This window comes from Vibrio agarilyticus (assembly GCF_012641465.1).
In the GTDB taxonomy this organism is placed as follows: domain Bacteria; phylum Pseudomonadota; class Gammaproteobacteria; order Enterobacterales; family Vibrionaceae; genus Vibrio; species Vibrio agarilyticus.
The window spans coordinates 1-115343 of record NZ_JABAIK010000002.1 but is presented as its reverse complement, the minus strand read 5'-3'; the positions used below and the strand labels follow the sequence as shown (position 1 = coordinate 115343).

The following is a 115343-nucleotide window of genomic DNA, read 5'->3' as shown; positions in this document are numbered from 1 at the left end:
GCTATTTCTTGATGGCCTTGACACTTTGATCCTGGATGAAGCCGATCGTATGTTGGACCTTGGTTTTGCGCCGGAACTGCGCCGCATTCATAAAGCCGCCAAACATCGCCGACGTCAGACGTTGATGTTTTCAGCCACGCTTGATCACGCCGAAGTGAATGGTATTGCGGCAGAGATGCTGAATAACCCTAAGCGTATCGCAATTGGTCTGGCTAATGAGCAGCACAGCGATATTACTCAGAAATTTTACTTGTGCGATCATCTCGATCATAAAGAAGCGATATTGCAGCGCGTGCTTGAGCAAGCGGATTATCGTCAGGTGATCATTTTTACGGCAACACGTGACGACACAGAGCGTTTAACGGCCAAACTAAATGAACAGAAACTGAAAGCGGTCGCGTTGAGTGGTAATCTGAATCAAGCGCAGCGCAGCACGATCATGAGCCAATTTGAGCGTGCGGTGTTTAAGATCCTTGTGACAACGGATGTTGCATCTCGTGGTCTTGATATTGCTAATGTAACGCACGTGATTAACTTTGATATGCCAAAACATACCGAGGAGTACGTTCATCGTATCGGTCGTACCGGGCGTGCGGGCAATAAAGGCGATGCGATTTCTTTGGTTGGGCCAAAAGATTGGGCCAGCTTTAAGCGAATTGAGACGTTCCTTCAGCAAACCATCGATTTCTCACAGTTTGATGATTTAAAAGGGAAGTTTACTGGTATTAAACCGAAAAAACCGGACTTCCGCAAAAAGGCGGCACCCACCAAAGTGAAAGCAGCGCCGATTAAGAAATCAGCGAAAAAACCGGCAAAACGTGACAAAGGTTTCTACCAAAATGTTGCGGTGGGCGATAACGTGTTTATTCCGAAAAAGAAACCAGCCGCTACGAATGATGATAACCAAGAGTAGCGCACGTACTTATCTTTGATTGCAACGCAGTGCCCAAGTTTTGAGTTATTTATCTTGATGTCACTTAGTTGCTTAAAAACCGTCAGTCGACGGTTTTTTTTTGCCTTGACCACACCACTGCATTCCACAACGCTCTAAAAATCGTTAAGAAACAGCACCTCACAACTCACCGCTATGTAACAGAGGCTTCAATTAAGTGAAACGTAACTGTCACAAATGGATTCTAAAGTAAATCTCGTTCAAGACACACAACGGCGACGTTGCCACTAAAGGATATAGTAATGAAAAAGACAGTAATCGGTGCAATTGCTCTTATTGGTGCAATGACAATCAATCCAGCGCTTGCAAAAGAAACCATTTCAGCAGTTGGCTCAAGCAGTGTTACTCCACTGATGGAAGTATTTTCTGAAACGTATATGAAAAAACAACCTAGCGTTTTTATTGAAGTGCAAGGTCCAGGTTCTTCTGCTGGTGTCAAAGCAGCGAAAAATGGTTCGGCAGATTTGGGAATGTCTTCACGTAACTTAAAGTCATCAGAAAAAGAGCCAACGCTCGTTGAGCAAGTCGTTGCTCAAGATGGCATCGCCATCGTGGTGAACTCTAAAAACAAACTAAAAGGTCTTACTGCTGAGCAAGTCACTAAGATTTACAAAGGTGAAATCACTAACTGGAAAGACGTTGGTGGTGAGAACAAGCCGATTGTTGCTATCACTCGTGACACTGCGTCAGGCACTCGCGGTGCGTTTGAAGACATTATGAAGTTGAAAAAGAAAATTTCGGGTAAGAAAGTCTCTGCTATCTCACAGCGAGCGCAAGTTGCTAACGGCAATGGTTCGTTAAAAACTATGGTGGCATCTAACCCTTACGCGATTGGTTATATTTCGCTAGGTACAGTGGATGATTCTGTAAATGCACTTGCGATTGACGGAACTGCCGCAACTGTACCAAATGTAAAAAATGGGTCATACAAAGTCGCACGTCCATTCCTTGTTCTCTACAAAGAAGGCAAACCAAGCGCAGAAACGCAAAAGTTTCTTGAGTGGATGCTGACCGATGAAGCTCAAGCGTTAGTTGGCGATAAAGGTTATATCGCGGTTAATTAATTCTTGATTTCTCTTTTGCTCAGCCCACTTTTGGGCTGAGCGCTTTTTGTCCACATCGACTTTAAATCGAACTGTGAGATTCTATTATGACCATCGCATCAAAAAACGTTATAGGCGCTAGTGATATCACCACTATTGACGCTGTACCTTTGCGTCAAAAACGGCGGACAGATTGGAAGGAGCGTTTGTTCCACGGTTTGTTCCTGACCAGTGCAGTTATCGGTATCGTCTCTTTGGCAGTGATTGCCTACTTTATTGTTCGTGAAAGCATTCCTGCTTTTCAAGAAGCAGGCGTGACTGGCATTGTGCTGGGCCAAGATTGGCTGCCTCCTGCCCTTTATGGGGTGGCTACCATGATTGTCGCGTCTGTTGTTTCTACTTTTGGCGCTGTTGTTGTTGGCGTTCCCGTTGGCGTGTTAACCGCGATTTTCATTGCTGAAATTGCCCCGAAACGCGTCGCTGATGTCATTCGCCCTGCGGTTGAATTGCTCGCGGGTATTCCGTCAGTCGTTTACGGTTTTTTTGGCTTAGTCATTATTGTTCCCCTAATCCAAGATCTGTTTAACGTTCCTGCTGGAAATACCATTTTAGCGGGGATCATCGTGCTGGGTGTCATGATTCTTCCCACTGTGATCACCGTGTCTGAAACGTCCATTCGCGCCGTACCTCGTGCGTACAAAGAGGGCTCACTTGCTCTGGGTGCTTCGCATATTTTTACGATATTCAAGCTGTTGGTTCCGGCTGCGCGCTCGGGCATTATGACTGGTGTCATTTTGGGCATTGGTCGAGCACTTGGCGAAACGATGGCAATCATCATGGTGATGGGCAATGCCCCTGCTATGCCGCAAGGCATCTTAGATTCTGCGCGCACGCTGACAGCAAATATCGCCATCGAAATGTCGTATGCCAGTGGGGTTCATGCGAACGCGCTTTACGCTACAGGTGTCGTATTGTTGGCGTTTATCATGCTACTCAATGCCGCGTTGCTCTACCTTAACCGTCAAAAAGCGAAATGATCAGGGAGGCTCATGTTATGAATCGCGTAAAACTGAAACAAGCGCGGCAGCGTAAAGACACGCTTCTGACTGCATTTGTCTGGGCAGCAGCAGCCCTGACAGTTGGCTTTCTCTTTTGGATTATTTGGTACATTTTGTCCAATGGGTTACAGCACGTAAATTGGGATTTCGTCACCGATAATTACACTCGTACCGGCGATGAGCAGGGTATTTTCCCGATGATCATTTCGACCATTTATATGGTGATTGCATCGATTGCGGTGGCTGCACCCCTTGGGATTATGACAGCTATCTATCTTACCGAATACGCTAAAGTCGGTAGCCGGTTTGTCAAAGTGATTCGTTTTTGTACCGAATCACTGGCAGGGATCCCCTCAATTATTTTTGGCCTCTTTGGTATGACGTTTTTCGTCGCTATTTTGGGGTTGGGTTTTTCCATTTTATCTGGCGCACTCACCCTAAGCATTTTGATCCTTCCGGTGATCATTCGTACCACGGAAGAGGCACTTATGGCTGTGCCACAAACTTATCGTGAAGGCTCCTATGGTCTTGGCGCATCAAAAATTTATACCATTTGGCGTTTGATCTTGCCCAGTGCGATGCCTGGTATTTTAACCTCGGTCATTTTGAGTATTGGTCGTGTCATAGGTGAATCCGCCCCAGTGTTTTTAACTGCGGGTATGGTAGCGCGTATTCCAGAATCCATTATGGACTCGGGACGTACACTTACCGTTCATCTGTATAAGCTAACAACCGAGCTGTTTACGGTTGATGAATGGAACCAGGCCTATGGAACGGCAACGGTTCTAATTGTGGTGGTGCTGCTGATCAATATGCTTACCAAATTGCTCGCACGCCGTTTTAACACCGCAACTTATTAATGCACGTCAATACGTTAGGGATCACGACCATGAATAAATTTAACATCGAAAACTTAGATCTTTTTTACGGCGAAAACCAAGCGCTGAAATCGATTAATTTACCGATTCCAGAGCGCCAGGTGACGGCATTAATTGGTCCGTCGGGTTGCGGGAAATCGACATTATTGCGTTGCCTCAATCGCATGAATGACCTCATTGAAGGGGTGAAGATTACTGGCTCTTTAGCGATGGATGGGCAAAATATTTACGGCAATATTGATGTTGCTGATTTGCGCATTAAAGTCGGTATGGTGTTTCAAAAACCCAACCCGTTTCCCATGAGTATTTATGAAAACGTCGCGTATGGGCTGCGCGCGCAGGGCATCAAAGACAAACAGCATATTGATACCGTTGTTGAGCGCTCACTTCGCGGCGCGGCTTTGTGGGATGAGGTTAAAGATCGTTTGAAGTCTCACGCATTTGGCTTATCGGGTGGTCAGCAGCAGCGCTTATGCATTGCGCGAACTATTGCGATGGAGCCTGATGTCATCTTGATGGATGAACCGACGTCAGCGCTCGATCCGATTGCGACCCATAAAATCGAAGAGCTGATGGAAGAATTAAAGAAAAAGTTCACTATTGTCATTGTGACGCACTCAATGCAGCAAGCGCGCCGAATCTCTGATCGAACGGCATTTTTCCTGATGGGAGAGCTGGTTGAGCACGATGCAACAGCGCAAATTTTCAGTCAGCCACGCGATGATCGAACCAAAGGGTATGTTAATGGTGACTTTGGGTAAGTTCGTTAAAGTTATTTAAGCATAACTACTTTGAGTTTTTATTTTATTGCCACTGCCACTGCCGCTTTCGGTGGCAAGGTCAAATAACCGCTCGGTTGCTAGGATTACAACAATAACGCGATGGTAAGTTCTTGCCCCTCTTGATGAGGGGCTTTTTTATATCTTACAGTGGTGCGAGTGTATTCGATTCTGAATTCTTGTCACTAGGTTTGGCATGTGCGATAGCCTGCTTAAGTTTATCTGCCGACCACTGATTGGGTGTTTTGGCAAATTTGGCCCGTTGCATGGCTTGCAATTCATTCCGCACATTGCGCTCGCTTTGTGTGTCGAGAGTTTGGCTATTCAGCCATCGCTCAACGGCCTGAATAATGAGCACGGTGTCGCCGGAGTTGAGAATTTGTTCAAGACTTGGCTCGGTTTTGGCTGCCGTGTGTTGGGGCGTCACAGTATTGGTGCGGCGTCGCGCGCGTAACCACGCTACCAAGGTGATGAGCCAAAGGGTGGCAAATATTATCGTGCTGACGATCCATTTGATTGGCGGCTCTGTTGTTGTCGTTGGTGCTTCTGTCGAAGCGGGTTCTTGACGCAAAGTGGGTAATAGTGAGTCTTTCGCCGCAATAATATTGACGGTTTTACTGGGAATGGATGTGGCAATATTGCGATCTTCGCGACTGTTCCACCAATTCACCGTGATCGCAGGGAGCGTGAGTTGGCCTAACTCGGTTGGGATCAGGGTGTGTTTGTAGGTAATCTGACTTTGTCCATCAGCAAGGATTGTGATTTGCGGTTTTTCGCGATAGACCCGAACCGAAGATGGATAATTTACCTGTGGCTCTGGGATTAATTTTGCATCAATGCCCGTGGTAGTCAGCGTGATTTCGCGTGTGATCGCAGCGCCCTGAGCCAGCTCTGGAACACTGTTTTGATTTGTGGCTATATCACTCTGGCTATTGTCTCCCAGCCATTGCTGAGCCAAGGTCAGTCCGGTGGCGGGCAACCAAGGTTTGACGGCCTCTTTCGGTATGGGTTTGATGGTTAATGTCAGCGGGGCGACGTCAAGTTCTATCGGTAAAATGCGGTTACCACCTTGCCGTGGATCGCCGTATTGAAATACGGCGCTAAAGCTAGGCGGCGTAATAACATATTGGCCTGGCTCGTCACTGTGAATGATAAAGTTTTGTTCGACAATCGTGGCTTGCAAGCCATCTATGATGGCGCTGTATTGCTCAGCATTTCCGGCAGGCTCTAACGTGGCACCATTAACCGAAGGGGGCACTAACCGCACATTGTCAAGGCGACGAGTATCAGCCGTAATGATAATTTTACTGGTGAGCTGCGCATTTTGCTGCGGATAGAGAATGTCGCGATCCAGACTTGCGTGTAATTTAACCAAATCTTCTGCTTTAGGTTCTGATGGATTTGCTTCGACAAAAATGGTGATCGGTTGAGTGCTAACGCCGTCAATGGTAAAGGACGGAATGGTTAGCTGACCTAATTGATTAGCCGCAAGAGAGAGGCGCCATTGGGTCTGTTTGCGTCGCTTGCCATTAATAATGTGCTCGCTTTGGTAGAGCGATGGCTGACCCAAATAAAAGTGATCTTTTAATCTCGAGAAATCAATGCTGTTTTGCTTAACCGCTTGATCTGTCGTGATCACCAACTCAAACACTTCATTTTTGCTGACTCGAGTCTTACTGACAGCCGCGGTAAACTCTGCCGCCGTTACCGTAGAAATCGGCAACAAAACGCTCAAAATAGACACCAGCAACGTGGTGATAAAACGAACAATCATCAATTACCACTCCTTGCCTGTGGTGGTTGGGGTATCACGTTGTTGTGACTGTAATAACATCTGTGCTTTTAGAAGATAAGCAGGATCGCGCGCCGCCTCGATGGCGTCTAACTGACGTAAATCGGGATCATTGGATGCCTCATTTTCCAGTAAGTTGCCTTGGGTTGGCGGTTTAGCGTCTGCCGAATTTGGCTCGTCGAATGGGCGTGCGATATCATCCGCTGCTTCTTGCGTTTGAGCGTCATTGCCTGACTTTTTTTCTCCCAAATTGGCTTTTTCAGCTGAGCGCTCTTCGGTTTGACTGTGCGACGGCGTAGGATTTTGGTCCTTGTCACCAGAGTCGCTAGGCTGCGCCTGCGGATTTGATTTAGCTTGGTCGCTGTCTGTCTCACTTTTTGCTTGACCTTGAGAAGGGGCAGGATCAGGCTGTTGCTGTTGCTGTTGCTGTTGCTGTTGCTGTTGCTGTTGCTGTTGCTGTTGCTGTTGCTGTTGCTGTTGCTGTTGCTGTTGCTGTTGCTGTTGCTGATACTGTTTTATTGCCTCAATGCCTTTTTGTGCACTGATGAAATCAGGAGATGCTTGCAATACCGCCTCGTAGTTCGCAAGCGCTTGGTCAAAATCGCCATTTTGTGCCAAGGCATTGGCGTAGTTATATTGCTCTTCCGTGGTTTGGTAGTCAGAAAGTGCCTCGGCAGCTTCTTGGTATTTGCCGGCTTGGTAGAGCGCCGCGCCGCGCCATTGATTTGATTCAAATGTTTGCGCTGCATTTTCATACTCTTTGGCATCGAAGAGCTGCTTGCCAATTTGGTCGCGATTGAGATAAGGGTTGGCTTCGCTTATCGGTGGTAATAATGCGACTAAAAGCGCGACTGACCAAAGTACGCCACGACGAAACAGACCCAGTGCCGGTATCACAATCAGTGGCAGTAACCAAAAACCGTTATTAACCCGATGTTGCAAAGCGTTATTCTCTTTTGTCAGTGAACGGGTTTGTGCCGTTGGCGTGGTAAATTTCGCCAAGGCCTCAATGTCATCATTGCGGTATTGCAATGGCATAAACAGGCCACCCGTCTGCTTAGTAAGGCGTTGTAAATTGGAAAAATGGGGCTGAGCAATTACGGTCGCGCCTTGCGTATCTGTCAGTAATGAGCCGTTTGGCAATTCGATCGGGCCGCCTTGCGCACTCCCCATTGCTAACACGCTAATTCGAAATGGACTCCCTTCTAACGCATTGAGCGCTTGTTGTAATTCGAGATCGTCAAGATCGTCACTGATCACCACAATATCGCCCCTGCGATTGCCGTTTTGTTCCAGCTGTTGGCGCGCCAGTGTTATAGCGGCAGCCATATTTGCGCCAGAAATCGGCATGATGTCGGGAGAGAGGTTATCAACCAATGTCTGCAAATTTTTGGCGTCAGTGGTGAGTGGGCTTAAGGCATAAGCATCACCTGCATAAGCAATCAGTCCGGTTGCCCCTTCTTGCCATAATGCGAGCAGATCCCGCGCCTTGTATTTTGTTTGCTCCAAGCGGCTGGGTGCAATGTCTTTAGCGTACATCGAGCGTGACATATCGAGCACGAGAACTCGACCTGTTTCAGTTTGAAATAGTGGCTGAGGCTGGCTTTGCCAACTGGGGCCTGCCAGCGCAACAATTGCCAGCGTTGTAGTGATGAGCGTAATCACGCCGTGTCTGCGTTTAGCGTGCTTAATCCCTAACGCTGCGCGAAGGTGCGGCGCAATGGGGGAGGCGGAGCGCGCTCCCTGAGATAAGCGCCATGCGAATAGAGGCAGAGCCAGTAGCGCGATGAGCCATTGAGGGTAGAGAAAAATAAAATCAGTCATAGACTCGGCCCAAAAGAATAAGCAAAACGCCAATCACCAGGCTCATTGCCAGTGGATAGTAAAACCATTCGCTTTGTGGACGCCAGATCTGAACTTGCTGATTAATCGGCTCCAATTGATTAATGACCTGATAGATATCAGTCAGATCCGTGGCATTTTTAGCTCGAAAATATTGGCCGCCAGTGGCTTTGGCGATGGCGCTTAGTGTGCTTTCATCCAAATCACGCGCTGTGTTGACGGTGCGTGAGAAAAGAAAACCATCCACTTCCATTTCACCTGCGCCAATCCCAATGGTGTAAAGTTTGGCCTGGTATTTTGCCGCGATGCGTGCCGCGTCTTCCGGACTGAGTGTGCCTGCCGTATTGGCCCCATCGCTCAATAGGATCATCACGCGTTGCGGCGCTTCACTGTCGACAAAACTTTTGGTGGCAAGACCAATGCCGTCACCAATCGCCGTATTGGATCCAACAAGTCCAATAACCATTTGTTGCAGTTGTTGTACTACGCTTGAGCGGTCGTAAGTGAGTGGGGTTTGCAAATAGGCATGGTCGGCAAACACCACCAAACCTAGCCTATCGCCATTGCGTTCGCTGGCAAATTGACTCACAACGTGTTTCACGGCGGTCAGTCTGTCGACATAATCGCCATCAAGCATCATGTCACGTTGCTCCATTGAACCTGATAAGTCGACAAGCAGCATCAGGTCGCGGTGCTTGGGCTGAAATTCAATCGGTTCACCATACCAAACGGGTCGCGCCAGAGCCGCAACCAACCCAAGCCAAAGGCATGCGGCCGCAAGTAGGGTCGGTGTGGCGCGATGCTTGCGTTGTGTTGACGACTGAGGCAACCAAGGCAAACGCAGTGCCTCGACGGTATCAATCGCGGGCAACCATCGGCGAATTACCCAAGGCAGCGGTAATAGTAGCCATGCCCACCACCAAACAAACGATAGCCCACTAGCCACGGCGACCTCGCTTAGGTGGCAAGGCTTTGGCCACCCAATCGTAACAGTCTTGGATCAGTGTGCGATTGTCACACTCTTCATTAGATACGGTTTGGTAGAGCGCGGCTTGCCATTGTTCCAGTTTCGGCATGAAGCGGGCTTCACCAATTTGCTCATCAAGAAATTGATACCAAGCGTCTCCATTAAGCGATGCAATGGTTTCTCTGGGGTAGTAGCACAGCGCCGCTTGACGCAGTAATTCGAGTGCCGCCGAAGGCGAGGTCGCGATGTTACCTTGTGCAAAGAGTGATAATGCGGTGCGTTTGGCTTTGCGGCGTGAGCGGTGAATTCTTACCGTTAAGATCAGCGCAATAATCGTGATTACCACAAAGGCTAAGGTCGCCCACCAGCCCCAAGCCAGAGGGAACCAGCTGGGAGCGTGTGGAAGCACTAATGGATCAAGAGCAAGAGTGGGTTCAGTATTCATATTAATTTATTTGATCTAATAGGGCTTGGCCCGAGCTAATAGTGTGGAAATCAATGCCTTGAGAGAGACAATGCTGTTTCAGTTGCGCAGAATGCTGCTCAAATGCCGCCATGAGCAAGGATTTGTTGTTTTTTGAGCCAAAATCGAACCAGTGAGTCTCGTGACCATCTGTGACTCGCGCGCGTCCGCGAAAGCGAGTTTGACCTTGTTCAAGTGGGTCGAAAAGCTGAACGAAGCGCAGTGTATTATGGTGGCGAAGTGGTGAGAACGCCTCCAACATGGTGGCATCAAAGCAGGCGAAATCGCTCAGTACAATGATTTCAGTCCCTTTTGGGCACAATCGCTGTAATTTTTCAGTCAACGGCAGAGAATTTGAACTCGAGAGTGGCGCGCTTTGGGCGGCGTTAACCTCTCGGTTGAGTGCAGGCTTTGGCGCTTGATTAAGCTGACGATTGTGCAGCTCAACTAATGTCGCAAGCCCGCTGAGCGCTCGTTTGGTTAAGGCGCTAGGCTTAAATTCCCACTGTTGCTGGCCATTATCAATGAGAAAGCCAACGCAATCTTTGTTTGCCAGTGTGAGCCAAGCCAACACCGCAGCGAAATGGGCCATTTGCACCGATTTTAAAACGTAGCATGAGCCAAAAAACAGCGATGGGGTTAAATCAAGATAAATCAGAACGGAGCGCTGTTTGTCTTCGGTAAAAAGTTTGGTATGGGTTTTTCCGGTACGTGCTGTTACGCGCCAGTCAATACTGCGAATATCATCACCGGGCTGGTATTGACGCACTTCGGCAAAATCCATTCCTCGCCCTTGTTGGCGACTGTGGTGCAATCCGGCGAGACGCGACCAAACTGAGCGCGCTGGGGGTAACCAACGCACCGTCTGGCTTTGGTAATACACTAACTCGTTGAGATTTAATGTCGCACCATCGGTATGTGGTGGCAATGATGGCGTCATTTACGCACTTCCTACCAGCTTTAAAAGTTGGTCAATGATTTGATTCCCATTCATGCCTTCTGCTTGAGCATGGTAGCTAAGCAAAATGCGATGACGTAACACCGGATAAGCCATCGCTTGTACATCCTCTGGTGTAACATAGTCACGGCCATTTAGCCAAGCGCGAGCGCGAGCGCAGCGGTCAAGGGCGATTGTGGCACGTGGGCTAACACCCATTGCAATCGCTTGTGCCAGTGCCGTGCTATAACGACTTGGTTCCCGTGTGGCAATCACCAATCGAACAATGTACTGCTCGACGCTTTCTGCCATATGAATGTTTAATACCTCTTGGCGTGCGGCAAAAATGGCCTCTTGAGTCAGGTTGGGATGCGCGATGGCTTCGTCACCTTTTGCTTCGCCGCGATTGATGCGCAAAATTGCCAACTCATCCTCAGCCTGAGGATAATCCACATTAAGGTGTAACAAAAAACGGTCAAGTTGAGCTTCGGGAAGTGGGTACGTGCCTTCTTGTTCAATTGGGTTTTGCGTTGCCATGACCAAAAATAGGCGCGAAAGTGGGTAGGTGGTGCGTCCTGCGGTCACTTGTTTTTCTGCCATGGCTTCAAGCATAGCCGCCTGCACTTTGGCCGGTGCGCGGTTAATTTCATCGGCGAGGATCAGATGATTGAAGATAGGGCCTGGCTGAAATTCAAACGACCCTGTTTCAGCGCGAAAAATATCGGTACCGGTCAGATCCGCAGGGAGTAAATCAGGTGTAAACTGCACGCGATGAAAATTGCCTTCTATGCAATCGGCAAGGCATTTGACAGCTCGTGTTTTAGCAAGACCGGGAGGACCTTCAACCAAAATATGGCCGTCGGCAAGCAGCGCAATCAGCAGTTGTTCGGTTAGGGCTGGCTGGCCAATAATTTGTTGGTGTAGATACTGTTGTAATGCTTGAAACTGAGTAAGCAGCATGGATTGTGTTCCTATGTTTATCTTGATGACTAGACAGCAAAATGCTAGGAAAAGTTTCCGCGGCTTAATTGATTTTGCTCATCTAGCGGCACTGCCATGTGGCTGACGTATTAAGGTGCAAAACTTGGCGCGTTGTCGCGACCTATTCCGTCACGTTGCCTGAGTATCATCTTGATTCAATTTGATAATCGAGTCATCACTGGCGTATTTTACTGACTGTTTTCATTCCAGCAAGCCCGCTTGTATGTTGTTGCGATTTAAGCGTATTTGATGGGGCTTTATCAAGCGCTGGCATAACGTAGTGATGTTGTTTAGAATCGCCACAGTTTCATGAATAGGTATAACAGTGATGAAAGAATTTGAACAAGAATTAGAAGCGATGGCACAAGAGCTGACTCAAGAGCCAGAAGTCGCGCTTCCGTCTCTTGAAGAGCAAAAAGCGATTGCCGCAGAACTTCGTCGCCTTGAAGAGGAAGGGAAGCTGACCCCCGAAATTCTTGAGCACTACTTTGGTAAGTTTAGTGAAAAGGGCACGACGCCGATTCATTAAGCGCTAACGTAACGACGCGTTAACGCTGCGCCATCTCATGCTTGTCTCATACTTTGGTTAGAAAAATCAAACTGTTACCTTAGTCATTCTCAGGCTTTCGCCTTGACTTTGTGTTGCTCGAGATTACTCTTTTAACTGGGGTTTTTAGAAAGGGTTAAGAGATGGCTACTGCAGCAACACGCGTCGTTTTGATAGCAGACGACAGCCTGCAATCGATACTGCTAAAAGATAAACTTGAGCAAGTGCTTGGCGCTGAGTTTGTGTTGTTTACGCCGCAGCAGCTTGTAACAGCGACCACTCTGCCCGCAAGATGTCGTTGGATCTTGTTCGATCATGATCTTGCACAAGCCAGCTTCTATTCCCACTATGTTTCTTTGCTTCATCGAGCGGAACACCCCGTACAAGAAATCTTGTTTAATTGTGCTCACTCTGTTGGAAGTGAGACGCTAGCGCATTGGCAGAATGTGGTGGGTCTGTTTTATTTTGATGACAGTATTGAACATCTTCAGCAAGGAATTGCGCGCATTTTGTCGGGCGAGATGTGGTTTAGCCGTCGCTTGGCGAGCGAATTGATTGAGGGGTTGAGACTCCATCGCAAGCCAGTGTCTTCACATGACATGGTGCCATTAACCAAGCGAGAGCGGCAGATCATTACGTTGTTATCAAACGGTGACTCTAATCAACAAATCGCTCGAACACTTTCGGTAAGCGAAAATACGGTTAAAACCCATCTACATAATATTTTTAGGAAAATTGACGTTCGCAATCGTGTTCAAGCGTTGATTTGGGCCAAAGATCATCTTAGCTTTCACCAAGGGCTCTCTTAATTTCTTTCCGCTCTCGTTCAATGCATTGACCTCGGTTCCACTTGAGCATTATACCCTTTGGGTATAGTGCTTGATAAAACCCGCGCACGAAAAAAATACCTTTCGGATTTTCATTAATCGAGAAATTGAACTTAACTTTACCTAGTACTTCTTTATCAGTGTAACGAAATGATAATGAAGTAAGTATGAGGATTAGACTCAAAAGGAATGAGTTTCTCAGATAGGTTGCGCCATGAAACTAAATAAAATTGTTCTGCTGACTCAGCAAAGCCTGCAGAATGAAAATCTAAAAAATATGTTGGTTGAGCTGACAGGCTTACCGATCGAGCTCAGGGATGTTAAGTGTTCCCTATTGGATGAAGGGCTTGATGATGTGAGTGTTTTATTAATCGATTTTGCCGTAGAGATGAGTGAGGAAAATGCGCACTATATAATGAAAAATAACGCGCTAAAGAGCACTATTTTGTTGAATCTTAATGCAGAATTAGAACCTCAAGAATTAATTAAATGGCCATGTGTTAAAGGTGTCTTTGGTGCAAAAGATACTGTGGAACAGCTCAGCCAAGGGATTAGGGCTGTGGCCGATGGAGCCAATTGGCTCCCAAGGCATACCTTAGATCAATTAATCAATTACTATCAGGAGCATGGTAGTGAGCGGGGGGATAACATCCTCATTGATATCGATTTGACTCGACGCGAAGTGCAGGTGCTCCAATTTCTAAAAAATGGCGGTTCTAATATGGAAATTGCCGACTCGTTGTTTATTAGCGAACACACAATCAAATCACACTTGTATAATATTTTTCGAAAAATAGACGTCAAAAATCGCACCCAAGCGACTGCTTGGGCACGTAAAAATTTAGTTTAATCAATGGGAAGTGGGCTTGGTGTTTATGTCCAAATAACGTAGAGTTGCAGATGGGCAGCAAACGAAACACCTTCATCACAGAGACAGACTATACCCAAGTGACCTCAAGATGCTGGATTCAGAGCCGGCTCACTGAGCCGAGAGCAAGGCAAACAACGCAGCGAAATAGCGAGTCTATTTTCAAGTTGTTTAACGCAGCTATCGGTTCCGTGATCGGCTCCCAAAGGGCGAGCTTTCTTGGCTCATCAGCTTTGTTGACGATTTTCGATTGAGAGCCACTCAATCTTCAAACCCTCGCCTCACTGATGAACCAAGTCATTCTCGCTGAACCATGCATCTTGAGGTTACTTGGGTATATGTGATGAGTTTTGTGAGAGTGGACCCTTTCTTTACAACGAAAAGCACTGCAACTTCAAGCGCGATGGGGATAAACGCCCATTAATGGCTTATTGGTGGATATAACGAAATGCTAGAACATGATGCGATGAAATTAACAAAGCTCATCATAGCGTCACTCATTTCTAGCTCAGCGATCATTGTGTAGTTTCTTAGCTCAGAAAATGCGGCAATATCATCAATGTTCAACGGACGCTCACCTAAGATAAGAGCATTAATATCTATCAATGATTCTAGCTCTTCCATGAGGTACTTTAGCTTTGGAATGTACTCTTCGGTTTTCTGCAATGCCACTTCAATGGGTTGACCTAACACCTCTTTGCGCGATTCAACAAACAGACTAAGAGCAGCTGGCGTAGAAAGCTCCGGGAGGTTAAGTTGTAGCATACGAGGGTACAAAAGTTGCGCAGATATTGGGTAAAGCCGTTTTAGTAGATTGTTTAATGCCTCCGATATTTCGTAGCTGGTGAACATTGGCTCATCTTGTTGATCCAAGTAACGGATAATGTCAAGGCTCTCGACCATCACCGTACCCTTACCAACTTGCTGTTTTTGTTCAAGAACAGGGACGCTTAGACGTTCGAGCTTGCCATTTAGCGATTCTGGACATTGCCCTAAGATCATAGGGCTAATTTCACAATCAATCTTTTTAAGACCAATAATAGTCTTAACGCGGACGCAAAAAGGACAGCTATCAAATACATGTAGTTTCATCATAACTCCCACATTAATTCCCATGCCAAATGGAGTAAGCCATGCGCTCAATATGCGCTGGCAAATGTTCTTCATAACCATTCCAATGGTTGAATTTCAGGAGTTTTACCGATTTTTTTAGTTCATCAACTGATTTGCCATCTTGCAGCCCTTGCCAAACCGCATCGAATAGAGTCTGAGCAAACTCCTCACTCTCTTTGAGCAGCTCTGGTGAATCGACAGGGATATGGCCATTTATGATGGTGTCAAATTCTAGCTCTTTGCGTACACGCTTGATCGTGTTCAGTGTGGCTACATAGTCTTGCTCGATTAAACGTCCAGAGCTCACTAAGTATTGAGGTAAGTGCCAATCTACTGCGACTAATACTTTGTCTTCAGGCATGTGGATTACGCTCATGCAGTTACCATCATTCTTGCCGTAGTAATGCAAGTCGATATTTTTCCCAGCCAATGAAACCGTCATGCTATTTTCATAAGTTTTTGTTGGATATGCTACTTTATCTTCCAAGTCACGAGAAAGAAGGTCGGAACAATTTTCTTGAGCAATAAACTCTACGCCTTGTTGTTTGAAGATATTACCACCACGAGAATGGTCAAAGTGGTCATGGGAGTAAATAACTTTTTTTACGGGCTTGTCTGTCACTTTGCGGATTTCTTTTATCATTTGTGCAGAACGAGCATCTCCTGAAGGGTCAGTAATAATCACGCCTTCGTCTGTAACAACAACTAGACTGTTATAAAAGAACTGGGAATATTGATAGATATCATTTTTTAGTTCTTTTAATACTGGCTTCGATGGATCAAAACCATCGGCTGCGCTAGCGCTAGCAATCATGCCTAGGGTCAGCGCTAAACTAGTTAGTTTTGAACTAATGGACATTATTCTTTCCTTTCATCATTGAAGATGAAATAAACGATAATTAATGTGTTCAAATAGAACAATAAGACTAAAAGTAACTTGGCTTGATACTATAGGTATCGAATGGGTAAGTTATTATAATGTTAGCTGGCTCTCACACATCTCATCACATTGCTCATCTTTGCTCGGAGGCTTTGCTCGCTTGCCGCTTATCGGCAGTTTCAAATGGTTTAGGTACCATTATTTTTATCCAACGCCACCCAAGTGAAAGCAGTTGTGCACTGAAATACCCTGCCACGCAGCCGAAACTGTTTGTTTGAACATCTTGCCAAGAGAAACCACGGCTAGGGATGAAAGCTTGCGAAAACTCTTCCAAAACCGCAATGGCTAAAAGGATCAAAAGAAGACGTGCGCCAATAGGGTCATATTTTTGTTTTTTTGTTATTTGGGGAAAGGCCCAAGGGGCAAAAAGTGCGATGAGCCACCAAAAGCCGAAATGGAAATAAGTGGAACCTCCGAACCAGCGCTCCAACTCGATATAGATGAAGAAGTAGTAATGCGAGGTTTTCCATAAAGAAAGCGAAGCGGCGGTACAGATAATTAACGCTAGCGCATATCGAGCCATGCGAATTGAGAGTGATGCTGGCGGACTATCAGCATCTTGACAGCGGTTGAGCATCTTAGAACCTAAATATGAGATTTGAAACATTTAGAATAGCAATCAACCATCTATACGGTGTTGGCGAGTTGCTATAACGGATATAGTCTCGGTGTTTCATTCTCTAAAACGGATCCTAGTCACATAAATGGGGAGAAGGTGAATTTTTCGCTCTACCCGTCGTGCTTGAAGTTGCAGCGCTTTTCTTTCAAAAATTATGGGGCTGACTCCCACAAACCTCATCACTCTGTTCGTGAAGTGCTCAGAAGCTTCGCTCGCTTGCCGCCTAGCTGCATCTCCAAGATAACAACAGGTTAGAAGAAACTTTCATCAACGAAAATGATATCTCCTGCGTGCACGGGTACTGTCATGCTCACATCCGACAGCGTGCGACCACTTTTGTGGCGAGTTAAGTTAATGCCACCTCGCGAAGCTCTGTCGGTGAGTCCCCCGGCCAGAGCGATGGCTTTTTCCACAGTCATACCTGGACTGAATTCAAAGCCACCGGGCTGACGCACTTCGCCATTAACGTAAAATGGGCGGTAGCGAACCATACTGACCATCACTTTAGGATTCACCAAGTAATCGCCTTTTAAACCGCGACTGATCTCATTTTGCAGCTGATTAGTGGTTTTATCGATCACGCGAACCCTGCCAAGGTAGGGATAACTAATGTGGCCATCTGGCGAAACCAAAATGGAGTCCAATGACAGATTGGGCTCTCCATAAACTTGGATTGTGATAGTGTCGCCAGGGCCTATGGTATACAGAGCTTCCTCGGCATGAGCTGTGGTTGTGAATGTTAAAGCGATGACACTAAGCCAGTACCAAAATGTGTGACGCATAATAACTTTCCTTTTTAACGGCAACTCGGCTGGGGCGGTTTAATACGCATTCGAGCCAGTGAACCCTTTGAAAATGGTCATGAATATGATTTTAAGATCCATCCAAATAGACCAATGATGAATGTAGTCGAGGTCAAACTTCACTCTCTGCTCCATCTTGTCTAAGGTGTCTGTTTCACCACGCAAATTATTCACCTGCGCCCAACCGGTAATACCTGGTTTTACTTTATGCCTTAGCATGTAGCGTTCAACGATATGGCGATATTGCTCGTTGTGTGCCACCGCATGAGGGCGAGGGCCGACAATTGACATGGTGCCTTGAAGCACATTGAAAAATTGCGGTAATTCATCCAGCGAGGTGCGGCGCAGAAACGCGCCCAATGGTGTCACTCGCGGATCGTTGCGGGTGGCTTGCTTGACATCATCTCCCTGCTCTTGTGTGACCATAGAGCGGAATTTCCATACATCGATTTTGCGGCCATCAAGGCCATAGCGATGCTGCTTGAAGATCACCGGTCCTTTTGAGGTCAGCTTGACGGCTGCTGCAATCAGTAGCAATAGTGGCGAGATCAGCAGCAAAATTAGACTCGATAACACAATATCTTCTAAGCGTTTTATCACCGAAGAAACCCCTTCAAATGGCGTGTCATAAACGCTGAGGGTTTGCACTGCACCGATTTGATCCCAGCGAGAGTGCAGCAGATTGTAAGTAAAAAAATCGGGTAACAGATAGGTGTTGGCGGTCGTGTCAGAAAAATCGCGCAGAAACTTCGCAATTCGTTCTTTGGCATGCATCGGAAGCGCAATATAGACATAGTCAACCTCGCCATTTTTAGCTCGAATCAACGCTTGTTCGATACTGCCTTCAAGTGGGTAATTGGGTTCATTGGCAAGGCGATCACGCAGGCGCTCATCGTAAAAACCATCGAAAATCACGCCATGTTCGCCGTGGTGAGCCAGCTCTTGCGCAAGAGTGAGGCCATGGGCTGTCTGCCCAATAATAATCGCTTTGCGAGTGTTAAAGCCGCGTTGGCGCATACGTGACAAAATACGACGAAAACCTAAACGCCAGCTTATCAATGCCAAAGGTGTCACGATCATCCACCAGAACAAGGTGGTGTATTGATGAAACTCTTGCAGAAAGTAGAGACCGCTGGCAAGAATGAGACAAGTGGCAAGCCAGGCTGAGGCCGCTATCAGCAATTGCTTTTGAATGGTATTGGTGCGCCAAGAGCGGTAGAGCTGTGCGCTCTCGGAAAAGAGTAAAAAGAGCAAACCGGCAATAAAGGCGACCAATAAGTGATCTTTGGTCAGTTGAGTGGTGGAGTTTGTTGCGAACACGATCATCAAACCAAGAATAATCGCAAGATCAAATAGCCGATAGAGAAAGGCAAATTCAGACTCGTGTGAGCGAATGAAGCTTTTTTTATCCATAATCCGTTCCATCGATCCGTGAGTGATGCGGCTTTCACCCGAAAGTGTCATACATCATCAAAAAGGTGTTGCCCTTGAATTGTATAAACGGTTTTGTGTTTGATGAGGGGAATAAAGCATGAATTTGATGGGGATAAGATAAGTAAAAACTCATCATAAGGGGTGGCGCTTGAAGGGAAAGAGTGAGAAAAGTACCAAGCCAAAATTGGTTTGGTACTGTGTACTAGCAGCAGGTTCGCGCCTTGGCGAGTGCGAACTCTCGACTGGACGGAGCCCAACCAAGATACTGCAGCAAGGTGTAATGACTGGTCTGTTTTATCGCAACTTTGCGCAATAAGTCGGCAAAGGTATCATCACCACCAAAGCAAACTTGAATGTATCGATGGATCTCCTCATCGGAGTATCCGCTTTGACACAGTTGTCGCACCCATTGGTACTCGACTGAATTCAAATTCGCTAAAGTGCGCTCATTTAATGTAATGGGAATGGTGTTCACAAAATACGTAGCTGGTGTTTCTCGGCTTGTGGCATTTAAGCAAACGAAGATGAACTTTCGATGACAAAAGTGAACGATGCGTATCGCTAAAGCTCGATTTTCGCGATACGCATTCAAATTTTAAGGTTGCGGGGTCGGCGTAGTATCTTTGGGATTGATGTGATGACGCTTTGTGCGCCATTTAATTTGTGACAGGATGACCCCTGTGATCACCATAAGTCCACCGACTAAATGGTAGCGATGGAATGTTTCGCCGAGGAAGGTGGTTGCAAGCGTGACGGCAACCACAGGCAGCAAATTCATAAACATTGAGGTAGATTCCGGGCCGATTTTGTCGATGGCTTGAATCCACAACCAAGGCGCAATGACCGAAGCGCCGAGCGCCGCGTAAAAGATGAGTGGCAGAGCCGCATTAGACGGAATAATGTCGTCACTGAGAAGACATAACGGCGCGAGCATCACCATAGCAAAGAATCCCTGCATATAGATGAGGGTCCAATTGCTGAGCGGCATTTTCCATTTTTTCAATAGCACGCAATAGGCCGCATAGACAACTGCGGTGATCACCATGAGAACATCGCCTTGCGTGGGGGCTTGGTGAAAAATAAACATGACATCGCCTTTTCCCAGCATGTAAGCCAGCCCCCAAAGCGAAATGCTTGCGCCGCAAAGAGTGAGTTTAGAGAGGCGCTTTTTGAGCAAAGGCACCGCGAAAAAGACGCTAATTAACGGCACCAGCGAAGAAATTAACGCCATGTTAGAGGCGCTGGTGGTAAGCCCTGCGTAATAACCTAACGATTGGTTAATCGCCATGCCAAGCAACGCCAAAATGGCGAGCTTTGATAAATATGGCCGAATTGTTGGCCAGTGTTTGAGCACTTTGGGCAGGCAAAATGGCGTCATGATCAACATGGCAACCAACCAACGATGAAAACTCATTGCGCCGGGATCAATTGTAGCGGCGGCCATTTTGTTGACAATGGCGTTACCGCCCCAAATAAAAACAGTGATCAGCGGAAGAAGGTAGATCATGTGATGAATATCGCGATTTTGGGATTGAAAGCTAGTTTGACACGTCTTTATAATGAGAAGTATCACTGGAACGACATCAAGCGCGATAGGAAGACAAGTTTGAGAAAAGCCAAAAGAACACTTCACCCCTCGTTATCAATTCACGCAGCACCCTCTGATGTGTTTATGAATTTTGAAGCTTTTCTATCCAACACAGAAACACGAGTACATAGCCACCCATGGGGCCAAGTGCAGCTTATCAGCGGTGGTATTTTAGAAATGGATGTTCAAGGTACCCGATTTCTCGCGCCACCTCATTTGGCGATTTGGGTGCCGCCGGGCGTGATGCACTGCAGTTTTAATCGTCGGCCGCTTGAATATTGCTCGCTCAATATTGCAATTCCACTCACTGGCGAATTTCCTTCTCAAACCAGCTTAATTAAAGTGACGCCGATTGTGCAAGCCATAGTGGAAGATTTTCGTCATCGAGCGATTAATGTCGCCGAGACTGAGGCGGACAAACGCTTGGTTCAAGTAATGCTGGATCAATTGGCGACACGAGAATCTCAGCGGCACTTTCTGCCAACCTCGGATCATAAATATCTTGCCCCCATTTTGGCCGCTGTTGAAGAAGCCCCTACCGATAACACCAGTTTGAAAGAGTGGGCTGATAGGGTTCACACCACAGAGCGAACGCTGGCACGATATTGCCAAGCAGAGTTGGGCATGAGTTTTACAGAGTGGCGCTTGCGTGTGCGTTATCTTTACTCGATGGAGTTGCTTCGAAAAGGGCAAACCGTCAAAGAGGTTGCGTTGACGCTCGGTTACAATCAAGCCAGCCCCTTTATCGCCATGTTTAAGAAATATTCGGGTCTGACTCCGGAACAATATAAAAATCGCCTAACCGCACCGGTTTGAATGATCTTGGGCGAGTCAATAGTTCACTTTACAAACAGCGCTATGAAAAACGGGGTAAGATGGTAATTCAATGCAGCTTGTTCACTTACACAAGCTGCATGTGTGAGTGTTTGCTATACCCGTCCCACTTGAAGTTGCAGCGGTGTTGACTGGCACTCACAAACCTCATCACATAGTTTATCTATGTTCACGAAGTGCTCAGAGGCTTTGCTCGCTTGTCGCCTACCTGCATCTTCAAGTTGTTTGGGTATATATTCTCGAGTCAGCTGGGTCGAGATCCAGTTTTAAAAATTGGCGCACTCGTATCGAATCTGGGCTGGTGAAAAATTTCTCCGGCGGATTCTTTTCAATCAAAATGCCTTTCTCGAGAAAGACGACTTGATCAGAGACTTGACGCGCGAATTCCATTTCATGGGTGACAATCACCATGGTGTAGCCCTCTTTTGAAAGAGTTTTCATCACGGTGAGAACTTCATCGACTAACTCTGGGTCAAGCGCAGATGTTGGCTCATCAAAAAGCAGTACTTCGGGCTCCATCGCTAATGCACGAGCAATGGCGACTCGCTGCTTTTGCCCGCCTGAAAGCATGTTGGGATAGCTGTCGAGCTTGTGCGACATGCCCACTTTTTTCAGTTGAGTTTCAGCCATCTCTTCCGCAGCCGCTTTTGACCAATGCTTGACGTGGATGAGCGCTTCCATCACGTTTTGTTTAACCGTAAGGTGTGGCCACAAGTTGAAGCTTTGAAACACCATGCCAATACGTTGGCGCATTTTAGCCAACTCCTTATATTTGGCCGGCTTATTAGTATCAGCATCAACGCCGATACGTTTATCACCAATGTAGATAGCGCCGCGCTCTGGCTGCTCTAACCAATTGATGCACCGCAGTAAGGTAGATTTACCTGAACCTGACGAACCAAGAATACTGACCACTTCGCCTTTTTTGATATTGAGGTTGATGTCTCTGAGAACTTCGATGCCATCAAACTGCTTTGACAGATTTGTGATTTTGATGATTGAGTTTTGCGGATCTGGATCTGGATCTGGATCTGGATCTGGATTTGGGGTTTGTGCAGAATCTTTCATTTCGACATGGTCACGGCTTGCCGAATCGAAGAGATGCAGCTCGGCGCACGCTTTATGCGAGCATTCTGGGATTTCAGGTGTGGTATCAACCGATTGTTTAAGCATGACTTAGCCCTCGTTGCTGCACTTTGCTCAGTGCGAGTTTTGTTATTTGTTCAACTGTAATACTGACCATCCAATATAAGCCTATGGCGACGATAAAGGCGTTGAGCGGAATAAAGTAAGTTGACTGAATACTGTTGGCCGCTGCGGTGATTTCGCTGACGGTAATAATGCTCAAAAACGCGGTGTCTTTGAGACAAATGATGAGCTGGTTGGCAATCAGTGGTACCGATTTAAACAGGACACTGGGCGCAATGACGCGAGTGAAAATCTTAAATTTTGAAAAGCCGCAAGATTGAGCCGCCTCAATAAATCCCTCATCCATCTCTTTTCTTACACCACGAAATATTTCGCAAAAGTACGTACTGTGATAAAGACAAAGTGCGACTAGCCCTGCCGTGATGGCGTCCATGCGAATTCCGATTTGCGGTAAACCGTAGTAAAGCAAATACGCCAGGATGAGAAATGGCAGGGTTCTCATTAGGTTGATACTGCCTCTTATTCCATATTTCAGTGCGTTACTGCCATTTTCAAGCGCACTCAATAGTGCCAGCCCGATAAAAAAACTGATCACAGAGGCTGAGACAAACAGTATGACGGTTGTGAGCAGCCCGTCGGTAAAGAGCTCTTTTTGATCCCAAATGATTTGCCATTCACTCATATTGGTTTCTCCTAGGCGGCTAAATGGTTGGCTTTTTGTTCAGCCATATGTTGCAGCTTAATCAGTAAGCCGATGATGCACATGTAAAGCGCAGCAGCACATAAAATCGGTCCAAGTGGCTCATAGGTCACAGCAGCGATGCGGTTAGTCACGCGCGTGAGGTCGACCACACCAATGACTGCAATTGCTGGACTACCTTTGATAAGAAAAGACATTTCATTGACGAGTGCGGGTAGACTAAAAATCACCATTTGCGGAAACATAATACGGCGAAAGTAGACCCATCGTGGCATGCCGATCGCTTCTGCGGCCTCACGCTGCCCGTTTGAAAAATTCAAAAATGCGTTGCGCCAGATCTCCGCATTAAACGCGGAGGTGTTGAGCGTCAGGCACAAAATGGCAGAAAAGTGTTTATCAAGGTTGATACCAAAAGCGGGAAACGAAAGGAAAATGAACAGCGCCAATGTGACTAACGGTGTCGCGCGGGCCCAACTGACATAAGCGCCAAGAAGCGGATCGATAAAAGGGATTTTAGCCATTCTAATTAAGGCAATGATTAAGCCTATGATCACGCCAAGCGCGATGGAAATAACAGAGATCCAAGCTGTCGTCCATGCGCCCTCCAATAATTGCATCCATGCGTAATAGTCCATATTGTTTGCACCCTCGTTGAATGTTTAGGTTCGGCTAACGTCAAGTTGATGTCGTGGCGTTGGGCTTGCGACCGAGTCACAAGCCCAGCGGTGGCGTTTGACGACTAGCTTGGGTTGACGGCCGTTAGAGAATGGTATTGCTCGACGGATGTAATTGGCTCGATAGGCAGTTGTTCAAACGATTCACCGAACCATTTTTGTTGCAGTTCAGCGAGACGACCGGTCTTTTTCAGGTGTTTGAAAAAATCGGTTAAATAAGCCAGAAGCTCAGGATTTTGTTTGGGAACGGGCCAGCTTACAAAACCAGGGCCAGAGACGGCTTCCCCTTTCTTGAAAATCTTTGATTTGGTTTTGACGACTTCATTGACCGAAACAATGCTATTAATCACGTAATCGATACGCCCGTTGGCAAGATCGGCATAAGCTTCAGGGTAAGACTGATATTCAATCACTTTACCGAGGGATTTTCCTTGTGCTTCCAGCATGGTTTCAAGTTCAGGCAAACGCTCTAGCAGCGCGCTGCCAGCTTGAAGGCCGACGGTTTTGCCGCCTAAATCTGACACGCTTGAAATGGAATCATCTTTAGCGCGAGCGAGAAAGTAGTGCTGAGCCGAGGCAATTGGCGGGGTGAAATCGAACACTTGCAGACGAGCGTCCGTTACGATAGCCCCTGTAAGCGCAAGATCGTACTGACCAGCGGAAACTGAGGCGAGTAGACCTGTCCAGGGGAGGATATCTTGCTTTACGTCAAATTTGGCGTATTTTCGAAGCTCATCAAGAAGATCTTTGTTGATACCACTTGGCTTGCCTCGAGCAATATAGTTAAACGGCGAGTAGTTGTCTTCGGTTGCGACCTTGAGTACGCCGGATTTTAATACATCAGGAAGATCAGCACTGATGGCGTTTGCCGATGTTCCCATAGCGAAAGCGATAGCCGCGAGCGAAAACCATTTTTTTAGATTGATTCCATGTCCCATATATCGATCCTTTTTATTTTGTGAACGTTTTTCTTGAACGTTTTCAATTTAGATATTTATGAGGGTGATGAGGTAGAGCCAATTTCAAAATCGTAATGGGACAGCTAATTATTAATACCTATTAAATTTATGGTCTATTTTTTGCTGTTATACATCTTTGTCGGTTAAGGGTGATATTTCACTCAAAAATAAGAAGGTGACATAGTGGCTATCGACTACCAGTGTTTTATTGAATTTGACTCAAATCGAAGCCTGCAAGAACAGGTTCGCGAATATCTGGTTAACGCTATTTTAGTCGGAACTTTCGTACCGGACCAAGCCTTGCCCTCATGCCGTAAGCTGTCACAGCAGCTGAAGGTGTCACGCAATACGGTCTCGTTGGTTTATGAAAGTCTGCTTGATGATGGGTATTTAGTTAGCCGTCCAAGAAGCGGCTATTATTTGTCTGATAGTTATAAAAAGAATCACGATGAGAGTGATATACATATCAGTGGCGATGAAGAAAATAGTGCAAGTGTTGCACCAAATTGGCACAGTAAAATAAAGGTCAACACCCATCAATTTCCGCGAATTGTTAAACCGAGTCAGTGGAGCTGTTATAAATATCCATTTATCTACGGTCAGCCCTATATTGATGAATTTCCACTTGCCCATTGGCGCGAAGCCTCAAGGCGCGTTATTGCCGACTCTCATGATCACAGTTGGCTGTGCGATAAAGTGGATAAAGATGTCGCGCTTTTGGTGGAACAAATTCGTACGAGAGTTTTGCCCCAAAGGGGGATCCACGCCAATAATGATGAAATATTAATAACGATAGGTTCCCAAAATGGCTTGTATCTTTTGTCACAGCTTTTAATGGATCGCAACTCTCGTGTTGGGGTTGAAAATCCAGGCTATAAAGAGGCTTACAACATATTTGGCTTGGCCGGAGCGCAATTGCATCCACATCAAGTCGATGAAGAAGGGCTCAAACTCAATTCGCTCTCGCCAATGTGTGATTGCTTTTATGTCACCCCCAGCCATCAAGCGCCGACTGGGGTCACTATGAGTCCACAGCGCCGGAAAGCGCTGTTAGATTTAGTCTATCGAAACGATGCCATCCTTATCGAGGACGATTACGACTCCAATAGCAATTTCGAACTCAATCCCGCACCCGCACTTAAGGCGCAAGATAAATCTGGTCGTGTGATTTATGTGAGTAGTTTTTCAAAGATATTGGCGCCCGGGCTAAGACTGGGTTTTATTGTGGCGTCAGAAGAGCTGATTTATGAGCTGCGAGCGCTGCGCCGTTTGATGTTTCGGCATCCTCCGACTCGATTACAGATGGAAATGGCGCACTTTATTGCTCAAGGGTATTACGACAGCTTTGTGCGGCGCTTTCGTGAGAATACACGCCAGCGCTGGAATATTATCAATGAAGCGGTATCTCAGTATATTCCCTACTGTGAACGGCTCGCTAAAAATGAATTAAGCAATGCTTTGTGGCTACAAACGCCCGATCGCGTTACCAGTCAAATGTTGGTCTCTAGGGCTGCGCAGCATGGCGTATTAGTGGAAACGGGTCATTCGCATTTCATGACGTCAATAAAGCCGAATCGGCAATCTAATGATGTAAGCCCACTCACAACCAGCAAAATGTCGATGAGTCACGATGCTAATCGATATTTTCGGCTTGGGTTTCACTCGATTGATAAAGACCGCATCCAACCGGGTATTATCGAGCTTGCTAAGGCATTTGATGGTCTGACATAGCGATGTTTTTTATTCGATGGTCTCGTTTGAGGCCGTTTGATACGGCAACGCTAAGCTGATTGCTTGGCGCTGCCGTAGTCGTTTAATCACGTTAGTCGAACTGGGCGAGAACTTCATCGATGATCGCAATGCCATGCTTGATTTCATTGGGTTTGATGATCAAAGGTGGCGTGACATGAATTCGGTTATTTACAATAAAGGTGAGTAGTCCAAGCTCAGTGAGTTTTTGTTTTATTTGCCCCATTTTCGTGTTGCTTAATGGCGTTTTGGTCACTCGGTCTTCAACCAACTCAAGGGCCCAAAACATGCCTTTTCCGCGAATGTTACCAATGACGCTTCGTTTTTCCATTAACGCACTTAAGGCTGGGCCAAGAAGTGAGCTTCCAATTTCATCGGCATAATGAACGATCCCTTCTTCTTCCATCGCATCGATGGTTGCGACAATCGTTGCCATCGCTAATGGATGTCCAGAGTAAGTGAGTCCGCCCATAAAAAATTCTGACTTAAAGAACTCACAAATGGGTTCGCTGACAATCACCCCACCAACCGGTACATAACCTGAGTTTACCCCTTTGGCAAAGGTCACCAGATCTGGCGTAACATTGAAATGTTCAAACGCAAACCATTTACCTGTACGGCCAAAACCGACCATAACCTCATCAAAAATCAATTGAATACCATGCTGCGTCGCAATGTCGCGCACTCCCTGTAAATAGCCTTCAGGCGGTAGCAAAAAACCCGCGGTTCCAGGAATCGTTTCTAATAAAATCGCGGCAATAGAGCTTGGGCCTTCACATTCAATCACTCGTGTTAGGTGCGATAGCGCGCGTTCGCACTCTTCTTGCTCTGATGTTGCATTAAATTCGGTGCGATACAGATAGGGATTAAAGAAGTGCACGTGACCACGGCTGTATTCATTGGGAACACGTCTAAAGTCTCCCGTGGCAGCAATGGCAGCTCCGGTATTACCGTGGTAAGAGCGGTAAGCCGATAGAACTTTGTCACGGCCGGTAAATTGCCTTGCCATACGGATAGCATTTTCATTGGCATCGGCCCCAGCGTTAGTAAAAAATACCTTCTTGAAACGGTTTGGCACTCGCTCAAGAATCCGCTTCGCTGCCAGGCCGCGAGTGATATTTGCCGTTGCTGGAGCGACAGTGGCGAGAGTATCGGCTTGCGCTTTAAGCGCGTCAATCACCTTGGGGTGCTGATGGCCAATATTGGTGTTGACCAGCTGACTGCTGAAGTCTAGGTACTCTTTTCCGTCGAAATCCCACATGGTGCAGCCTTGTCCTTTCGCAATCACGATAGGGGTAGCACTTTCTTGAATCGACCAAGAGTGAAATACGCCTTTATCGAGCTCAATCACATCTTGATTAGTGATCTCAGATGATAACAAATCCATTTTAATTCTCCTGTGCAATAAGATATACCCAAGTGACTTCAAGATGCTGGATTCAGAGCCGACTCACTGGGCTGAGGGCAAGGCAAACAACGCAGCGAAATAGCCAGTCTATTTTCAAGTTGTTTAACGCCGCTATCGGTTCAGTGATTGGCTCCCGAAGGGCGAGCTGCCTTGGCTTATCAGCTTTGTTGACGATTTTCAATTGAGAATCACTCAATCATCAAATCCTCGCCTCACTGACAAACCAAGTCATTCTCGCTGAACCATGCATCATGAAGTTACTTGGGTATAGCTCTTGATGGTGAGCCGTAACGCTATCTTGGCGAGAAATTGGTAAGCAGACGTAGTGTCAGTTTAAAAAAAGTTGTGGGTCAGTGCCGTCATGCTTGTCTGCCCAAATGGAATTAACAAACTGGCTCTATGGTATTGAAATCAATATCACTACAGTGAAAGCACAAAAAGCATCTGGTGGTATTCACGCAATGGAGTTGCAAAGTCATGACTTGGATAGAACTCGGTTTTGCATCATTTATGATTGTGTTTGCGGGCATCGTTCGCGGTTATTCGGGATTTGGTTTTGCCGTTATTGCAGCGCTTTGTTTGAACTTTTTGGTTGCGCCACTCGAGTCAATTGTTATCGCGGTCGCACTCGATTTATTGAGTAGTCTGAGCTTAATTCGGAGTGCTAGCACTCAAATAGATAAGCCGTTAGTCACAAAGTTAATTTCGGGAATGCTGGTTGCAACGCCTTTTTCATTATGGGTTGTGTCGTACATATCGGCGGATGGACTAAAGTTTCTCATTGCGGGTTTATCCATGACGGCAGGTGGGCTGATCATGTTGGATTTGAGACTAAAATGGCTTGATGAGCGTTATTCGTTCGCGGTGGGCGCTGTCTCGGGGTTTGGTATGACCGCAGGCTCTGCCGGGGGGCCACCACTTATTTTGTACTTGTTAAACCTGATGATGGAATCTAACCAGCTTAGAGCCACCGCCATTGTGTTTTTTATGGCAAGTGCTTCGACATCGATAATCGGCTTAGCCATCATTGGTGCGGTTGATGGGCAGTTAATCGTCACGAGTATGGGGCTGCTTCCATCGGCACTCATGGGAAATTTGATGGGAAAAAAATTGCATCAATGGTTGCCAGAGTGGCCTCCACGACTGACCACTGCGCCGATCCTCATGGGCTTAGCACTTATGACATTTTTACTTTAATAGGGAAGATTGAAATGAAAAAAATTGCTTTTATTACAGGGGCAACCTCGGGCTTTGGTCGAGCTGCTGCACGGAAATTTGCCAGTGAAGGGTGGTCTTTGGTGCTCTCTGGAAGACGGTTAGAGCGATTGGTTGAGCTTAAAGAGGAATTAGAGGTGCCCACTCATATTATTCAGCTCGATGTGCGAGATGCGGATGCGGTCAAAAGGGCGGTGGCCGAATTATCCAGTGAGTTTTCGCAGGTGACGACACTTATCAACAACGCCGGTTTAGCTTTAGCGCCTGAAGGGGCTGATAAGGTCGATTTAGCGGATTGGCACACGATGATTGACACAAACTGTACCGGTCTTGTTAATGTCACTCATGCCTTGCTTCCCAAGCTGATAGAGGTTGGCGCAGGCAGTACTATCATCAATGTTGGCTCGATAGCAGGGCAATGGCCCTATCCCGGTAGCCATGTTTATGGTGCGACTAAAGCGTTTGTCAAACAGTTCAGCTACAACCTACGTTGCGATCTTTTAGGTACCGGTGTGCGAGTGACGGATCTTGCACCTGGGATCGCCGAAACCGAGTTCACGTTAGTGAGGACCAAAGGCGACCAGTCTGCGTCGAATAATTTATATCAAGGGACGACGCCTTTGAGCGCAGAAGATATCGCCGAGCACATGTTTTATATCGCGACACTGCCAAATCACATAAATATTAATAGAATTGAAGTGATGCCCACTCGTCAAGCCTGGTCGCCATTTGCGATTGATAGAGATTAGGCTTTGCTCAGGTATTATTGGCGTGATCTATATCACCATCAGGATGAATCCGTTAGAATGGGCGCCAGCTACCGATGAGTAAGGAGTCCTGCATGAGCCATGAATTCATGTCAGAAGAAGAACGTATTGAATTGCAAAAAAACAACCCACTGCATGGTCTCAAGCTTGAAGATATGCTGAAACAGTTGGTTGACCACTATGGGTGGGAGATCTTAGACGCAGCAATGCGTATGAACTGCTTTAACACTAAGCCCAGTATTGCAAGCAGTGTCAAATACCTGAAAAAGACCGAATGGGCTCGCGAACGGGTTGAAAACTTTTATTTATATCGCTTTAAGCGTATGCCGAAAGCGTCTGAATATGAGTACTCTCTTCCACCACGAGCTCGTACGTTCCGTCATGGGCTGGAGCCTCGCGAGCCGATGGAACTCACCGTTGAGTCGATTTTGGCTTCCCAAGCCAAAGCCGCATCAGCTCATAAAGAGCGAGCGGCAAAACAACGTTCAGATCGCGCGCGTTTTCATCGCAACCGATAATTTTTATAACTTGGTTATACAATAACCCCGCTTGAAATAGCGGGGTTGTCTGATATTCCAGTCTGTCACGTTATTGATGAAAATAAATCACTTCTGATCGCATACGCACTGCGTTACATTGCGTGCTTTATCCCCTTCCTACTTGAAGTTGCTGCGTTGTTGACTCGTACTCACAAACCTCATCACATAGCTCACCAATGTTTAGATACATTGGTGCTCAGAGGCTCAGTGCGCTTGCCGCAACCTGTGATTCCAAGTTGTTTGCGTCTAGGATGTCGAAAATGATGACTGAATTTGAAAAAATGATGGCTGGTGATGATTTTGATGGTGGCGATCCATCGATTGATTCAGTTCGCAGCTGCGCGGCTGATCTTTTACATAAACTCAGCCAAACGGCCGATGAAGAACGACGTGGCGTATTACTGCGTCAGTTAATGGGCTCACTTCCTGACTCAAGTATGATCCGCGCTCCGTTTCATTGTGAGTTTGGTAAAACCATTTTTATTGGTGAACGTACGTTTATTAATATGAATGTGACCATGCTAGATGGCGCCAAAATCAGCGTGGGGAATAATGTTCTGATTGGGCCAAACGTGCAGTTTTATACCGCGGGCCATTCACTTAATTATCTGCAGCGTCGTCAGTGGGAGACATTCTGCAAACCGATCACGGTTGAAGATGATGTTTGGATTGGTGGCAGTGTTGTGATTACTCAAGGAGTGACCATTGGTGCACGTTCGGTGATTGCGGCTAATTCTGTGGTGAACTCTGATGTGCCGCCCGATACGCTCTATGGTGGCTCACCGGCTAAATTGATTCGCCACCTTAATCACGCTTCTTAACTTAGAGACGCCTCTTAAAATGAGGGGCGAACGTCCTTTTCCATTACGATAAATATCAACCAGTTTATGAAAACCGCTCATACTCTTATGTTTGCCAATGAACCGACGTAGCATGAGGCGTGTTGATTTTATGTTGAGGTTGTGTGATGAAAAAGGGTGTAACGCTAAGTTCAGGTAACGTCATAGACAGCATTGGGCTTGGCACATGGAAAAGTGAGCGACCAAAAGAGGCGTACAATGCGGTGCGTAGTGCCATTGATTTAGGCTACCGCCATTTTGATTGCGCCTCTGGTTATGGCAACGAAGCTGAAATCGGTGCCGCATTACAAGATGCGATTGTGGCGGGTGACGTTCAGCGAAGTGATCTTTTTATTACTTCTAAGCTTTGGAATGCGCACCATTATCCCAACGATGTACGCCCAGCGCTTGAGAGAAGCTTGGCCGATCTAAAGCTGGATTACCTCGATTTGTACTTGATGCATTGGCCTGTCGCGATAAAGCCGCATGTTGGCTTTCCCGAAAAAGGGGATGATTTTATCTCTTTAGAGAACTTGCCTATTGAAGTCACATGGGCTGCGATGGAGCAGGCTGTGACGCTGGGCTTAGTGAAAGATCTTGGCGTATCGAACTTCAGCATCAAAAAATTACAAGCATTACAAAAAGCCGCAACAATACCACCCGTTATGAATCAGGTGGAATTACACCCGTACTTACAACAAAATGCGCTCGTTGAATATTGTCAAAGCCAACGCATCGTCGTGACCGCGTATGCGCCATTAGGCTCGGGCGATCGGCCTGCAATGTTGTGCAAATCGAACGAACCGACGCTTATGGATCATCCGGTGGTTCAGAGTATTGCGCAAGCACATCAGGTCACGCCTGCCCAGATATTAATCGCATGGTCGTTGCATCGTAGCAATGTGGTGATCCCCAAATCGTCTAGTCCTGCGCGGCAAGCGTTGAATCTTGAGGCTCGGAATATTGTATTAACGAGTGAGGATATGCTTCAGTTATCTCGCTTGGATTTACATTACCGCTATTTGGATGGTTCATTTTGGGTGATGCCAGAAAGCCCGTATACCCTGGAAAATCTGTGGGATGAATAGCCCGCTTAAGAGGCACTCAGAGGCTTTGCTCGTTTCCCGCCTATCTGCATCTTCACCTGATTTGGGTATCAGTTTCGAATTTGACGCTTAAGTTTCTTTACTATCGGGAGATTGTTTTATGTACTGCAACCACTGATCAAAGTATTTTTCTTTGCCCAGTGAGTTGGGGCGATAATACGAGCGGCCAACAAGCTCATCAGGCAAATATTGCTGGTGGACAAAGTGATTTTGGTAATGGTGGGCATTTTTGTAGCCTTTGCCATTTCCGGTTTTCTCAGTGTGTCGATTGAGGAAGTCGCGTATATGCAGCGGTATCGCTTTCACATTGGTGCTGTGAATGTCTTGCTTGACTCGTTGAATGGCTTGATAAACGGAATCGCTTTTGGGCACGCTAGTGACATAAATGGTAGCTTGCGCAAGGGCGTAAAGACATTCTGGCATACCGACAAACTCAACAATGTGCGCGGCATGGGAGGCGATCACCAGAGCTTGAGGGTCAGCCATTCCGACTTCTTCGCTTGCGCAAACAATTAAGCGGCGGGCGATAAATTTGGGATCTTCGCCAGCTTCAAGCATCTGCAACATGTAATAGAGCGCGGCATCAACATCACTGCCTCGAACACTTAAAATATAGGCGCTGATTGTGTCGTAATGGCTGTCGCCATTTTTATCGTATCTTAAAGCTTTTTGCTGAATGCACTCTTCGGCCACCGAAAGCGTGATCTCAATTTTCCCTTTGGTTTTCTCTGTGGTTAGGCTTGCCAGCTCAAGTGCATTGAGTGCGTTTCTCACATCACCATTCGCAGCATGAGCAAAATGCTCTCGTGCCTTGCTACTGAGATGAATGGGCTGTTGTTTGAGTATGCTGTCTTGAGTAAGGGCACGTTTTAGCAGTTGCTGTATTTGAGCTTCACCCAACGGATTGAGTCTAAAGATGCGTGAACGAGAGATCAGTGCATCGTTTAATTCGTAGTAGGGGTTTTCCGTGGTAGCCCCAATTAAAATCACAATTCCGCGCTCCACATGAGGCAAAAGAGTATCTTGCTGCGCTTTATTGAATCGGTGTATTTCATCAATAAACAAAATGGTTTTTTGATTTTGCATCGCAAGTCGATGTTGCGCGCCATCGACCACGTTGGCGATGTCACTTTTCCCAGAATGGGTCGCGTTGAGTTCTGCAAAATGGGCCTTGGTCATGTTGGCAATGATTTTTGCTATCGTGGTTTTGCCAGTGCCGGGAGGCCCCCAAAGAATGGTAGAACTGAGTAAATCGGCCTGAATTGCTCGATATAACAATGTGCCTTTGCTTAAAATCTGCTCCTGACCAAGAATCTCATCGAGCGTTTGCGGCCGCATTCGCTCGGCGAGCGGCGCACTATTTTTGTCTATATCAAATAGCTCCATGATGACCTCGTGATTCAGTATGATATACCTAAACCACTTAAAGCTGCAGGGTTGTTGGCTAGCTCTCACAAACCTCATCACATAATCGCCTATGCTCAGGGGCCTTGTTCGTTTGCCGCCTAGCAGCATCTTCAAGTGGTTTGGGTGCAGGGTTTTGCCCAGTCGCTATGGCGATAACTTCAGTGTAATGGACGTTCGTGAATGAAAATAACGACATGACGACATTCGCAAAATTGGGCGTTTTTGAGCGTGCAGTTCGAGAAATAATCGCAAAACCTCCCTTATGCGGCTTAAGTTGGCGTAGCCTATAAATGACAAGGGTTATCGAGCAGAAGGCGATGGAAACACTTACGTTAGAGCAGGCGAGGAAAATGGCGCTGCTTTCGCAAGCACTACCAGTGGCGAAGTGGCAGGGCAGCGCTTATCAAAAAACAGTTCAAGTGATTGACACACTAGGCTATGTGCAAATCGATACGATTTCTGTGGTGCAGCGCGCTCATCATCACACATTGTGGAGTCGCCATCACGGCTATCAGCCAGAGCACCTTGAGCGCATGGTAAGAGAAAAAGCGGTCTTTGAATATTGGTCGCACGCCGCTTCGTATCTCACGATGCGTGACTTTCGCTTTTCACTGCCGCGCAAACACGCGATAAAGTCCGATAAGCAAGGGCATTGGTTTAAGAAAGATCTTAAGTTGATGGCCTATGTGCTCGATAAAATTCGCGCCGAAGGCCCTTTGATGGCAAAGGATTTTGAATCAAGTGTCATTAAGAAAACCGGTTGGGAGAGCAAACCAACAAAGCAAGCGTTGGAGATGCTCTATATGCAGGGCGATCTCATGATTGCCGAACGACGAAACTTTCATAAGGTTTATGATTTAACTGAGCGCGTGTTGCCCGCATCTGTTGAGACTCGCATCCCTACCGCCACTGAACACGCGCATTTTTTACTTCTCAATACCCTGAATACTCACGGCATCGCAAAATTGTCGGAGATGGTCTATCTGCTTAAAGATGTGAAGGTCAATGTTCAGCGTGTTATTGAGCAAATGCTTGAGCAAGGGGAGCTGATACCAGTCTCGATAGGGCAACATCGGTATTACACTCAACCAAGCCGTTTAGCGGGGTTAAATCAGCGTATAAATCGACGGCTGGCGCGTATTTTATCGCCATTTGATAATCTAATTATTCAGCGTGATAGGTTACGTAATTTATTTCAATTTGAGTATTTATTGGAATGTTATGTACCAGCCGCCAAGCGTCAGTATGGCTATTTCGTTCTGCCTATTTTGTGGGATGGTCGCCTTGTGGCGAGGGCCGATTGTAAAGCACATCGAAATAGCGGGTGGCTTGAGGTTCATAAGCTCTACCTCGAGCCACGGCTTAAACAGCGTGACGCCTTTGAAGCCGCGCTCGACCAAGAGTTAAGCGCGTTTGCACAATTTAATGGTTGTGAGCGCTATACCCGTCACACTTGAAGTTGCAGCGGTGTTGACGGGTACTTATAAACCTCATCACATCGTTTATCTCGGTTGACGAAGAACAAAATCAAGCCCGCCGACAATGGCGGCAACTTGAGCATCATTACACTCTTCATCGGTGACTGATGGGCTATCGGGATACACTTCGGTTGTGGTGCCATAAACGCATTGAGTAACGCCACCACACAAGCCAAGCTCCACCATGGGGTAGTAAATAACGCCATGTTGCTCAACAGGTGCACCAATGATGTTGCCATTGTCATCGGGCGGCGCGATATGAGTTACTTGCTCTACCGATTGAATGATGGCTGCTTGGAACTCATTTTGTGGATTGAGCGTGTCGGCGACGGTATAAAACCCATCAGGAATCACATCAGGCTCATACTCTTTGCCGTCCCGAGCGCACAGCGCGGGGCGAAATTCGCTTTCATCGGTGTCGGTGGTTTCGTGCAAATCAAAATGAACCAGAACCTCGCCAAGTGTGGCAACCAATTGGATGAGGCTCGCCGACTCTTCAGCAGGGCTGTTTTCGTAAAAGGAGCGGTTTGGATCAAGTGCATTTGGGTTCCAGCGATTGATGGTTTCATACCCCCAAGGGCTCACGCAAGGCGCGGCAATGATGTTAAAGGCGTCTTGATACTCCGCCGCGCGCGTGGCCATAAATTTGAGCGCCCCATGCACGCCGCTGGTTTCATAGCCGTGTACCCCGCCTGTGATAAGCACAGTGGGTTTGGCTGCATCCCAATTACGACTTTTGATGCAATAAAGCGGATAGCGCGCCGTATCGTAAGACAGAGCGCCATATTGGCTCACGTCAAATTGTGCTGCGAGTGCAAGGATTTTCGGAACGACTTCGTCTTGGTATTGGCGTTTAATGGTCGTTTGATTGCGCCACGCAAGGTGCTCTGCATCGCCCCATGGTTGGCCCAGTGTGCCAATAGGATAAACGGTGGTGTTGTCCATAGAATTGTTCATTTCTCTGTGTTGTTGATTGCACTTAACGCGACATTAAGCCTAAGTGATAAAGCTTGAATAAAGAAGGCAAAACTCAAGAGTAAGTTGTCACAGGAAAAGTGCAAGGATTACCGCATCTCGATGCTCAGGGAGAGTAAAACGCAGGCGATGCCTGCGTTTTTAAGCATTGGCGTGTCGGTTATTCGCTAACGGACCACTCGATGGTCTCTCCGGCGCGAATCGGCACCACAATATCGCCACCAAAAGGCATGGTAGCAGGGACTGTCCAGCTTGATTTGCTCAAGGTGACAGTGTCTTCATTGCGAGGTAAACCGTAAAAGTCTGGGCCGTTGTGGCACGCAAAGGCTTCAAGGTTCTCAATCTTACCTGCATTTTCAAACACTTCAGCGTAAAGCTCTAGCGCAGCATGCGCGGTGTATGAGCCAGCACAACCACAGGCAGACTCTTTCGCGCCTTTGGCGTGTGGCGCTGAGTCAGTGCCTAAAAAGAATTTTTTACTACCACTGGTTGCTGCAACGATTAACGCTTCTTGGTGAGTATTACGCTTGAGGATCGGTAAGCAGTAAAAATGCGGCTTAATGCCTCCTACTAACATGTGATTGCGGTTAAACAGCAAATGATGCGCTGTGATGGTTGCCGCCACATTTTCGTTGGCGTTTTGCACAAACAGCGCTGCGTCAGCGGTGGTGATATGTTCCAGTACCACTTTGAGGTTGGGAAAATCTGCAACAAGCGGGGCAAGCACATTATCAAGAAACGCTTTTTCTCGGTCAAAAATATCAATATCGTGGCTTGTGACTTCACCATGCACTAACAGCAGCATGCCAACGTCTTGCATCGCCTCGAGTACGGGATAAATATTCTTAACGTTGGTTACGCCAGAGTCGGAGTTGGTGGTCGCTCCTGCAGGGTAGAGTTTGGCCGCAACCACAGCGCCAGAAGCCTTGGCCTGACGAATATCGTCGGCGGTGGTGTTATCGGTCAAATAAAGTGCCATGAGTGGCTCGAAACGAGCGTTAGGATTATGCGCATTAATGCGCTCACGATACGCCAGCGCCATGTCGGTATTGGTAATTGGTGGGACGGTGTTTGGCATTATCAGCGCGCGGCCGTTATAGCGGCTAATGTCTCGCACCGTATCGGGTAAAACGTCGCCATCTCGTAGATGAACATGCCAGTCATCCGGACGGGTAATGGTTATTGTCGTCATCGCTCTTTGACTCCCCATATGTTAGATTTTAATAATAGGATGTGAAACTATCACAAATTGAGGTACTTATGAATAATTTAGACGGACGCGACGCGATACCATACGCTCGTTTCAGTTCAGATCAGTAAAGTGGCGGTGATAGTCTCAAACGACAGTCAAATGTATTTGAGAGATTCGTCAGTAAGAATGACGTTAATCCACGTTATGACTTAGCAATGGATGACCAAGGCAAGTCAGGATATAAAGGAGAACACATACTAGAAGATTCTGCATTAGGTGGCTTTCTAAAGCAGTTAGTGGATGGTTCACTAGTGCTTTCAAAGAACCCAAAACCACTACTAGTAGTTGAGCAAATAGACCGACTAACGCGACTCAAACCATCAAAAGGTAAGAAACTAATATCACTATTGCTAGAGTATGTTGATATTTGCGTTGTGGAGCCGTCTGGTACGTCATATCAACTTTATGCGGATGATGGTGACGATGAGAGTCTAGGTTCAGATATTATGCTTATTGTCGTTATCTATAGCGCATACAAGTACAGCGCCAACTTGTCGAAACGTATTAAGAGTGCTCAGAAACGTTCATTAGCAGACTCAGTAACGAAACGAGTTGCTACCAGATTTGGACGATTACCGTTTTGGTTGGTCAGAGACGGTGAATACTATGCAGTTGTGGATAAATGGGGTGATATTGTCAAACGTGCTTTCGACCTCTTATCGAAAGGCTTAACGTCAAACCAAATCGCAGACATTTTCAATGATGAAGGTTTGGAGGTGCCAAGCAGCAAGCGTGAAAATGATGGCAAAGGTGTGGTGATACCAGATCCTAAATCTGTTTGGACTATTGCGCGTATATCCCGTTTCTTTCGTGATAAGCGCGCCATTGGTGAAGTTAAACTTAAACATCATGATGCACCGATAGATCTATATCCAAGAATAGTTAGTGACGCAACGTTCTATAAAGTTCTTGAACTTGCCAGTGGAAGACGAAGAAACGTTGTTGGCAAATTGACAACGGTGAAAGGTCTATTAGCTAGTTACTCATACTGCTTTAGCTGTGGTGCTCGTATGCACGTTGACAAACGCACTAGACCAAGTGGTTATGTTGATGTAAGACTAAGATGTTCGTCAGTTGCTCAGAAGACATTGAAGACAAGAGATTGCGATTGTACTTATGCAAGTCGTGAGTTTGAACGAGTGTTCCTCGAAATGGTAGTTGACCGACTGAGCGAAAGTGATGTTGTCAAAGAGAGCAGGGATGATGAGCGTGAAACGTTAAAATCAAAACTGGCGACTTGCGAGAACGAGATAAAAGAATTTGAAGCATTACTTAAAACATCAAATGCACCGTCTCTATTTCGTGGTTTGGCTGTTCAAGAAGACTTGAAGAAAGACCTCGAACGCCAGCTAGGTTTACTAGCAAAATCTCAACCAGTGGCACTCAAAGAGAACTATAGACGCATAGTTGAACTTGCTAATGAAGCACTAGATCCACTTAACATAGAAGTTCATACGATGCTGAGAAGTATCATCGAACGAGTTGAGATTTATAAAAGTGGTGACAAAAACTCAGTGCTACTAGTTGAACTTAAAAGTGGTATTCGTAGACAAGCAGTAAAAGTAAAAGACAAGTGGACTTTCATTGAACTTGAGCCACTAAAAGAACTAGAAGCAACTGCAAATTAATGTAGGTCAATTATAAGAATATTGGTGATGCTATTATATACGCAGTTGGGGCGATTAGTGTTCGCCCTTTATTTTGAACTTATACCGTACGGAATTCCAAATGAAATTGAAGACAGAACACTTTAGACGGTTTGGTAACGTTCTTGGTGCGTTGGGTATTGTGTCGCTTGTGGTGAATGCGTTTATATGTTTTCACATTGCTAAGATGCGTGATTATGGTGCGGCTGAAATCATAGATACCATTGGTTCATATGGAATTATCGAACCTGTAGCGTATGCGGTGTTCTCAGTGCTGCCAGCGCTAATTTTCAACTATATGTGTGGCTTTGGAGCAAAGCTGATAACGAAAGGTACTAAATGAAACAGTTTCTACTTGGCGCGTTATGCGTCGTTGCGATGATTCAATGCTCAAGTTTGATGGAAACCAAACTTGAAGAAGAATCATTGATGATTGCTGGTATGTACTCTTATTGCTACACGGTCACGCAAGAAGACGTGTTCTTATCGGGATTAATTGAGCATAAAGAGATTCATGATAAGAAGCACGGCGAAACGGATAAACTTGATTTAGACCGTGGTTCGAAGTTATTCAAACAAGCTAATGGTAATGATTATCATAAACAAGTAGAAGTTTGTCGCACTAACTTGCGAATGATTGAATCTGAATGATAAGTATAAACAGAAATATCAAAGGTGGTTATTCTATGAACTTTCAAATCATGATCAAAGGTACAGAAGTAAAGGCGGTTCGCACTAAAGAAGAAGTGGAAGCGCTAGGCCAACAAGGTTACTACAAAGGGAAGATCGTTGTTGCTGATAGCGAAGAAGAAGCGGTAAAGCTGTTTGAAGGCGGTTCACAGCGCAAGCCAGCTAATAGCGAATATAACGCCAATTGGGGATTCTGGATTCTTGCGGCTATCATCGTTGCACTAACTACCGCATTTATCGGTTCTCAGAAGTATAACCCAACACTACTTTATATTATCGGTTTCGGTATTGCTCACTTGCTATTCATCGTGGGTATTGTCAAATCAATCACGCAGACCATCACACAGCGTTTGTTCGAGTTGAAGAAAGAGTTGAAATAATGTTTCTAGTCGAAGAAGTAATAGGATTTTCACTAGGTGCTTTCGCTGGCTCTTTAATATTGGCTTTGATTGTTCTTGGTATCACTTACTTATGTACGCGCAACGATAAAGCACGTAAGGTCAAATCGCGCACACCATGTGCGATTGTTATCGCATCACTGCTTACAGTGGTTGGACAAAGCCAGAATGGTAGCAGTTCACTAGAGATATTTGGTTATGTGGTATTCACAATAATAGGTTATTCACTAGTTGGTATGTACTTATACAAACAGGCACTAAAGAAGGAGTTGAAATAATGAAAGCACTAGTATTATCAGCAGTTGCACTATCACTTGTCGGTTGTTCTATTACTCCGACAGAACAAGAAGTCAAAGCACGTATTGAAGCAACTCAGAACAAACTAAAAAATGATCGTATCACTCTTAATAAGTCGGTGATTAATAAAATCGAAGCGAAGACTTGGAATATCAAAGGAACGACGTATCAAATTGATATGTCAGTATCAAGTGACGAATACAAGTTTATGTCAGAGATTCACGAATATCGACCAGAGGATGAACTAGTTAAGCAAGCACACAAAGATGCAGATCGCGAAATGTGGGACGCAAGGAAGTTAAACGAGCGCTTGAACTGGATCGGCAAAATGGGCGGTCAATTCTCGATACTTGGTTATGCATATACAATTGATACTGCTAGTGACGGCAATATTAAAGCAATGCTTATTCAAGACGGCGTGAAGATAGATACTTTCGAAATGAGAGGTATTGCACGACCAGCAGCAGGATCAGCATGGCGCAATAATGCTATTGTCTATGATAAGAATATTGATAGCACTAAAGACTTTGAAATTCGTGTTATCAACACCATCACGAAATCAATGGAAAGCTATAAGTTTGAGGTGTTGCAATAATGAGGAAGTTATTATTGTTATTAATGTTGTCATTTAGTGTGCAAGCTGAATATACGAAAGATGATGAAAGTATCTGCGTTGCAGGGCGCACAGCAGCAGGGCTTATCATGCACTATCGGCAGCAAGGAGAATCAGCACAGGACTTGTTTGATTATTTTGGAAGCGTTGATGTACCTAAAAGCGTTAAGAGTATCTACATTAAACTAGTCGAACAGGCTTACAAACTGCCTAAAGTAAGTAATCTGGAATATAAAGAAATGGCAATCAGTCAGTTTGAAGAACGCACATATGCTCTTTGTAAAGAGCAACGCTCGAAGTAATAACTTGAAACATATCCCGTTATTCAATGGGCATAGTTAGTAAAATACCGCATCTTACAAAAGAGGTTAAAGTTATGGGTTTATTCAGTACCACGTTCAAGTTTGGCTATAGGGGCGATGAATATATAGCGTTCAGTGATTCTATTCCAGAGGGCTTTAAAGTCGTTTTTCAATATGGCAGGGATGGTAACGGTATTTACGAAGGACAACCAGTTCGCATCAAGGCAGATTACGAAGAAGAAGCGCTAGAGCGCTTTAATGTTGGTGCTAAAGCTGAACATCAAAAGTGGCTTGAACGCCTTGCAGCAGTACCGTTGTCAGAGAAAGAAGCCGCTGAACTTCAATTGCGCCAACAGGAAGAACGCAGGAAGCGTAAAGATGCGGTTGCCAACATTATGACTTCTACTACTTCTGAACTTGTGACGAATGCGGTAATTACAGAGAATAAGGGCGTTATTACTACTTCTTTAGTCGTTGGCATCAATGCCCTAAAAGATATTGCGGCGAACTTTCGTGATGTGTTCGGTGGTAAGTCAGCGACTTACACGAACGAACTTGTGAAAGCCAAGCAAGAGGCACTTGATGAACTAAAGTTAGCTGCGGTTGATATGGGCTGTAATGCGATTATTGGTGTTGCGTTTGATGTTGAGACTATTTCAACTGGCAGTTCTGTAAATATGATGATGATAAATGTTACTGGTACAGCGGTTAAGGCCAACACTAACTAGCAAATAAATACCTGAGTAATCCAAAAGAGGATCAGGTATGAAACAAAACGTCTTTAGAACATTAGCATAACAATCTTACACACCGTCGCTTTGTGTAATGGTCAACAAAATTTGGAACTGAGGCTGGCGCTGAGGTTGAAAATGTAGTTAAACCTGAACAGCTGGTCAGATCAGTTAGGATGATTGAACGGACGGTTGAGCGTGAAATCATATTGACACTGAGTTGCTTGAAGCGCTACAGAGTGGAACTGTGCGGCCTTCTGTGAGGGCTGTGACGAAATATCGACAAGTCGGTTACGATAAGAGCAAGAACGCGCTTGAAGAGCTGGTGAGCGCAAATAAGCTACTGCGTTCTGAGACGGGACGGTATTCAGTAATATAATACTTGGGGTGAGTCAAAGGTTTGTGACGGTTGTCATTTTAAATGCTCCCACCTTGGTCATTAATTATACCCGTTCTACTTGAAGTTGTTTGGGTATATGATAGGAGCCCACGGCGCGCAAACGCTACCGTTTAGGCGGCAAGATGATATAGTAATTATGTGTTTAATTCATCTGTTGTTTTATTTTAAGGTCGTGTTATGCCAGGTTCACAACTGAGTCAAATTACCGTTTATCCCGCAAAATCCTTACGAGGTATTTCGCTCACCACAAGTTTCGTTGAACAACAAGGGCTGACATTTGACCGCCGATTCATGCTAGCTCGCGCCGACGGCTCGATGGTAACAGCTCGGCAATATCCACAATTGGTCAAAATCGATACCGCCTTGTTGGCTGACGGCGTCCGCTTTTCAGTGGATGGCATGGCGCCTTTGGTGGTGCGTTACGCAGAACTTGAGCGCAGCCTTGTGCCTGCACAAGTGTTTAACGATAAATTTGAGGCTTACAGCACCACGGAAGATGCGAATGCGTGGTTTAGCGCTTATTTAGCGATGCCCGTGACATTGCGATATTGTGGTGAAACCACCAATCGTTATCGCGCGAAAGTTGGGCATACGGTCAGTTTTGCTGATGGCTACCCACTGCTGATCATTAGTGAGGGGTCATTAACCGAATTGAATCGACGTTGTTCTCAGCCTCAGTCGATGAACCAATTTCGACCCAATTTAGTCGTTAGCGGTGATGAACCCTTTATTGAAGATAGCTGGAAACGGATTCGTATTGGTGAGGTGGAATTTGAGGTGGTCAAGCCCTGCGAGCGCTGCATATTCACAACCGTAAACCCGCAAACGGGCGTGTTCAATTCTCAAAAAGAGCCGTTGAAAACCTTAGCGACGTTTCGTGCTAACGAGGCGGGTGGCGTGTTCTTTGGTCAAAATCTCATTGCCAAAAATGAAGGCGTGATTCGACAAGGTGATGTAGTTGAGGTTATTGAATATAAAGAAAAAGAACATTATAACGATATTGAAATTGTGGCTTCAAACTCTCCATTGCAGCTAAGCGCTGAAGAGCGCGTGAAGGGCAGTGATATTTGCGATGATGAGCATCAAGTGGCGCCGGTGACGATTACGTTTAATGGCGCCACCTTTATTGGCAATAATACCGATACATTATTAGAGCAGATAGAGGCCGCTGGATTGACAATGCCATATCGCTGCCGCGCGGGCCTGTGCGGAGCATGTCGAATTCATGTTGAGCAAGGCGATGTCACACAGCCTCACGTTCGCGCAATGAACGACGCTGAGCGCGCGCAGGGGTATGCATTAGCCTGTTCTTGTGTACCTGCGACCGATGTCGTGGTGAATCTTCCTGCAGATTAAAACAGCCTATACGCGAGCCATTCTTGCTGAGCCACACACTCTGAAGTGACTTGGGTATAATATACGCTCAAGCGCCGTTATTGGCGCTTGAGCGTGATACGCATTAGTCGTAGATAGTCGGGATTGGCTTGCGTTTGTGCTGTGTTGCCAGATAAATAGCGACTAAGCGTGCCGTTACCGCATCACTTACCGGCTTTCCTTCAAGAAAATCGTCAATTTGTTCATAGGTGAGATTGAGCGCATCTTCGTCAGCTTTTTGCGGAGCTAACTCTTCGAGATCTGCGGTTGGTACTTTTTGCACTAATTGCGCTGGCGCGCCAAGCTCTGCCGCCAGTTGACGCACTTGGCGTTTGCTCAAGCCAAATAGGGGGGCGAGATCGCACGCGCCGTCGCCAAATTTGGTATAAAAGCCAGTAATGTTTTCTGCTGAGTGATCCGTGCCAAGCACCAAACCACCGACATAGCCGGCCACTTCGTATTGTGCCACCATGCGCGCACGGGCTTTCACATTTCCTTTGATGAAATCGACTTTTGCGGCATCGTCAGGCAACAATCCTGTGTCAGCCAGCGCGATATGTGAGGCGGTATGAAGGCCATCAACACCCGCTTTGATGTTCACTGAGATGGAATGCGTTGGCTGAATAAATTGCAGCGCCAGTTGCGCTTCATCTTCGTCTTTTTGCTCGCCATACGGAAGGCGTACTGCGACAAATTGATAAGGCTGGTCTTCTGTCTCTGCGTTGAGTTCATTGATGGCCAATTGAGCCAAACGGCCACAAGTGGTTGAGTCAACACCACCGCTAATGCCCAACACGAGGGCGTGACAACGCGCATTGCGCAGTGTGTTTTTAATGAACTCGACGCGGCGTTTAATTTCAAAAGAGGCATCGATGACAGGTAACACACGCATTTCTTCACGAATGAGCTGTTCCATATTGGTTTCCTTATCTTCCAACGGCTCTGCACTATTCAATCAACAAGGGTTGCAGAGGCATGACTAATTGAGGCTTATCGAGGTATCATATCAACTCAGTTGAAGAAAAACAGGCCGATAAGGGTAGAAATTTTTTATGACTCAAATAGCGCTATTTGGCAGTGCGTTTAATCCGCCCAGCCTTGGGCATAAAAGTGTGCTCGAGTCGTTGAGCCATTTTGATTGTGTGTTGCTTGAGCCAAGCTATGCTCACGCTTGGGGTAAATCAATGATTGATTATGCCACGCGTTGTGAATTGTTAGACGCCTTTATCGCAGATATCGCGTTACCTAATGTCCAGCGAAGCGAAGTGGAGCCTTTGCTATCGAGAGATGGTGCGGCCGTCACCACCTATGCGCTGCTAAAAAAACTTCAACAAATGCACCCTGCTGCCGATATTACTTTTGTGATGGGGCCAGACAATCTATTCAATTTTGCCAAGTTCTATTGCGCGGATGAGATAGTCAAGCGTTGGAAGGTGATGGCTTGCCCTGAAAAATTGTCGATTCGCAGTACAGATATTCGGCATGCACTCCAACATGGCGAATCAGTAGAAGAATTGACCACCTCTTCCGTCGCGCAATACTTGATTGATAGAAAACTTTATACGAAAATTTAGCCGGGTTACCAATGGCAGTTACGCAAAAATGAAAGTCGTGTTGATATCAATTTTAACCGTTGCTTTGGCGGCGCAGGTGAATGCATCTTGCCTGCTTACCAGCGAGCGATCAATCATGCTCGCGGCATCGCCGTGGTGTGATGAAGTGCGACTGGTAGCAGATGAAGTCAGCGACAAATTGTTTCGTTGGCTAAAACCCGAAACCAGCCCCACAGATTATTGGCAGCAGTGGTCACTAAAATCTCGCGACAATCCCGTAGTCTCTTCTCGGCTCTCCGACAACTATTTTGGTCTGGGCTTTTGGATGCCAGAAAAGTTAGAAGAAGACGCTCACGATATGACGACGGAAGAGTGGCTTCGCAGTCATGGTCTTTTGTTTAGCGTTGGCTTTGGTGAGCGGCAAAAAGGCGAGCCAAGAATGCGTTTTGATTACCGCTGGCATGACGACGCCGATAGCGATTTAATGATGCAGGTAGAAGTGCCTTTTTAACGCCACTCGTAGCACCCCATTTTTTGATTAAATGCGCCACGCTATACCCAAACAACTTGAAGATGCAGGTAGGCGACAAGAGAGCAAACCCTCTGAGCACTTCGTGAACATAGATGAGCTATGTGATGAGGTTTGCGAGCGCCAGTCCCACAATTTTTTAAAGAGAAGCGCTGCAACTTCAAGTGGGACGGGTATAAACTCAGCAGTGTGACACTTCGACTTAAGGTTTAACGCAGTGGCTCACCAAGTACCAGTGACGTCGCTTGCTGGTATTGGCTTTCGTTGTTATCAAAAAGCTGTTCAACAATAACATCATGCGCTTGACCTGAAAGACGTCTTTTTTGCGCCTCTCGTACCAATAACGCTAATTTAAGCTCCTGACTTAACGCACTATCTTTATCAGTTTGAGGTTGATCCGTTTGAGGTAATACCCCTTTAAGTAATTTTGCCTGCCACTGCGTTAGGTGTTGTGTTAATGAATTTTCTGTTAGCAAGGGAGTTATCTGGGTGGCTTGGCGTTTGAGCACCACAAGCAGCTCGTGTCTTGCCTCCGCCTTGTCGTTTGGCATATTGGCGTCACACTCTTGAAAATCCACTAGCGTGTCGAACAGCGCGCTCACCAATGGCGTTGATGTTACAAATCCGGCTTGATGAGAAAAGCGGTCGTTCAGGCGCACAGAAAAATGGCACTGGTCAATGTGACTGTTGGGTAAGAAAGTCACGGCACTTAAACAATCCTGTGGTAGCCAAAACAGTTGGTTCGGCTCCACCGCAAATTCGGTTTTTCCAAGCTTGATTAAAGCAAGCCCTGAGCGCACGCGAAGCCAAACGTGTTTTAGCGTACGTTTGCGAGAGGTGCTATGCAAATGATCGTAGTGAGAGCTGAAAAACTCGATTGCGTAGTTCATGATTGATTACCAAATCCAAAAGTCTGTTTCGGCACCGCTTGACGCTATCAGGGTCGCATTTTCGGTGGGGCGTAAGGGTATCGTGTCTTGTGTCAAAAGCCAACACTGCTGAAACGACAAGTTGTTTGGGTATCGAATGACTGGTATGACCTTGGCGTAAATCATCGTAAGTTAGCTGCATGGAAAAACAACACAGCGTAAACTATTGCAGCCTTTTTATTGATGTATTTACCTATGATTCAAGATACGGACCCTTATATCGATATTCGTCCTTATAACGACGATGAAATCCCTGCTGCAATCGAACGTCTGATTCACGACGACGAGTTTATTCACGCGATCATTAAGCATCGCTTTGCTGGTAAACCTGTGTGGTTTGGTCGTCTCATTGCGCCCTTTTTGCGGATATATTTACGCAATAAATGGCGTCGTTTAACCACGACGGAAGCAATTCAAGCTGAAATTAAGGTTTATCTCGATAAGATTTTATCGACGACAACCGATGGCGTCACTTATTCTGGTCTTGAAAAATTGGATTCGAATACATCGTATTTGTTTGTTTCCAATCATCGTGATATTGCCATGGATCCCGCGTTGGTCAATTACGGTATTTATTTGAATGGTCATCGAACAGTGCGGATCGCCATTGGCGATAACTTATTGAAAAAGCCATGTGCAACCGAACTGATGCGTTTAAATAAGAGTTTTATTGTCAAACGTTCTGCCAAAGCGCCACGTGAAATGATGAAAGTTCTTGGTCAACTCTCTTCTTATATTAAACATTCATTAGAGACGGGCAATTCCGTTTGGATAGCGCAACGTGAAGGTCGTGCGAAAGACGGGAATGATGTAACCGATCCGGCGATTTTAAAGATGTTTTATGTTGAAGGGCGTAAGCGAAAATTAAGTTTTGCTGATTATATGAAGAGTTTGCGCATTGTGCCGGTAGCCATTTCATATCAAAACGATCCTTGTGATATTGCGAAAGCAAAAGAATTATTTGAGAAAGCAACTCACGGACGTTATGAAAAGAGTGAATTTGAAGATATTGATAGCATCATTCAAGGCATTATTGGTGACAAAGGTGCGGTTCACGTCGCATTTGGTGAAGAGCTGCAAGGTGACTATGAAACGCCGGAGGCGTTAGCGCAAGCGATTGATGAGCAAATTCATCAGCATTACCATTTATACCCGATCAACCGATTAGCGGCAGGTCAGGAAGATGAGTTGATATCAGAAGATGTACGAGCGCAACTGGCGGAAAAATTGCGTGCTCTACCAGAAGGGGCGCAACAATATTTGGTCGCCAGTTACGCCAATCCGGTCAATAACCAGCATTAATTTGTTTGATTAGCGCGCCACGGCGCCGCCTAGTGTGAGTTGGGTGGGCCAGCGCGTTATTTGATTACCGCCTAAAAACAGATTGCCATGGATGGTGAGCGTGTCAGGTAGTTCAGTTATAGCGGAACCCCCAAGGTAAAGATTACCTTCCACGATGAGCCCCTCAGGCAGCTGCTTGAGCGGTGTTCGTATCACGCTCAAATCGCCGCGAACGCGCAGTTTGGCAGGAAGTGATTGTAACGGCGTGTCGCTTAAATTAAGAAAGCCACCCAGTTGAATGCCTGCTGGCCAGCGGACAATTTGACTATTCGCAAGGTTGGCATAACCACGAATTCGTGTTTGCATGCCGATACGGCTCAAAAGGCTATGACTGGCTTCTAAGTTGCCTTGAATTACCGTGCCACTAGGAAGCGCAGAAATCGGTGAACTGGCGATATTGAGGTTACCTTTTACCGCCAGCCCTGAGGGTAAGCGAGAATACGGTTTATTGCGCAGATCGAGATTGCCGTAGTTATCCAGGTGATTAAGCAGTTGGTAGTGTTCTATCGCTATGGCAAAGGGAGAGAAGATGATAAGAACCAGAGCCCACCTGATTGAACTTAACCGCCAGTTTTTTAAGTTCATAAACGCCTCGATACTGATTGGGGGCAAATAGAGTTGCGTCTTAAAATCTAAAAGCGAATAGAAGCTCGCTTTTAGATTCATATATGGGTATACAACGCGTTCGTGTCGATTAACGAGCCAGCGAACGAGATTTGAGTTCAAAGATCAGTTTCTCTGCACTCACCTCAAACTTAAAACGAGCATTTAACTCTTGGCTGTCCTGATTGACAGGTGCCACTTCGAACTCGACATTTGCGTTAACGCTTTGAGCTAGCGTTGTGTAGCGAGCCAACTCGGCTTCAAGCGCCTCTTGACCATTGGCATAGATCGTCACTTCAGCCACATCGTCACCTTCTTTGATGATGAAGCCAATTTCACCTGCGCAGCCGCACGCTTCACAAACGGTGTTTTCTTCTAATTGTGTGGTCATAATTATTCCTCATACAAAAGCTGTGGATATTCTACCAGCAAATTGATCACTCGCTAGCAAAAAGTCATCCTGAAAAACAAAATTTATCGCCTGTCGTGTGGTAAAAAACAGTGTATTTTTGCTGAAAAAAGACAGAGCCTATATGCATATTTGACTGAATTTCTACGTGATCTAGTTCAATTTTCGCGGTCTCACTTAATGAGAAAACCATTTAAAACGGGGTCTGTTGGTTGCTTAACATGTCAATTTGTAAGAGTATTCTCCAACAATAAAAATAATGAGACTCAAAAACGTTTGAATACGTCCGGGGGCTTAAATTTTTCTAAACATGCTAGATACAGTACGGCCTGTGGTGAAAGTAAGTGCTTAGGTTATAGTATGAGAAACGGTTTGAGTAGTATGTGGTACTTAACCAAATTAACGTGGCTAAAGGCGCTGAATTTGCAGCTTAGCTAAGCATTAAAGCGATGAAGAGAGCCGTGACAGTAGGTTGGATGAGTACTCATAAGGTTGGTCAGTCAGAAGGATATGATCATAGTGATCAGCGGTGTAAGTAGGCAGTGTTTGCGAGTTATGATGCGAATGTGATTTCACTGTCTTTGTTTCAAAGCGAAGTAACGCGATATTAAATGTTCCTTATTCAAGTGAAAGACGCGGATGGTCTATTTAGCGTACTCACTCACTAAGTTACGATGACAATTTACTGATTGAATGTTTGATACTTAGTCAGGGCCAAGTGTGTCGCTGCCATATTCGCCGAGAAAGCGTTGATAATTTCGTCCGTGCACAGAATTTTCTTGATGGACGTTAACTTAGAGAAGAACCAAAGATGCCGAAGCGTAGTAAAGAAGATACAGAAGTTACGATACAGAAAATTATGGACGCTGTGGTAGACCAGCTTATTCGCCTGGGATACGACAAAATGTCATACACAACGTTGAGTCAGCAGACTGGCGTGTCGCGCACGGGCATCAGTCATCACTTTCCCAAGAAAACGGATTTCACAGCGGCATTGGATGGTCGTATTTTTAAGATGTTTGTTGAACACCTTGAATTTACAAAAAATTTGGAAGATTTTTCTCAGAGTTGGCTGGCGGCGCTAGAAGATCAAGAGTTTTTGGCGATTTTGCGTCTGTTATTCCATCATATTGTCGCTTCGGAAAAAACGCATCAATTTGCCTCCGCAGGTGTCGATCGTCTATACAAGACGGTTGCTCAAGCATTTGGGGCTAGCGGTGAGCGCGAGCTAGAATGGTTAATCGGCAAATCTTTAATTAGAATGAGCCAGTAATCTGAGCGGTACGCTCATCGTCACGTTGTTTGGGTATCATTCAGCTCTGTGCATAAGGGCGAACGTGTTTGCTACTTTCTCGCAACGTTGATTATCTCAAGAGCAGAATGAGTGCCCCTGTGTCTAGGGGCATTTTTTCAACTTGAATTCAGCTTGTTGCGAGGTATCTTAGAGTGAGTACGAGATTTTAACGTACGCCTAAGGAGTCGATATGAAACCCATTAGCAAAGCGTATCATGAATTTTGCTATCCCTTTATTTATGAAGACAGCCCGGTGTGTGATTTTGAGATTTTAGCCGATGAGCTTTGTTCGCGTATTGGCTTGTTGCTCACTCGAGAACTACCAGCAAACGTTGGCGATATATTGGAGCGGCTTCAGCCAAATGTTTATCACCTTAATGGTTCGGTTCGCGGAAAATTAGCGATAGACGATGCTCAATTTGATGAATTGCTGTCAGACTATCAATGGCTGCGCCAAGAGTTGGAAGGAGGCTTTGTTGGGTTTGTGCTGCCAGGAGGACACCCAGTCGCGGGTGAGCTCCATTTGTGTCGGTGCAATGCCAAAAAAATTGTCCGTGCCTTGGTCGCGATAGAGCACTCCGGCAAGAAGTCACCAGCGCCTATTTTGTTTCGCTATGCCAATCTGCTCGCCAATGTGATGTACGCGCTCGCCTCTTATACCAATCGTATTACGAAGACAAAAGAAGTTGAATTTGTCAGCCGTAGTTATACGCTGCCTAAGCCTTCTAACACCGATGGAAACTGCGCAGATTGAAGCGACCTGAGCGCAGTCGTCACATCTGCGAGAACGAATTTATATCCGTTCGACTTGAAGTTGCAGCGTTGTTGGCTGGCTCTCACAAACCTCATCACATAGTCTATCTATGTTCACGAAGTGCTCAGAGGCTTTGCTCGTTTGCCGCCTACCTGCAACTTCAAGCTGTTTGGGTATAGATTTAAGCTGGGAGTACTCGCTGCTCTAAGTGCTTAGCGCCGCGAAGCATCGCTTCGATAAGCTCACCTGCGTTAAATTTCTCCAGAGCCTCGTGCGCACCAACTTGGTGAGCGCGATCAACACAAATTTCGCTCGAAAGAGAAGTATGCAAAATGCAGTAAGCACGGTTCAGCGCGCTGTCATTTTGAACTTCAAACGCTAATTCATAGCCATCCAGCCCGGGCATTTCGATATCGCTGACCAGTAAGTCAATTGGGCGCTGCGCTTGCGCGCTCTGTCGCATCATTTCAAGCGCCTCTGCACCATTTGCGCAGATTTGGTAGCTGATATTGATGCTATCAAGCGCATCGGCGAGCTGTTTTCGAGCGATAGAAGAGTCATCGACCAAGAGAATGTTCAGTGCTTTCAAACGCTCGCGCTCAACATCGGTTAGCATTGGGATTTTGGTATTTTCGTATTGCGGATAAATTTTTGATAACAGCAGTTCCACATCCAACATCTGTACAATTTCATCGTTATACCGAGTGATCCCCGTGATAAAGACGTTATGGCCGGCAGAGGTTGGTGGCGATTCTATCGCCCGCCAATCACACTCAATGATTTTTTCGATGCTTCGCACCATAAAGGCGACTACGGTGCGAAGGCAATCTGTCACAATCAGGTAGCAATTTGCGTATTCTTCTTTGGTGATCGGGCGAAAACCTATCGCAGCGGCCATGTCGATGACAGGCACAGTTAAATTGCGGATCGTCACAGTGCCAATCACATGTTGGTGGGAATAAGGGATCTGCGTCGTGGGCTGATAAGGCACGATTTCACGCACTTTCAATGTGCCAATCGCAAAGTTTTGCCTTAACGTGAGTTTGAAAACCAACATTCCTTGTGACTGGTTGGCTTTGCTTAACGTTTTTGTTTTGCTCGCACCGATCGCCATTTTCCATTCTCGCAGATTCTAGGTCCTTAAATTCTAACCGATTATGCCTTCACGACAAGAGAGCAAGTGCACGAAATGTTTGTGATCTTTGTACCGTTTCTTAATTTGCCTTAGTCAATCAGATTTATTGGTGTGGCGTTTCGCGCAATGGGCGTTGTAGCGGTATACACAGTGTGGTGCTAAGTGAAAGCGTGGTCTTTGTAAAGGGTTTAAGATACACTGCCGCGGTTTTTGAAGAGGAGTAAGTCAATGGCCAATACCGCCCATGCACTGCATATTTTGGTGAAGCACAAAGAGCAAGCCGAAGATATTATTAAACAGTTGAAAAAAGGCGCTAAATTTCAAACGCTAGCGAAAAAGTACTCCAGTTGTCCCTCAGGTAAAAATGGTGGCGATCTTGGTGAATTTCGTCGCGGCCAAATGGTGCCTCAGTTCGACAAAGTTTGCTTTAGTGGCGAGACGTTAGTTCCCCATCTGGTAAAAACCAAATTTGGCTGGCATGTGGTTAAGGTGTTGTACCGCACTTGAGCTGATACAACCATAGCCCTATGAGGGGCTACGAAAATTTCAGTGATTCATACACAGAGTAAAAAAGGCTGGCCTAGAATGCCAGCCTTTTCTATTTTTATGTTGTCGTGTAATGACCCAGCAAAAATTGTACAACTTAAGCCGCTAATTCATAAGCTTTAGCTGGCTTTTTCGTATTTAGCACTTGATGTGGTCGTTCCGTATTGTAGAACTCAAGCCACTTGCCTACCGCTGCTCTGGCCTCATGCATCGACGTAAAATTGTGTATCCAGATACATTGCTCTTTGATGGTTTTGATTAGCCGCTCAACCATGCCATTTTGCTGAGGTGTATGAGTGTGAATGAACCCCTGCGTTAACCCGCATTGCGTGGCCAGTGTGGTATATAAACGTGAGGTAAAGACTAAGCCATTGTCGCTAGGTAGTTGCAAGCCTGGTGTCGCTTTACCTATGACTCCATATCGAGTCAGTAGCGCATCTTCAAGCGCTGCAACGGCTGATTTCGCATTTCCACGTTTGCTTAGACTCCAGCCCAAAACCTCCCGAGTATGACAATCCATCACCAGTGTGAGCGCAAACCAGCGATCTTGTTCGCCACACCACAAGCGTGCAATATCGGTAGACCAACACATATCAGGTGCGTGAGCAACAGATGCTTTTGTTTCACACGAGGTCTGAAACCAAGCGCTTTTTCCTACATTGCCAACCTTTCAAGCTCATCAGTCGCTGAACTGTGTTCTTGTTCTCTCCAAGCATGAAGACAGCTGTGCGATAGCCTGCGTAAGGCAAAGCATCAATGACACGCTTTATCCGGCTTGCTAACCACTCGCTCACTTTCGGCTTCCGAGTTTTCTCTTGGTAATAAAAAGTGCTGCGAGCCAACCCAGTCCAACGACACAGTTGGCTTATGGATACCGCATCACCTTCTTTGGCCATCTCATCCCTGATAGCGAGGATCAGTCGTCTTGGTCGAGATGGCGATTGAGCTTTTTTAGGAATTTGATTTGCAGCATGGCCTCCCAATAAGCCGCGTGTAAATCATCAATCTTTTTCTCGTATTGCTCACTGAGATCTTTTGGATTTGCTTTAAGCGCGTTCTCCATTCCACCTGCTGCTTTGACTGCAAACCCTGATGTTAAATTTAAAATGGCACGGTTAAAGCAGGGGACTTACCAGCTAGAAATCGTCGATTATACAGTTGCTTAGTTTATCGCGGTTAAACTTAGCATAATGAATATATAGAGCGCTGGTCTGCTCCGTTGAGCGACTGGCTCTTTTAAATTTATTAGCATCCATGTTTACGGCAAGGATATGAGTCAAATCATATGAATGAACGTTGGTCATGCGTATGATAAGTTGCGTAGTATAACCATCAGCCATATTCATAAGCCTAATGACCTTACCAGCAGAACCCGCTACTGTTTACCACCTTTCCGAAACTGACTTTCTAGCACTATTAGAGAGAAGCAATAAGACAGGGCAACGATCACTTAAAGCTCAGCTTGAGTTTGAAAAACTAGTTGTTAGTCGTGGCTTGTCGTTTTCTGACAACTACTTCTTCAAAAATGCGCGACAGAAAGTCTCTCTCATTGATAGCTCTGGAGAGCTATATGAGGTATCTCCATACGCTTTCAAAGCAATCAAATCTACAACTAACCGCAAGACTGCTGCCAAGAAAGAATTCGAGAAGCTAGTTAATACTACTGGATGGACTTTAGGAGTGGATTACGAGTACAAGAATACAAGTACAAAAGTTCCCTTGGTTTGCTCCGTTGGTCATGCTTGCTCTATTTCACCCAGCAAATTCAAGTCAGGACAACGGTGTGCAGTATGTGCTGGAAATGTAAAATACGATACAGAGTCATTCATTACTCGTGCTAAAGAGATCCACGGCGACAAATATGACTACAGTGTCACCAGATATGGGGCTAACAACAAAACCCAAGTTGAAATCATCTGTTCAATTCATGGTGTATTTCGTCAAACCCCATCAGATCACATCAACCAGAAGTCAGGCTGCCAGAAATGCAAATTTGATAAGTTGCAGATGCTTGCTACAAAAACTCATGATCAGTTCATAAAAGATGCTTTAGCAGTGCATGGAGAACGGTATTGCTACGACAAAACAAGTTATGAGCTATCGAGTAAAGAAATAACGATTACTTGTTTGGCACATGGGGATTTTAAACAGCTTCCAAGTGTTCATTTAACTGGCAGTGGGTGCCAGCAATGTGCAAATGAAGACCTAGCTATTAAATTCAGAAAAACGACGGCAGAATTCATAACAGAAGCAAGCGACATACACCAGAATCGTTATGACTACTCGTTAGTCAACTATCAAACGGCTCACGATAAAGTAAAGATTATTTGTGGTAAGCATGGAGCCTTTGAGCAATCAGCTGGTGGACATCTTCAAGGAGCTGGGTGTAATCAATGTGCTATTGATGGGCGCGCTGATAAGCAGAGAAAGTCGATAGATAAGTTCATTGAAGAAGCAAAACATGTTCATGGTGACCGCTACGATTACTCGTTAACCGAGTACAAAAATATTGACACACCCGTCGATATCATATGCTCAGTTCACGGTATATTTTCTCAAGCTCCATATTCACACTTAATTGGTTCTGGTTGTATTCAGTGTGGTTTTGAAAACACAAAGCTCAAGCAAACTAAATCGACAAGCGAGTTTGTTGAACAAGCAGTAGCTATTCATGGTAAAGCATATGATTACTCACTTGTTAAGTACACTGGTGCCAAAGAGTTGGTTCAGATCATTTGCTCAGTTCATGGTGTATTTGAACAACAACCATCTGTTCATCTAACTGGTGCTGGTTGTAGGGCTTGTGGTTTTGAACGGTCTAATAAAGCAAAAACGATGACTCAGAGTGAGTTCATCAGCAAAGCTAATGAGATACATGGTTCAAAATATGATTATTCAAACACTGTGTATGAGCTGTCACACGTCAAAGTAGATATTATCTGTCCAGAACATGGAGTTTTCAGCCAGACCGCAAACTCTCATTTAAACGGTAATGGGTGTCCTCGATGTGCTTTTGTTGCCGCTGCTGAACGCCAACGACTGACCACAGAAGAGTTCATTGAATTGGCGGTTGAAATGCATGGTGAGACGTTCGATTACTCTGAAGTCGATTACGTATCTTCTCATGACAAAGTGAAAATCACCTGTCCAATTCATGGCGTTTTTGAGCAAACACCCACAAGTCATTTAACTAGTGATTTTGGATGCCGTGAGTGCGCTAATAAGAGTAAAGGATTAGCTCAGCGGAAGACAACGGATGAGTTTATATCTGTTGCAAAAGAGGTTCATGGTGACCGATATGATTACTCGTTGACTGAATACGTCACAGCAAAAGATAAAGTAGCAATCCTTTGTCATAAGCATGGATTGTTCATGCAAGATCCAAGAATTCATATCAATGGTTCACATTGCCCGAAATGCAGTTATGGAAAGGGGGTAGGGACTTATGATGAATACTACTTCCAACGCAACCCAGAAGAACGAAATAAGCCTTGTAACGGATACTATGTGAAGTTTAAAAGAGGTGCCGAAGTTCGCTATAAAGTTGGATTAGACTCAACTGGTAATCGCTGGAAAGCGAACTACAAAGGTTGGGATGTTGAGTTTCTTCTTCGACAGCCGATGACGAAGTATGACGCTTGGCTATGGGAGTCTGCTTTACTAGAGCAGCACCAAGTTCATCGATATAAGGTTAAAGATTCAGAGTTCATTGGAAACGGTTCAACCGAGATGTTTCATGTAGACATTTTAAAGCTAGACTTATAGTTAAAAGGGTGTCCACAGGACACCCTTTTATCATCATTTGTTCTTGAGCTTATCTAGTAGCATAGAAATACAAGATTTAGACTCTTGCTCTAACGGTACTACGTATTGGCTGTTTCCGAACCAGTTAAGAGTTCGTGCTTCGGTCATCTTTTTGAAGAACACTTCGGCTTGGTCTCCTACTAGAACAGGATAGAAGTTTTTGAACACTTCGTGATCTGAAGCCTCGTAATAGTAGTCGTAGCTTTGCGAGTGCACATTCTCGATATAAATTGGACCTGTAATATCTAGATAACTAGTTCCGTCGAGATCAATCCAAGCATGATAGTTATAAATAACGTCATGACGACCAGAATAGTGTTGTACAGCTAGGAAGTCATGGATACACATCAATAATGTGCTTTGAACTAGTTCATCATCTACGTTGCACGTGAAGCCAACTACAAGCTTTGCGTCAGGGTACGCTTTTAGAAGCTCTGGATTTTTCAGCGCAGAAAAAGAAGCTGGCAGACATCCTTGTCTCAGATGCGTTTTTTCGAAAAATTTCCAGATGCGGCGAGGGGGGACCTCATTAGTCCAGAAACCATTGCCAATCTCGTCCTCAGCAGCTTTCATGATAGCTACAATTTGTTCTTTGTCTAAACCTGACATTAATTAATCCTCAGTAATTTGATACCAGTGTCTAGATAACTTTCTGCCAGTTCAAGCGTTAGTTTGTCGTATTCTCGAAGGTGGCATAGCTGCTGGCTTCATATTAAAGGCCTTGAGAGCATTTATTAGAATGTGGCGAAGACATGTAATTTTCAATTATAAGATAATGAACATATTACGAAAGTACTTTATCGAATTTAGCTGATTGACTTCTCGCCATGCGATCAATTTTGTTGGTCGCAGTCGCTCTACAATCCCTTCTTAGCGCATTCTTTCCTTATTGTCCGTTAGACGAACTGACCACATACAGTCTATAACCTTAAAGGTTGCGTCGATTTGTGGAGGTTGCGATGAAAATGGCGATGTTGGTGTTTGATGACTTTGAGTTACTTGATGTTTTTGGGCCGCTTGAGATGTTGGGGCAGCTTAAGGAGTCGTTATCAATTGATATTGTGGCGGAGCGCACTGGCGCGATTAGCTCAGTTCAAGGCGTTGAAATCGTGGCAAATCGAGATTTTACCCAAGGGATCTACGACATTATCATGGTGCCCGGCGGCCAAGGTACGCGTCGAGAAGTCAGTAACCCTGCACTGCTGCAGTGGATCGTAACACATGCTTGGCAATGTCAGTATTTGTGCTCTGTGTGTACTGGCGCGGCCTTGTTGGCAAAGGCTGGCGTGCTCGATGGCAAACGAGCGACGACGAACAAACTTGCCTTTGACTGGGTAGTTTCCCAGTCAGACAAGGTGGATTGGGTTCGTAAGGCTCGCTGGGTTCAAGATGGCAATATTTTTACATCCGCCGGGGTGTCGGCTGGTATGGATATGTCTCTGGCTCTGATAAGCCATATCTGGGGTGAGGCAAAAGCGCACCACGTGGCAGATTATGCCGAATATGAATGGAAAAATGACCCAGAGTCTGACGCTTTTGCCGATAAATATACCCAAGTAACTTAAGAACGCCATACCTTATTCGTGAGCAAGTGGCAAAGTCACGCTCACCAAAAGGCCAGGGTTCGCATCCGCTAAGGTGATCTGCCCGTGATGCAGCTCGGTGATCGCCTTAATCAAAGATAAGCCAAGCCCCAAACCACCCTCAGTGCGGCTTTTGTCTATACGATAGAGTCGTTCGAATACACGTGACTTTTCAGAATCAGGAATACCGGGCCCATTATCTTGAATGTTGACCGAAAGCGTTTCACCTAACGCATCATGGTGGCGTTGCAGGCTGAGACTGATGCTACTGTGTGGCGGGCAATACTTGATCGCATTTTCAATCACATTAGCAAACAGCTGCACGAGTAGTTCACGGTCGCCCTCGAGCCAAATTGGCGAGTCGGATTGCTCGACGGTTAATTGCATTTGTGCATCATCTGCCACATCGGTATAAATATCACCAATCGTTTCAATGATTTGAGTTATGTCGATGCGAGCAAAACGATTACGCCTATGGCCTGATTCAATTTGCGATATGCGCAATAGAGCATCGAAAATGTCGGCTAAGCGATGTGACTCGCTGAGTGCATTTTCCAGTTGTTGAGTAATGGCGTCATTTGATGTTTTGGCATCTTGAGTAAGAGCGTATAACTCCAGCAACTGATGCTGCAAACGGGTAATCGGGGTTTTCAGTTCGTGCGCAATATTGGCGGAAATGTCACTCATAGCGGCAACGGAGCCGGCCAAACGGCTTAGCATTTCATCAATCGCGCGTCCGATACGTGCGAGGTCATTATGCGCGTGAGTGTCTCCAATGCGGCGATCCAGTTCACCTTGTGCTGCGGAACGTAAAACCGCTTCGATATGGTCAATACGTTTTTGGCTTGTGCGTGTAATACGCAGAATAAGGTATCCGGTTAATCCTGATACCATAAGACCTGCAAGTAAAAAGCCGGTTCCCATTACCGCAAGAATTTCATCTTCTTCAACGGGATCGTCATCCAATTCATGGATCTGTTTTTTAGTCAGTTCCATGGTCTCTTTCACCAGCTCCGCATTAATGTTGTCTAATTGATAGTCAACATAAGCAAGGGTGATGCTGGCCATGAGAACCAAGCTAAAAATGGTGACACAAATCATCAGCATGCCTTGTTGAGCTGCTGAGCTTTGTAGCCAGTGCGGTAGGAACCGCCAAAGCCGTTTTAACCATGGTGACATTGAAGTATCAGTGAATTCCGCCATTATTGCGTGCTCTTTTTCTCTTTGTATTCCAGTTTGTATCCAGCGCCACGCACGGTTTGAATTAACTGATCGCCAAATGGTTTTTCAAGTTTATTGCGCAGTCGACTGATGTGTGTTTCCACTACACTGGTTTGCGGATCAAAGTGAATATCCCAAACGTGCTCTAGCAGCATGGTGCGAGTAATGACTCGGCCGGGATTGCGCATGAACAGTTCCAATATGCGAAATTCTTTCGTCTGTAACCCGAGATCTTGACCTTGACGCGAAGCGGAGAACTCGTAAAGATTGAGGGTCACATCACCAAATTGCAGTAAACCTTCATTTTTACTATTGAGTTGGCTTGAACGACGCGAAAGAGCGCTTAATCGAGCGAGCAATTCAGAAAATGCAAAGGGCTTGGTTAGATAATCGTCAGCCCCGGCTTCAAGGCCTTCTACACGATCATCAACGCCGCCAAGCGCGGTAAGAAATAATATCGGCATTTCCACTTGCGATGCGCGCAGCGCTTTGACCAAAGACAAACCATCAAGCCCTGGTAGCATACGGTCGATAATGGCAACGTCATATTGTTCGGTCATGCACATCGATAGCGCGTGTTTGCCATTGTCTGTTGATATGACTTTGTGTCCCGCTTCCATTAGGGACTTTTCGATAAATCGGCTTAAGTTAGCGTCGTCTTCAACCAGCAAAATATGCATAGCAGCCTCAAATTTTGGGATTCTGCTCAAGCGTTACGCGAACGTAAGCAAATAGCAAAGCCCCAATGAATTAAACGTGAATCAGTGCGCAATGTTTGGTCGCACCCAAAGTAGGCGAAATAGACTAATCAAACCACTGAGTGTAATCAATAGCATGGTGAGCAGCCAAAGTGCAGAAACCAGTATGATAGTGCTGAATGCAGTAACGAGACATTTTGTTTTTAGCCAGCCGCGAGTCATTCGCTCGTGTTGGCCATGAGTATTTTCCTGCCGTGGCCAATTTGTTCGCAGCTTTCTTTGGCGCAATGACTGCATCAGTTGAGATTTTATCGACGAAAAGAGATGGTGATAGCGTTTATACCATGGTTTTTTTTGCGTAACCGACACCAGTGCGATTGAGTGGTGTATATGAGATCTATCGTGATGAGTTTGCATCATAAAGCTCCTATTCTTTTTCTACTTAAATCGCGGCGTGTTATACCCAAGTAACTTCTGTCTAAGTAACTTCTACTCAAGTAACTTCAAGATGCGCGGTTCCGCGAGAGTGACTTGGTTTGTCAATGCTCAGAGGCTTTGATTATTTGCGGTGTTAAATGGTTTGGGCGTGAGCCCGTCCCAATACAGACAGGGCAAAATCTGTACTGGGACAAAAACGGTTAGCTGGCTAAGCGAATGCGATCGACATCAACCGTTAACGATTCGGCAAAGTCGTTATCCACTTCACCTTCCAAGATGACTTTCGTCTCAGGACTAACCGTTACGCCACGCCATAGGTCGTCGTCAATTTCAATTTCAACCTCGCCACTGGCATCTTTAAATAAGTAATTTTCGTTACCAAGGCTTTTGACTAAGTAACCGGTTAAAACCACTGGCGTATCGTCATTAGCTTGCACCGCTTCAGAAACGGTTGTGATGCCTGAAAATGGCCCGTTAAAACCGCCACCTAGGTTATCGTTTTTAGCCATAGTGGCCGCTGAAAATAGGGCGATAGGAAGTGCGATGAATTTAATGATTGAATGGCGCATGATGAAACCCTCTGTTGAGTGTGTGAATCAATTTGATGGATACATCATAATCACGCGGTTATACGCCATGCTTTCTTCAGGTATACATTTTTGTAAACTCACGCCAGTGGTGCGCAAGAGGCTAGCTTTTACAAACCTCATCACACAGTTCGCCTATGTTCACGAAGGGCGCAGAGGCTTTGCTCATTTGCTGTCTACCAGTAACTCATAATACTCGGACTTAGAACGATTTAAGCTGTGTGAGTACGTCGTTGAGCGAAGGTAACACAGTGTGGCCGAGGGCGAGGATCTCGCTGTTAGGCTCAACTAAATCGGGAACTTGGTAGGTGGTCATTTCAGCAGATACGGCAGCGAGAACGCCGTTATTCGAGTCTTCAAAGGCGAGACACTGCTGGGGCTTAAGACCAAGGCGCTTGGCGGCGAGAAGATAAATTTCAGGATCTGGCTTGCCTTGTGAAACTTCGCAGCCGGTTGTGACATGATCAAAGTAGCCAATGAGCCCTGCTAGGGTGAGTTTGCGCAAAGAGACGTCGCGCTGTGAGGACGTGGCGACAGCCAGCTTAATCCCTTGTGCTTTTAACCAATCGAGAAGCTCAATGACCCCTGTTTTTTTGGGGATGGCTTGTTCAGTCACAAGAGCGGTGTAGTGGGTTCGCCACTCTTGATGCAATTTATCGTAATTGTCGCCGTATAATTCACGAAAAATGCGTTCAATGCCGACGGCATTACGCCCAATGATTGAGAGGTAAATGTCGCGGTTAAATGGATTGTTGGTGGTGATGCACGCTTGTTCAAAAACGCGCATACAAACACGTTCGGTATCGAGTAATAAACCATCCATATCAAAGATGGCACCGTAAAATTTCATACTGCTTAATGAGTAAAAGGGACCAATCACCATATTGCCACAAGTCGTTTGTAATAGCTCAATTCGATTTGTTGTGGTAGGCAGTTTTGTTGCGCTAATGGGGTTGCTATAGGGCAGAATGAATTCAAAGTGTTCATTGTTGACCGTTTCCAATTGGGAACGCTAAGTGTAAGCTGCGTTTTCGCATACAAAAAGGAAAGCACAATGAGTCAGAAAAAAGTGGCGTTTATTGGTTTAGGCGTGATGGGTTATCCGATGGCGGGGTATCTAAAAAAAGCAGGTCACGCCGTTGCAGTTTACAACCGTACAGAAAGTAAAGCGCGGGCTTGGGCTGAGCAATTTGGCGGCGTTGCTTTCACGACACCAAAAGAGGCTGCAGCGGGCGCAGATATGGTATTTATGTGCGTTGGCAATGATGATGACGTACGCAGTGTGGTTTATGGCGATACTGGTGTTTTAGCGGGAATGAGCCCTAATACGATTTTGATTGACCATACCACAACGTCAGCGGAGCTGGCGCTTGAATTGGCCCAGGCAGCCGAAGCGAAGGATATTGATTTTATTGATGCGCCAGTATCGGGCGGTCAAGCGGGCGCTGAAAATGGCGTTTTAACCATTATGTGCGGTGGTAAGCCAGAGGTTTTTGCTGCAGTCGCTCCGATAATGGATGCGTACGCGAAAAGTCGCTCTTTGATGGGCCCATGTGGTCAAGGTCAGCGTTGCAAAATGGTTAACCAAATCTGTATTGCTGGCGTGTTACAGGGGTTAAGTGAAGCCCTACTGCTTGCTCAAGGCGCAGGGCTTGATATTGCACAGGTGGTCGATGTCTTGAAGCATGGCGCGGCTGGATCTTGGCAAATGGAAAATCGCGCGGTGACGATGGCGCAAGATAAATTTGATTTTGGATTTGCTATTGACTGGATGCGCAAAGATCTCGGTTTTTGTTTGGCCGAAGCTGAACGCTTAGGGCTAACACTTCCGCTAACTCACGATGTTGATAAAGCCTATGCAGGGCTTCAAGAGCAAGGCTTTGGCCGCATGGACACTTCGGTATTGATAAAATCGCTCAAGAATGGGTAATGCTCGTTATGTGAGGTTATGCCATCTACCCGCGCCAGCAATCGCTACGTTACAGCATTTAATCTGTATCGCGATCCGCTTGTTTGGCACGGGTGATCCAACGATTAAACCTGTGCTGATTCTTTAGAAGCCATTCATCAACATGGCGCTCAATATCTTCTGGGCGGTTGGCGCCTTGGTTCATTTTGAGGTTTTGTTCCATAATATCGTTAATGTCGATACGCATGATGGAAAATAATTTCGCGGCAGCGGGATTTTCTTCAATAAATTGACGATTGGCGACGATACGCATGCTGTTCATTTCAAATCCAAAATTGCGGCCATTGGGCAGACGAGTTTTCACCTGTTGCCGCTCTCCCGGTAATGCTGAAAAGGGCACTTCTAGCCAAACCACATCCACCCCAGGCTCGAGTATGCTACTGACCCAATACGGTTTCCAAGCGTAATAAAGAACCGGCTTGTTTTGGTGAAAGCGTGCAATGGTCGATTTCATAATATGGGCATAGTCGCCTTGATGATGTGTGACAGTATCACTAAGACCAAATGCGCCTAGCTGAACGTTCACCACATGCTCACAGCCCCAGCCTTGATTGCAACCAATGAGATCGGCTTTACCATCACCGTCTTGATCAAACAGAGCAGCCAATTTAGCGTCTTTAAGTTGGGCGATATTGGTAATGTCATACTGGTCGGCAATGGACTTGTTAATCATATAGCCTTGAATGGCGCCACTAATAAAGTGCCCTTGTCGCGAGAGTTTTTGTCGCCCACCCGCGGCGCTGTACATATCGCTGTGCAGCGGAAACCACCCGACTGTGGAAAAGGTAAAATCTCCATGGGCAATCGCGTGATAACCGGTTAAGTAATCGGCAATTTGGGTTGGCGCAATCGTATAGCCAAGCGCTTTTAGTGCGCGATTGACGATTTCCGTTTGAAAGCTTTCTTCAGGAACATCAGAGCGAACCGCTTGTACCGTAATGCCCTCGCCAGGAAGCTTAAGTGGGAATTGGGTTTGAGCGAATCCAGGTAATGCGATGAGCAAAAGCGCGAGCAGCTCTCGAGTGTACCGCCCTAGAGGTGTCAGATAGGGAGGAAAGGAAAATACCATCAGCTTGCTCCTTAGGTATAGCGCCTCAATAATGTGCATCAGTGTGCATACCTTGCATCTAAGTTTAGGTCGAGATCGCCTATTTGCGGATGATTTATTCAAGTAAATTGATGGAAATTTACTAAGCTAACGTTTTTGTAAGGAAAATTTGTTTATGGTGAAGCGTTAGTAGAAAAAGATTCTCCTTTTTGGAGAACAAGGCTTGGGCACGCATTAGGAGCTGAGTGTGGATCAAATTGAGTCTTTGTGGAATTTGATGTGGGAGTACAAGGGCGCAAGCAGCGCGATATTGATTACGCTTATCATTGTGATAAGACGCATTGCGCTTTGGCGTATTCGTGGTGACGGTGATTTTCTTAGTGAGAGCCAACGTAGCTGGATGTCACGAACTAAAAATGGTACTGCGGTACTTATCATCGTATTGCTGTTTTTTATTTGGCGCTCTGAAGTCAGCGAATTTGCGCTGTCGTTGACGGCGATAGCGGTTGCGGTCGTTGTAGCATCTAAGGAAATTATTTTATGTTTTACTGGCTCGATTCAGCGCGCCAGCTCACGTTCATTTCGCATTGGTGATTGGATTGAAGTCGGGAAGCTGTGCGGCGAAGTCATTGAACACAATATGATGGCGACGGTGATCCAAGAAATTGATTTAAACCACGGGCAGTATCACTACACGGGCAAAACTGCGACGCTGCCTAATAGCATGTTTTTTACTTATCCAGTAAAGAACTTTAATTTCATGAAGCGTTATGTTTACCATAATTTTGAAATTATTGTGCCTAAGTTTTGTAATTTATACCCTCTGGTTCCTTTGCTGGTGGAAAAAATTGAAGAGCACTGCCACTATTTTGCAGATGTCGCCCATCGGTATAATGCGGTGATTGAAAAGCATGCGGGTGTCGATTTGCCCGGGGCAGAACCACATATCCATATTACGAGCGGGCAAACCGGTGAACAAATTGTGCATGTAATGATATTTTGCCCAACAGAGCGCGCAAATCATCTGGAAAATCTTATTCGCGCTGATTTTATGACGCTTTATGATCGCCATTTTGATAAGTCAAATGGCGATGTTGTTGTTAGTTAGCTGCTTCTATACCCAAGTCATTCTCGCTGAACCATGCATCTTGAGGTTACTTGGGTATATAGCAACTAACATGGGACTCATGGTTATGAGTCGCTATCATCTATTGGCAGGAACGATGTTGGCGGATGGTGCTTAGTAAAGTGTTGCACTTTTTCAATCACACTGGGTTTGCTTAGGAGACGTAAAATATTAAATTTAACGTAATAGAAGCCTTTATCAAAAGAATTCGAGTTCGCTGACGGAGTGAAATACGTTAAGGTTTCACCATCAGCAATTGATTTGTAAAACTCCCATGTATTACGATTTTTAACCGATAATGTGCAAAATTTGATGGTCTGATATTTATGATTACTTAAGTAGTAGGTGCATAAACAGCACATTGCCATCCAGTAAACTTTCCCATCGATATAAAATGTAGGGTTAATTCCAATGGAGTGCTTAATTTCCTCTCGATATACCCCAAATAACTTCAAGTATTCGCTATTTTTATCTGTGAAAGACAGATGACCACACATCACATTGTTTTCTTTGAATAAGAAAACATTAAATGGTTGTGATATTCCGGCTTCGTCTACCTTTTTTCTTAAACTGATATAACTATCGAAATTCGAATAGTACCGGTCTAAAATATCTCTATGCTGTTGTTTTTCCAATAAAGAATAATACACCTTAACATCGTCACTTCGCGGGAAGTAACCAATATTTGAATTACTATTATTTAGATAACTCGTGTAGTCATCGATTATTTCACGATCTCTTTTATTCTCACTATAGTCTTGATGATTCATATTTATAATGAATTTATAGAGATCGATTCCGAGAACAATGCAAACCAGAAATTGTTTATATAAACTTGGCTGTGTTTTTCCAGACGCCCAGCGGCTTAGTGTTGTCAAATCGCACTTAGCTAACTCGTTGTATCCGCAATGACTGAACATATCAACGACAGTTTCACGGTTCAGTTTTTTGGCTTCTAAATAAGAGGTGAGAGTGTTGGCAAAAAATGAGGTAGTCATGGCTTCACCACTAACTCAGTCATGGGGTTATTTTCATAGTACTTCATTGCGCATTACCTTGAGCATGATAATGGGTATGTTTCGCTTTATTCATCGTATACCCTTCCTATTTGAACTAGCAGCGTTGTTGACAGGCATTCATAAACTTCATCACATAGTGTAGCTATGCTCAGTGGCTTTGTTCGCTGGTCGCCTAACTGCATCTTCAAGTTGTGTGGGTATAAGAAATTTATGTGATCCTGGTTTAAGTGGCGGTGCCGCATTCGTGGCTGTGAACCAAGGCAGGATCTGCTGTTGTGCTGGACGCTGCGCATTTGTTTCAACGAACGGATAGGGCAAGGCATTTAATCTCACTTAAGCATCGGATTTATCTTAATGGAACGGTAACCCGGACTTACCTGTCTACCCTCAAGATAACGGCATTACCTTACTCAGCGAAGTTGTGGTATCTGCATTGCGTTAAATGTTTGACGGTAGATTAAAAAGATTTGCGTAAAAAATGGGCTCCCGCCGCCATAATAGCGCAAGAATCTCTGTAATGAATGGCATTTTGAGTCAAAAAATTGTTCTTGTGCCAACATCGTGACGGTTGATTCTGTTGGTCTTAGTTGGTATTGATTTCGCTTCATTGTGTCGGTGAGCGAGCTAGCGCAATGCCGCTTATCTCCCCCTCTTGCATCAAGCAGCAGCGCCTTTCTTAAAACCTAAGGGAAAGTACTACTTCCAAAGCTCATCACATAGCGCACCTATGGCCTTAGGCTTTGTTCGCTTGTCGCTTGTCGCTTGTCGCTTGTCGCTTGTCGCTTGTCGCTTGTCGCTTACCCGTAATGCTGCCTTGTTTGCCTTGTTCTCAGCCCAGTGAGCTGTATCTGAATCCAGCATCTTGAAGTCACTTGGGTATATTAAAACCAAGATTTCGCACGGTTAAATATTCATCTAATGTCTATGCGTTAATAATCTATGTAATTGAGCAAAAATTTGCTTAAATCAAATATTCCAATTTATATATTTCAATAAATATTTATAAGTTATTTTTACCGAGCGGCAGATGGTATTAATTTCTCTGGCTAAGTATTACACACCAGAATGTTATTTTTATAAAATTGGATGATGGATTAAACATAATATTTTCTATTTTAATTAAGTAATACTTAATTTTGGCGCGAAGCTGTGTTCATCAAAATAAAAGTGTGACAATAATCACCCTTGCTTGGTTGCTTTCTGTCAAAGGCATCAATAAAAAAGCAATAATACGGAACTAGGAAGTCATATTTCGCCATTATGACCAGATGCTGTACTGTGACTGCGTCTAAAGACTTAATGTGACATAGGTAACATTCACAAATTTTGTTTTGTGATTAAGCTCTCGCGGAAATATTCGTGGAATAAAAATTCAACTAAAGAAAGTGTGGGATTTATACTTATGGAAATTAATATCTTTTCACTGCAATTTCACTAAAACCGTTGCGCTTTGTTATAAGGGATTTACCAAATTTCACTAAATTTTTTTGCTGCTAACTAAATCACATTTCACCTCTTGTTTATGACCATAAAATTATCAAAAAATAAGGGGCTCTCAAGACAACTTGTAAGAGTGTTTGATGAATAATATTAAGATAATGGAGTTTTACCATGTTTAAACCTACACAGTTTATTGGAAAAACCGCGCTTTGCTGCCTTGCGTTTTCTAGTCTGGCTAGCGCCGAAACGACCGTTCGTATGATGCACATTGAAACCAACCCGACTGTGCTTGCGATTTGGGAAAGCATTGAAAAGGATTTTGAAGCCAAAAACCCTGGTATCAACGTCAATATTGAGTTTCTCGAGAACGAAGCGTTTAAAGCGAAGCTACCAACACTGCTTCAGTCGAACCAACGTCCTGATGTTTTTTATAGCTGGGGGGGCGGTAACTTCCAAGTGCGCGCTGACGCGGGTTTGCTAGAAGATATGACGACCTATTCAGCAACGCTGGATCAAGAGTTGTCTCAAGCGGGTATGAATGCATTTAGCATTGATGGTAAACAATACGGCGCACCTTACATGGTGAGTCAAGTTGGTTTTTGGTACAACAAAAAGCTATTCAAACAAGCGGGTGTTGATGGTGACGCTATCAAAACATGGGACCAGTTCCTAACCGCTATCGAAAAACTCAAAGCGGCTGGCATCACACCAATTGCAGTGGGTGGCGCGGACAAATGGCCAATGCACTTCTACTGGAGTTACCTAGTAATGCGCTCTGTTGGCCAACAAGCATTCTTAGACGCTATGGCTGACAAAGGTGAAGGCTTTGACGGTGAAGGTTTCGTACGCGCAGGTGAAGAGCTTAAACGCCTAGCTGATCTTAAACCTTTCCAACCTGGCTTTATGGCAGCAGGTTACGGCGAGTCAGCGGGTCTATTCGGTGACCAGAAAGCGGCAATTCATCTAATGGGAGACTGGGATTACACCTTCCAAGCACAACAAGCTGTTGACAAAAAAGGTGTGGTTGACGCGGATCTTGGCTTCATGAACTTCCCAACGATTGAAGGTGGTAAAGGCGATGGCTCAGATACTCTTGGTGGTATCAATGGCTTTGCATTTGCAAAAGGCGCGAAACCAGAAGCGGCAAAATGGCTTGAATACTTCCTTAACGAACAATCTCAAACACGCCTTGCTGAAATTGACCAAATCATTCCAGTGGCAAAAGGGGCAGACAAGGGTCTGAAGAATCAGTTTAAACAGAAAATTTCACAAACAATCGCAAATGCCGAATGGCACCAAGTGTTCTTTGATCAAGCACTCGGCGCTGATGTGGGTGGTGTCGTAAATGATATCTCGGTTGGTATCGTAAACGGTGACATCACACCTCAAGAAGCCGCAGAGCAAGTTCAAGAAGCATGGGAAATGCGCTAATTAGGCGACAGTAAGTAGCACAAAGCTGGTTAATTTGTCTTTCATAAAAAGGCTTCGTTCACCAATTAACCAGCTTTTGTTCTACATAAGAGGATATTATATGAGTGACAAGTTAGCGGCAGTTATCAGCGAGCCTCAGGTTTCCGGCACGTCGAAATTTAAGCAATGGCTTAAAGAGCGAAATCAAGGAAATCGCTTGCTAACCTTACTGTTTTTTCTACCACCGGCGCTAATGCTGTTTACAATTTTTGTAATTTTACCATTAGGAGAGGCTGGCTATTATAGCTTTTTTAAATGGAATGGTTATGGTGAACCAAGTAAGTTTGTCGATTTTGATAATTATGTTCGCCTGTTTAACCATGGGGCATTTGAAACGGCAGCTTGGAATACAGTTAAAATCATTATTGTTTCATTGTTAATTCAGCTACCTTTGGCTTTGGTCGTTGCACTAAGCATTTACAAACAAAGCTGGTCTAACAGTGTTTTTCGTTTAATTTTCTTTTTGCCATACATTTTAGCTGAAGTCGTTGCAGGTTTGATATGGCGTTTTGTGTTTGATGGTGACTACGGCATGATGGCCGGAATCGCTGAGTCGTTAGGTACGGATCCTTGGTATATCCTGGCTGACCGTGATTGGGCATTCACTGCAATTTTGGTCGTAATTGTTTGGAAATATTTTGGTTTCCACATGATGATTTATATTGCAGCGTTGCAAAGTGTTCCTAAAGATCTTATTGAAGCATCAAAACTAGATGGTGCCTCGAAACTTCAAACTATCTGGTTTGTTAAAGTGCCACTCATAGCGGCCGGAATAAAAGTCTCTATTTTCTTTAGTATTCTAGGTGCGTTACAAACCTTTGACCTTATTATGCCACTTACTGGCGGTGGCCCGTCTCATGAGAGTCATTCATTAGTCAGCTACTTATATACGTTTGGTATTACTCGAATGAAAGTTGGTTTTGGTAGTGCTATTGGTGTCGTATTGTTTATTGTGTGTGTGGTGTTTGCATTCACATATCAAAATTCAATAATGAAAGAACAAAAAAATTAGGGTAGACCGGCATGGATAAAGTAAAAAATGTTCAATGGGTAAGACTAATATTCCTCATGCTCGTTGCCGGATTTGTGCTGTTGCCAATGATTGCAACATTATTTGGCGGATTTAAGAGTCTCGGTGAATTAAGGACTAACCCTTTTGGTGTTCCAGAAGCGTGGGAAATGGAACACTACGCAGCGGTTTTTGAAGACGGTACTATTTGGTTACTAATGAAGAACTCATTAGTCATCGCTGGGTTGTCGGTTCTACTAACCCTGATGATAGGCACCATGACCGCATTTACGTTTTCTCATATTAAGTTTGCCGGTCACAATTATGTGTACAGCTACTTTTTGATGGGCATGATGTTTCCAGCTGCAGCCGCGATTCTTCCTTTGTTTCTAAGAATTCGTGACTTAGCCTTGCTAGATACATTACCTGGGATTGTTGTACCTCAAGTCGCTTTTGGTTTGGGATTCAGTATTCTCTTATTTAGAACCTTCTTTGAGCAGTTACCAAGAGAGCTATTTGATGCCGCTCGCGTCGATGGATGCAGCTATGCTCGATTTTATCTCCACATCATACTGCCACTTTCAACGCCAATTTTGGCAACGGTAGGGGTCTTTGTGCTCGTAGGCAGTTGGAATAACTACTTACTTCCTCTATTGGTGCTCAATACCGAAGATATGTACCCATGGACTATGGGGATCATGAAATATCGAGGTGAGTACGGCATCGCATGGAACAAGATTTTGGCATACGTTTCAGTGACGATTACACCTGCAGTTATTTTCTTCTTGCTTGCTCAAAAATACATCGTAGCCGGATTAACCGGTGGCGCAGTGAAAGGTTAATTAAATAGGAATTATTATGGCTTCGGTATCATTTAAGAACGTAGATAAAATCTATCCGGGCAATGTTCATATTGTAAAGAAATTTAATTTGGACATTAAAGACGGTGAATTTATTGTATTCCTTGGCCCATCGGGTTGTGGTAAATCAACAACATTGAGAATGTTAGCCGGTCTTGAAGATATTTCAGGTGGTGAAATCTCTATCAATGGCAAAGTGGTTAACAATCTAGAACCAAAAGATCGTGACATCGCGATGGTGTTCCAAAGTTACGCGCTTTATCCGCATATGTCGGTTTACGATAATATCGCCTTTGCTCTGAAACTTTCTGGTCATACGAAAGAGCAGATCGAAGAGAAAGTACGTCCTATTGCAGACATGCTGCAATTAACGCCACTACTTGATCGCAAACCTAAAGCACTTTCCGGTGGTCAGCGTCAGCGTGTGGCGATGGGGCGTGCAATGGTTCGTACACCAGAGGTGTTTTTGTTTGATGAACCTCTTTCAAACTTGGACGCCAAGTTACGTAATGCAATGCGCAGCGAAATCAAAGCGATGCATAAGAAACTGAAAAAGACCACGATTTACGTGACCCATGATCAAGTGGAAGCCATGACGCTTGCTGATCGCATCGTGATTTTACGTGACGGTGAAGTAGAGCAGATTGGTACGCCGAAAGAGATTTACCAAAAACCTGCGAACAAGTTTGTGGCAGGCTTTATTGGTAGCCCAACCATGAACTTACTTTCAGGCCACCTTAACAATGATGATAGCGGTTGGACCGTAGATTTAGCTGGCCAGCGCTTACCATTGGCAGGGCGTTTGAACGAGAATACCGCACAAGAAAGCGTTGTTGTCGGGATTCGTCCGAGTGATGTTCACTTAACTCCAGAGCTATTGGATAAACCGATCGAAGTGGATGTCGTAGTGGAAAGCTACGAACTGCTCGGTTCTACGATTCAGATCCTCAACCGTTTTGGTGATCATAACTTAGTGGTTGAAGCACCATCGACCCAATCAGTGCAAGAAGGTCAGAAACTCAAACTTTATCTAGATAGCGAACAATTGCATATTTTTAATATGCAAAGTGAAACCGCAATTTACGATAACCACTAAGTCATTTAATTAAGATCTATACCCTCGCAATCGTTCGGTTGCGAGGTTTTTATGCCCGTCCCACTTGAAGCAACAGCATTGTTGGCTCGTTTTCACAAACCTCATCATAGTCATTCTATGTTTTGAAGGCTTTGCTTGCCATCACGCTGTAACTTCAAGTCGTCTGGGTACATTGAGCAAATAATAAAGGAGTCATGATGAGACGCTATCTACTTGCACTGATCAGCTTTGCTCTAATAACGGCATGCTCAAGTTCCACCCCTATGCCAGAGCAAGAGTTTGTAGCAACCCCAATAACGAAACCAGAAAATATCCGCTTATTTGTCGGTCAAGATCTCGGCGCAGTCGGTGGATTAGCCCAATACGATAATGGCTATGTGGACTATTTTGGCCATCCAGCAGGTATCACCATTTATACCAGCTTACAATCCCTCGAAGGTCTAACAGAGAAAGTGAATTACGGCGCAGGTGACAACCACGCCAATTTGTATTTGCAAGATCCTGGTTATAACGGCGTTGATATTGCGATTGGCTTAAGCTTGGTTGACCAATTGGATAAAGTTAACAGCGGTGAGCTTGACGCAAATATTGTCAAATTTGCTCAGTGGATGGCGCAATCTGAGCGTAAAATCTATTTGCGAATTGGTTATGAGTTTGAAGGTGCTTGGAACGGTTATGCGCCTGAAAGCTACAAAAAGGCGTTTCGACGCATTGTCGATGGTCTACGTAAAGAGGGCGTGAGTAACGTCGAATTCGTTTGGCAATCGAGTGGTTATGAAGAAGAACGTGATGATCTTTTGCAATATTATCCAGGTGATAATTACGTCGATTGGATAGCGTATTCCTATTTTAACCATGATCCAAAAGAAGCAGGTAAAGAGATGCTGCGTCTTGCACGTGAAAAAGGCAAGCCAGTAATGATTGCCGAGTTGACGCCTCGCGGCGCTAACCTGATGCTCGACGATGGCAAAGAGCTGTGGGACAGCTGGTTTGTGCCGTTTTTACAACACCTCGAAGACAATCAAGATGTGATTGGCATCATTGCGTACATTAACGCGCTTTGGGATGAGCAGCCGATGTGGAAAGGGCAAGGATGGGGTGATACGCGTTTACAATCTAACCTTTATCTGTCCGGCAAATGGCGTCGCACGATAAAACGTGAAGGTTGGGAAACAACATCAACGCTAAAGCAGCCACCTATTTTTATTCTGCCAGAGGATTACGAAGAGCAGAAAGCGGCGCGTGATAAGATGAAACCAAACTTAACCGGTAACGAAAGCCAGTTGCAAGCGGAGGATGCGATACCTCGTGGTAACGTGCGTATTTATCCTGATAGTGCCGCAGTGGGTGGTAAAGGCATGGCCTATATGTATCAAACGGGCGATGGCCTCAAGTTTGAAAATGTCACTCAGTCAAACTACATCGCGGTTCGCTATGCAACGATCAATACCGGTAAAATCGGGCTTGCTGTCAATGGATCTCGTGCTTATGACCTTACTTTTGAAGGCACAGGGTCTTGGGTGGGAACTTATGACATGATTGAGCAGCAAGTGAGTATACCCGATGGCGCAGATGTCGAAATCATCTTTGAATCGGGCGATAGCGCGCTTAACATCGATTATGTGATGTTTGATCGTCGCTAGTATAAATCAATACAAACCGTGTGGTTAATTCGAGTAATAAAGGTGCAGCATGATACTGCACCTTTTTATATACGCAAGTAACCATGCATCTTGAGGTTACTTGGGTATATTCTCGTCTAATAAAACCAGAAGATAAATCACTGAAAAATTAGTGGCTAAATTGAGGCTCGACTTGCACTTTATAGATGGTTGTTGATGAGTAGGGACGATTTTCGTCAAACCAAAGCGCAGCGGTGTTATCGACTGCTAACGTTGACTCGTTGATCTTGATTCCATCGGCTATCGATTGGCCACAATCGAGGTGATTGATTGAGGCTTTTGGCGATGATCCATTTGCAAAGTTTGACTGCGTGGGGAGCTGCATCGGCTCAAAGCAAAAACCGGAATAGGGTGCATAGTCATCTTGCTCCAGCTGAAGATGACGACCAGTGTTAAATTGTACAGCGGATTTATCAGACAAGAGTTCAAAACTGAGCCCGGTTGTCGGCTCAAAGACCCAGCACACCGTGCGCAAACCATGGCCGTTTAATCGATAGTTTTGTGCGTACCCATCCGGTTGACCTAAACGAACTTGCTCGGCAATGCCAATACGAATTGATTTAGGTTGCTTGAAGTCAGCGGCAACGTCCATACTCGGCAACGCCTCTTGCGGCGATGTATTGAGAGGCCAACACAAATCCGCATCAATATTGACGATGTGATCTGTGATGTCATGATGACGACCAAGCAAATTAAAATAGCTATGACTGGTAATATCAAGAGAGCAAGGAAAATTGGGCTCAGCCCAAATATGTTGAGTGAGTTCGTTATCGTCACTCAGCCGATAAGTGACCATTACTGTGATGGCCTGTGGTGAAGCGATGCTTTGAGCGGTGGCATGATCATTCAATACTAAGCTGGTTTCGAGGGTAATGTGCTGAGCGGCTAACGCAACCAGTGTCCAACGTGATTTATGTAGCTCGGCGTATTGATTTTTAACCGTCTGAGACGGGATCACGCCACTTAAGTAGCTCGAACTGTTAAGATAGCTGGCAGAATCATTATACCCGAGCACAATATTGCGCACTCGATGATCACGATCTCGCACCCAAAAGTTTATTATCGCGGCACCAAGATCGCTGATCTCCACCTTTGTGCCCAAATCATTTTTTAGAGTGTAAAGGGTATAATGGCCCCATTGTCGGTTTTCAGTGGAATTATCAAAATGAATCATTGGTTTTCTCGTCACGTGGATGAAAGGTCAAGTGCGGGCGAAAATCAAATTCAGATGCCCCCTAATAAAAGGGGGGCTAAAAAATCACACAATATTATTATATTTTACTATTAGTAGTATTTTTTAACTTCTTCAAAAAAGAACTCTTCAACACCGTTGAACCCTCGTGATTTCGAGTAATCAACAATCTCTAATGCTTTATCAATATCACCGTTCTTTAAGGCATGATTTATAAGTTTGATATAAACTTCCTGTTTTGACAGTGGCTCTTCTGATTTTGTGATATTGTTGTCATTAATTTCAGGGATATTGTTTTTTGTTGTGATAACGCTCTCGTTGTTGGCGGTTTTTTGATCGGATAACACTGCAGTCGCTTTTACTCTGTTTTCCATTACCACTTGATTGACTTTCTCCATTTTCTGCTCAACTTCAATAAATGGGGTATAGTCGATATCCAGCATCACCTCGCCAGTTGCTGAGTGGCGTGCTTTTAAGCTGGTATTATTAATCTTATTCGCTGTGATGTTTCCAGAACGTATTGCTAAGTCGTTAGGTTTTTCTCTTTGAGTAAATTTTTGATCTTGATTTTCGTCAGTGAAAATCACTAGGTAGCGAGGTTCTGGGCCACTGTCTTGATTTTTTGCAAGAATATAAGTTCCAGAAAACTGATTTTGGTTAAATAAACCTGCTTTTTCAAAAACAATGGTTTCATCTGCAATGAGATCAATTGCGTTATGATATTTATCTAAAACAAGCACTTTAGGTATGAATACCTCATCTCCAATCAGTGATGCGACCTCTAAAGTGATATCACTTTTACTTTTAGGAAGCTCAATCCCTGCTACATATGAGTTTCCAGTGCGAAACTGAACCATTGGGCTGCTGGTGTCGATCATCACATCAATGCTACTAGGTTCTGTGATTTTGCGGTATGGGATATTGGCGATGTCCGTACAGCATGCTGATATTTGGTTATTATCTTGGGATTGGTTTGTAGCGGCTTGTACGTTAGAAAAACTCAGTGCAGCGTAGCTCAATACGATAAAAGCTGTTTTTTTCATGTGTCTTTTCTCAATGGTATAAAATAGAACCATTATATTATTATCTTCGTTATAATTCAGTTGTAATAGCATCAAATTGTGAACGTACTAGCGAAGTAAAAAGAGTTAAACGCATAGTTAAATCTCGTAATTGTTACCCTTTTTTCTTTTATAGTTACAACATTCTTCATAATTATTGCCTCGTGATCACCATCAACATATTAAAGGTGTTGAAGTGATCACCGTCACTCAAAAGTCACAAAATATCTCTATATAATCAATTCCAACTTATCTCGGTCAGTAATGAAAACAGGTAAGTCATCAAAACAAAATAAAAATGGAGTTGTACAATGCGAAACAAAATACTTACTAAGTCAGTGTTAGCAGTTGGAATTAGCACAATTTTAGCTGCACCTGCGCTTGCTGAAAATAAAGCCACCTCTGATTTCGAATTCCACGGTTATTTCCGCGCTGGTGCGTTAAGCAGTGCAAAAAATGATTTAAAACAGCATGACTGGGGCGGTCAAAAAGAAACTTTAGGCCGTTTAGGTCTAGAAGCGGATGATTTCTACGAGCTTGCTTTCGTTCAGCGCTGGGATTGGAAAGATGGAGATAGCGTGCGTATTAATGCTCGTCTTGGTCAAGATAATCCAAATGGTAACGGAAGTAACGCTTTTGCCAACATAGATGGTAAAGCGACGGGTTTAATTGAAGCCTTTGTAGAGCTCGATGGTGTAACAGAGACAGGCGTTCTTTGGGCGGGTCAACGTTATTACGGTCGTGACAACTATATCTTCATGACAGATTTTTTCTACACCGATTACTCAGGTACGGGTATGGGTGTACAAGATGCGGTGGTTGGTGATGGTTACTGGGACTTCGCCTATATTGCAAGTAACAACTCCGTAGGCACCAACGAGATGTTACACGCACTACATGTCCGTGCAGACTACGGCAAATGGCGAGTTGATACCATGTTTAAGCATCTTGGCGAGAACGTGAACGATACCGCAACCCAAAAATACGCGAAAAACGGTGTTGAAGCCTTGATTCAATACTCACCTGAGAATTTCTTTGGTTTTGGAAATGGTTTCTCGAAAGTTGCAGTGCAAGCGGGTAAAGGTCTAGGCTCGGGTACAATGCTTGGACGCACATTCACCAACTATAACGCTTATAGCCCTGGCGGTGTTGGCTTTATTGATGGCCGCACTGAGCAAACGCGTATGAGTGCCGTTGATGATAGCGATGTTACTGTTCGCGCTCAAATGTACGGTGGCTATTTCGGCGAAAACTGGATGTTCTTCCCAGCAGTGGGCTATGAACACACTAAGTATGACGATAGCACAAAAGACGATAATTCGTGGTGGTATGCTATGGTGCGCCCAATCTACACTATGCCTCAGTATGATAACTTCTTTATCGCGTCAGAATTTGGTTATACCGACAACAGTGTTAACCGTGATAATGGCGGTGACCCAACGTTCAAGGCGACAATTGCGCCAACTTGGTCAATCAGCACAGGCTTCGGTCCCGCTCCCGAACTTCGCTTGCTAGCTACGTATTTGAAAGGTAATCCAGGCGTTTCTTCAAATGCTGGAACGGATGATTACGACATTATCGTCGGCGCACAAGTTGACGTGTGGTGGTAATCAACTTAGGTGGCGTTGCAAGCGCCACCTAATTCCCACTCTTAATGCCAATTGGGTTGACTGAGCGCACGGGTAGGCGAGCAGTTAGCGGGGCTTTATCTCTTACCCCATAAGAGATGAAGCGAGCACAGTTAGCGTCAAGAGTACAACGAGCTTGAAAAACGTTGTTTATCCCGAGCTGACGTTACCGTAGTTTTGTCGCGCGTCGCTAGGGATATATCTTGCATTCTTGTTATCTCTATATACCTTCTCATTGCAGTTTAAACAGCAATCACCGAGCCACCCCATTCTTTGTGGCTCGGTTTTTTTTTCGTTTGTCACCAACCTACATCGTCAATGAGCTTAGGTATAAGCTTTCTGGAACTGTGGTTGAATCAAAAATTAATGTTATGTTATAACGTATATATAAATGGATTTAATGAACAGTTTAATGAATCAAGCACGCAGAGAAAATAGAACCCATTCAAACGACATCAATGCCGATATTTCGTCCGCAAGCCATATTCCTTCCGCCGATATTATGGCGATTCCGACTCATATTATTACTGGCTTTTTAGGGGTGGGCAAAACCACCGCAATACTCAACTTTATTGCGACTAAGCCTGCCAACGAACGTTGGGCTGTGCTGGTCAATGAGTTTGGCGAAGTGGGGGTTGATAGGGCACTGATGCAAGGCCAAACGTCACCACAACAAAAACCACGTATTGCGATACGTGAAGTACCTGGTGGCTGCATGTGTTGTAGTGCGGGCTTACCAATGCAAATAGCGCTTAATCAATTACTCAAAGAAGTAAAACCTCACCGGTTACTTATCGAGCCAACGGGTTTAGGACACCCAAAAGAGGTGTTGCAAATGCTGTCTAACCCACACTATCGAAAGATTTTATCTTTGCAAAAGACGGTAACGTTAGTCGATGCACGTCAGTTATTCGACCCGCGTTATATCAATCATGAGACATTCAATCAGCAGATTGCCATAGCTGATCTGGTGGTGGGTAACAAACACGACAGTTATCAAGAGCGTGACTGTCAAGCGCTCAAAACTTATGTAAAAAAAATAGGTCGTGCAAATGCAAAAGTGATCTTTGCAACTCACGGGGTGATTGCGCCCGACGAATTTGACGGGTTGACAGAGGCGTATCTCAAACTCGAAAAATCACCTCATGTACCTCATGTACCTCATGCACCTCATGCGTACCGCTCGTCTAAAACCACCAGTGTATCTGAGCGCGCTTTGCCACAAACTGGGCGTCTAAAGGCGGTTAATCAAGGCGAAGGTTTTCAGAGTGCTGGTTGGCGTTTTTCACCAAATCATCGATTTGACCGGCAAAAGGTCATCTCATTTTTGGTTAACCTTGATGTTGAGCGGGTAAAGGCGGTATTTATCACTGAAGACGGCATTTTTGGTTATAACCAAACCGCTGATGGGCTCACTGAAATCGAACTTGATGAATGCGTAGAGAGCCGCATTGAATTCATTGCAAAAGTCATAGACGCTAAAATTGAAACGCAGTTGTTAGCCTTGCTCTCAGCCCAGTGAGTCGGCTCTGAATCCTGCCCTAGTTAACCCTAGGGATAAGTAAAAGGGAGCGCCAAGCAGACAAAGTACCTTCGCGTGGGGGCGCGTATACCCGTCATACTCAAAGTGTCAGTTGCGTTGGTTTCTCTCATTTGCCCCAATTACTCGCTCATGGGGTCGTATTCGATTACCGTCCCGCTGTCAATTTAAGTATTTTGGGCACAGTACCGCATGTCTACTCGGCGAATTGGGTGGTATTTCCACTTGGCGTTGCAGATCTCTTAGTCTTCTGCAACGCCACATTGTTTTGAGTCTCAGTTAAAGTGAAAGTTAAAGCGTAAAGCGATTAACAATCTCTTGATTTGAGTGAGCGTAAGAGCGCAGCGTTTGGCACTGAGCATCACTGGCTTCACTTAATTTCACAATCTGATCAGATGCGTCATTCACTGCTTTAATATTGGTCAAAATAGAACGGCAGGCGGTACTTTGCTCTTCGGTGGCGCAGCTGACCTGAGCGCTCATATCTTTGATTTTAACAATTTCCTCGACTAAGGCTTGGTTAAGGGAACCCACCTGTTTTGACGATGCTGCACTGATGTTTGAGTACTCAACGCTACGTTTTATGTCATTGGCGACCAAATTGATCTCTTCATTGAGGGCTTGAAGTGTTGCTTGAATGGTGCCCGTCGATTCACGAGTTTTCTCTGACAGTAGCCGTACTTCGTTAGCGACCACAGAAAAACCGCGGCCCATTTCACCTGCTCGGGCAGACTCAATCGCGGCATTAAGTGCCAATAAGTTTGTTTGCTCGGAAATTCCGTGAATCACCGAAACAACAGACTCAACGTTTTGACTTTGTTCGGTGAGCGCTTCAACGCGACGATTCACCTCAATCAGCTGATTCTCCAATGAGGCAATCGCCTCAATACTCGACTGCGCTGCGTTTTGACACGCTTGACTACCACTGAGAGTACTGTCTGCTGCATCGAGTGTTTGGTTCGCTGAGCGGCCAACATCGGCAATCGCACTGTTCATCTGTTCAATAGCGGCTGTCATTTCGGTCATATAAGACGCTTGCTTATCCGTTTGTTGTAACGACTCTTGTGATTGCTCAAGCAAGTGATCACTAAGCTGATTTAAATCGCTTGAACTCTGGCTTAGCGCGCTAATTGCATTTTTGAGTTCATGCTGCACAGCGTTGGTTTGGCGGGCAAGGATACCAAACTCATCTTGACCTTCCCGCAGTGGCTGACCACCCAACTGCCGTTGAGATAAACCGTGTAGTGCGCGATTAAGCACCGCTATTGAGCGTTTGATCTTAAGCGTCAAATAAACGGAAGTCGTAATTGCTAATGCGAGTGATACCACCAGCAGCGCAGCGACAATTTTGGTACTGTTAGCCGCGCTAAGTTTGGCTTGGTCAATTAAACCTGAGGTGTGTAACGCAACGCGTGTATCAATTAAATTCAATAAGGTATCTAATTCAAGACTCGCATTTTGCATTTTTTGGTTTTGAACCATCTGTGCATCATATTGCGCGATTTTATTCAGATGTTGATTCAGAACGCCTGCATCAGAATTGACCGCAGAGAAAAGTGGGGCAAATTCTTTGTTTATCAGCTCTGCTGACGATTCTGATTTTTTCTTAATATAAGCGATCTTCTTTTCAATCATCCGTAAGCTACGGTCAAGATTTGATTTAACGACCCAAACTTGATCATCAGAACGTTGCAATAATATGCGATTGACTAATTCATGGGATGCCGCGGCATGAAAATTAATAAAACTGATATCACGTTCGCGAACACCTTCCATTTCATTAAGTTTACTTAATGTGGTTAACATCGCTTTTGCGTCCTGCTCATAAATGAGTGCGCTACTATGAGCCGCCATTTCTGACGCCGCCGCTTGCTCTTTTGAGTCAATCAGGGCGTTTAAAATACTCGGGAAGCTATCAATCACCGCTAGGGCAGATTCTCGCTCCGTCGCATTTAAGAATTGAAACAGTCCTTGGATGGTACTATTTTCCGCTAAAGCAGCCGCTTGCTCGATGCTAGTGCGAGCTAATGCCTGACTGGCATCTATCGCTTCGAGAGCCTCGGTATCGACAATACTGGTACTCGGTGCTTGGTACAGCAATGTCGCCGTTGATGCGTTGGAAATGATTTGTCGCAATTCGGTTGCCGCGCGCGCGATCCCAATAGCATCTTGTTCAATGCTATCAATCGTATCGTTTAAACGCTGAGAAGAGAGGAACGCTGTGGTTGAAACCGCAGTGATCAGTGAAATAAGCAGCACAAACGCAAAGATGACTTTGTTCACAATTGATTTCATAATAATACAGTTCTTTTATTGACCAAAATAATTGTAATATTGAGAATAAAGAAAGCCAAATTGAAGCGAATGAGAATGTGATCATCTGTTCATTTATAATAGATTTGGTTATATTATTTTTGATCGCGATCTTTAAAGTAAATAAATTCCCATAGATATTGTGCGGGATTGTTTTTTACAAAATAAATTATGCCATTTATAATATTTTCTTATTTAGTTTTTAATTAAACCACATTGAGTTTTTAGAAAATATAGCAATGCGTGAGTGAAATAAAATAAAAAAGTAGAAGAACCAACAATCGTTCTTCTACTTTAGGGGCTAGCTTAGTGTCATTTGAGAAGGCAACGCGTTTTGTCATGAATTAACGACTTGCGTTGGCCTCTTACCTACGTATGAGGTTATCCAAGCAGGCGTTTGGCTGTTGTGATGACGTTATCAACGGTGAAACCAAACATCTTGAACAATTCATCGGCAGGGGCTGACTCACCAAAGCTCGTCATTCCAATGACTTCACCACCAAAACCAACGTACTTGTACCAAAAATCGGCAATGCCCGCTTCAATCGCAATGCGTTTTGTCACGGTAGCAGGAAGAACCGCTTCGCGATAAGCCGCATCTTGTTTATCAAACGTATCCGTTGATGGCATTGAAACCACACGCACTTTGGTGCCAAGTGCGCTCAGTTGTGTTGCGGCATCAACCGCAAGGCCAACTTCCGACCCCGTTGCAATGAGGATTAAGTCAGCAGTGCCTTGGCAATCACTCAATACGTAACCACCACGCGCAATGTCTGCCACTTGCTCTGGTGTGCGTGGTTGCTGTGGTAGATTTTGGCGTGAGAAGATAAGCGCGGTTGGGGCGTCTTTTCGCTCAATCGCCAGTTTCCACGCCATCGCCGATTCCACTTGGTCTGCGGGACGCCATGTGCTCATATTAGGCGTGAGGCGCAATGAGGCAATTTGCTCAACCGGCTGGTGAGTCGGTCCATCTTCGCCCAGACCAATTGAGTCATGGGTGTAAACTTGAATGTTTTGCACCTTCATTAAGGCCGCCATACGCATTGCGTTACGTGCGTATTCCATAAACATCAAGAAAGTCGCGCCGTAAGGCACAAACCCACCGTGAAGCGCAATACCATTCATGATTGCGGTCATGCCAAATTCACGTACACCATAATGAATGTAGTTACCGGCAACATCTTCCGCAGTAAGCGATTTTGAGCCCGACCACATAGTGAGGTTAGATGGCGCAAGGTCGGCAGAACCACCCATAAATTCTGGCAATAAAGGACCAAACGCGTCCAGCGCATTTTGCGATGCTTTACGTGATGCAATGTTGGCAGGATTGGCTTGTAAATCGGCGATGATTTGTGACGTTTTCTCTTGCCAATCTAATGGTAGCTCTCCGGCAACTCGACGCTGGAATTCAGCCGCCAATTGCGGATGCGCTGCTTGATAAGCTGCGAATTTTTCATTCCACGCAGCTTCCTTCGCTGCGCCTGCCTCTTTAGCGTCCCATTGTGCGTAGACTTCCGACGGAATTTCAAACGGACCGTACTCCCAACCCAATTTTTGACGTGTTGCTGCAATCTCGTCAGCACCAAGTGGCGCACCATGGCAATCATGTGAACCTGATTTGTTTGGTGAACCAAAGCCAATAATGGTTTTAGTACAGATGAGTGAGGGGCGAGGATCGGCTTTTGCAGCAATAATGGCGTCGTTGATCGCATCGGCGTTATGACCATCCACGTTAGACACCACATGCCAGCCATACGCTTCAAAACGCTTTGGTGTGTCGTCAGAGAACCAACCTTCCACTTCGCCATCAATCGAGATGCCGTTGTCATCCCAAAACGCGATAAGCTTACCAAGGCCTAAGGTGCCTGCCAGTGAACACACTTCATGAGAAATGCCTTCCATCAAGCAGCCATCGCCCATGAATGCGTAAGTGTAGTGGTCAACCAATTCACAATCAGCTTGGTTAAATTGCGCGGCAAGCGCTTTTTCAGCCATTGCCATACCAACAGCGTTTGCAATACCTTGACCAAGAGGACCTGTTGTCGTCTCAACCCCCGGCGTGTAGCCATACTCTGGGTGACCAGGGGTCTTAGAGTGGAGTTGACGGAACTGCTTGAGATCGTCAATCGCCACGTCATAGCCTGTCAGGTGCAGCAGTGAATAAATCAACATTGAGCCGTGACCATTAGAAAGCACAAAGCGGTCGCGGTTTGGCCATAGTGGATTGATTGGGTTGTGATTTAGGTGCTGACGCCAAAGCACTTCGGCAATGTCAGCCATACCCATTGGGGCTCCGGGATGGCCAGAATTGGCTTGTTGTACGCCATCCATGCTCAGCGCACGAATGGCATTGGCGAGATGTTTACGGTCCATATGTATTTCCAGTTAGGAGTAAATGAAGGAAACCCACTGAAAGTAGTGGGCTATACCCATGCATCTTGAGGTTACTTGGGTATAGGTTCCAGTAGAATTAAGCGGATAACTTATCTGCGATCATCGCTTCAAGTTTGCCCTGGTCGATAGCGAAATTGCGAATGCCTTCCGCGACTTTCTCTACCGCCATCGGGTCTAAATTGTGCTCCCACAGAAACTCGGAATGAGTCATTGGAGCAGGTCTGGCTTCGCTGCCAGCGGTGTGGGTCAGCTTGGCAACCACTTCGCCTTGTTCGGCTTCCAGCTCTGCTAATAATGCGGGCGCTATGGTCAAGCGGTCGCATCCTGCGAGCTCAAGGATCTCGCCAATATTGCGAAAACTCGCGCCCATCACCACGGTAGGGTATTCATAAGTTTTGTAGTACTTATAGATGTTCGTGACTGAAATTACGCCCGGATCGTCCTGCGGCGCGAAATCATGGCCTTCTTTGGCTTTGTACCAATCCATAATTCGACCAACAAATGGCGAGATGAGAAACACGCCAGCTTCAGCACAAGCGCGAGCTTGCGCAAATGAGAAAAGTAGCGTGAGGTTACAATTAATCCCTTGTTGTTCCAAAACTTCAGCAGCGCGAATGCCTTCCCATGTCGCGGCAAGCTTGATCAAAATACGATCGTTGCTAATTCCCGCATCGTTATACATTTTGATGAGGTTTTGCGCTTTTGCGATACTCGCTTCGGTGTCGTATGACAGGCGTGCGTCAACTTCAGTCGAAATACGGCCAGGGATCGTGGTCAAAATGGTTTTACCAATTTCCACCGCTAACATGTCGCACGCATCGGCGATCTGTTGTGCTTTATCGCTGCTTTGATTTTTGGCCCACTCAATTGAGCGTTCAATCAGAGGAGCATACTCAGTAATTTGCGCCGCTTTTAAAATCAACGACGGATTGGTCGTTGCGTCTTGCGGTTGGTATTTTTTGATCGCACTAATTTCACCGGTATCAGCAACGACCGTGGTCAAAGTACGAAGCTGCTCGAGTTTGTTGGTCATAATGAGTCTCTTACTTTTCTGAATAATTAAAATAGGCAAAATCGGCGGGTTGTTTTAAACCACGAACATCAGCGGCAAACAGTGCGGCGAACGAGCCCGTAAAGCGAAAAATATCCGGCCCACCCTCATCAGACAGTGGGGTGCTGTTAAGCTGCGGCCCGATGGGGTGCCATTGAGTGCCATCCAGCGAATAACTAAAGCGATACCATTGATAATCCAGCTCTAGGCGCATATGAACGGTATCGGCATCACCAATAGCCACTTCTTGCGAATATTCGCCGTAAACATCGTTGATGTTGCCGACCACTTGCAACACACGTTGGCCTGCATCGTCAGCACTCATTTTCAAGAAATAGTGACCATTTCGTGCGTAATAGGCGCACAGTCCAGCCATTTCATATGGCGTTGAGGGAGTGAAAGTGACGGCGGTTTGAGCGGTCGCGTAGTGTGATTGGAAGCGGCGCGCAACCAGACTCTGTTCATAGCGTGATGAGAGATAATGACGCCCTTTAAGACGCAAAAATCCTGGGCGTTCTGTTAAGGAAAGCCAACTGTTACAGGCCGGCTCGCGTAGCGTTTGGTACACCGAATTGAGCTCAGTTTGGCTGAAGTCGTCGTTCATCATCATCGGTGGCCACGGGCAGGGCGTTAGCTCGGGCGCTTCTACCGTTACTAAGGGGGTTTTTCCGGTAGTGACATACGGCCATCCGTCTTGCCAATGGGCTTTTTGCAGCGCAGTCTCACGACCTAATATGGAAAAGCCATTGTCGTATTTGGGTATGAACTGGTAGCCCTCAGGGTTGGGAATACGGCGTCCACACAGGTGGCTTAGATACCATTCGCCTTGTTGTGTTTCAACTAAGAAGCCGTGGCCTGCACGTGAAAGTTCAACATCTTCTTGAAAGCGGCTGGTTAAGATCGGGTTGTCAGGATGAACCTCATACGGTCCCCAAATGTTTTGGGCGCGGCAAACTGTGACCGCGTGATTGCGCTCAGTGCCACCTTCTGCGGTGATGAGATAATAGTAGCCATCTTTTTTGAGCATTTGTGGCCCCTCAGTACAACCGAGGTGAGTGCCTGCGAAGATGTTTTTGGGTTCACCAACCAGCTTTCCTAGCTTTGGATCAAACTCCTGCAACACGATGCCACCAAAGAAATTTTTGTTGAGTCGGCCATCCCAAATCATATTGAGCATGTACTTTTTGCCATCATCATCGTGGAACAGCGATGGGTCAAAGCCGTAGTTACCGATAGACACTGGATCGCTCCATGGTCCTTCGGGCCGCTCTGCTGTCACAACAAAACTCGGTGTCGCCATCCAGTTACCGCCACGGCATGAGTGAACGTTAGAAAAACAGAGCCAGAATTTGTCGTCAGCGTAAGTTAAAGCAGGCGCATAAACCCCTTCTGAGTTATCCATACCCATCATATTAATTTGTGAGGTTCGTGTTAACGCATGGCCCACTAAACGCCAGTTAACTAAGTCACGAGAATGATGAATTTGTACGCCGGGAAACCATTCAAAGGTTGACGTGGCGATGTAGTAATCGTCTTCAACACGAATGATTGAAGGATCGGGATTAAAACCTTTCAAGACCGGATTTTGAATTACATGTGACATAGTGATTCTCTTTATTGTTATTCCCTGCTGCAGGGTACATACCCAAATAACCTAAAGGTACTTTCAAGTGGTTTAGTGACTGAAGAACAGCACAAACGGGCTTGTTGACGATATCAGAAAAATCGCAGGTTGTTTGGGTATATAAGCGAGCGTTGGACTGTGAGAAAAATATCCTTATTTAATCATCAATGAAGAAAAAAAAGCCCAAGTTATCTCCCAATGTGAGTAGGCTTGGGCTGAACATAACGTCCATTTAATTGGGGGTACACCCTTATAAGATGGTTTCATTTATCCCCTTCTTACTTGACACTTCTGTGGTGGTGGCGGGTGCGCGCAACCGAATCACATAGTCATCTATGATCCAAGGCTGTGTTTGCCGCCGACCAACAACGTCAAGTTGTTTGGGTATACTCGTTTTACCGAATATATATTGCGATTAAACATCAATAGTGAGCTGGGGTGGAAGCGATTAACGTAAAGTAACCTGTCTCACGATACTATCTGGAGAAGCGATAGAAGAGACAATGCGCTAATCGATAAACTCACATTGTTAAATAAAACCACCTCATATGGGAATATTACTGCCTTGTCGCCAAACACTTATGGCTTGAAACAAGGGGATGATTTCACGTGTTCAAGACACTCAAAATCGAAATTCGTAAATGGAAGGCCAGAGCAATAGCGACTAGCCTCCATGATATATACCCGCTCTACTTGAAGCTGGAACTTCAAGTTGTTTGGGTACAGAACAACAACGTCTTATTTAAAAATGAAGCCGTTAACAACGTTCTCTAAGTACTCTTGTTTGCCCGATTCTTTCACTGGGCTGATTTCTTTGCTGACGGCGTAATCCGCTAGGCTTTCAATGCTGTGATCGCCGGCAAGGATTTTCTTACCAAGATCTTGATTCCAACCTGCGTAACGCTGAGCAATGTTTTTGCCCAAAATGTCGTTTTCGATCATCGCTGCGGCGCGCTCAAGAGATAGCGCCATAGTATCCATACCACCGATGTGACCGTGGAAAAGATCGTCTGCATCAATTGAAGGACGACGTACACGAGAATCGAAGTTGAAACCACCTGTAGTGAAGCCACCCGCTTTGAGAATTTCATACATAACGAGCGTGTTTTCTTCAACACTGTTCGGGAATTGGTCGGTATCCCAGCCAAGCTGCGCATCACCGCGGTTTGCGTCGATAGAACCGAATAGGCCCAATGACGTTGCTGTTGCCACTTCGTGATGGAAGCTGTGTCCCGCCAATGTCGCGTGGTTCGCTTCGATGTTAACTTTAACTTCGTTTTCAAGACCATACTGTTTCAAGAAACCATATACGGTTGCGGTATCGTAATCGTATTGATGCTTAGTTGGCTCTTGTGGTTTTGGTTCGATAAGGATAGTTCCTTTGAAGCCAAGCTTGTGCTTGTGCTCAACAACCATCTGCATCAGACGACCAAGTTGTTTACGCTCTTGACGTAGGTCAGTATTGAGTAGCGTTTCGTAGCCTTCACGACCACCCCAAAGAACGTAGTTTTCACCGCCAAGGCGCTGGGTTGCACCCATCGCATTGAAGATTTGAGTCGCGGCATACGCAAACACTTCTGGATTTGGGTTAGTGCCTGCGCCAGACATATAGCGTGGGTTAGAGAACGCGTTTGCCGTACCCCAAAGCAATTTAAGGCCAGTTTCCGCTTGTTTTTGCTCAAGAACGTCAACCATTGCTTGGAAGTTGTTAACGTATTCCTTAATTGAATTACCTTCAGGCGCTACATCAACGTCATGGAAACAGTAGTAAGGCACGCCCAATTTAGCGAAGAAATCAAACGCAACATCGGCTTTCATGCGCGCCATTTCCATTGCGTCGCCATTTTGGAGCCATGGACGGTCAAAGGTGCCAGCCCCAAATACATCAGAACCAGGCCAGCAGAAGTTGTGCCAGTAACACGCAGCGAAACGTAGGTGATCCTTCATGCTCTTACCAAGGATCATTTTGTTTTCGTCATAGTGACGAAACGCTAGCGGATTGCTTGTTTCGCTACCCTCAAATTTGATTTTATTAATGTGCTTGAAAAAATCTGTCATATCTTATATTCCAATATATCAAAGGACTTCGTTCCCAGTAATAATCTGATTTTTATTAAATGCACGCAATTATGATTTTTTGTTCCAATTTTCTGCTATTTCTTTTACGTGTTTTAGATCTCATTGTGTTTAAAATTGGTGATTTTTTGAGTGTTCTAATTTTCATTTAAGCAATTGATTTATAAGATTAAGTTGCCTGTCTATTGATATAATTGGCAAATTCATTTAGGAAAATAACATAAGCAAAAAATAAGAAATTATAATCATGAAAAATAGGAAGACTAGGTAATCAATTAAAAATGGAATAGATGATGTGAAATATAATGAAAAAAATTTAGAAATGGTTGCATATACATCACAGTGTCGTGCAAAAAATCATCGTCATGGATATGACACATTGGTTTCAGAACATCATTCATTGCTAATAAGCAATATCAATTGTTGATAGTTCTAAAAATAGAAAAGAGATTTCAAAATATGACAATAAAAATATCCGATACATTTTGATAAACACCAAACTTTCGTAATTTGATAATTATTGAAATAAAAATCACAATAGCCAAGGCGCTGCGCTTAGATGATGATTTATGCCCATGCTACGTAAAGCGTCGTATGCGCTGCCTTACTGAAACTTCACATAGCTTGGGTATAGCCTTAACTATTTATAATAATTAACTCTTTTATGGGAGTCATGATGTCCGCAGTGCAAATTATGAACTGGGGTGATTATCATTTATATTCGTTAAAAAATGGTAATGGGACCCAAATTGATGTGTCTGAGTTAGGTGCCACTATCGTTAATTTTTTTGTAAATGATCAGCAAGGAAATAAACGCAATATTGTTTTGGGTTATGATACGGCCCAAGATTATCTTAATGGCACCATTTTTATGGGATGTGTGGTTGGGCCGTGGGCCAATCGTATTCGCTATGGACGTTATCACTTAGATGGGAACGAGGTGACACTCGAGTGCAATGAAGGTACTAATCACCTGCATGGCGCGTCAGCGAATATCGGTTTGAAACGTTGGCATGTTGAAGTGCTTGATGATAATGCGATTGAACTGTATGTGAGAACAGAAGCGGGGGAAGCTGGCTACCCACATGCGATTGATTTTCGTGTCACCTATGAACTGACCGAAAGCGATGAGTTGAAAATCGGTTATTTCGCGCTTCCGCAAGGACGCACCCCAATCAATATGACGCAGCACGCCTACTTCAATTTATCGCCGAATCAATATGACTCGATAGAGCAACACCATTTGCAGATAAATGCCGAAACGTATCTGTTTTTAGATCATAATTCGATCCCCATTGACCGTGCCGCTGTTGCAAATACGCCAATGGATTTTCGCCAGTCTAGAGTGATTGCTGAGGGGCTGGGCGCGCGTTTTTCACAAATTCGGCAGGCAAAAGGGTATGACCACTGTTGGTGTTTTACCTCAAAAGCGATGAAGAAGGTGGCAACGTTGACCTGCCCTGACAGAACGCTCGGGTTAGAAGTGCATACCGATCAACTCGGAATGCAATTTTATGCGGGGAACCACATTAATAATGAAGCAGGTCGCCAGGGTGCGGTTTATCAAAAACACGCAGCGCTTTGTTTGGAAACGCAAGATTTTCCAGACAAAATAAATATGAAAGGGCAACAAGAGTGCGTTTATGATGCAACGCATCCTTATCATCACTTTGTGACCTACCGCGTTACCGCGTCTGCCTCTGAGCGGGATAAATAAACCTCTCGCTCGACACTAACAACAAAAAGGATCCCAAAACGGGATCTTTTTTGTTAAGAAATCTAGTTCGATTTACGGTGCTGCTCACGATAATCTTTTGGCGTTTGGTCGAGGTTTTTCTTAAACACGGTGTACATGTATTGCAGTGATGGATAACTGCACAGTTCAGAAATCTCAACGATCGGTAGCGACGTTTCGGCGAGTAAATCACAAGCACGGCGCAGTTTAGAGTTGTGTATTTCTTGGTGAATAGAATGCCCTCGCTCATCTTTAAAGCGAGTTTCCATATTGGAACGAGAAATGCCCACATAATTTAGCACCTGGTCAACCTTAATCCCTTTGCAAGCGTTCTGGCGAATAAAGTGCATTGCTTGAATGACATAAGGATCTTTTAACGCGTGGAAATCGGTGCTTTGACGCTCAAAAACTTTCGTCGGTGGAATGACAACCCGTTTCGGTTTGGCATTAATCAGATCAGGATTGCCAGACTCAAGGGCTTGAATGCGTTTATGTAGCATTTTGGCTGCGTGATAACCCATCTCTTTTGTGCCTTGGCCAACTGAGCTGAGTGACACTCGAGTGAGGTAGCGGGCGAGCTCTTCGTTATCAATGCCGATCACTGAGATTTTGTCGGGTACCATGATGTTCAGGTGCTGACAAACTTGCAGCAAATGACGCGCTCTTGAATCGGTAACGGCAATAATGCCAGTTGGCGTTGGCAGCATTTGCAACCAATCTGCTAACCGATTCATATCATACTGCCACGTTTCTGGGCTGGTTTCGCTGCCGCGATAAATCGAGCCAGTAAACCCTTCCGCTTTAAGAATGTCGGTGAATGCGTGCTCTCGTTCGCTGGCCCAACGTTTGTTCGGATCTTCAGGAATGCCATAAAAAGCAAAGTTTTCAAGCCCTTTTGATTTAAGGTGCTGAAACGCGAGATCAATCAGCGCGTGATTATCTGTCGCGACATAGGGCACATCTGGGTAATGGTTTTCGTACTGATAAGAGCCGCCGACGCCAACCACGGGAATTGAAGCGCCTTCCAATAACGATTCTAGATCGGGATTGTCAAAATCGGCGATAACGCCATCACCGCGCCAATTTTTAAAGCTCTCCACGTGCGTTGTGAAATCGTCTTCAAGATAGATGTCCCAGTTGCATTGTGACGCTTGAAGATATTCGCCAATTCCCTCGATAACTTGGCGATCAAATACTTTGTTGGCATTAAACAGCAAGGTAATTCGATAATTTCGGTCCATTTATATATTTCTCTTTTATTGTTATTTGTTTTGCATGTTAACAGTCAAATCAATAACTCGATGTGATCTTTCCCTCACTCGTGAAATCCCTCAATCTTGGAACGAAATTTCACAATTGAGTATTTATCCAGCACTAACGATACTGACCTTATCACGCAATAACTTCAATTATGAGATTGGGTTAATGCGATCTGTAAATTCAGGCAGTTCTCATTTCGTTATTTTGGTCACACGCTTTGGTACCGACGGATTAATTCAGACTGCTTAAATCATTTATTTAAGGATTAGTTATGTATATTGGTATCGATTTAGGCACATCGGGTGTGAAATCCATTGTGATGTCAAGAGAGGGAGAGATTGTCGCCACGCATTCAGCGTCGATCACTGTGTCTCGCCCTAAGCCACTTTGGTCGGAGCAAAATCCGCAAGATTGGTGGCAAGCGACCTGCGACACGATTAACGGTTTGGCACAACAAGTGGATTTATCACAGGTAAAAGCCATCGGCCTTTCTGGGCAGATGCACGGAGCAACGCTGCTTAATGCTAAGGGAGATGTATTGCGCCCGGCCATTTTGTGGAACGATGGTCGCTGCGAAGCGGAATGCCGTCAGTTGGAAGCGGAAGTACCAAACAGCCGCCAAATCACCGGTAATATTATGATGGCCGGTTTTACTGCGCCAAAACTGAAATGGGTCGCAAACGAAGAGCCTGAAATTTTTGCCCAAATTGCCAAGGTTTTGTTACCGAAAGATTATCTGCGTTTTAAAATGACGGGAGATTACGCATCAGACATGTCTGATTCAGCCGGAACCATGTGGTTAAACGTGGCCTCTCGAGATTGGGATGACAACTTGCTTGCCGCGACGGGCCTAAATCGCAGTCACATGCCTAAATTGTTTGAAGGCAGTGACGTCACAGGCGTATTGTCGCCAGAGGTGGCGCGTGAGTGGGGAATGGCTCAAGTGCCAGTTGTGGCTGGTGGCGGAGACAATGCGGCAGGCGCCATTGGTGTGGGCTTAACCCAACCTGGCCAAGCGATGCTTTCGTTAGGTACATCAGGGGTTTATTTTGCGGTCAGTGACGGTTTTATTTCAAATCCCGATTCTGCACTACACAGCTTTTGTCATGCGTTGCCCAATGCGTGGCACACCATGTCGGTGACACTTAGCGCGGCGTCTTGTTTGCAATGGGTCGCGAATCTTACCGGTTTCGATGATGTGGGTGATATGCTCACTGAAGTCGAAAATGGCGCTGATATAAACTCTAACGTTGTCTTTTTGCCGTACCTTTCGGGTGAGCGCACACCAATCAATGACCCAAATGCCAAAGGCGTGTTCTATGGCCTGACTCACTCTACAACCAAGCTTGAATTGGCTCAAGCGGTACTAGAAGGGGTTGGCTTTGCTTTTGCCGATGGTTTTGATGCTCTGCATGTCACTAAGATGATCCCAACCGAAGTCTCTTTAATTGGTGGCGGCGCGCGCAGTGGTTACTGGCGTCAAATGCTCGCCGATATTGTTGGCATGCCACTTGAGTATCGTAAAGGCGGCGATGTAGGTCCCGCTCTTGGCGCGGCTCGTCTTGCGCTCTTGGGCGCGGAGCCTGAAGCCACGCTTGCTGAAGTGTGCCCAGTACCTGCTTTGGTACAGCGTCACGAACCCAACGATGATAAGCGCATTTACTATAAAGCCAAACGAGATGTTTATCAGGCGTTATACCCAAGAGTCAAAGGGTTATAGTCTAAACAGCGTTACGTTGGGCGGGTATAAATCGCCTTCGTAAAGCGGGTCAGTGACGCTAAATTGAGGCCACTCAAAACATTGAGTGGCCTTTTTTTGGGTATAAAATTCATGCTGCTCTGTTTTAACCAAATGGCCAAATATGATACGAGATGTTTATTTTTAGTTGGATATAATTAATCCGATTATACATCGCGCGAATAGAGGTATTATTCGTAAATTAAAATCCGACTATGAATGATCTCTGTCAAAGAGAATTTCTATTATTTTGTATATTTAATCGGGTTTTATTACCGATTTTAAAATTAATGAAGAAATCCGTTTTTATCGTATTTTCACCTGCCATTGTGTTTCTTAGCGGCTGTCAAACGGGGCCAAGAATCCCAACTCTGACAATGGAACAGGCTATGGCATTTGAACGTGTAACGAAGGTGCCAACGCCAGAGTTTTCTGACATCTCCTCAATGGCGAAAAGTTCAATTTTTGTACAGGCAACAAATAAAAAGAAACAGTGCAAAATCAGCATAGAACCATTCATGGCTGCTCAAGAAAATGCGCAAATATATTGGGATGGCTCTTGCAAAGATGGCTATGCCGATGGGTTAGGGCGTCGCATTGTGATTAGCGATCAAATGCACCACGAGAGCATTATCACATTGAGAAATGGTAAGACGTCTGACGGAACAGTAACCATTTATGACCGTATTCATAATACGGTACTTCGTGGTAAGAATCGGGATGATAGTGATGTTTTTTCCGGGCAGATCGAGTGGATTACGGATAATGGTGTCAATTTTGACGTTCAGCAATTTTATGGTGTGCGAAAGAATAATGAAGCGGCTGGCGTTTACACATCACCATTCTTTCCTCAGTCGACTTACACCTATACAAAGAATAACTTGACGACGGGAGCCACCGATTTTAGACACATTCCAACTGAATTGGCACTGAGAGTTTTTCAACAAAATGCGACGACTCGTCAGTTTGGTGGCGTGATGATTGAGAGTCATAAAAATGGGGCAATTCATCATTTTCTACATAGCGCCAGCACTCCGCAAAATGTCATTATTCCTGAGGTTTATCGAAACGAGCTTGGGCGCCAATTAGACGTCGCTCACCAATCCGCAAATCAAGCCCAAGTCGATTATCAACAGAGCTTGGCTCAGGAAAAGGTGTATTTGTATAAGGTCTGCCAAAACGAGAAAAGTATGGACGGCCTTAGTGACGCTATTTATCGCATGGTGTGCGATTTCGACAAGTATCAGGATAAATTCCAGGCAGCGATGGTGAGAGGGCAGCAAGCAATAGCACAATTACATCAGCAGTATAACCAGCGCCAACAACTTGCATTACAACAGCGACAAGTTGCCGCGTTAGAGTCACAAGCTGCCGCCGCACATCAGAGTAATTCGATTCAGCAAAGCCATAATACAAATATGCTATTTCAGAATAATCAAACCAATTTGATGAATATGATTAACAATAATAATAACAATTTGATGGAAATGAATAATCGTATGTTCCAATCATGGGGCAAGGGTCTATAGCCCAAGCAAAACAATCTATTAATTAAAAAATTGGCTTCTCATCGCCCTAAGACTTCCAATTTTTTGTATTTCGTGCGCATTTTCATTCGTCAAAATGTGATCAGCCTGTGCAATGTAAGCGCTTGCTTTTGGCTGTGATCTTGCCAGAATTTGCTCAGTTTAGAATGGCTTTCGGAGCAGTAATGAAACTTTATCAAACGGCGAAAGACAGTGAGCACAAGCTGACATTATTACCAGTGGGCCCATTGACGCGTGATTACTTAAAAGCAGACACCACCACTTACACCGACGCAGGTGAACTGTTTAATGTGTTTTTAGATCACACCAAAACCTTTCAAGAGTGGGAGGGCTTTGGTGGTGCTTTTACGGAATCTGCCGCTCACGTACTCAATAGCATGAGTCCTGCGCAGCAAAAAGTGATGATGGAAGCCTATTTTGACGCAGAAAAGGGCATTGGTTATAACTTTTGCCGCACTCACATTAACAGCTGTGATTTTTCACTAGGCAACTGGGCTTGCTGTGAAGAAGAAGATGCACAATTACGTGGATTTAACTTAGAGCGCGATAAACAGCAAATCATACCGATGATCCATTGGGCGAAAGAGATTGCATCGAGTGAAATTCTCTTTTTCTCTTCGCCTTGGAGCCCGCCAGCGTGGATGAAAACCAATGGTGAAATGAACCACGGCGGCCAATTAAAGCCAGAGCATTTTGAAACTTGGGCACTTTACTACTGTAAATACATTGAAGCGATGCGCGCCGAAGGTATTGAGATCTCGGCGATTACCGTACAAAACGAACCTGCTGCAACTCAAGTATGGGACTCGTGCGTTTATAGTGCGGAAGAAGAGCGCGATTTCGTGCGCGATTATCTTGGCCCTGCATTAGAGAAAAATGGCCTTGCTGACGTCAAGTTGGTGACGTGGGATCACAACCGAGCTGAAGCGTTCCACCGCGCGCGCGTCATGTTTGATGATGCGAAGGCATCGTCTTATGTTTACGGCATTGGTATCCATTGGTACATGGGTGATAACTACGATAACTTGCGTCTCATTAACGACATCTATCGTGATAAAAAGATCTGGTTCACCGAAGGATGCCAAGAGGGCGGGCCACACCATGGTGAATGGAAAGTGGCAGAGCGTTATGGTCATTCGATTATTAATGATCTTAATCACTACACCAGTATGTGGTGTGATTGGAACTTATTCTTGAACGAATTGGGTGGGCCGAATCACGTTAATAATTTGTGCAGCGCGCCAATTTTGGGCGATACCCAAACCGATACCGTTATTTTCAACCCATCATATTATTACATGGGGCATTTCTCTAAGTTCATCAAACGTGGTGCAAAACGAGTCGCACTGGCGACATCGAGCGACGACCTTGAAGGAACCGCTTTTATTAACCCTAACGGTGAGAAAGTGGTGATCTTGATGAACCGTCTCGACCGCCAAGTCACTTACGCGCTGAATCACCTAGGCGAAGGGGGCTACATCGAAATGCCGCCTCGCTCAATGCAAACGCTCATCATTGACTAGGTTTAACGTCTTGTTCTACTTGAAGCTGCAGGGTTGTTGGTTGGCACCTACCTGTAGCTTCAAGTTGTTTGGGCATAGCATCATTGAAAGCCCTTTCTTTTTATTTTGTGATGAGATAATGAACTCATGATGAGATTAGGATTTTGACCCGAAATTAATAACATCTATTACATTAGTGAGATAAATAATTTCAAGGGTGATCACGTATTTTTGGGGCTGATAATTTTCTTCTGATGACGCGAATGATTTTCTTCAATTATTTGAATTGCTCCACAAATTTTCACCACGATGAAAGCGCTTACACTTATGGTGAAGTGGGTCACGGTATTTAGCGAGTTATTAATTATGATAGCGAGGCGATTTAGAGAACAGACAAAAACAAAATTTTTTGGCGCATTCTGAAAGCGCTTCCAAACGAATTAGAGTTAAATTAGCTGTAGGTATTCCAATGAAAATTTCAAAAGTGCACTTAGCCTGTATGCTTGCGATGGCGGGCGCGGTAAGTCCGTCTTTGGCTTTGGCAGAAAACACCGAAGGATTTGCGTTTAACGGTTACGTGCGTCAAGCAGCGTTGTTCAGTGCTGAAAACGATTTTAAAGATTCAGATTACATTGGCCAGAAAGAGACACTTGGCCGTCTGGGTCTTGAGTATGACAACCAAACTAACCTCGATTTCAGCTACCGCTGGACTTATGGTGATGGTCGTTCATTGAAACTTGGCGCGGGTGTTTCTGAAGGCCGAACTGCTGGTAGCGGTAGTGGTTTTGTCGAGATCACCGGCTACACCGACACCGGTGTTATTTTTGCGGGTAAACGCGATTACGGTAAAGAACGTTATGTATGGATGACGGATTTCTTTTATACCGACATGTCTGGTACCGGTGTTGGTATCGAGAACATGAAGCTTGGCAGCGCCATTGTTAACATGGCTTACATGGTCAGCAAACGTGACGACTACGATCTTGAAGACGACGCTGCGTTCGCCGATGCCGATAACATCAACAGCGTGATGCATGCACTGAACTTTGCGGCCAAATATGGCGTGTGGGACATTTCCGCGACAGTTAAAGCGATGCCAGATAACTGGAGCTACAACCCAACAACCAAAACCTCAAAAGAGTGGGCAGAATTTGGTTACGATCTGACCGTTGGCTACAAGATGTTCAACTTCTTTGGCTTACAAAGTGACGGCAGCTCAAACACCAACTTTGTACTTCAAGCGGGTAAAGGTCTAGGTTCAGGCCAGCTTCTTGGCGGTACTATCACGTCTTACAATGCTTACCGCCCAGGCGGCTTGAAATTCGGTGAGCACGAGTTTGAATGGGGCAAAGGTAATGATGCAATCACGTTGCTAACGCACGTTGAAGAAGGCGATGTTTCTTACCGCGCGTTGGCGTTTGGTGGTCACACGTTTGAAAATGGCATTGGCATTTTCCCATCGGTTCAAGCGCAATATAACGATTACGAAGATGGTACCTACGATTACTGGGCATCGGCGATGGTGCGCCCAGTTATGGGTATCAACTCTATGATGTATCTGCAAGGTGAACTTGGCTACGTCTACAACAACTGGGATGGCGATAGCTATAACCAAGCCAAAGTGACCGTTGCGCCGACTCTGATGTTCCCAACGTGGACTGGTGTGAATCCAGAACTTCGCTTCTTAGCAAGTTGGGTGAAGAACTCATGGACGACCGATGCGAAAAAAGGTCAGTCGAAGAACGATTTCATTGTCGGCTTCCAGCTAGAAGCAAACTGGTAATCTAGCGTTACGACCCATCACGCCTCGATTTGTTTTGAATTAAAACCAGATCGAGGCGACTTAGCACTCTATTCAGAAGGCACATAGCATGAAAAAAATCATCCTTACCTCATTGCTATCACTGGTATTAAGCCCTACAGCGCTGCATGCCGAAGAAAACCCGATGCCAAACCTAAAAATTTTGGCTGAAAGCTCAAATGGCTGGGTAAAAAACTTTAACCCCTGGATTGGTGGTCGCACCAATTTCGTCTATGAGCCTTTGGTGATTTTCGACCCATATCTCTCCGATGTAGAGCACATGTGGTTGGCAACAGGTTACGAACTTAGCAGTGATATGAAAACCATCACTATTAAGTTACGTGAAGGAGTGAAATGGTCTGATGGTGAAGCGTTTAACGCCGACGACGTTGTTTTCAGCTATTTGTATCCAAAGCAGCACCCTGCGATTGATATGTCAGGTAACGCATCGCGTATCGAACACGCGGAGAAAATCGACGACTATACGGTTAAAGTTACGCTAAAAACTGCGAATGCGTTTGCTAAATATGAAGTGCTAGGCGAAGGCTTTTTGATTGTCCCAGAGCATGTTTGGTCAAAAGTGGCGTCACCTGCGCAGGAAGTTAATGCTCAGCCTGTGGGCACGGGGCCATACACCGAGATTGCGCGATTCACGCCACAAGTGTATGTACAATGTAAAAATCCGCATTACTGGAATGAGAAAGTGACGGTGAACTGTCTTGAGTTCCCGCAATATTCGAGTAACGATGCCGCGCTTGAAATGCTGATGAAAGGTGAGGTCGATTGGGCGGGGATCTTTATTCCTGACATTGAACACACTTACACTAAAGTGAATCCAAATAACCATTATTGGTTCCCATCAAATGATGGCGTGCGTTTGGCATTTAACTTTGAAACCACGAATGAAAATGCAGCGAAAGCATTTTCAAACCTCAATTTCCGCAAAGCGGTCAGTTTGGCAATGGACCGTGAAGCAATGATGTATATCGGCTCATACGGCTATGTAGAAGGCGATAATCCGGCGAGTAATTTGCCGAAAGGATTGTGGAACTGGCGTAATGAAAAGGCCGATAAAACTTGGTCTGAGTTCTATCAATACGACATTGAAAAAGCCAAAGCGCTGCTAAGCGAAGCCGGCTTTAAAGATACCGATAAAGACGGTTTTGTGAATAACCCAGATGGCACGCCATTTTCCTTCCGCATTCAAGTGCCAAGTGGCTGGAGCGACTGGATCAACAACGCATCGATTATTGTTGAAGGTCTGCGTTACCTAGGTGTCGATGCAACCATTATCACACCAGAAGTGAACGCTTACGCCCAAAACTGGATGCAAAATAACTTTGAAGCGGGCCTAGTTTCTGGTGGACTGCAGCCTTCGATTTGGGCTTTCTACTCCTACACTATGCATTCAAAATACGCGCAAAGTGGCATTTGGTGGTCAACCTCAATGCACAACTACCGTAATGCAGAGATGGATGCGGCTATCGATACGCTTTCAGTCACCAGTGATAAAGCAACACAATTGGCGTTGGTGGACAAAATTGAAAATCATCTTGCTGAGAATGTGATTCATATTCCGCTCTATTACAACGCGGTTTGGTATCAGTACAACGACAGCCGCTTTACTGGTTGGGCTACGGAAGAGAATCAAATCACCAACCCTGCGCCTTTCGCTGGGGCGGCAAGATTGGTCCACTTGACTCACATTAAACCAAAATTGTAATAAGCATATTGCACACTGTTAGCGTTATTCTCTTACTATTTTAAGTTGTTTGGGTATAGCGCTAACGGTATGTCATTCACTTTGTACGCGCTATTGTCGATGAGAGTTCTCACGCTTAAGTGGTGTGCAAATAACGCACCTTATCAATGCATTAAATAATATATTGAAAGTGATGCGTTAAAAACCGTGCTTATTATTGTTAAAAATAGTAATCCAATAAATTCTCGCCACTTGTGTCGGCGTTCATCAGCTTTATTAGATAGTCTAACTATTCTTCAAGGCATGGCGTTTGACATCTTCCTGCATCGTTAAGTTGTTTGGGGAGCGGCAAGTGGAATACAACGAATATTGGATCAGTTTTGTTATGGAATCTCTATGCGATACGCGCTAACCAGACTCAGTTTTTATATTGTCGCGTTTATTATTGCAATTGCGCTTAATTTTTTCTTGCCCAGAATGATGCCCGGTGACCCGATTCAATCTTTTATTGGTCGCTTGGTGCAAAATGGTGGTGCAGTGACGCCAGAAACCATTGCTGCGATTGAAGCCTTATATGGTTACTCATCAAGCACTCCGCTGTTTCAGCAGTTTATTGGCTACGTCGGCAGCATTTTCAGTGGTGAATGGGGCGTTTCAACTCGCTTTTTCCAACCTGTGACTGACGTACTGGGCCGCGCTTCTATGTGGACGCTGCTGCTGGTAGGCCTCAATATTCTGATTTCTTACACGGTGACGACCTTTGCCGGGATTTACGTGGCGTGGAAACGCGGCTCAAAACGCGATGGGATCATTACGATTGCTTCGGTGGTGATCTCGTCGATTCCGGGCGTTGTCATGGCGCTGGTGCTCTATTTCATTTTCGCCTCTCACCTTGAATGGTTCCCTACCGGTTACGCGTACGATCCTAAATTAGACCCAGAGTTCAGTTGGGAGTGGATTTCAAGCGTGCTCTATCACTTGATTTTACCACTTAGCGCCATGGTGCTGCTTGGTTTGGGTGGTGTTATGGGTATGCGCTCTAATATGATCAACCAGCTCGGCGAAGATTATATCGTAATGGGTTGGGCTAAAGGCGTTGAAGATAAAAAAGTGATGCTGTCTTACGGCGCGCGTAATGCCATGCTGCCGATGATCACATCGTTTGCCATGTCGATTGGAATGGTGTTTGGCGGCTCGCTCATTATTGAAATTATCTTCAACTATCCAGGATTAGGTCAGGTCATTTTCCAAGCCATGATGTCGCGTGACTATCCACTGATCCAAGGGTATTTGCTCATCATGACGATTATGGTACTGACGGCCAACTTCGTGGCTGACATGCTGCTATTTTTGCTCGATCCACGCCTACGTGGCCAGCTGAACTAACACTTATCCCCAAACGACTTGGCGTTGTCGGTAGGCAGCAAACGAGAAGCTCAATCAAGCACTTTGTCAACATAGAGACACTATGTGCTGAGGTTTGTGAGAGCTTGTCAGCGCCACTGCAACGTTAAGTCGCAAGGGGATATTAAGGAAAGAAACATGAAACGCTTATTAGTTTCCCTCAAAGAGTTATTCATTAATAACAAAAAAGCTGGCGTTGGCGTCTGTATGGTCATGCTGGTCTGTGTGCTCAGTTTTGGCGCGCCATTATTTACCGACTATCAACCTAATGCACGAGTGGCTCGGCCTCATCAAGCGCCGACCGCAGAGCACGTTATGGGCACCACTCGAATGGGACGCGATGTTTGGGCGCAAACGCTTTATGGGGGCCGAACCTCAATTGCGGTTGGCTTCATTGCCGGTTTGTTTGTTATGGTCATGGCAGTCGTTATCGGTATCAGTGCGGGATACTTTGGCGGTTGGGTTGATAACACCTTGTCGTTTTTGACCAACGTTGTCATGGTCATCCCCTCGCTACCATTAATGCTGGTGTTGGCTTCGTTTCTCGACCAGGTATCGCCACTGGTGATCGCCTTAATTATTGGTGCCACTTCTTGGCCGTGGGGCGCGCGAGTGATCCGCGCTCAAACGCTGGCAATTCGCAGCCGCGATTTTGTTCATGCAGCGGAAGTGATGGGTGAAACCAAATCTCGTTTGGTGTTTTTTGAAGTGCTACCCAATATGCTATCGATTCTTGCCAGCGCGTTTATCGGTACTGTGGTCTTCGCCATCATGACCGAAGCGACACTGGAATTTATCGGTCTTGGCGATCCGCTATCAACGACTTGGGGCGTGATGCTCTATAACGCGCAGCAAACGTCAGCGATTCGTATCGGTGCGTGGTGGGAACTGTTGGCGCCAAGTGTCGCATTGACAACACTTGCGATTGGTCTTGCCTTGATTAACTTCTCCATCGATGAAGTGTCGAACCCGAAACTGCGCGCGCAGAAAATTATGGCCAAATTCCGTCGTGAAGAAGCCAAACTTGCGAAACAACAAAAAACGGCTTTGAAGGAGCAGTCAGCATGAGCGCCTTAATTCAAGTCAAAAACCTGTGTGTTGACTACATCACGTTTAGTGGCAAAGTTCGCGCAGTCGACAATGTAAGCTTCTCGATTGAAGAAAATAGCATCTTTGGTCTTGCAGGGGAGTCTGGCTGTGGTAAGTCGACCATCGCCTATGCCCTAATGCGATTGCACCGTCCGCCTGCGTTAATTTCAGAAGGCGAAATCCTATTTCAAGGCGAAGATGTGTTGCACTACGACGAAGAGTCACTACGCCAATTCCGTTGGGCACAAACCTCAATGGTCTTTCAAAGTGCAATGAACTGTTTAAACCCAGTTAAGACGATTGAATACCAGTTTTACGATATTTTTGCGGCGCACAATCGCGTGTCAAGCCGCGAAGAGTCGATTGAAAAAGCCAAAGAGCTACTGCGAATTGTGGATATTCCAGAAGGTCGTCTGTTTGATTACCCACACCAGTTTTCCGGTGGTATGCGTCAGCGCGTGGTGATTGCGATGGCACTGGCATTAAACCCAAAACTGCTGATCATGGATGAACCGACCACTGCGCTCGATGTGGTTGTCCAACGAGAAATTTTGCAAAAGGTTTATGAGCTTAAACAGCAATTTGGTTTCTCAGTACTGTTCATTACCCACGATCTCAGCTTGATGGTCGAGTTCTGCGATCAAATTGGCATTATGTATTCAGGCAAATTGGTTGAAGTGGCAAACGCTAAAACTATATTGAAACAACCTCAGCACCCTTATACCCACGGTTTAGGAAATTCATTCCCAACCCTAAAAGGCGAGCTGAAAGAGATGATTGGGATCCCGGGTTCGCCACTTGATTTGACGAAATACCAAGGCGGTTGTCGTTTTGCTGATCGCTGTTTTAAGTGCGTCGATGATTGCCGTCGTGTCGAGCCGAGTTTGGCCTACTACCCTGAGCGTGAAGGCTGGGTGGCCTGCTATCAGCCGATTGAGGCAACGGTGAATGCCGAGCTGGTGTCCAACTGCGAAGTAAGTGAATAACGTCATGCAACAAAAACAAATTACGATGGAAGCGCAAAATCTAACGATTGATTTTGCCAAAAATAGACGCTCACTGTTTGGTCCGAAGCAATACCTTCGCGCGCTCAATGGGCTTAACTTTAAGATGTACAATGGCCACTGTTTGGCTGTGGTGGGTGAGTCTGGATGTGGAAAAAGTACCACTGCGCGCGCCATCACGAAAATAAACCAAGCGACCGAAGGGCAAATCCTTTATCGCGGTACCAACATCGCGGATATTAAAGGTGGTGAGGCACTATCCCAGTATCGCAATAATGTGCAGATGGTGTTTCAAGACCCTTTCGGCTCATTGAATCCACTTCACACGATTCGTTATCACTTGACGCGTCCGCTGTCGATTTACCATGGACTTACCGGCTCTGCGCTTGAAGATCGCTTAGAAGCGCTGCTCTTGCAAGTGGGTTTAACGCCAGCCAAAGAGGTGTTGAAGAAGTTTCCGCATCAACTGTCTGGTGGCCAACGCCAACGTGTTTTTCTTGCAAAAACCTTAGCAATTGGCGCGGAGATCATTTTAGCGGATGAACCGACATCAATGCTCGATGTTTCGATTCGGATTGGTGTGCTGAACCTGATGAATCAGATGAAACATGAGATGAATAAATCTTTCATGTACATCACTCACGATATTGCGACGGCACGTTACATTGCGGAAGAGACGTTAGTGCTCTACTGCGGCCATATGGTTGAGTGGGGCGATACCGAAGAGATCACGCAAAATCCTCTGCATCCGTATACGCAATTGTTGCTCGCGGCGGTACCCGATCCATCACGTAGCATTCATGAAAAATTGCCGACCCATCGCTCTATGGAAACGCCAATGTGGTCACCTGAAAAAACGGGCTGCCCTTATGCGGCTCGTTGCCCTCATGCAACGCCTGCGTGCGGTGAATATCTGCCTGAGGCAAGAGAGGTGGCGCCCAATCACTTTGTGCGTTGTCATATGATCTAGTTTCTTTTTTGTTTCGCGATATTATACCCGTTCTACTTGAAGCTGCAGCGTTGTTGGCTGACTCTCACAAACCTCATCACATAGTTCATCTATGCTCAGAGGCTTTGCTCGTTTGCCGCCTACCTGCAACTTCAAGTTGTTTGGGTATCAGCGGTTGCCATCGATATCACCGGGCAGGGGTTCGATGGCTTTTTTATTCTTTCATTAAAGATAAGCATATAGTTAAGTTATTAAATTTATATAGTATTATTTTTATCTAGATTAAAATTAATGCAATTACTATAAAAATGTATCTAAATCTCGCCTTTGTGAATCGACTTTTCTTATTGAGTTTTTATTATTAAATCTTTTTTAAGATTTATTCTTGATCACAAAATAATCAAAAATTCTCTCCTATTGTTATTTCGCTAACTCAAAGTGACTTGAGTGTGTAACGTATTATGCTCTTGAGTTAGCGTATTTTATTGATATAAAAATATTAAGAAACGAAACTGAAGGAATAGAATAATATGCACAAACTTGCTCTAAGTATATTCGTTGCAATATCTCCACCTTTGTATGCAAGCACCTGTGATGCTCCGCTTTGGAATAGTGAGACACAATATAAAAATGATGATCAGGTGAGCTATCAACATGCGCAGTATTCAGCCAAATGGTGGAACTTATCTGAGGTGCCAGATCCACAAAACCCGTGGGGGGCGTGGCAAAAACTCAATGACTGTGAATCGAGTTCAGCAGAAGGCGAATTACCAAATCAGCCTGCGCCGAGCGAGTATGTGCTTTCCCCTGATGATGCACAACTTGTTGGTAGTGCCAATCTCTCTGGCGATACGATTAACCTTGCCACTGGTGAGGCGGTTTGGCATGTTAAGGTCGAAACCGCAGGACAATATCAGGTTGAATTTGATTACACCTCACCTTATGGCACTAAAACCAATCGTTTTTATGCAGGCGAGCAGTCGCAAAGTGTGACCACACCACAAAGTGAATTGACTGAAACCGTGATGTTTGAGGTCAATTTAACCGCTGGAGAGCATAAGCTAGGCGTAGATGGTGGTAATGGTAGTTGGGGTTATATTTTCTTGTCACAAGCGCGAGTATCGTTAAAACAATCTGGAATCACCCCACCAACGAACCCGCCCACTGAGCCTCCGGTTAACCCGCCTGAAGAAGGGGAATATCCCGGCACTGTGGTGACTGACAGCACTCGTGAAAACTACGCCGATTACGCCGATACGATAGATAATGTCTCTCCGCAATATTATTTAACTCAAGACGACCAGACCAAAGTGTTGGGAAATTACGGTAATATTTATGATGCCGGCTTGTATGATAAAGGATATGGTGAAGATGTCGGTATCGCATGGGCCGGTTGGAACCCTTATCATTATTTGGGTAATAAAGCGCATAAAATGGCACTGATTGACGAATATAATATTCAAAGAGTCTCGTTTATTCCGACCTACTTTATTGCGACTTATGAAGAAGGAATACGATATAACGATACTCGAAATACACTCAGTGTGGCTCAACAAGCGCAGATTATAAAAGAGCTCATTGATAAAGGAGTAAGAATTAATTATCGTCCCCATATTGACCCAATAAAATTTTCGTGGGATGGCGCATCGCCAAATATGGATCCTGGGTATCTGGATTGGCGGGGCTTGTTTGATGAGCTTGATCCTATGGCTGCGGATTACCGAGGAGTCATTGACCAAGGGCTTGCGGTTATTAAGCAAGCATTGCAAAACGCTCAAGCGCCACTCAAAGAACCTGTACGGTTTGACTTGGGTGCAGAGCTTATGATGTCGACCAAACAATTCCCTCATCGTTGGCATCAACTTGCGCTAGCAGTACGAGAGCAAATTGAGGCTGATCCGTTGCTGCGTGACAATGTCGTTTTAGGGCATAATTTTAGTCACCACGTGCAATATCTGGTCGAGCTTGAAAACCATCCAGAATACTTTACACGAATTGTCTCGGGTGACAGCTTCGTTAATTATCCGCATTTACTGTTTGTGGATGATATGACTCAGCAGCAACGCGCGGACTTAGCCAGTTACATTAAAGCTCTCGACACGGTGACAGTGTCACAATACATGCCAATGGATGTCACTAAACCGATTTTGGATAACACGGTGATTGATATTGAAACCACCGCAACAGACGTGAAAGACGCCTTAATGATCCACGAGCAAAACTTTATTCAGAAGGTGCTTATGGGCAAGCTCGGCATTGCGAAGCAAGATCTGCCGGTGTTTCACCTTGGCGAATATGGCATGGGTATCAAAGGGCTGATCACACCAAACGTGTGGGACAGTAACGCAGTAACTGATGAAGAAAAAATCAGTTTTGATGTCCACCAGCGTCATGCACAGATCGCAATCGATGGTCTTCTCGAGTATATGCAACATTCACAATCTGCAGCGAAGTCATTAATTATTTGGGTAAGTGGCGCACCGTATGATGTGATTGGTTTTTATAAAGGTGATGGACAGGGAATGGATACCGGTGATGAAGGCCACGGTTATCCTGGCAAGTCTCCTTTTAACCCTCAAGCCGCCGCATCACTCAAAGCGTACTGGAAGTAATGTAAGAATTAGAGTATAAGCGTTGATTTGATGAAGTTGCTGCGTTTGTGGCAACTTCATCTTTTTTTGCAAAACAATCATAAAATTTGATTGCATTTAATCGTTATAAATTTTTTTGTGCCATTGATCGAGTGTGTTGGCGCAGTAGTTTGTGACGATATATTAAGAAATATTAGTGAATAAGACATGTACAAGCTGGTTACCCAAAATGTCACTGAGTGGAAAGATGCGATGTTATCAAAGCATCAGCTGCCACTTTCGTTAACCGCATTTAACAGAGACTCTTTTTATTCCAGCGTTAAATCAAAACCCATTGATGTCATTGATGGTGTTACTTTAGCCCATGTATTTACGAGCCCTTATACTGGTACATACAGCAATCGTGAGTTGAAGGGTTATAACGATGCTTTTCTCTTAACCCATACATATGGAAAATTTATAGGACATCAGGAAAATCGAGCCTTTGATTTATGCAATGAGACTTTTATTATTGATTTAAGCAAAAATTTTGAGGGGCGGTTTATCGGCGAAGGGCAAACAAAAGCGCTGATCATTCCATTTGATGTATTAAATCCCCATGCTGTGGATATATATAAAACCACATCATTAAACCAAAATCCATTTTATCTAACACTTGAAATGATATTGAAGAATATATCCATAGAAGATGAAAGTAGTCAGATAAATTACAAAGTGAGTGCGATAGCAAATTTGCTATCAATATATAATTCATTTGAAGAAGAGGACATTTTAGAAAAAATAAAAATCAAAATTGAACTGTATGTAAATAAAGGGGAGAGTTTCAATCTTGACCGATTGTCATACGATTTCTGTATGTCGAGGCGGAAAATGCAATATCTTTTAAAAGAGAATGGATTAACATTTAGAACACTCTCCGCCAGTGTAAAGGAAAGGCTATTATCAAAATAGTATTTAAATGAATTTGAAACCGTGAAGTTTTTTCTCATCTTTATTGTAGAAAAAATGATAACCGTTTTTTTCGACAATCGCCATTACTTCATCAAGAAGTTGTGGATGAATACGTGATCTTATTTTGGTTAAGTCAATAATGATTTTTTCATAATTGTCTGAATCTTTGGTGTTCTGATTATCAATTATACCCATGCAATTATGAATGTAGTCTATGTCTGACTTTTTCATTTCACCTTACCTCTACTGCGTTTATTGACATCAATGATGTAAATAATTTTTCTTTCAATACCTAAATCTTATAAAGTTAAATTTATCATTAAAGGCAAAAATAATGCGCAAATTTGTCGCGAAATTGCGCAAACATCGAGATTGTTGAACCGCGCCTCTTGAGGCCACTTGAGTAATGACCCAGCCAGCAACGCTGGAACTTCAAGTAGAAAGGGTATAGCGCCAACACTAAGTTGTTTGGTTATCGTTTTGTTTATAAAGGCGTGAATGATTCGAAGGGGTGTTTTTTGATAAAATTTTGCAACTGACTGAGGATGGTTGGTGTACTGAGCGCTCGAACTAGGTTGAACTGCACAAAGAACTGCCCTTTATCGTTACTACTTGCTTGCTCTGTGGGTGAAAAGAACAATAAATTTTGCGGAAAAAAAGCCCTACCGAAGTAGGGCAAAGGGAAATAGTCGGGGGTGACTACTTAAATAGAAATTCGGTCAGTACGAGCTATTAGAGTTTAGTGGGGCAGAAGGGGCGATTGCAGCATAATGCTCCTGCAGTAATAAGCTCTCGGCATTGAGCATCGCATCTTTAGTCGTCACATCGATAAGGTTGATATTTTGAAATCGCTCTGCGTGTTTAATCGCGACGTCATGAGCAAAGATGACGAACTGCGCCGCGTTAATGTCGTTTTCAGTAATTCTATTTTCGACGCCATTCGCACCCTGAGTTTCCACCTTTAGCCGCAACCCAAGTTTCAGTGCGGCTTTCTCGAGCGCTTTGGCGGCCAAAAACGTATGAGCAACCCCTGAAGGACAAGCCGTGACAGCAAGAATATCCGCTTCTCCTTCGTTGATGGTGATTGGCTGCATTAACTGAGGCTCAGTAACGGCAGGTTCACTAACGGTTTTTTTGAGTGCAATCGCAACCGCTGCGGTGGTCATTGAGCCAAGGCCAATGCCAAGCAAATAGCCGACTTTGCCGTCAATGACGGGAAAGACAATGAGCCCTCCCCAAGGCGCGGGGTTTAGTACACCAAAAGCAAAGCCAGTTACGTTGCCAATAATACCGCCCAAAACAATGGCGGGCAGTACGCGAGCAGGGTCGGCCATGGCAAAGGGAATGGCACCCTCACTAATGCCAATCAGTCCCATAATACCCGCCGCTTTACCTGCGTCCCGTTCGTGATGACGGAACTTTTGCGGCGCGAGTATGGTTGCAAGCGCCATTCCTAAAGGTGGGGTGCAAATAGCAATAGCAACCCCGCCCATCAGCCATGGCTGTGTATTAACTTGAGATTGGGCAAACAAGGTTGCCACTTTATTCACCGGTCCACCCATATCAATGCTGGTCATCGCGCCTAACATAGTGCCGAGTATCGCTTTACTAGCACCAGCCATTTGTGACAATGAGCCATTGAGATTCTCCATCATCCACGCAATCGGACCACCAATTAGCCACATGACAGCGCCACAGGTGATGACCGTACCCATTATGGGGTAGAGAAATATCGCTCCGAGCGACTGTAAATGCCTCGGTAAACGGATGGTTTTGAGTGCATAGACCGTCAGCCCGGCAATAAAGCCGATTAATACTGCGCCGATGAACCCCATATTGTATTGATTGACGCCGATCCACGCGCCAATCATGCCAGGCGCTAAACCGGGTTTGTCAGCAATTGAATAGGCAATATACCCGCCAAGGACGGTAGTAAACAGCATGAGTCCGACCGTCCCCATTTGGGCAAGATCGCGTAAGATCCCGGCTTCGGGGAGATCGGCGTGACCTGAAATCATAGCTGAAATAGAGACAAGTACACCGCCAGCGACAATGAATGGGATCATATGCGAGGTGCCAAAAAGCAGATGTGCTTTAGTGCGGCTTAGCGCCTGTCGCCAACCGCTCAAGGGTTTGGGTAACGTCGCTTGCGAGTTATGCTGGCTGTCGGTGGTATCCTTGTTGTTGGTTAATAGTTGGTAGGCGTGCTGCGAAGTTTGGCATTGGCGCAATTGGGTTAAAAAAGCGTCATCAATCAGCTTTCCAGAGAGTTCAGCTAGGACTTCTATGTGATGATCGTCATTGCCAAACGGGGAAGCCAGCATAAAAAACAGGTGAGAAACATTGCCATCTTCCGCCCCATATTCAATCCCCGTCTGGCTGATACCGACTGCGATAGCTGGCGTTTTCACCGCAGCGCTTTTAGCATGAGGAATGGCGATCCCATCTTCAAACCCTGTATTGGCAATCTCTTCTCGAGCCCAGACATCATTCAAAAAGGTGGGTGTGTCAGTCAGTTTGTTGGCCCGATACAAAAGGGCAGCCAACTCTTGAAACACCTCTGCTTTGTTGGTGGCGTTAAGTCGGGTACAAATGAGTTCGGGGCTAATTAGGTCAGTAATGTTCATAATTCCCTGTCGTTTTTGCCTATTTGGTACGCCAAGTGGTTTGGGTTTCTTTCATTTTTATTAATGCTATTGCTCGCTATTTTTTGCGTCCAATGTCACATAACGCCACCTAGGGACGAAAAGCCTACCGAGTGGGACTTATACCCAAGTGACTTCAAGATGCTGGATTCAGAGCCGACTCACTGGGCTGAGAGCAAGGCAAACAACGCAGTGAAATAGCGAGTCTATTTTCAAGTTGTTTAACGCCGCTATCGGTCCAGTGATCGGCTCCCAAAGGGCGAGTTGCCTTGGCTCATCAGCTTTGTTGACGATTTTCGATTGAGAACCACTCAATCTTCAAATCCTCGCCTCACTGACAAACCAAGTCATTCTCGCTGAACCATGTATCTTGAAGTTACTTGGGTATAACACACCATAGCAAGAAAGAATCGCACACTGGATAAATGTAACCTTACGAGTGAAGTGTGATCTCTATCGATTCAATTAGGATGATTAATCGCGAAGTGATCTCGACCACCATGATATTATCGCGCCAAAAATAGAGGGAAATATAGCGATGAAAGTGGTTGCTGTTACCGCATGCCCAACGGGTATTGCCCATACTTACATGGCCGCCGATGCGCTGATGAAAGCTGCGCCAAAATTTTCAGTGCAACTAAAAGTCGAAACCCAAGGTGCAATGGGGATTGAAAATCCACTCTCAGCGCGCGACATTGATAGCGCTGATATTGTTTTCATTGTGTCAGATATTGATGTTGAGCAGGCGACTCGATTTACTGGAAAAAAAGTGATTCATATTGCTATCGAAGATGTCCTAATGAACCCAGATAAATGGTTTATTTTACATTGTCGATAAATGATACCACTGGGGTGTTATTCCCAAACAACTTGAAGTTGCAGGTAGGTGGCAAGTGAGCGATGCCTCTGAACACATCGTGAACATAGAGCGACGATGTGATGGGGTTCGAGTGTGCAAGCCTCGTAATTTTGATAAGAAAAGCGCTGCGACTTAAAGTGGGACGGGTATAGATGAAAGAGTATCAACTGACCTTTATTGTGGCAGATGTTGCCGCCAATGCACGCATCGCCCAGCCGCTGCGCCATTTAGTGAAGAGCTTTCGCAGTGTGTTATTGCTGAGAAATATTACTCGTGACAGTACCGTGAGCTTGGCGCATTCATTGGCCTTAATGCAGGCTGGGCTACGCTGCGGTGATTTTTGTCAGATAACGGCCCGTGGCATCGATGCAGAGTTGGCCTGTTTTGTGTTAAAAGATGTCATTGCCGACCATTACATTTTGGTCGGTGCCAAGATCAATTATCAATTTTGTGATGATTTGGCCACTCGCGTACCGGCATTGGCGATTAAGCCTCAAGTGGCGTGGCATTATGCCAAGGCGCAAACCGAGCTAAGTAAAATAGAGTGTCTTAAAGGGCTTGCGCAATTGATTTATCCTGACGCATCGGATGAGCTGCTACTTGCCTTTATTAAACGGGAAGAACGCTCTCCCACTTGCGTTACCGCTGGTATTGGTTTGCCTCATGTGATGTTTGCGCCGATTGAACGTATGTCGATTGCGGTGATTAGCAGTGACACGCCCATCGATTGGCAGTCGCCCATTGGAACTGTGCATCTCGCCATTGCGATTGTGATGCCAATTCCCTCTTCTCGTGAGGCGATTATTGCAGCCACCAACCTGACGCGTAATCTATTAACGGGTCAAGTTGCAGACCGGCTTCTCATGACAAGACGCTGCGTCGAGTTACAAGCATTAATGATGCATTTGATGTCTCGTTTGCTTTAGCCGCTATACAATTTACTTATAAAGAGGCTTCGGGCTTGTTCAACACTCGGGATTTAACGTTGCTGACTGTTTACCCATAGGACGACCTTTACTGGCTTGAGCCTGCTTATGGTCTGCTGTGTTAAGTTGTCCAAGCCCCTTTGCTTTGATTAGCCGCCCCATTGTTGCGCTTTACAATACGAACAGCAAAGTTGCTTACACCCAACGCGAGCCTGAATATAACTGGACAATTTACGCCACAAGCGAGATTGAGCCTTCTGTTTGAATAGTGCCACCTTGGGTTAACCGATGTATGACTTGGGGGACGCCTTGTCTGGCCCTGAGTATTCATTACAGGCAGCGGTGAGACCGCAGTAAGAGACCCTCAATATGTGTTTGCCGTAAGCAACTGGCTTAACAGCGAAAGTGACAAAACGAAGTGACTGACTTTGCTGTTCGACTTGGATTGGCTGCTTGCGCAGCCAAAGGGTTCGTATTCCCTATTGACAGAGAGAAGGCTCATATGTGTTATGTTTTAATCAAGAATCGAGTAAAGCCTTAACACTATTTGTATGAAAAGAAATCAGCTAGATAAATCGAAGATTAACCCACAACTACTTGAGCCGTGCAAAAAATGATTCATCTCTCACATTTAAACTCAACCTGTAGAATCAGAAACTAACATATGAGAACAATATACAAATACACTGCATTAATGAGAAGTATCATATGTATAAAAGACGAAAAAGCAGATTTATAAAGCAACTTTCAAAAGATACGACCGCATATCAAGCAGAATACAACAACCTAAACAACCAATTAATAATGAGAATCGATACAACACATTATATTTGGTATGGTAGCATGATAGTGCAAGGCGTTCTTTTAACTATTGGGGTAAAAGAACCTGGCAATAGCTTTTTATTCAGCTTTAGTATTATATTAATGATACCTTTCATTCTATCCATGGGTTATCAACTTGAGTGTATCTGTGGTATGAGAACTTACATTATCACATATTTATCTGACAAGTTAGATGTTTCATATGAAAAAAACATTAACTTGGTATCTTACTTTGCTAATAAAAAAAGAGGGCTTCTTTCGGTAATCTGGGTTCCTCACATACTACTAATGCCATATTATTTTTATTCATTTCTATCACTTTGCCTTGCGTTAAAAATACCAGAAATAAACCTCTCAACTGAGGCAGAATACTTACCTAACATATTAAATATGCTCAAAAGCAATGCATTGCCACTTATAGTTTGGACTTTTACCAATATGCTATTCTTAATAACAGCTAAAGAGTTTTTAAATATTTTTAGTGAAAAAAAATGGATGTCTTACATGAGGGAGTGGAATAAAACAATTAATAAAGACACTGTATTTAAAGCTAATAATATGCACTTCTGAAGGTAAAAGGAAATAAATATGAATGAAAACATAACGAATGACATGGATTCCCCCTCCCGAGGAAGTGCCTCACTTACCTGGTACACGTTAATGCCGGAGGACCATGTATGATCATTCTTATTTTTTCGGAATTGATTTAGCCAAAAACCACTTTAGCCTTCACGCCGTTGGTCCGTGCGGCAAAGTGATCCTCTACAATTCTGTCACTCGCGCTAATAGGCTTAGAAGAGTGTGGCGGTGCGGGCCTTTGATTAGCCGCCCCATTGTTGCGCTTTTACAATACGAACAGCAAAGTTGCTTACACCCAACGCGAGCCTGAATATAACTGGACAATTTACGCCACAAGCGAGATTGAGCCCTCTGTTTGAATAGTGCCACCTTGGGTTAACCGATGTATGGCTTGGGGGACGCCTAGTCTGGCCCTGAGTATTCATTACAGGCAGCGGTGAGACCGCAGTAAGAGACCCTCAATATGTGTTTGCCATAAGCAACTGGCTTAACAGCGAAAGTGACAAAACGAAGTGACTGACTTTGCTGTTCGACTTGGATTGGGTGCTTGCGCAGCCAAAGGGTTCGTATTCCCTATTGACAGGGAGAAGGCTCATATGTGTTATGGCGCTTTACTTGTAGTGTTGATGACACCATTTTTCCCAGTTTGTTTCACCCAAAAGCTTTCGAGCCTTAATAATGCGAAATACGTTGATAAGTCCCATACAAATGCCAAATAGAGATGATGATACAAGATAAGTTACCCAATTTTCTGGCTCTGAATGCCAAAAAAACACCCACATCAACGCCCCCCATAGTAGCCCCATAAATAGACCATGTGTTATGAGTATTTTTGCAGGCGATTGAAAAATTAAGGGTTTCTGAGAAGGGTCTTTGTATTTAGACCAAATAAATGCAGTTGGCTTAGTTAAATCTGCTGGAACACCCTTCTCAATTAAGTGTTTTTGAATGAATTCTGCCTTGTCCATCTTCACCTCACTATGCGTACGCCAATTTGAATTCTAAGGCTTTAGCACAATTTATCGAGAATGGTGATTGAAGTGCTGCGACTGACTTCAAAGCCTGACTGCGCCATAACGCCAAATTAAGGTGAACAACGCGACACCTTACTTAGAGCATTGTGCCATAAACACTAAACTGACTTGAAGTGACGGCGCCAAGCTTTGTGAATCACTCTTAAATTTATTGTATGGATAATAAGCACTCCAATCGGGTAAGGTGAGACCCAGACTTTAGCTGCAACTAAAGTTCTTCTATCTGGTAGTTCGATTAAACGATGGCTCC

Annotated in this window: 105 protein-coding genes and 2 pseudogenes (1 of these 107 running past the window's edge); 59 read left to right on the top strand and 48 right to left on the bottom strand. The window is 45.1% G+C overall.

Annotated features, from left to right (window positions below):
* The 5 genes from HGP28_RS02495 to pstB all read left to right on the top strand — a co-directional run.
* A protein-coding gene (locus tag HGP28_RS02495; RefSeq protein WP_246225513.1) for a DEAD/DEAH box helicase crosses the window boundary here: on the top strand, window positions 1-913 show its 3' portion. Its footprint begins 425 nt before the window's first position; 913 of the gene's 1338 nt are visible here — the last part of the coding sequence; its start codon lies beyond the left edge, outside the window; its stop codon occupies window positions 911-913.
* Window positions 914-1194: 281 nt separating this feature from the next.
* Window positions 1195-2016: a phosphate ABC transporter substrate-binding protein gene (locus HGP28_RS02490; protein ID WP_168834865.1), complete on the top strand. Its 822-nt coding sequence runs from the start codon at window positions 1195-1197 to the stop codon at window positions 2014-2016.
* 86 nt (window positions 2017-2102) lie between these two features.
* On the top strand, window positions 2103-3032 hold the full coding sequence (gene pstC, locus HGP28_RS02485) for a phosphate ABC transporter permease subunit PstC (RefSeq protein ID WP_168834864.1): 930 nt from the start codon (window positions 2103-2105) through the stop codon (window positions 3030-3032).
* Between the two features lie 17 nt (window positions 3033-3049).
* On the top strand, window positions 3050-3913 hold the full coding sequence (gene pstA / locus HGP28_RS02480; protein ID WP_168834863.1) for a phosphate ABC transporter permease PstA: 864 nt from the start codon (window positions 3050-3052) through the stop codon (window positions 3911-3913).
* Window positions 3914-3942: 29 nt separating this feature from the next.
* Window positions 3943-4692 carry a phosphate ABC transporter ATP-binding protein PstB gene (pstB, locus tag HGP28_RS02475; RefSeq protein ID WP_168834862.1) on the top strand — a complete coding sequence of 250 codons (750 nt, stop codon included), beginning with the start codon at window positions 3943-3945 and terminating at the stop codon, window positions 4690-4692.
* Between the two features lie 163 nt (window positions 4693-4855).
* On the opposite strand, the gene HGP28_RS02470 is transcribed toward pstB, so the two are convergent.
* Genes HGP28_RS02470 through HGP28_RS02445 form a run of 6 tightly spaced genes read right to left on the bottom strand, consistent with a single transcriptional unit; the run spans window position 4856 to window position 11671 of the window.
* Window positions 4856-6484 (bottom strand): BatD family protein, encoded by a 1629-nt coding sequence (locus HGP28_RS02470; protein ID WP_246225536.1) that lies wholly within the window; start codon window positions 6482-6484, stop codon window positions 4856-4858.
* A gap of 3 nt (window positions 6485-6487) precedes the next feature.
* Complete coding sequence (locus tag HGP28_RS02465; RefSeq protein WP_168834860.1) at window positions 6488-8326, bottom strand: VWA domain-containing protein; 1839 nt, start codon at window positions 8324-8326, stop codon at window positions 6488-6490.
* Window positions 8319-9290, bottom strand: coding sequence for a VWA domain-containing protein (locus tag HGP28_RS02460; RefSeq protein WP_168834859.1), 972 nt, complete (start codon window positions 9288-9290; stop codon window positions 8319-8321). Before HGP28_RS02460 ends, HGP28_RS02465 begins: the two co-directional genes overlap by 8 nt.
* The gene (locus tag HGP28_RS02455; RefSeq protein WP_168834858.1) at window positions 9283-9756 is read right to left on the bottom strand and encodes a DUF4381 domain-containing protein; all 474 of its coding nucleotides are present in this window, start codon (window positions 9754-9756) and stop codon (window positions 9283-9285) included. The genes HGP28_RS02460 and HGP28_RS02455 overlap by 8 nt, the downstream gene beginning before the upstream one ends.
* A gap of 1 nt (window position 9757) precedes the next feature.
* On the bottom strand, window positions 9758-10714 hold the full coding sequence (locus HGP28_RS02450) for a DUF58 domain-containing protein (RefSeq protein ID WP_168834857.1): 957 nt from the start codon (window positions 10712-10714) through the stop codon (window positions 9758-9760).
* Window positions 10715-11671: an AAA family ATPase gene (locus tag HGP28_RS02445; protein ID WP_168834856.1), complete on the bottom strand. Its 957-nt coding sequence runs from the start codon at window positions 11669-11671 to the stop codon at window positions 10715-10717.
* 349 nt (window positions 11672-12020) lie between these two features.
* Between HGP28_RS02445 and HGP28_RS02440 the strand changes: the two genes are divergently transcribed.
* The 3 genes from HGP28_RS02440 to HGP28_RS02430 all read left to right on the top strand — a co-directional run bounded on the left by HGP28_RS02440 (window position 12021) and on the right by HGP28_RS02430 (window position 13916).
* Entirely contained in the window at window positions 12021-12221 is a 201-nt protein-coding gene (locus tag HGP28_RS02440; RefSeq protein ID WP_168834855.1) for a restriction endonuclease subunit S, read from the top strand.
* Window positions 12222-12382: 161 nt separating this feature from the next.
* Complete coding sequence (locus HGP28_RS02435; protein WP_168834854.1) at window positions 12383-13048, top strand: LuxR C-terminal-related transcriptional regulator; 666 nt, start codon at window positions 12383-12385, stop codon at window positions 13046-13048.
* Window positions 13049-13280: 232 nt separating this feature from the next.
* Window positions 13281-13916 (top strand): LuxR C-terminal-related transcriptional regulator, encoded by a 636-nt coding sequence (locus HGP28_RS02430; protein WP_168834853.1) that lies wholly within the window; start codon window positions 13281-13283, stop codon window positions 13914-13916.
* Between the two features lie 438 nt (window positions 13917-14354).
* On the opposite strand, the gene grxB is transcribed toward HGP28_RS02430, so the two are convergent.
* From grxB to HGP28_RS02395, 7 genes are all read right to left on the bottom strand, one after another.
* Complete coding sequence (grxB, locus tag HGP28_RS02425) at window positions 14355-15029, bottom strand: glutaredoxin 2 (protein WP_246225512.1); 675 nt, start codon at window positions 15027-15029, stop codon at window positions 14355-14357.
* A 10-nt stretch (window positions 15030-15039) separates the two neighbouring features.
* Window positions 15040-15906, bottom strand: a complete 867-nt coding sequence (locus HGP28_RS02420; RefSeq protein WP_168834852.1) for an MBL fold metallo-hydrolase — start codon at window positions 15904-15906, stop codon at window positions 15040-15042.
* 154 nt (window positions 15907-16060) lie between these two features.
* A complete protein-coding gene (locus HGP28_RS02415) occupies window positions 16061-16594 on the bottom strand; it encodes a VanZ family protein (RefSeq protein WP_246225511.1) in 534 nt (177 codons plus the stop codon).
* Between the two features lie 263 nt (window positions 16595-16857).
* Window positions 16858-17388 carry a polysaccharide biosynthesis/export family protein gene (locus HGP28_RS02410; protein WP_168834851.1) on the bottom strand — a complete coding sequence of 177 codons (531 nt, stop codon included), beginning with the start codon at window positions 17386-17388 and terminating at the stop codon, window positions 16858-16860.
* Window positions 17389-17427: 39 nt separating this feature from the next.
* Entirely contained in the window at window positions 17428-18822 is a 1395-nt protein-coding gene (locus tag HGP28_RS02405; protein ID WP_168834850.1) for an undecaprenyl-phosphate glucose phosphotransferase, read from the bottom strand.
* A gap of 223 nt (window positions 18823-19045) precedes the next feature.
* Window positions 19046-19318 (bottom strand): hypothetical protein, encoded by a 273-nt coding sequence (locus tag HGP28_RS02400; protein ID WP_168834849.1) that lies wholly within the window; start codon window positions 19316-19318, stop codon window positions 19046-19048.
* Between the two features lie 120 nt (window positions 19319-19438).
* Window positions 19439-20350 (bottom strand): DMT family transporter, encoded by a 912-nt coding sequence (locus HGP28_RS02395; RefSeq protein WP_168834848.1) that lies wholly within the window; start codon window positions 20348-20350, stop codon window positions 19439-19441.
* Window positions 20351-20353: 3 nt separating this feature from the next.
* On the opposite strand from HGP28_RS02395, the gene HGP28_RS02390 reads away from it, so the two are divergent.
* The gene (locus HGP28_RS02390) at window positions 20354-21247 is read left to right on the top strand and encodes an AraC family transcriptional regulator (RefSeq protein WP_439333831.1); all 894 of its coding nucleotides are present in this window, start codon (window positions 20354-20356) and stop codon (window positions 21245-21247) included.
* A gap of 234 nt (window positions 21248-21481) precedes the next feature.
* Here HGP28_RS02390 and HGP28_RS02385 read toward each other — a convergent pair whose 3' ends face one another.
* The 4 genes from HGP28_RS02385 to HGP28_RS02370 all read right to left on the bottom strand — a co-directional run bounded on the left by HGP28_RS02385 (window position 21482) and on the right by HGP28_RS02370 (window position 24669).
* Window positions 21482-22438, bottom strand: a complete 957-nt coding sequence (locus HGP28_RS02385) for an amino acid ABC transporter ATP-binding protein (RefSeq protein WP_439333817.1) — start codon at window positions 22436-22438, stop codon at window positions 21482-21484.
* On the bottom strand, window positions 22431-23096 hold the full coding sequence (locus HGP28_RS02380; protein ID WP_168834846.1) for an amino acid ABC transporter permease: 666 nt from the start codon (window positions 23094-23096) through the stop codon (window positions 22431-22433). The genes HGP28_RS02385 and HGP28_RS02380 overlap by 8 nt, the downstream gene beginning before the upstream one ends.
* An 11-nt stretch (window positions 23097-23107) precedes the next feature.
* Window positions 23108-23749 (bottom strand): amino acid ABC transporter permease, encoded by a 642-nt coding sequence (locus tag HGP28_RS02375; RefSeq protein ID WP_168834845.1) that lies wholly within the window; start codon window positions 23747-23749, stop codon window positions 23108-23110.
* A 104-nt stretch (window positions 23750-23853) separates the two neighbouring features.
* A complete protein-coding gene (locus tag HGP28_RS02370) occupies window positions 23854-24669 on the bottom strand; it encodes a transporter substrate-binding domain-containing protein (protein WP_246225534.1) in 816 nt (271 codons plus the stop codon).
* A gap of 261 nt (window positions 24670-24930) precedes the next feature.
* Between HGP28_RS02370 and pdxR the strand changes: the two genes are divergently transcribed.
* A complete protein-coding gene (pdxR, locus tag HGP28_RS02365) occupies window positions 24931-26478 on the top strand; it encodes a MocR-like pyridoxine biosynthesis transcription factor PdxR (protein WP_168834843.1) in 1548 nt (515 codons plus the stop codon).
* 91 nt (window positions 26479-26569) lie between these two features.
* Here the strand turns inward: pdxR and HGP28_RS02360 are convergent, their stop codons facing one another.
* On the bottom strand, window positions 26570-27883 hold the full coding sequence (locus HGP28_RS02360) for an aspartate aminotransferase family protein (RefSeq protein ID WP_168834842.1): 1314 nt from the start codon (window positions 27881-27883) through the stop codon (window positions 26570-26572).
* Between the two features lie 498 nt (window positions 27884-28381).
* Here HGP28_RS02360 and HGP28_RS02355 point away from each other — a divergent pair, with 498 nt between their 5' ends.
* From HGP28_RS02355 to HGP28_RS02335, 5 genes are all read left to right on the top strand, one after another.
* On the top strand, window positions 28382-29101 hold the full coding sequence (locus HGP28_RS02355) for a sulfite exporter TauE/SafE family protein (RefSeq protein WP_168834841.1): 720 nt from the start codon (window positions 28382-28384) through the stop codon (window positions 29099-29101).
* A gap of 14 nt (window positions 29102-29115) precedes the next feature.
* On the top strand, window positions 29116-29868 hold the full coding sequence (locus tag HGP28_RS02350) for an SDR family NAD(P)-dependent oxidoreductase (RefSeq protein WP_168834840.1): 753 nt from the start codon (window positions 29116-29118) through the stop codon (window positions 29866-29868).
* A 107-nt stretch (window positions 29869-29975) separates the two neighbouring features.
* The gene (locus HGP28_RS02345) at window positions 29976-30404 is read left to right on the top strand and encodes a VF530 family protein (RefSeq protein ID WP_168835082.1); all 429 of its coding nucleotides are present in this window, start codon (window positions 29976-29978) and stop codon (window positions 30402-30404) included.
* 284 nt (window positions 30405-30688) lie between these two features.
* Window positions 30689-31246: a sugar O-acetyltransferase gene (locus HGP28_RS02340; protein ID WP_168835081.1), complete on the top strand. Its 558-nt coding sequence runs from the start codon at window positions 30689-30691 to the stop codon at window positions 31244-31246.
* Window positions 31247-31392: 146 nt separating this feature from the next.
* The gene (locus HGP28_RS02335; protein WP_168834839.1) at window positions 31393-32352 is read left to right on the top strand and encodes an aldo/keto reductase; all 960 of its coding nucleotides are present in this window, start codon (window positions 31393-31395) and stop codon (window positions 32350-32352) included.
* An 87-nt stretch (window positions 32353-32439) separates the two neighbouring features.
* Here HGP28_RS02335 and HGP28_RS02330 read toward each other — a convergent pair whose 3' ends face one another.
* Window positions 32440-33756: a replication-associated recombination protein A gene (locus HGP28_RS02330; RefSeq protein ID WP_168834838.1), complete on the bottom strand. Its 1317-nt coding sequence runs from the start codon at window positions 33754-33756 to the stop codon at window positions 32440-32442.
* Between the two features lie 338 nt (window positions 33757-34094).
* Between HGP28_RS02330 and HGP28_RS02325 the strand changes: the two genes are divergently transcribed.
* Window positions 34095-35234, top strand: a complete 1140-nt coding sequence (locus HGP28_RS02325) for a winged helix-turn-helix domain-containing protein (protein ID WP_168834837.1) — start codon at window positions 34095-34097, stop codon at window positions 35232-35234.
* 45 nt (window positions 35235-35279) lie between these two features.
* Here the strand turns inward: HGP28_RS02325 and HGP28_RS02320 are convergent, their stop codons facing one another.
* Complete coding sequence (locus tag HGP28_RS02320; protein WP_168834836.1) at window positions 35280-36200, bottom strand: M14 family metallopeptidase; 921 nt, start codon at window positions 36198-36200, stop codon at window positions 35280-35282.
* A 190-nt stretch (window positions 36201-36390) separates the two neighbouring features.
* On the bottom strand, window positions 36391-37422 hold the full coding sequence (gene pyrC, locus HGP28_RS02315; protein WP_168834835.1) for a dihydroorotase: 1032 nt from the start codon (window positions 37420-37422) through the stop codon (window positions 36391-36393).
* A gap of 215 nt (window positions 37423-37637) precedes the next feature.
* On the opposite strand from pyrC, the gene HGP28_RS02310 reads away from it, so the two are divergent.
* The 10 genes and pseudogenes from HGP28_RS02310 to HGP28_RS19460 all read left to right on the top strand — a co-directional run bounded on the left by HGP28_RS02310 (window position 37638) and on the right by HGP28_RS19460 (window position 43915).
* Entirely contained in the window at window positions 37638-39110 is a 1473-nt protein-coding gene (locus tag HGP28_RS02310; protein ID WP_168834834.1) for a recombinase family protein, read from the top strand.
* 100 nt (window positions 39111-39210) lie between these two features.
* Window positions 39211-39471: a hypothetical protein gene (locus HGP28_RS02305; protein WP_168834833.1), complete on the top strand. Its 261-nt coding sequence runs from the start codon at window positions 39211-39213 to the stop codon at window positions 39469-39471.
* On the top strand, window positions 39468-39779 hold the full coding sequence (locus HGP28_RS02300) for a hypothetical protein (protein WP_168834832.1): 312 nt from the start codon (window positions 39468-39470) through the stop codon (window positions 39777-39779). The genes HGP28_RS02305 and HGP28_RS02300 overlap by 4 nt, the downstream gene beginning before the upstream one ends.
* Before the next feature lie 35 nt (window positions 39780-39814).
* Entirely contained in the window at window positions 39815-40198 is a 384-nt protein-coding gene (locus HGP28_RS02295) for a hypothetical protein (RefSeq protein WP_168834831.1), read from the top strand.
* Window positions 40198-40494, top strand: a complete 297-nt coding sequence (locus tag HGP28_RS02290; RefSeq protein WP_168834830.1) for a hypothetical protein — start codon at window positions 40198-40200, stop codon at window positions 40492-40494. The genes HGP28_RS02295 and HGP28_RS02290 overlap by 1 nt, the downstream gene beginning before the upstream one ends.
* Window positions 40494-41108: a hypothetical protein gene (locus HGP28_RS02285; protein WP_168834829.1), complete on the top strand. Its 615-nt coding sequence runs from the start codon at window positions 40494-40496 to the stop codon at window positions 41106-41108. The genes HGP28_RS02290 and HGP28_RS02285 overlap by 1 nt, the downstream gene beginning before the upstream one ends.
* Window positions 41108-41428, top strand: a complete 321-nt coding sequence (locus tag HGP28_RS02280; RefSeq protein WP_168834828.1) for a hypothetical protein — start codon at window positions 41108-41110, stop codon at window positions 41426-41428. The genes HGP28_RS02285 and HGP28_RS02280 overlap by 1 nt, the downstream gene beginning before the upstream one ends.
* Window positions 41429-41502: 74 nt before the next feature.
* Window positions 41503-42156, top strand: a complete 654-nt coding sequence (locus HGP28_RS02275; protein ID WP_168834827.1) for a YbjQ family protein — start codon at window positions 41503-41505, stop codon at window positions 42154-42156.
* A gap of 580 nt (window positions 42157-42736) precedes the next feature.
* Window positions 42737-43558 (top strand): annotated as a pseudogene (locus tag HGP28_RS02270) (MOSC domain-containing protein); the annotation flags it as partial.
* A gap of 9 nt (window positions 43559-43567) precedes the next feature.
* The gene (locus HGP28_RS19460) at window positions 43568-43915 is read left to right on the top strand and encodes a 2Fe-2S iron-sulfur cluster-binding protein (protein WP_439333830.1); all 348 of its coding nucleotides are present in this window, start codon (window positions 43568-43570) and stop codon (window positions 43913-43915) included.
* Window positions 43916-44018: 103 nt separating this feature from the next.
* Here HGP28_RS19460 and nadE read toward each other — a convergent pair whose 3' ends face one another.
* Window positions 44019-44849, bottom strand: coding sequence for an NAD(+) synthase (gene nadE / locus HGP28_RS02265; protein WP_168834825.1), 831 nt, complete (start codon window positions 44847-44849; stop codon window positions 44019-44021).
* A 136-nt stretch (window positions 44850-44985) separates the two neighbouring features.
* Here nadE and HGP28_RS02260 point away from each other — a divergent pair, with 136 nt between their 5' ends.
* Both HGP28_RS02260 and HGP28_RS02255 read left to right on the top strand, forming a co-directional pair.
* Window positions 44986-45507 carry a nicotinate-nicotinamide nucleotide adenylyltransferase gene (locus HGP28_RS02260; RefSeq protein ID WP_168834824.1) on the top strand — a complete coding sequence of 174 codons (522 nt, stop codon included), beginning with the start codon at window positions 44986-44988 and terminating at the stop codon, window positions 45505-45507.
* Between the two features lie 28 nt (window positions 45508-45535).
* Complete coding sequence (locus HGP28_RS02255) at window positions 45536-45997, top strand: hypothetical protein (RefSeq protein ID WP_168834823.1); 462 nt, start codon at window positions 45536-45538, stop codon at window positions 45995-45997.
* Between the two features lie 227 nt (window positions 45998-46224).
* Here the strand turns inward: HGP28_RS02255 and HGP28_RS02250 are convergent, their stop codons facing one another.
* Complete coding sequence (locus HGP28_RS02250) at window positions 46225-46905, bottom strand: AraC family transcriptional regulator (protein ID WP_168834822.1); 681 nt, start codon at window positions 46903-46905, stop codon at window positions 46225-46227.
* Between the two features lie 234 nt (window positions 46906-47139).
* On the opposite strand from HGP28_RS02250, the gene HGP28_RS02245 reads away from it, so the two are divergent.
* Window positions 47140-48246 (top strand): 1-acyl-sn-glycerol-3-phosphate acyltransferase, encoded by a 1107-nt coding sequence (locus tag HGP28_RS02245; protein WP_168834821.1) that lies wholly within the window; start codon window positions 47140-47142, stop codon window positions 48244-48246.
* Between the two features lie 9 nt (window positions 48247-48255).
* On the opposite strand, the gene HGP28_RS02240 is transcribed toward HGP28_RS02245, so the two are convergent.
* Window positions 48256-48870, bottom strand: coding sequence for a hypothetical protein (locus HGP28_RS02240; RefSeq protein ID WP_168834820.1), 615 nt, complete (start codon window positions 48868-48870; stop codon window positions 48256-48258).
* 109 nt (window positions 48871-48979) lie between these two features.
* Window positions 48980-49279: a DUF406 family protein gene (locus tag HGP28_RS02235; protein WP_168834819.1), complete on the bottom strand. Its 300-nt coding sequence runs from the start codon at window positions 49277-49279 to the stop codon at window positions 48980-48982.
* 829 nt (window positions 49280-50108) lie between these two features.
* Here HGP28_RS02235 and HGP28_RS02230 point away from each other — a divergent pair.
* Window positions 50109-50570 (top strand): TetR family transcriptional regulator, encoded by a 462-nt coding sequence (locus HGP28_RS02230; RefSeq protein WP_168834818.1) that lies wholly within the window; start codon window positions 50109-50111, stop codon window positions 50568-50570.
* Window positions 50571-50781: 211 nt separating this feature from the next.
* Window positions 50782-51345: a cobalamin adenosyltransferase family protein gene (locus HGP28_RS02225; RefSeq protein WP_168834817.1), complete on the top strand. Its 564-nt coding sequence runs from the start codon at window positions 50782-50784 to the stop codon at window positions 51343-51345.
* 181 nt (window positions 51346-51526) lie between these two features.
* Here HGP28_RS02225 and HGP28_RS02220 read toward each other — a convergent pair whose 3' ends face one another.
* Window positions 51527-52459 (bottom strand): chemotaxis protein, encoded by a 933-nt coding sequence (locus tag HGP28_RS02220; RefSeq protein ID WP_168834816.1) that lies wholly within the window; start codon window positions 52457-52459, stop codon window positions 51527-51529.
* A 249-nt stretch (window positions 52460-52708) separates the two neighbouring features.
* Here HGP28_RS02220 and HGP28_RS02215 point away from each other — a divergent pair, with 249 nt between their 5' ends.
* Complete coding sequence (locus tag HGP28_RS02215; RefSeq protein ID WP_168834815.1) at window positions 52709-52987, top strand: peptidylprolyl isomerase; 279 nt, start codon at window positions 52709-52711, stop codon at window positions 52985-52987.
* Window positions 52988-53123: 136 nt separating this feature from the next.
* On the opposite strand, the gene HGP28_RS19110 is transcribed toward HGP28_RS02215, so the two are convergent.
* From HGP28_RS19110 to HGP28_RS02205, 3 genes are read right to left on the bottom strand one after another with little or no spacing between them, the layout of a single operon-like run.
* Window positions 53124-53618 carry an integrase core domain-containing protein gene (locus tag HGP28_RS19110; protein ID WP_211091861.1) on the bottom strand — a complete coding sequence of 165 codons (495 nt, stop codon included), beginning with the start codon at window positions 53616-53618 and terminating at the stop codon, window positions 53124-53126.
* Between the two features lie 31 nt (window positions 53619-53649).
* Window positions 53650-53922: a hypothetical protein gene (locus HGP28_RS19425; RefSeq protein WP_369333939.1), complete on the bottom strand. Its 273-nt coding sequence runs from the start codon at window positions 53920-53922 to the stop codon at window positions 53650-53652.
* 20 nt (window positions 53923-53942) lie between these two features.
* The gene (locus tag HGP28_RS02205) at window positions 53943-54089 is read right to left on the bottom strand and encodes a hypothetical protein (RefSeq protein ID WP_211091860.1); all 147 of its coding nucleotides are present in this window, start codon (window positions 54087-54089) and stop codon (window positions 53943-53945) included.
* Window positions 54090-54379: 290 nt separating this feature from the next.
* Here HGP28_RS02205 and HGP28_RS02200 point away from each other — a divergent pair, with 290 nt between their 5' ends.
* Window positions 54380-56791, top strand: coding sequence for a DUF723 domain-containing protein (locus HGP28_RS02200; RefSeq protein ID WP_168834814.1), 2412 nt, complete (start codon window positions 54380-54382; stop codon window positions 56789-56791).
* 33 nt (window positions 56792-56824) lie between these two features.
* On the opposite strand, the gene HGP28_RS02195 is transcribed toward HGP28_RS02200, so the two are convergent.
* The gene (locus HGP28_RS02195) at window positions 56825-57439 is read right to left on the bottom strand and encodes a hypothetical protein (protein WP_168834813.1); all 615 of its coding nucleotides are present in this window, start codon (window positions 57437-57439) and stop codon (window positions 56825-56827) included.
* A gap of 350 nt (window positions 57440-57789) precedes the next feature.
* On the opposite strand from HGP28_RS02195, the gene HGP28_RS02190 reads away from it, so the two are divergent.
* Window positions 57790-58395: a DJ-1/PfpI family protein gene (locus HGP28_RS02190; RefSeq protein ID WP_168834812.1), complete on the top strand. Its 606-nt coding sequence runs from the start codon at window positions 57790-57792 to the stop codon at window positions 58393-58395.
* Window positions 58396-58407: 12 nt separating this feature from the next.
* Here HGP28_RS02190 and HGP28_RS02185 read toward each other — a convergent pair whose 3' ends face one another.
* From HGP28_RS02185 to HGP28_RS02170, 4 genes are all read right to left on the bottom strand, one after another.
* Window positions 58408-59616: a sensor histidine kinase gene (locus HGP28_RS02185; protein ID WP_211091859.1), complete on the bottom strand. Its 1209-nt coding sequence runs from the start codon at window positions 59614-59616 to the stop codon at window positions 58408-58410.
* On the bottom strand, window positions 59616-60314 hold the full coding sequence (locus tag HGP28_RS02180) for a response regulator transcription factor (protein ID WP_168834811.1): 699 nt from the start codon (window positions 60312-60314) through the stop codon (window positions 59616-59618). The genes HGP28_RS02185 and HGP28_RS02180 overlap by 1 nt, the downstream gene beginning before the upstream one ends.
* A gap of 656 nt (window positions 60315-60970) precedes the next feature.
* Window positions 60971-61339 (bottom strand): NirD/YgiW/YdeI family stress tolerance protein, encoded by a 369-nt coding sequence (locus HGP28_RS02175; RefSeq protein ID WP_211091858.1) that lies wholly within the window; start codon window positions 61337-61339, stop codon window positions 60971-60973.
* A gap of 220 nt (window positions 61340-61559) precedes the next feature.
* Window positions 61560-62207, bottom strand: coding sequence for an HAD family hydrolase (locus HGP28_RS02170; RefSeq protein ID WP_168834810.1), 648 nt, complete (start codon window positions 62205-62207; stop codon window positions 61560-61562).
* A 153-nt stretch (window positions 62208-62360) separates the two neighbouring features.
* On the opposite strand from HGP28_RS02170, the gene HGP28_RS02165 reads away from it, so the two are divergent.
* Window positions 62361-63287: an NAD(P)-dependent oxidoreductase gene (locus HGP28_RS02165; protein ID WP_281355514.1), complete on the top strand. Its 927-nt coding sequence runs from the start codon at window positions 62361-62363 to the stop codon at window positions 63285-63287.
* Window positions 63288-63345: 58 nt separating this feature from the next.
* Here HGP28_RS02165 and proX read toward each other — a convergent pair whose 3' ends face one another.
* Window positions 63346-64395 (bottom strand): glycine betaine/L-proline ABC transporter substrate-binding protein ProX, encoded by a 1050-nt coding sequence (gene proX, locus HGP28_RS02160; protein WP_168834808.1) that lies wholly within the window; start codon window positions 64393-64395, stop codon window positions 63346-63348.
* A 256-nt stretch (window positions 64396-64651) separates the two neighbouring features.
* Between proX and HGP28_RS02155 the strand changes: the two genes are divergently transcribed.
* Window positions 64652-65482, top strand: coding sequence for a mechanosensitive ion channel domain-containing protein (locus HGP28_RS02155; protein WP_211091872.1), 831 nt, complete (start codon window positions 64652-64654; stop codon window positions 65480-65482).
* Between the two features lie 83 nt (window positions 65483-65565).
* Here HGP28_RS02155 and HGP28_RS02150 read toward each other — a convergent pair whose 3' ends face one another.
* Window positions 65566-66498, bottom strand: coding sequence for a hypothetical protein (locus tag HGP28_RS02150; RefSeq protein ID WP_168834806.1), 933 nt, complete (start codon window positions 66496-66498; stop codon window positions 65566-65568).
* A gap of 1632 nt (window positions 66499-68130) precedes the next feature.
* On the opposite strand from HGP28_RS02150, the gene HGP28_RS02145 reads away from it, so the two are divergent.
* The 5 genes from HGP28_RS02145 (at window position 68131) to HGP28_RS02125 (ending at window position 74037) form a co-directional block, all read left to right on the top strand.
* Window positions 68131-69390, top strand: a complete 1260-nt coding sequence (locus HGP28_RS02145) for an extracellular solute-binding protein (RefSeq protein WP_168834805.1) — start codon at window positions 68131-68133, stop codon at window positions 69388-69390.
* Between the two features lie 100 nt (window positions 69391-69490).
* Window positions 69491-70441, top strand: coding sequence for a carbohydrate ABC transporter permease (locus HGP28_RS02140; RefSeq protein ID WP_168834804.1), 951 nt, complete (start codon window positions 69491-69493; stop codon window positions 70439-70441).
* An 11-nt stretch (window positions 70442-70452) separates the two neighbouring features.
* Window positions 70453-71280: a carbohydrate ABC transporter permease gene (locus tag HGP28_RS02135; protein ID WP_168834803.1), complete on the top strand. Its 828-nt coding sequence runs from the start codon at window positions 70453-70455 to the stop codon at window positions 71278-71280.
* Between the two features lie 16 nt (window positions 71281-71296).
* On the top strand, window positions 71297-72394 hold the full coding sequence (locus tag HGP28_RS02130; protein WP_168834802.1) for an ABC transporter ATP-binding protein: 1098 nt from the start codon (window positions 71297-71299) through the stop codon (window positions 72392-72394).
* 197 nt (window positions 72395-72591) lie between these two features.
* Window positions 72592-74037: a glycosyl hydrolase gene (locus tag HGP28_RS02125; RefSeq protein WP_211091857.1), complete on the top strand. Its 1446-nt coding sequence runs from the start codon at window positions 72592-72594 to the stop codon at window positions 74035-74037.
* Between the two features lie 148 nt (window positions 74038-74185).
* On the opposite strand, the gene HGP28_RS02120 is transcribed toward HGP28_RS02125, so the two are convergent.
* Both HGP28_RS02120 and HGP28_RS02115 read right to left on the bottom strand, forming a co-directional pair.
* Window positions 74186-75250: an aldose epimerase family protein gene (locus HGP28_RS02120; RefSeq protein WP_168834800.1), complete on the bottom strand. Its 1065-nt coding sequence runs from the start codon at window positions 75248-75250 to the stop codon at window positions 74186-74188.
* 110 nt (window positions 75251-75360) lie between these two features.
* Window positions 75361-76311, bottom strand: a complete 951-nt coding sequence (locus tag HGP28_RS02115; RefSeq protein WP_168834799.1) for a MalM family protein — start codon at window positions 76309-76311, stop codon at window positions 75361-75363.
* A gap of 329 nt (window positions 76312-76640) precedes the next feature.
* Between HGP28_RS02115 and HGP28_RS02110 the strand changes: the two genes are divergently transcribed.
* Both HGP28_RS02110 and HGP28_RS02105 read left to right on the top strand, forming a co-directional pair.
* Window positions 76641-77939, top strand: coding sequence for a carbohydrate porin (locus HGP28_RS02110; protein ID WP_168834798.1), 1299 nt, complete (start codon window positions 76641-76643; stop codon window positions 77937-77939).
* Between the two features lie 520 nt (window positions 77940-78459).
* On the top strand, window positions 78460-79479 hold the full coding sequence (locus tag HGP28_RS02105; RefSeq protein WP_246225530.1) for a CobW family GTP-binding protein: 1020 nt from the start codon (window positions 78460-78462) through the stop codon (window positions 79477-79479).
* 309 nt (window positions 79480-79788) lie between these two features.
* Here the strand turns inward: HGP28_RS02105 and HGP28_RS02100 are convergent, their stop codons facing one another.
* The 5 genes from HGP28_RS02100 to xylA form a co-directional block, all read right to left on the bottom strand.
* The gene (locus HGP28_RS02100; protein ID WP_168834796.1) at window positions 79789-81792 is read right to left on the bottom strand and encodes a methyl-accepting chemotaxis protein; all 2004 of its coding nucleotides are present in this window, start codon (window positions 81790-81792) and stop codon (window positions 79789-79791) included.
* Between the two features lie 399 nt (window positions 81793-82191).
* Window positions 82192-84183: a transketolase gene (tkt, locus tag HGP28_RS02095; RefSeq protein ID WP_168834795.1), complete on the bottom strand. Its 1992-nt coding sequence runs from the start codon at window positions 84181-84183 to the stop codon at window positions 82192-82194.
* A 97-nt stretch (window positions 84184-84280) separates the two neighbouring features.
* A complete protein-coding gene (tal, locus tag HGP28_RS02090; RefSeq protein WP_168834794.1) occupies window positions 84281-85237 on the bottom strand; it encodes a transaldolase in 957 nt (318 codons plus the stop codon).
* A gap of 10 nt (window positions 85238-85247) precedes the next feature.
* Window positions 85248-86858, bottom strand: coding sequence for a glycoside hydrolase family 43 protein (locus tag HGP28_RS02085; protein ID WP_168834793.1), 1611 nt, complete (start codon window positions 86856-86858; stop codon window positions 85248-85250).
* Between the two features lie 759 nt (window positions 86859-87617).
* Complete coding sequence (xylA, locus tag HGP28_RS02080) at window positions 87618-88937, bottom strand: xylose isomerase (protein ID WP_168834792.1); 1320 nt, start codon at window positions 88935-88937, stop codon at window positions 87618-87620.
* 694 nt (window positions 88938-89631) lie between these two features.
* On the opposite strand from xylA, the gene HGP28_RS02075 reads away from it, so the two are divergent.
* On the top strand, window positions 89632-90672 hold the full coding sequence (locus HGP28_RS02075) for an aldose epimerase family protein (protein WP_168835078.1): 1041 nt from the start codon (window positions 89632-89634) through the stop codon (window positions 90670-90672).
* Between the two features lie 62 nt (window positions 90673-90734).
* Here HGP28_RS02075 and HGP28_RS02070 read toward each other — a convergent pair whose 3' ends face one another.
* A complete protein-coding gene (locus tag HGP28_RS02070) occupies window positions 90735-91931 on the bottom strand; it encodes a XylR family transcriptional regulator (RefSeq protein ID WP_168834791.1) in 1197 nt (398 codons plus the stop codon).
* Between the two features lie 290 nt (window positions 91932-92221).
* On the opposite strand from HGP28_RS02070, the gene xylB reads away from it, so the two are divergent.
* From xylB to HGP28_RS02015, 11 genes are all read left to right on the top strand, one after another.
* Complete coding sequence (gene xylB, locus HGP28_RS02065) at window positions 92222-93670, top strand: xylulokinase (protein WP_168834790.1); 1449 nt, start codon at window positions 92222-92224, stop codon at window positions 93668-93670.
* Between the two features lie 407 nt (window positions 93671-94077).
* Window positions 94078-95217 (top strand): hypothetical protein, encoded by a 1140-nt coding sequence (locus HGP28_RS02060; RefSeq protein WP_168834789.1) that lies wholly within the window; start codon window positions 94078-94080, stop codon window positions 95215-95217.
* A 182-nt stretch (window positions 95218-95399) separates the two neighbouring features.
* Complete coding sequence (locus tag HGP28_RS02055; RefSeq protein ID WP_168834788.1) at window positions 95400-96758, top strand: glycoside hydrolase family 30 protein; 1359 nt, start codon at window positions 95400-95402, stop codon at window positions 96756-96758.
* Window positions 96759-97206: 448 nt separating this feature from the next.
* Window positions 97207-98520, top strand: coding sequence for a carbohydrate porin (locus HGP28_RS02050; protein ID WP_168834787.1), 1314 nt, complete (start codon window positions 97207-97209; stop codon window positions 98518-98520).
* An 88-nt stretch (window positions 98521-98608) separates the two neighbouring features.
* Window positions 98609-100261 (top strand): ABC transporter substrate-binding protein, encoded by a 1653-nt coding sequence (locus HGP28_RS02045; protein ID WP_168834786.1) that lies wholly within the window; start codon window positions 98609-98611, stop codon window positions 100259-100261.
* Window positions 100262-100636: 375 nt separating this feature from the next.
* Window positions 100637-101626: an ABC transporter permease gene (locus HGP28_RS02040; protein WP_168834785.1), complete on the top strand. Its 990-nt coding sequence runs from the start codon at window positions 100637-100639 to the stop codon at window positions 101624-101626.
* Between the two features lie 156 nt (window positions 101627-101782).
* The gene (locus HGP28_RS02035; RefSeq protein WP_168834784.1) at window positions 101783-102712 is read left to right on the top strand and encodes an ABC transporter permease; all 930 of its coding nucleotides are present in this window, start codon (window positions 101783-101785) and stop codon (window positions 102710-102712) included.
* Complete coding sequence (locus tag HGP28_RS02030; protein ID WP_168834783.1) at window positions 102709-103719, top strand: ABC transporter ATP-binding protein; 1011 nt, start codon at window positions 102709-102711, stop codon at window positions 103717-103719. Before HGP28_RS02035 ends, HGP28_RS02030 begins: the two co-directional genes overlap by 4 nt.
* A 4-nt stretch (window positions 103720-103723) precedes the next feature.
* Entirely contained in the window at window positions 103724-104707 is a 984-nt protein-coding gene (locus HGP28_RS02025) for an ABC transporter ATP-binding protein (RefSeq protein ID WP_168834782.1), read from the top strand.
* A gap of 620 nt (window positions 104708-105327) precedes the next feature.
* On the top strand, window positions 105328-107298 hold the full coding sequence (locus HGP28_RS02020) for a CBM35 domain-containing protein (RefSeq protein WP_168834781.1): 1971 nt from the start codon (window positions 105328-105330) through the stop codon (window positions 107296-107298).
* Between the two features lie 186 nt (window positions 107299-107484).
* On the top strand, window positions 107485-108228 hold the full coding sequence (locus HGP28_RS02015; RefSeq protein WP_168834780.1) for a hypothetical protein: 744 nt from the start codon (window positions 107485-107487) through the stop codon (window positions 108226-108228).
* A 3-nt stretch (window positions 108229-108231) separates the two neighbouring features.
* Here HGP28_RS02015 and HGP28_RS02010 read toward each other — a convergent pair whose 3' ends face one another.
* Together HGP28_RS02010 and HGP28_RS02005 are read right to left on the bottom strand one after the other, a co-directional pair.
* Window positions 108232-108459: a hypothetical protein gene (locus tag HGP28_RS02010; RefSeq protein WP_168834779.1), complete on the bottom strand. Its 228-nt coding sequence runs from the start codon at window positions 108457-108459 to the stop codon at window positions 108232-108234.
* Between the two features lie 488 nt (window positions 108460-108947).
* Window positions 108948-110855, bottom strand: a complete 1908-nt coding sequence (locus HGP28_RS02005) for a fructose-specific PTS transporter subunit EIIC (RefSeq protein ID WP_168834778.1) — start codon at window positions 110853-110855, stop codon at window positions 108948-108950.
* 556 nt (window positions 110856-111411) lie between these two features.
* On the opposite strand from HGP28_RS02005, the gene HGP28_RS02000 reads away from it, so the two are divergent.
* Complete coding sequence (locus HGP28_RS02000; RefSeq protein ID WP_168834777.1) at window positions 111412-111711, top strand: PTS fructose transporter subunit IIB; 300 nt, start codon at window positions 111412-111414, stop codon at window positions 111709-111711.
* Between the two features lie 173 nt (window positions 111712-111884).
* Window positions 111885-112658, top strand: a complete 774-nt coding sequence (locus tag HGP28_RS01995) for a PTS sugar transporter subunit IIA (RefSeq protein ID WP_168834776.1) — start codon at window positions 111885-111887, stop codon at window positions 112656-112658.
* 39 nt (window positions 112659-112697) lie between these two features.
* Here the strand turns inward: HGP28_RS01995 and HGP28_RS19325 are convergent, their stop codons facing one another.
* A complete protein-coding gene (locus tag HGP28_RS19325; RefSeq protein ID WP_281355502.1) occupies window positions 112698-112820 on the bottom strand; it encodes a hypothetical protein in 123 nt (40 codons plus the stop codon).
* Between the two features lie 546 nt (window positions 112821-113366).
* On the opposite strand from HGP28_RS19325, the gene HGP28_RS01990 reads away from it, so the two are divergent.
* Entirely contained in the window at window positions 113367-114050 is a 684-nt protein-coding gene (locus HGP28_RS01990) for a hypothetical protein (protein ID WP_168834775.1), read from the top strand.
* Between the two features lie 103 nt (window positions 114051-114153).
* Window positions 114154-114282 (top strand): annotated as a pseudogene (locus HGP28_RS01985) (IS110 family transposase); the annotation flags it as partial.
* Between the two features lie 388 nt (window positions 114283-114670).
* Here the strand turns inward: HGP28_RS01985 and HGP28_RS01980 are convergent.
* Window positions 114671-115027, bottom strand: coding sequence for a DUF6404 family protein (locus tag HGP28_RS01980; RefSeq protein ID WP_168834774.1), 357 nt, complete (start codon window positions 115025-115027; stop codon window positions 114671-114673).
* Window positions 115028-115343: the final 316 nt, after the last annotated feature.

Excerpts from the sequence above, each read along its gene's own strand:
- HGP28_RS02175 (WP_211091858.1), bottom strand. The coding sequence starts at position 61,339 with ATGCGCCATTCAATCATTAAATTCATCGCACTTCCTATCGCCCTATTT.
- HGP28_RS02280 (WP_168834828.1), top strand. The coding sequence starts at position 41,108 with ATGAGGAAGTTATTATTGTTATTAATGTTGTCATTTAGTGTGCAAGCT.
- HGP28_RS02450 (WP_168834857.1), bottom strand. The coding sequence starts at position 10,714 with ATGACGCCATCATTGCCACCACATACCGATGGTGCGACATTAAATCTC.
- HGP28_RS02395 (WP_168834848.1), bottom strand. The coding sequence starts at position 20,350 with ATGATCTACCTTCTTCCGCTGATCACTGTTTTTATTTGGGGCGGTAAC.
- HGP28_RS02200 (WP_168834814.1), top strand. The coding sequence starts at position 54,380 with ATGACCTTACCAGCAGAACCCGCTACTGTTTACCACCTTTCCGAAACT.
- HGP28_RS02295 (WP_168834831.1), top strand. The coding sequence starts at position 39,815 with ATGAACTTTCAAATCATGATCAAAGGTACAGAAGTAAAGGCGGTTCGC.
- HGP28_RS02325 (WP_168834837.1), top strand. The coding sequence starts at position 34,095 with ATGGAAACACTTACGTTAGAGCAGGCGAGGAAAATGGCGCTGCTTTCG.
- nadE (WP_168834825.1), bottom strand. The coding sequence starts at position 44,849 with ATGGAACAGCTCATTCGTGAAGAAATGCGTGTGTTACCTGTCATCGAT.
- HGP28_RS19110 (WP_211091861.1), bottom strand. The coding sequence starts at position 53,618 with ATGTGTTGGTCTACCGATATTGCACGCTTGTGGTGTGGCGAACAAGAT.
- HGP28_RS02375 (WP_168834845.1), bottom strand. The coding sequence starts at position 23,749 with ATGGACTATTACGCATGGATGCAATTATTGGAGGGCGCATGGACGACA.
- HGP28_RS02180 (WP_168834811.1), bottom strand. The coding sequence starts at position 60,314 with ATGCATATTTTGCTGGTTGAAGACGACGCTAACTTAAGCCGATTTATC.
- HGP28_RS19325 (WP_281355502.1), bottom strand. The coding sequence starts at position 112,820 with ATGGGGCGGCTAATCAAAGCAAAGGGGCTTGGACAACTTAACACAGCA.
- HGP28_RS02150 (WP_168834806.1), bottom strand. The coding sequence starts at position 66,498 with ATGACTACCTCATTTTTTGCCAACACTCTCACCTCTTATTTAGAAGCC.
- HGP28_RS02005 (WP_168834778.1), bottom strand. The coding sequence starts at position 110,855 with ATGAACATTACTGACCTAATTAGCCCCGAACTCATTTGTACCCGACTT.
- pstA (WP_168834863.1), top strand. The coding sequence starts at position 3,050 with ATGAATCGCGTAAAACTGAAACAAGCGCGGCAGCGTAAAGACACGCTT.
- HGP28_RS02010 (WP_168834779.1), bottom strand. The coding sequence starts at position 108,459 with ATGAAAAAGTCAGACATAGACTACATTCATAATTGCATGGGTATAATT.
- HGP28_RS02245 (WP_168834821.1), top strand. The coding sequence starts at position 47,140 with ATGATTCAAGATACGGACCCTTATATCGATATTCGTCCTTATAACGAC.
- HGP28_RS02220 (WP_168834816.1), bottom strand. The coding sequence starts at position 52,459 with ATGGCGATCGGTGCGAGCAAAACAAAAACGTTAAGCAAAGCCAACCAG.
- HGP28_RS02055 (WP_168834788.1), top strand. The coding sequence starts at position 95,400 with ATGAAACTTTATCAAACGGCGAAAGACAGTGAGCACAAGCTGACATTA.
- HGP28_RS02290 (WP_168834830.1), top strand. The coding sequence starts at position 40,198 with ATGTTTCTAGTCGAAGAAGTAATAGGATTTTCACTAGGTGCTTTCGCT.
- HGP28_RS02405 (WP_168834850.1), bottom strand. The coding sequence starts at position 18,822 with ATGGATAAAAAAAGCTTCATTCGCTCACACGAGTCTGAATTTGCCTTT.
- tkt (WP_168834795.1), bottom strand. The coding sequence starts at position 84,183 with ATGGACCGTAAACATCTCGCCAATGCCATTCGTGCGCTGAGCATGGAT.
- HGP28_RS02320 (WP_168834836.1), bottom strand. The coding sequence starts at position 36,200 with ATGGACAACACCACCGTTTATCCTATTGGCACACTGGGCCAACCATGG.
- grxB (WP_246225512.1), bottom strand. The coding sequence starts at position 15,029 with ATGATGAAACTACATGTATTTGATAGCTGTCCTTTTTGCGTCCGCGTT.
- pyrC (WP_168834835.1), bottom strand. The coding sequence starts at position 37,422 with ATGACGACAATAACCATTACCCGTCCGGATGACTGGCATGTTCATCTA.
- HGP28_RS02035 (WP_168834784.1), top strand. The coding sequence starts at position 101,783 with ATGAAACGCTTATTAGTTTCCCTCAAAGAGTTATTCATTAATAACAAA.
- HGP28_RS02115 (WP_168834799.1), bottom strand. The coding sequence starts at position 76,311 with ATGAAAAAAACAGCTTTTATCGTATTGAGCTACGCTGCACTGAGTTTT.
- HGP28_RS02350 (WP_168834840.1), top strand. The coding sequence starts at position 29,116 with ATGAAAAAAATTGCTTTTATTACAGGGGCAACCTCGGGCTTTGGTCGA.
- HGP28_RS02155 (WP_211091872.1), top strand. The coding sequence starts at position 64,652 with ATGTGGGAGTACAAGGGCGCAAGCAGCGCGATATTGATTACGCTTATC.
- HGP28_RS02015 (WP_168834780.1), top strand. The coding sequence starts at position 107,485 with ATGTACAAGCTGGTTACCCAAAATGTCACTGAGTGGAAAGATGCGATG.
- HGP28_RS02190 (WP_168834812.1), top strand. The coding sequence starts at position 57,790 with ATGAAAATGGCGATGTTGGTGTTTGATGACTTTGAGTTACTTGATGTT.
- HGP28_RS02285 (WP_168834829.1), top strand. The coding sequence starts at position 40,494 with ATGAAAGCACTAGTATTATCAGCAGTTGCACTATCACTTGTCGGTTGT.
- HGP28_RS02455 (WP_168834858.1), bottom strand. The coding sequence starts at position 9,756 with ATGAATACTGAACCCACTCTTGCTCTTGATCCATTAGTGCTTCCACAC.
- HGP28_RS02345 (WP_168835082.1), top strand. The coding sequence starts at position 29,976 with ATGTCAGAAGAAGAACGTATTGAATTGCAAAAAAACAACCCACTGCAT.
- HGP28_RS02110 (WP_168834798.1), top strand. The coding sequence starts at position 76,641 with ATGCGAAACAAAATACTTACTAAGTCAGTGTTAGCAGTTGGAATTAGC.
- HGP28_RS02420 (WP_168834852.1), bottom strand. The coding sequence starts at position 15,906 with ATGTCCATTAGTTCAAAACTAACTAGTTTAGCGCTGACCCTAGGCATG.
- HGP28_RS02410 (WP_168834851.1), bottom strand. The coding sequence starts at position 17,388 with ATGCGTCACACATTTTGGTACTGGCTTAGTGTCATCGCTTTAACATTC.
- HGP28_RS02145 (WP_168834805.1), top strand. The coding sequence starts at position 68,131 with ATGTTTAAACCTACACAGTTTATTGGAAAAACCGCGCTTTGCTGCCTT.
- HGP28_RS02045 (WP_168834786.1), top strand. The coding sequence starts at position 98,609 with ATGAAAAAAATCATCCTTACCTCATTGCTATCACTGGTATTAAGCCCT.
- HGP28_RS02435 (WP_168834854.1), top strand. The coding sequence starts at position 12,383 with ATGGCTACTGCAGCAACACGCGTCGTTTTGATAGCAGACGACAGCCTG.
- HGP28_RS02310 (WP_168834834.1), top strand. The coding sequence starts at position 37,638 with ATGGATGACCAAGGCAAGTCAGGATATAAAGGAGAACACATACTAGAA.
- HGP28_RS02085 (WP_168834793.1), bottom strand. The coding sequence starts at position 86,858 with ATGTCACATGTAATTCAAAATCCGGTCTTGAAAGGTTTTAATCCCGAT.
- xylB (WP_168834790.1), top strand. The coding sequence starts at position 92,222 with ATGTATATTGGTATCGATTTAGGCACATCGGGTGTGAAATCCATTGTG.
- HGP28_RS02355 (WP_168834841.1), top strand. The coding sequence starts at position 28,382 with ATGACTTGGATAGAACTCGGTTTTGCATCATTTATGATTGTGTTTGCG.
- HGP28_RS02140 (WP_168834804.1), top strand. The coding sequence starts at position 69,491 with ATGAGTGACAAGTTAGCGGCAGTTATCAGCGAGCCTCAGGTTTCCGGC.
- HGP28_RS02335 (WP_168834839.1), top strand. The coding sequence starts at position 31,393 with ATGAAAAAGGGTGTAACGCTAAGTTCAGGTAACGTCATAGACAGCATT.
- HGP28_RS02445 (WP_168834856.1), bottom strand. The coding sequence starts at position 11,671 with ATGCTGCTTACTCAGTTTCAAGCATTACAACAGTATCTACACCAACAA.
- HGP28_RS02370 (WP_246225534.1), bottom strand. The coding sequence starts at position 24,669 with ATGGGAACATCGGCAAACGCCATCAGTGCTGATCTTCCTGATGTATTA.
- HGP28_RS02215 (WP_168834815.1), top strand. The coding sequence starts at position 52,709 with ATGGCCAATACCGCCCATGCACTGCATATTTTGGTGAAGCACAAAGAG.
- HGP28_RS19425 (WP_369333939.1), bottom strand. The coding sequence starts at position 53,922 with ATGGCCAAAGAAGGTGATGCGGTATCCATAAGCCAACTGTGTCGTTGG.
- HGP28_RS02100 (WP_168834796.1), bottom strand. The coding sequence starts at position 81,792 with ATGAAATCAATTGTGAACAAAGTCATCTTTGCGTTTGTGCTGCTTATT.
- HGP28_RS02440 (WP_168834855.1), top strand. The coding sequence starts at position 12,021 with ATGAAAGAATTTGAACAAGAATTAGAAGCGATGGCACAAGAGCTGACT.
- HGP28_RS02465 (WP_168834860.1), bottom strand. The coding sequence starts at position 8,326 with ATGACTGATTTTATTTTTCTCTACCCTCAATGGCTCATCGCGCTACTG.
- HGP28_RS01995 (WP_168834776.1), top strand. The coding sequence starts at position 111,885 with ATGAAAGAGTATCAACTGACCTTTATTGTGGCAGATGTTGCCGCCAAT.
- HGP28_RS02415 (WP_246225511.1), bottom strand. The coding sequence starts at position 16,594 with ATGTTTCAAATCTCATATTTAGGTTCTAAGATGCTCAACCGCTGTCAA.
- HGP28_RS02340 (WP_168835081.1), top strand. The coding sequence starts at position 30,689 with ATGACTGAATTTGAAAAAATGATGGCTGGTGATGATTTTGATGGTGGC.
- HGP28_RS02490 (WP_168834865.1), top strand. The coding sequence starts at position 1,195 with ATGAAAAAGACAGTAATCGGTGCAATTGCTCTTATTGGTGCAATGACA.
- HGP28_RS02255 (WP_168834823.1), top strand. The coding sequence starts at position 45,536 with ATGAAAGTCGTGTTGATATCAATTTTAACCGTTGCTTTGGCGGCGCAG.
- xylA (WP_168834792.1), bottom strand. The coding sequence starts at position 88,937 with ATGACAGATTTTTTCAAGCACATTAATAAAATCAAATTTGAGGGTAGC.
- HGP28_RS02135 (WP_168834803.1), top strand. The coding sequence starts at position 70,453 with ATGGATAAAGTAAAAAATGTTCAATGGGTAAGACTAATATTCCTCATG.
- HGP28_RS02070 (WP_168834791.1), bottom strand. The coding sequence starts at position 91,931 with ATGGACCGAAATTATCGAATTACCTTGCTGTTTAATGCCAACAAAGTA.
- pstC (WP_168834864.1), top strand. The coding sequence starts at position 2,103 with ATGACCATCGCATCAAAAAACGTTATAGGCGCTAGTGATATCACCACT.
- HGP28_RS02170 (WP_168834810.1), bottom strand. The coding sequence starts at position 62,207 with ATGAAATTTTACGGTGCCATCTTTGATATGGATGGTTTATTACTCGAT.
- HGP28_RS02330 (WP_168834838.1), bottom strand. The coding sequence starts at position 33,756 with ATGGAGCTATTTGATATAGACAAAAATAGTGCGCCGCTCGCCGAGCGA.
- HGP28_RS02430 (WP_168834853.1), top strand. The coding sequence starts at position 13,281 with ATGAAACTAAATAAAATTGTTCTGCTGACTCAGCAAAGCCTGCAGAAT.
- HGP28_RS02260 (WP_168834824.1), top strand. The coding sequence starts at position 44,986 with ATGACTCAAATAGCGCTATTTGGCAGTGCGTTTAATCCGCCCAGCCTT.
- HGP28_RS02030 (WP_168834783.1), top strand. The coding sequence starts at position 102,709 with ATGAGCGCCTTAATTCAAGTCAAAAACCTGTGTGTTGACTACATCACG.
- HGP28_RS02385 (WP_439333817.1), bottom strand. The coding sequence starts at position 22,438 with ATGCTTAAACAATCGGTTGATACCACACCTGAAATCCCAGAATGCTCG.
- HGP28_RS02185 (WP_211091859.1), bottom strand. The coding sequence starts at position 59,616 with ATGGCGGAATTCACTGATACTTCAATGTCACCATGGTTAAAACGGCTT.
- HGP28_RS02380 (WP_168834846.1), bottom strand. The coding sequence starts at position 23,096 with ATGAGTGAATGGCAAATCATTTGGGATCAAAAAGAGCTCTTTACCGAC.
- HGP28_RS02000 (WP_168834777.1), top strand. The coding sequence starts at position 111,412 with ATGAAAGTGGTTGCTGTTACCGCATGCCCAACGGGTATTGCCCATACT.
- HGP28_RS02470 (WP_246225536.1), bottom strand. The coding sequence starts at position 6,484 with ATGATTGTTCGTTTTATCACCACGTTGCTGGTGTCTATTTTGAGCGTT.
- HGP28_RS02250 (WP_168834822.1), bottom strand. The coding sequence starts at position 46,905 with ATGAACTACGCAATCGAGTTTTTCAGCTCTCACTACGATCATTTGCAT.
- HGP28_RS02105 (WP_246225530.1), top strand. The coding sequence starts at position 78,460 with ATGGCGATTCCGACTCATATTATTACTGGCTTTTTAGGGGTGGGCAAA.
- HGP28_RS02225 (WP_168834817.1), top strand. The coding sequence starts at position 50,782 with ATGAAACCCATTAGCAAAGCGTATCATGAATTTTGCTATCCCTTTATT.
- HGP28_RS02235 (WP_168834819.1), bottom strand. The coding sequence starts at position 49,279 with ATGACCACACAATTAGAAGAAAACACCGTTTGTGAAGCGTGCGGCTGC.
- HGP28_RS02060 (WP_168834789.1), top strand. The coding sequence starts at position 94,078 with ATGGCATTTGAACGTGTAACGAAGGTGCCAACGCCAGAGTTTTCTGAC.
- HGP28_RS02130 (WP_168834802.1), top strand. The coding sequence starts at position 71,297 with ATGGCTTCGGTATCATTTAAGAACGTAGATAAAATCTATCCGGGCAAT.
- HGP28_RS02205 (WP_211091860.1), bottom strand. The coding sequence starts at position 54,089 with ATGGAGAACGCGCTTAAAGCAAATCCAAAAGATCTCAGTGAGCAATAC.
- HGP28_RS02360 (WP_168834842.1), bottom strand. The coding sequence starts at position 27,883 with ATGGATTTGTTATCATCTGAGATCACTAATCAAGATGTGATTGAGCTC.
- HGP28_RS02305 (WP_168834833.1), top strand. The coding sequence starts at position 39,211 with ATGAAATTGAAGACAGAACACTTTAGACGGTTTGGTAACGTTCTTGGT.
- HGP28_RS02025 (WP_168834782.1), top strand. The coding sequence starts at position 103,724 with ATGCAACAAAAACAAATTACGATGGAAGCGCAAAATCTAACGATTGAT.
- HGP28_RS02390 (WP_439333831.1), top strand. The coding sequence starts at position 20,354 with ATGAATATCGCGATTTTGGGATTGAAAGCTAGTTTGACACGTCTTTAT.
- HGP28_RS02195 (WP_168834813.1), bottom strand. The coding sequence starts at position 57,439 with ATGTCAGGTTTAGACAAAGAACAAATTGTAGCTATCATGAAAGCTGCT.
- HGP28_RS02240 (WP_168834820.1), bottom strand. The coding sequence starts at position 48,870 with ATGAACTTAAAAAACTGGCGGTTAAGTTCAATCAGGTGGGCTCTGGTT.
- HGP28_RS02125 (WP_211091857.1), top strand. The coding sequence starts at position 72,592 with ATGAGACGCTATCTACTTGCACTGATCAGCTTTGCTCTAATAACGGCA.
- proX (WP_168834808.1), bottom strand. The coding sequence starts at position 64,395 with ATGGTATTTTCCTTTCCTCCCTATCTGACACCTCTAGGGCGGTACACT.
- HGP28_RS01980 (WP_168834774.1), bottom strand. The coding sequence starts at position 115,027 with ATGGACAAGGCAGAATTCATTCAAAAACACTTAATTGAGAAGGGTGTT.
- HGP28_RS02300 (WP_168834832.1), top strand. The coding sequence starts at position 39,468 with ATGAAACAGTTTCTACTTGGCGCGTTATGCGTCGTTGCGATGATTCAA.
- HGP28_RS02230 (WP_168834818.1), top strand. The coding sequence starts at position 50,109 with ATGCCGAAGCGTAGTAAAGAAGATACAGAAGTTACGATACAGAAAATT.
- pstB (WP_168834862.1), top strand. The coding sequence starts at position 3,943 with ATGAATAAATTTAACATCGAAAACTTAGATCTTTTTTACGGCGAAAAC.
- HGP28_RS02275 (WP_168834827.1), top strand. The coding sequence starts at position 41,503 with ATGGGTTTATTCAGTACCACGTTCAAGTTTGGCTATAGGGGCGATGAA.
- HGP28_RS02050 (WP_168834787.1), top strand. The coding sequence starts at position 97,207 with ATGAAAATTTCAAAAGTGCACTTAGCCTGTATGCTTGCGATGGCGGGC.
- HGP28_RS01990 (WP_168834775.1), top strand. The coding sequence starts at position 113,367 with ATGTATAAAAGACGAAAAAGCAGATTTATAAAGCAACTTTCAAAAGAT.
- tal (WP_168834794.1), bottom strand. The coding sequence starts at position 85,237 with ATGACCAACAAACTCGAGCAGCTTCGTACTTTGACCACGGTCGTTGCT.
- HGP28_RS02040 (WP_168834785.1), top strand. The coding sequence starts at position 100,637 with ATGCGATACGCGCTAACCAGACTCAGTTTTTATATTGTCGCGTTTATT.
- HGP28_RS02075 (WP_168835078.1), top strand. The coding sequence starts at position 89,632 with ATGTCCGCAGTGCAAATTATGAACTGGGGTGATTATCATTTATATTCG.
- HGP28_RS02120 (WP_168834800.1), bottom strand. The coding sequence starts at position 75,250 with ATGATTCATTTTGATAATTCCACTGAAAACCGACAATGGGGCCATTAT.